The 115,343-nt window shown below is 42.4% G+C and carries 115 protein-coding genes and 1 other annotated feature (2 of these 116 cut by a window edge); of the genes, 108 read left to right on the top strand and 7 right to left on the bottom strand.

Annotation, left to right across the window (positions count from 1 at the left end; all coding sequences use genetic code 11):
- The 5 genes from ACFX4I_RS04300 to ACFX4I_RS04280 all read left to right on the top strand — a co-directional run.
- Window positions 1-1,000, top strand: the 3' portion of a protein-coding gene (locus ACFX4I_RS04300; RefSeq protein ID WP_230301192.1) for a CAP domain-containing protein. It extends 35 nt beyond the left edge of the window; 1,000 of the gene's 1,035 nt are visible here — the last part of the coding sequence; its start codon lies off the left edge, out of view; it ends in the stop codon at window positions 998-1,000.
- A 339-nt stretch (window positions 1,001-1,339) separates the two neighbouring features.
- Window positions 1,340-1,771: a YlbD family protein gene (locus ACFX4I_RS04295; protein ID WP_230301191.1), complete on the top strand. Its 432-nt coding sequence runs from the start codon at window positions 1,340-1,342 to the stop codon at window positions 1,769-1,771.
- A 12-nt stretch (window positions 1,772-1,783) separates the two neighbouring features.
- Window positions 1,784-2,026: a YlbE-like family protein gene (locus ACFX4I_RS04290; RefSeq protein ID WP_230301190.1), complete on the top strand. Its 243-nt coding sequence runs from the start codon at window positions 1,784-1,786 to the stop codon at window positions 2,024-2,026.
- A gap of 60 nt (window positions 2,027-2,086) precedes the next feature.
- Complete coding sequence (locus ACFX4I_RS04285; RefSeq protein ID WP_377419316.1) at window positions 2,087-2,521, top strand: hypothetical protein; 435 nt, start codon at window positions 2,087-2,089, stop codon at window positions 2,519-2,521.
- A 60-nt stretch (window positions 2,522-2,581) separates the two neighbouring features.
- The gene (locus tag ACFX4I_RS04280) at window positions 2,582-3,031 is read left to right on the top strand and encodes a YlbF/YmcA family competence regulator (RefSeq protein WP_230301204.1); all 450 of its coding nucleotides are present in this window, start codon (window positions 2,582-2,584) and stop codon (window positions 3,029-3,031) included.
- Window positions 3,032-3,171: 140 nt separating this feature from the next.
- On the opposite strand, the gene ACFX4I_RS04275 is transcribed toward ACFX4I_RS04280, so the two are convergent.
- Window positions 3,172-3,495 carry a hypothetical protein gene (locus ACFX4I_RS04275; protein WP_377419314.1) on the bottom strand — a complete coding sequence of 108 codons (324 nt, stop codon included), beginning with the start codon at window positions 3,493-3,495 and terminating at the stop codon, window positions 3,172-3,174.
- Window positions 3,496-3,632: 137 nt separating this feature from the next.
- On the opposite strand from ACFX4I_RS04275, the gene ACFX4I_RS04270 reads away from it, so the two are divergent.
- Window positions 3,633-3,908, top strand: coding sequence for a YlbG family protein (locus ACFX4I_RS04270; RefSeq protein ID WP_048684554.1), 276 nt, complete (start codon window positions 3,633-3,635; stop codon window positions 3,906-3,908).
- A 50-nt stretch (window positions 3,909-3,958) separates the two neighbouring features.
- Here the strand turns inward: ACFX4I_RS04270 and ACFX4I_RS04265 are convergent, their stop codons facing one another.
- Entirely contained in the window at window positions 3,959-4,348 is a 390-nt protein-coding gene (locus ACFX4I_RS04265) for a DUF7147 family protein (protein ID WP_377419312.1), read from the bottom strand.
- 471 nt (window positions 4,349-4,819) lie between these two features.
- Between ACFX4I_RS04265 and rsmD the strand changes: the two genes are divergently transcribed.
- Both rsmD and coaD read left to right on the top strand, forming a co-directional pair.
- Entirely contained in the window at window positions 4,820-5,395 is a 576-nt protein-coding gene (gene rsmD, locus ACFX4I_RS04260) for a 16S rRNA (guanine(966)-N(2))-methyltransferase RsmD (protein WP_034313946.1), read from the top strand.
- Window positions 5,396-5,887: a pantetheine-phosphate adenylyltransferase gene (coaD, locus tag ACFX4I_RS04255; RefSeq protein ID WP_098371098.1), complete on the top strand. Its 492-nt coding sequence runs from the start codon at window positions 5,396-5,398 to the stop codon at window positions 5,885-5,887.
- Between the two features lie 40 nt (window positions 5,888-5,927).
- Here the strand turns inward: coaD and ylbJ are convergent, their stop codons facing one another.
- Window positions 5,928-7,145 (bottom strand): sporulation integral membrane protein YlbJ, encoded by a 1,218-nt coding sequence (gene ylbJ / locus ACFX4I_RS04250; RefSeq protein ID WP_230301186.1) that lies wholly within the window; start codon window positions 7,143-7,145, stop codon window positions 5,928-5,930.
- A gap of 307 nt (window positions 7,146-7,452) precedes the next feature.
- On the opposite strand from ylbJ, the gene ACFX4I_RS04245 reads away from it, so the two are divergent.
- Both ACFX4I_RS04245 and ACFX4I_RS04240 read left to right on the top strand, forming a co-directional pair.
- Entirely contained in the window at window positions 7,453-8,250 is a 798-nt protein-coding gene (locus ACFX4I_RS04245) for a patatin-like phospholipase family protein (protein ID WP_137018809.1), read from the top strand.
- Entirely contained in the window at window positions 8,240-9,259 is a 1,020-nt protein-coding gene (locus ACFX4I_RS04240; protein WP_230301185.1) for a SepM family pheromone-processing serine protease, read from the top strand. The genes ACFX4I_RS04245 and ACFX4I_RS04240 overlap by 11 nt, the downstream gene beginning before the upstream one ends.
- 91 nt (window positions 9,260-9,350) lie before the next feature.
- Here ACFX4I_RS04240 and ACFX4I_RS04235 read toward each other — a convergent pair whose 3' ends face one another.
- Window positions 9,351-10,556, bottom strand: coding sequence for a nucleotidyltransferase (locus tag ACFX4I_RS04235; protein WP_377419310.1), 1,206 nt, complete (start codon window positions 10,554-10,556; stop codon window positions 9,351-9,353).
- A 218-nt stretch (window positions 10,557-10,774) separates the two neighbouring features.
- On the opposite strand from ACFX4I_RS04235, the gene ACFX4I_RS04230 reads away from it, so the two are divergent.
- From ACFX4I_RS04230 to ACFX4I_RS04215, 4 genes are all read left to right on the top strand, one after another.
- The gene (locus ACFX4I_RS04230) at window positions 10,775-11,296 is read left to right on the top strand and encodes a YceD family protein (RefSeq protein WP_230301183.1); all 522 of its coding nucleotides are present in this window, start codon (window positions 10,775-10,777) and stop codon (window positions 11,294-11,296) included.
- A gap of 65 nt (window positions 11,297-11,361) precedes the next feature.
- Window positions 11,362-11,535: a 50S ribosomal protein L32 gene (gene rpmF, locus ACFX4I_RS04225; RefSeq protein ID WP_034313929.1), complete on the top strand. Its 174-nt coding sequence runs from the start codon at window positions 11,362-11,364 to the stop codon at window positions 11,533-11,535.
- A 148-nt stretch (window positions 11,536-11,683) separates the two neighbouring features.
- Window positions 11,684-12,448 carry an enoyl-CoA hydratase/isomerase family protein gene (locus ACFX4I_RS04220; protein WP_377419308.1) on the top strand — a complete coding sequence of 255 codons (765 nt, stop codon included), beginning with the start codon at window positions 11,684-11,686 and terminating at the stop codon, window positions 12,446-12,448.
- A 78-nt stretch (window positions 12,449-12,526) separates the two neighbouring features.
- On the top strand, window positions 12,527-13,147 hold the full coding sequence (locus ACFX4I_RS04215) for an RsfA family transcriptional regulator (protein ID WP_377419306.1): 621 nt from the start codon (window positions 12,527-12,529) through the stop codon (window positions 13,145-13,147).
- A gap of 44 nt (window positions 13,148-13,191) precedes the next feature.
- Here the strand turns inward: ACFX4I_RS04215 and ACFX4I_RS04210 are convergent, their stop codons facing one another.
- On the bottom strand, window positions 13,192-13,680 hold the full coding sequence (locus ACFX4I_RS04210) for an N-acetyltransferase (protein ID WP_283917362.1): 489 nt from the start codon (window positions 13,678-13,680) through the stop codon (window positions 13,192-13,194).
- 463 nt (window positions 13,681-14,143) lie between these two features.
- On the opposite strand from ACFX4I_RS04210, the gene ACFX4I_RS04205 reads away from it, so the two are divergent.
- The 42 genes from ACFX4I_RS04205 to pyrE all read left to right on the top strand — a co-directional run bounded on the left by ACFX4I_RS04205 (window position 14,144) and on the right by pyrE (window position 59,670).
- The gene (locus ACFX4I_RS04205; RefSeq protein ID WP_377419304.1) at window positions 14,144-15,028 is read left to right on the top strand and encodes a 2-dehydropantoate 2-reductase; all 885 of its coding nucleotides are present in this window, start codon (window positions 14,144-14,146) and stop codon (window positions 15,026-15,028) included.
- Between the two features lie 4 nt (window positions 15,029-15,032).
- Window positions 15,033-15,425, top strand: a complete 393-nt coding sequence (locus ACFX4I_RS04200) for a DUF3397 domain-containing protein (protein WP_377419302.1) — start codon at window positions 15,033-15,035, stop codon at window positions 15,423-15,425.
- Window positions 15,426-15,533: 108 nt separating this feature from the next.
- Window positions 15,534-17,162 (top strand): bacillithiol biosynthesis cysteine-adding enzyme BshC, encoded by a 1,629-nt coding sequence (gene bshC / locus ACFX4I_RS04195; protein ID WP_377419300.1) that lies wholly within the window; start codon window positions 15,534-15,536, stop codon window positions 17,160-17,162.
- 342 nt (window positions 17,163-17,504) lie between these two features.
- Window positions 17,505-17,936: a division/cell wall cluster transcriptional repressor MraZ gene (gene mraZ, locus ACFX4I_RS04190; protein ID WP_034313914.1), complete on the top strand. Its 432-nt coding sequence runs from the start codon at window positions 17,505-17,507 to the stop codon at window positions 17,934-17,936.
- A 52-nt stretch (window positions 17,937-17,988) separates the two neighbouring features.
- On the top strand, window positions 17,989-18,921 hold the full coding sequence (gene rsmH / locus ACFX4I_RS04185) for a 16S rRNA (cytosine(1402)-N(4))-methyltransferase RsmH (protein ID WP_034313911.1): 933 nt from the start codon (window positions 17,989-17,991) through the stop codon (window positions 18,919-18,921).
- Between the two features lie 33 nt (window positions 18,922-18,954).
- Entirely contained in the window at window positions 18,955-19,311 is a 357-nt protein-coding gene (gene ftsL, locus ACFX4I_RS04180; RefSeq protein ID WP_230301176.1) for a cell division protein FtsL, read from the top strand.
- Window positions 19,312-19,313: 2 nt separating this feature from the next.
- Window positions 19,314-21,470 (top strand): penicillin-binding protein, encoded by a 2,157-nt coding sequence (locus ACFX4I_RS04175; RefSeq protein WP_377419298.1) that lies wholly within the window; start codon window positions 19,314-19,316, stop codon window positions 21,468-21,470.
- A 112-nt stretch (window positions 21,471-21,582) separates the two neighbouring features.
- Entirely contained in the window at window positions 21,583-23,505 is a 1,923-nt protein-coding gene (locus ACFX4I_RS04170; RefSeq protein WP_054396953.1) for a stage V sporulation protein D, read from the top strand.
- A 158-nt stretch (window positions 23,506-23,663) separates the two neighbouring features.
- Complete coding sequence (locus ACFX4I_RS04165) at window positions 23,664-25,136, top strand: UDP-N-acetylmuramoyl-L-alanyl-D-glutamate--2,6-diaminopimelate ligase (protein ID WP_230301174.1); 1,473 nt, start codon at window positions 23,664-23,666, stop codon at window positions 25,134-25,136.
- Window positions 25,137-25,224: 88 nt separating this feature from the next.
- Complete coding sequence (gene mraY / locus ACFX4I_RS04160; protein ID WP_034313901.1) at window positions 25,225-26,202, top strand: phospho-N-acetylmuramoyl-pentapeptide-transferase; 978 nt, start codon at window positions 25,225-25,227, stop codon at window positions 26,200-26,202.
- Entirely contained in the window at window positions 26,203-27,555 is a 1,353-nt protein-coding gene (gene murD, locus ACFX4I_RS04155; RefSeq protein ID WP_230301173.1) for a UDP-N-acetylmuramoyl-L-alanine--D-glutamate ligase, read from the top strand.
- A gap of 159 nt (window positions 27,556-27,714) precedes the next feature.
- A complete protein-coding gene (gene spoVE, locus ACFX4I_RS04150) occupies window positions 27,715-28,815 on the top strand; it encodes a stage V sporulation protein E (RefSeq protein ID WP_098371083.1) in 1,101 nt (366 codons plus the stop codon).
- 353 nt (window positions 28,816-29,168) lie between these two features.
- The gene (gene murB / locus ACFX4I_RS04145) at window positions 29,169-30,077 is read left to right on the top strand and encodes a UDP-N-acetylmuramate dehydrogenase (protein ID WP_377419296.1); all 909 of its coding nucleotides are present in this window, start codon (window positions 29,169-29,171) and stop codon (window positions 30,075-30,077) included.
- 131 nt (window positions 30,078-30,208) lie between these two features.
- Window positions 30,209-30,991: a cell division protein FtsQ/DivIB gene (locus ACFX4I_RS04140; RefSeq protein WP_230301171.1), complete on the top strand. Its 783-nt coding sequence runs from the start codon at window positions 30,209-30,211 to the stop codon at window positions 30,989-30,991.
- Entirely contained in the window at window positions 30,978-31,670 is a 693-nt protein-coding gene (locus ACFX4I_RS04135; RefSeq protein ID WP_377419294.1) for a DUF881 domain-containing protein, read from the top strand. Before ACFX4I_RS04140 ends, ACFX4I_RS04135 begins: the two co-directional genes overlap by 14 nt.
- A 42-nt stretch (window positions 31,671-31,712) precedes the next feature.
- Window positions 31,713-32,423, top strand: a complete 711-nt coding sequence (locus tag ACFX4I_RS04130; RefSeq protein WP_230301169.1) for a DUF881 domain-containing protein — start codon at window positions 31,713-31,715, stop codon at window positions 32,421-32,423.
- Window positions 32,423-32,788, top strand: coding sequence for a small basic family protein (locus tag ACFX4I_RS04125; RefSeq protein WP_098371078.1), 366 nt, complete (start codon window positions 32,423-32,425; stop codon window positions 32,786-32,788). The genes ACFX4I_RS04130 and ACFX4I_RS04125 overlap by 1 nt, the downstream gene beginning before the upstream one ends.
- Window positions 32,789-33,052: 264 nt before the next feature.
- On the top strand, window positions 33,053-34,351 hold the full coding sequence (gene ftsA / locus ACFX4I_RS04120; protein WP_230301168.1) for a cell division protein FtsA: 1,299 nt from the start codon (window positions 33,053-33,055) through the stop codon (window positions 34,349-34,351).
- A gap of 44 nt (window positions 34,352-34,395) precedes the next feature.
- Window positions 34,396-35,556 carry a cell division protein FtsZ gene (gene ftsZ, locus ACFX4I_RS04115; RefSeq protein ID WP_230301167.1) on the top strand — a complete coding sequence of 387 codons (1,161 nt, stop codon included), beginning with the start codon at window positions 34,396-34,398 and terminating at the stop codon, window positions 35,554-35,556.
- 505 nt (window positions 35,557-36,061) lie between these two features.
- Complete coding sequence (gene spoIIGA, locus ACFX4I_RS04110; protein ID WP_377419292.1) at window positions 36,062-36,988, top strand: sigma-E processing peptidase SpoIIGA; 927 nt, start codon at window positions 36,062-36,064, stop codon at window positions 36,986-36,988.
- 58 nt (window positions 36,989-37,046) lie between these two features.
- Window positions 37,047-37,766, top strand: coding sequence for an RNA polymerase sporulation sigma factor SigE (sigE, locus tag ACFX4I_RS04105; RefSeq protein WP_034313874.1), 720 nt, complete (start codon window positions 37,047-37,049; stop codon window positions 37,764-37,766).
- Window positions 37,767-37,916: 150 nt separating this feature from the next.
- Window positions 37,917-38,696 carry an RNA polymerase sporulation sigma factor SigG gene (gene sigG / locus ACFX4I_RS04100; protein ID WP_034313871.1) on the top strand — a complete coding sequence of 260 codons (780 nt, stop codon included), beginning with the start codon at window positions 37,917-37,919 and terminating at the stop codon, window positions 38,694-38,696.
- A 229-nt stretch (window positions 38,697-38,925) separates the two neighbouring features.
- Window positions 38,926-39,195, top strand: a complete 270-nt coding sequence (locus ACFX4I_RS04095; protein WP_076366653.1) for a YlmC/YmxH family sporulation protein — start codon at window positions 38,926-38,928, stop codon at window positions 39,193-39,195.
- Window positions 39,196-39,250: 55 nt separating this feature from the next.
- A complete protein-coding gene (pgeF, locus tag ACFX4I_RS04090; RefSeq protein ID WP_377419290.1) occupies window positions 39,251-40,078 on the top strand; it encodes a peptidoglycan editing factor PgeF in 828 nt (275 codons plus the stop codon).
- Between the two features lie 2 nt (window positions 40,079-40,080).
- Window positions 40,081-40,752 carry a YggS family pyridoxal phosphate-dependent enzyme gene (locus ACFX4I_RS04085; protein ID WP_230301164.1) on the top strand — a complete coding sequence of 224 codons (672 nt, stop codon included), beginning with the start codon at window positions 40,081-40,083 and terminating at the stop codon, window positions 40,750-40,752.
- A gap of 21 nt (window positions 40,753-40,773) precedes the next feature.
- Window positions 40,774-41,238 carry a cell division protein SepF gene (locus ACFX4I_RS04080; protein WP_230301163.1) on the top strand — a complete coding sequence of 155 codons (465 nt, stop codon included), beginning with the start codon at window positions 40,774-40,776 and terminating at the stop codon, window positions 41,236-41,238.
- Window positions 41,239-41,244: 6 nt separating this feature from the next.
- The gene (locus tag ACFX4I_RS04075) at window positions 41,245-41,511 is read left to right on the top strand and encodes a YggT family protein (RefSeq protein WP_034313862.1); all 267 of its coding nucleotides are present in this window, start codon (window positions 41,245-41,247) and stop codon (window positions 41,509-41,511) included.
- 132 nt (window positions 41,512-41,643) lie between these two features.
- Complete coding sequence (locus tag ACFX4I_RS04070; RefSeq protein WP_230301162.1) at window positions 41,644-42,417, top strand: YlmH family RNA-binding protein; 774 nt, start codon at window positions 41,644-41,646, stop codon at window positions 42,415-42,417.
- 85 nt (window positions 42,418-42,502) lie between these two features.
- Window positions 42,503-43,018 (top strand): DivIVA domain-containing protein, encoded by a 516-nt coding sequence (locus tag ACFX4I_RS04065; protein ID WP_034313857.1) that lies wholly within the window; start codon window positions 42,503-42,505, stop codon window positions 43,016-43,018.
- Window positions 43,019-43,081: 63 nt separating this feature from the next.
- Window positions 43,082-43,324, top strand: a binding site (T-box leader).
- A gap of 87 nt (window positions 43,325-43,411) precedes the next feature.
- The gene (gene ileS / locus ACFX4I_RS04060) at window positions 43,412-46,180 is read left to right on the top strand and encodes an isoleucine--tRNA ligase (RefSeq protein ID WP_230301203.1); all 2,769 of its coding nucleotides are present in this window, start codon (window positions 43,412-43,414) and stop codon (window positions 46,178-46,180) included.
- A gap of 206 nt (window positions 46,181-46,386) precedes the next feature.
- Window positions 46,387-46,857, top strand: coding sequence for a signal peptidase II (gene lspA, locus ACFX4I_RS04055; protein WP_063231919.1), 471 nt, complete (start codon window positions 46,387-46,389; stop codon window positions 46,855-46,857).
- Window positions 46,850-47,767 (top strand): RluA family pseudouridine synthase, encoded by a 918-nt coding sequence (locus tag ACFX4I_RS04050; RefSeq protein WP_076366639.1) that lies wholly within the window; start codon window positions 46,850-46,852, stop codon window positions 47,765-47,767. Before lspA ends, ACFX4I_RS04050 begins: the two co-directional genes overlap by 8 nt.
- 196 nt (window positions 47,768-47,963) lie before the next feature.
- Window positions 47,964-48,506: a bifunctional pyr operon transcriptional regulator/uracil phosphoribosyltransferase PyrR gene (gene pyrR / locus ACFX4I_RS04045; protein WP_230301202.1), complete on the top strand. Its 543-nt coding sequence runs from the start codon at window positions 47,964-47,966 to the stop codon at window positions 48,504-48,506.
- Between the two features lie 176 nt (window positions 48,507-48,682).
- A complete protein-coding gene (locus tag ACFX4I_RS04040) occupies window positions 48,683-49,972 on the top strand; it encodes a solute carrier family 23 protein (protein WP_377419287.1) in 1,290 nt (429 codons plus the stop codon).
- 194 nt (window positions 49,973-50,166) lie between these two features.
- Window positions 50,167-51,102, top strand: coding sequence for an aspartate carbamoyltransferase catalytic subunit (locus ACFX4I_RS04035; protein ID WP_230301160.1), 936 nt, complete (start codon window positions 50,167-50,169; stop codon window positions 51,100-51,102).
- Complete coding sequence (locus tag ACFX4I_RS04030; RefSeq protein WP_377419285.1) at window positions 51,065-52,351, top strand: dihydroorotase; 1,287 nt, start codon at window positions 51,065-51,067, stop codon at window positions 52,349-52,351. Before ACFX4I_RS04035 ends, ACFX4I_RS04030 begins: the two co-directional genes overlap by 38 nt.
- Window positions 52,348-53,454, top strand: a complete 1,107-nt coding sequence (locus tag ACFX4I_RS04025; protein WP_230301158.1) for a carbamoyl phosphate synthase small subunit — start codon at window positions 52,348-52,350, stop codon at window positions 53,452-53,454. The genes ACFX4I_RS04030 and ACFX4I_RS04025 overlap by 4 nt, the downstream gene beginning before the upstream one ends.
- On the top strand, window positions 53,433-56,639 hold the full coding sequence (carB, locus tag ACFX4I_RS04020) for a carbamoyl-phosphate synthase large subunit (RefSeq protein ID WP_377419283.1): 3,207 nt from the start codon (window positions 53,433-53,435) through the stop codon (window positions 56,637-56,639). Before ACFX4I_RS04025 ends, carB begins: the two co-directional genes overlap by 22 nt.
- Window positions 56,636-57,415 carry a dihydroorotate dehydrogenase electron transfer subunit gene (locus ACFX4I_RS04015; protein ID WP_054396938.1) on the top strand — a complete coding sequence of 260 codons (780 nt, stop codon included), beginning with the start codon at window positions 56,636-56,638 and terminating at the stop codon, window positions 57,413-57,415. The genes carB and ACFX4I_RS04015 overlap by 4 nt, the downstream gene beginning before the upstream one ends.
- Window positions 57,412-58,353 carry a dihydroorotate dehydrogenase gene (locus ACFX4I_RS04010; RefSeq protein ID WP_377419281.1) on the top strand — a complete coding sequence of 314 codons (942 nt, stop codon included), beginning with the start codon at window positions 57,412-57,414 and terminating at the stop codon, window positions 58,351-58,353. Before ACFX4I_RS04015 ends, ACFX4I_RS04010 begins: the two co-directional genes overlap by 4 nt.
- Window positions 58,325-59,041, top strand: a complete 717-nt coding sequence (pyrF, locus tag ACFX4I_RS04005; protein ID WP_377419279.1) for an orotidine-5'-phosphate decarboxylase — start codon at window positions 58,325-58,327, stop codon at window positions 59,039-59,041. The genes ACFX4I_RS04010 and pyrF overlap by 29 nt, the downstream gene beginning before the upstream one ends.
- Entirely contained in the window at window positions 59,035-59,670 is a 636-nt protein-coding gene (gene pyrE, locus ACFX4I_RS04000) for an orotate phosphoribosyltransferase (RefSeq protein WP_098371060.1), read from the top strand. Before pyrF ends, pyrE begins: the two co-directional genes overlap by 7 nt.
- 53 nt (window positions 59,671-59,723) lie before the next feature.
- On the opposite strand, the gene ACFX4I_RS03995 is transcribed toward pyrE, so the two are convergent.
- Complete coding sequence (locus ACFX4I_RS03995; protein ID WP_230301153.1) at window positions 59,724-61,445, bottom strand: Rqc2 family fibronectin-binding protein; 1,722 nt, start codon at window positions 61,443-61,445, stop codon at window positions 59,724-59,726.
- 398 nt (window positions 61,446-61,843) lie between these two features.
- Here ACFX4I_RS03995 and ACFX4I_RS03990 point away from each other — a divergent pair, with 398 nt between their 5' ends.
- The 17 genes from ACFX4I_RS03990 to spoVM all read left to right on the top strand — a co-directional run bounded on the left by ACFX4I_RS03990 (window position 61,844) and on the right by spoVM (window position 79,866).
- Complete coding sequence (locus tag ACFX4I_RS03990) at window positions 61,844-64,522, top strand: calcium-translocating P-type ATPase, SERCA-type (RefSeq protein ID WP_283933057.1); 2,679 nt, start codon at window positions 61,844-61,846, stop codon at window positions 64,520-64,522.
- Between the two features lie 155 nt (window positions 64,523-64,677).
- Window positions 64,678-65,553, top strand: a complete 876-nt coding sequence (locus ACFX4I_RS03985; RefSeq protein ID WP_377419277.1) for a YicC/YloC family endoribonuclease — start codon at window positions 64,678-64,680, stop codon at window positions 65,551-65,553.
- A gap of 53 nt (window positions 65,554-65,606) precedes the next feature.
- Window positions 65,607-65,870, top strand: coding sequence for an extracellular matrix/biofilm regulator RemA (gene remA, locus ACFX4I_RS03980; protein WP_034313813.1), 264 nt, complete (start codon window positions 65,607-65,609; stop codon window positions 65,868-65,870).
- A gap of 10 nt (window positions 65,871-65,880) precedes the next feature.
- A complete protein-coding gene (gene gmk, locus ACFX4I_RS03975; RefSeq protein ID WP_076366617.1) occupies window positions 65,881-66,495 on the top strand; it encodes a guanylate kinase in 615 nt (204 codons plus the stop codon).
- 3 nt (window positions 66,496-66,498) lie between these two features.
- Entirely contained in the window at window positions 66,499-66,705 is a 207-nt protein-coding gene (gene rpoZ, locus ACFX4I_RS03970) for a DNA-directed RNA polymerase subunit omega (RefSeq protein ID WP_098371057.1), read from the top strand.
- A 258-nt stretch (window positions 66,706-66,963) separates the two neighbouring features.
- On the top strand, window positions 66,964-68,172 hold the full coding sequence (gene coaBC / locus ACFX4I_RS03965) for a bifunctional phosphopantothenoylcysteine decarboxylase/phosphopantothenate--cysteine ligase CoaBC (RefSeq protein ID WP_377419275.1): 1,209 nt from the start codon (window positions 66,964-66,966) through the stop codon (window positions 68,170-68,172).
- A 6-nt stretch (window positions 68,173-68,178) separates the two neighbouring features.
- Entirely contained in the window at window positions 68,179-70,590 is a 2,412-nt protein-coding gene (priA, locus tag ACFX4I_RS03960; protein WP_377419273.1) for a primosomal protein N', read from the top strand.
- Window positions 70,591-70,685: 95 nt separating this feature from the next.
- Complete coding sequence (gene def / locus ACFX4I_RS03955; RefSeq protein WP_230301384.1) at window positions 70,686-71,171, top strand: peptide deformylase; 486 nt, start codon at window positions 70,686-70,688, stop codon at window positions 71,169-71,171.
- The gene (fmt, locus tag ACFX4I_RS03950) at window positions 71,168-72,127 is read left to right on the top strand and encodes a methionyl-tRNA formyltransferase (RefSeq protein ID WP_230301383.1); all 960 of its coding nucleotides are present in this window, start codon (window positions 71,168-71,170) and stop codon (window positions 72,125-72,127) included. The genes def and fmt overlap by 4 nt, the downstream gene beginning before the upstream one ends.
- Window positions 72,114-73,466: a 16S rRNA (cytosine(967)-C(5))-methyltransferase RsmB gene (gene rsmB, locus ACFX4I_RS03945; protein ID WP_377419271.1), complete on the top strand. Its 1,353-nt coding sequence runs from the start codon at window positions 72,114-72,116 to the stop codon at window positions 73,464-73,466. Before fmt ends, rsmB begins: the two co-directional genes overlap by 14 nt.
- A complete protein-coding gene (gene rlmN / locus ACFX4I_RS03940; RefSeq protein WP_377419269.1) occupies window positions 73,466-74,560 on the top strand; it encodes a dual-specificity RNA methyltransferase RlmN in 1,095 nt (364 codons plus the stop codon). The genes rsmB and rlmN overlap by 1 nt, the downstream gene beginning before the upstream one ends.
- 4 nt (window positions 74,561-74,564) lie before the next feature.
- Window positions 74,565-75,314 carry a Stp1/IreP family PP2C-type Ser/Thr phosphatase gene (locus tag ACFX4I_RS03935; RefSeq protein WP_377419267.1) on the top strand — a complete coding sequence of 250 codons (750 nt, stop codon included), beginning with the start codon at window positions 74,565-74,567 and terminating at the stop codon, window positions 75,312-75,314.
- Window positions 75,315-75,319: 5 nt separating this feature from the next.
- Window positions 75,320-77,353 carry a Stk1 family PASTA domain-containing Ser/Thr kinase gene (gene pknB, locus ACFX4I_RS03930; RefSeq protein WP_377419265.1) on the top strand — a complete coding sequence of 678 codons (2,034 nt, stop codon included), beginning with the start codon at window positions 75,320-75,322 and terminating at the stop codon, window positions 77,351-77,353.
- A 23-nt stretch (window positions 77,354-77,376) separates the two neighbouring features.
- Window positions 77,377-78,258: a ribosome small subunit-dependent GTPase A gene (gene rsgA, locus ACFX4I_RS03925; protein ID WP_141992197.1), complete on the top strand. Its 882-nt coding sequence runs from the start codon at window positions 77,377-77,379 to the stop codon at window positions 78,256-78,258.
- Between the two features lies 1 nt (window position 78,259).
- Complete coding sequence (gene rpe / locus ACFX4I_RS03920) at window positions 78,260-78,907, top strand: ribulose-phosphate 3-epimerase (RefSeq protein WP_098371047.1); 648 nt, start codon at window positions 78,260-78,262, stop codon at window positions 78,905-78,907.
- Between the two features lie 102 nt (window positions 78,908-79,009).
- Window positions 79,010-79,663: a thiamine diphosphokinase gene (locus ACFX4I_RS03915; protein WP_230301377.1), complete on the top strand. Its 654-nt coding sequence runs from the start codon at window positions 79,010-79,012 to the stop codon at window positions 79,661-79,663.
- A 122-nt stretch (window positions 79,664-79,785) separates the two neighbouring features.
- Complete coding sequence (gene spoVM, locus ACFX4I_RS03910) at window positions 79,786-79,866, top strand: stage V sporulation protein SpoVM (RefSeq protein ID WP_034313769.1); 81 nt, start codon at window positions 79,786-79,788, stop codon at window positions 79,864-79,866.
- Between the two features lie 186 nt (window positions 79,867-80,052).
- Here spoVM and rpmB read toward each other — a convergent pair whose 3' ends face one another.
- On the bottom strand, window positions 80,053-80,241 hold the full coding sequence (rpmB, locus tag ACFX4I_RS03905; protein ID WP_034313767.1) for a 50S ribosomal protein L28: 189 nt from the start codon (window positions 80,239-80,241) through the stop codon (window positions 80,053-80,055).
- Window positions 80,242-80,495: 254 nt separating this feature from the next.
- On the opposite strand from rpmB, the gene ACFX4I_RS03900 reads away from it, so the two are divergent.
- The 35 genes from ACFX4I_RS03900 to hslU form a co-directional block, all read left to right on the top strand.
- Entirely contained in the window at window positions 80,496-80,858 is a 363-nt protein-coding gene (locus ACFX4I_RS03900; protein WP_048684651.1) for an Asp23/Gls24 family envelope stress response protein, read from the top strand.
- 18 nt (window positions 80,859-80,876) lie between these two features.
- Complete coding sequence (locus ACFX4I_RS03895; RefSeq protein ID WP_377419262.1) at window positions 80,877-82,547, top strand: DAK2 domain-containing protein; 1,671 nt, start codon at window positions 80,877-80,879, stop codon at window positions 82,545-82,547.
- Between the two features lie 206 nt (window positions 82,548-82,753).
- A complete protein-coding gene (sdaAB, locus tag ACFX4I_RS03890; RefSeq protein WP_098371044.1) occupies window positions 82,754-83,416 on the top strand; it encodes an L-serine ammonia-lyase, iron-sulfur-dependent subunit beta in 663 nt (220 codons plus the stop codon).
- Window positions 83,417-83,454: 38 nt separating this feature from the next.
- Entirely contained in the window at window positions 83,455-84,339 is an 885-nt protein-coding gene (gene sdaAA / locus ACFX4I_RS03885; RefSeq protein WP_230301375.1) for an L-serine ammonia-lyase, iron-sulfur-dependent, subunit alpha, read from the top strand.
- The gene (gene recG / locus ACFX4I_RS03880) at window positions 84,336-86,387 is read left to right on the top strand and encodes an ATP-dependent DNA helicase RecG (RefSeq protein ID WP_377419260.1); all 2,052 of its coding nucleotides are present in this window, start codon (window positions 84,336-84,338) and stop codon (window positions 86,385-86,387) included. Before sdaAA ends, recG begins: the two co-directional genes overlap by 4 nt.
- Before the next feature lie 118 nt (window positions 86,388-86,505).
- On the top strand, window positions 86,506-87,063 hold the full coding sequence (gene fapR / locus ACFX4I_RS03875; RefSeq protein WP_230301373.1) for a transcription factor FapR: 558 nt from the start codon (window positions 86,506-86,508) through the stop codon (window positions 87,061-87,063).
- A gap of 24 nt (window positions 87,064-87,087) precedes the next feature.
- A complete protein-coding gene (plsX, locus tag ACFX4I_RS03870) occupies window positions 87,088-88,074 on the top strand; it encodes a phosphate acyltransferase PlsX (protein WP_230301372.1) in 987 nt (328 codons plus the stop codon).
- A gap of 27 nt (window positions 88,075-88,101) precedes the next feature.
- Complete coding sequence (gene fabD, locus ACFX4I_RS03865) at window positions 88,102-89,049, top strand: ACP S-malonyltransferase (RefSeq protein ID WP_230301371.1); 948 nt, start codon at window positions 88,102-88,104, stop codon at window positions 89,047-89,049.
- The gene (gene fabG / locus ACFX4I_RS03860) at window positions 89,046-89,789 is read left to right on the top strand and encodes a 3-oxoacyl-[acyl-carrier-protein] reductase (RefSeq protein ID WP_230301370.1); all 744 of its coding nucleotides are present in this window, start codon (window positions 89,046-89,048) and stop codon (window positions 89,787-89,789) included. Before fabD ends, fabG begins: the two co-directional genes overlap by 4 nt.
- A gap of 57 nt (window positions 89,790-89,846) precedes the next feature.
- The gene (locus ACFX4I_RS03855; RefSeq protein ID WP_034313729.1) at window positions 89,847-90,080 is read left to right on the top strand and encodes an acyl carrier protein; all 234 of its coding nucleotides are present in this window, start codon (window positions 89,847-89,849) and stop codon (window positions 90,078-90,080) included.
- A 264-nt stretch (window positions 90,081-90,344) separates the two neighbouring features.
- Window positions 90,345-91,085, top strand: coding sequence for a ribonuclease III (gene rnc, locus ACFX4I_RS03850; protein ID WP_214790772.1), 741 nt, complete (start codon window positions 90,345-90,347; stop codon window positions 91,083-91,085).
- A gap of 24 nt (window positions 91,086-91,109) precedes the next feature.
- Window positions 91,110-94,673, top strand: coding sequence for a chromosome segregation protein SMC (smc, locus tag ACFX4I_RS03845; RefSeq protein WP_377419258.1), 3,564 nt, complete (start codon window positions 91,110-91,112; stop codon window positions 94,671-94,673).
- A 27-nt stretch (window positions 94,674-94,700) separates the two neighbouring features.
- Complete coding sequence (ftsY, locus tag ACFX4I_RS03840; protein WP_230301368.1) at window positions 94,701-95,717, top strand: signal recognition particle-docking protein FtsY; 1,017 nt, start codon at window positions 94,701-94,703, stop codon at window positions 95,715-95,717.
- A gap of 219 nt (window positions 95,718-95,936) precedes the next feature.
- Complete coding sequence (locus tag ACFX4I_RS03835; protein WP_076366571.1) at window positions 95,937-96,269, top strand: putative DNA-binding protein; 333 nt, start codon at window positions 95,937-95,939, stop codon at window positions 96,267-96,269.
- Between the two features lie 11 nt (window positions 96,270-96,280).
- Window positions 96,281-97,621: a signal recognition particle protein gene (ffh, locus tag ACFX4I_RS03830; RefSeq protein ID WP_034313716.1), complete on the top strand. Its 1,341-nt coding sequence runs from the start codon at window positions 96,281-96,283 to the stop codon at window positions 97,619-97,621.
- Window positions 97,622-97,774: 153 nt separating this feature from the next.
- Complete coding sequence (rpsP, locus tag ACFX4I_RS03825) at window positions 97,775-98,047, top strand: 30S ribosomal protein S16 (protein ID WP_034313715.1); 273 nt, start codon at window positions 97,775-97,777, stop codon at window positions 98,045-98,047.
- A gap of 13 nt (window positions 98,048-98,060) precedes the next feature.
- Window positions 98,061-98,291, top strand: a complete 231-nt coding sequence (locus tag ACFX4I_RS03820; protein ID WP_048684915.1) for a KH domain-containing protein — start codon at window positions 98,061-98,063, stop codon at window positions 98,289-98,291.
- Window positions 98,292-98,512: 221 nt separating this feature from the next.
- Complete coding sequence (locus tag ACFX4I_RS03815) at window positions 98,513-98,899, top strand: YlqD family protein (RefSeq protein WP_034313711.1); 387 nt, start codon at window positions 98,513-98,515, stop codon at window positions 98,897-98,899.
- A gap of 10 nt (window positions 98,900-98,909) precedes the next feature.
- Entirely contained in the window at window positions 98,910-99,428 is a 519-nt protein-coding gene (rimM, locus tag ACFX4I_RS03810; RefSeq protein WP_377419256.1) for a ribosome maturation factor RimM, read from the top strand.
- Window positions 99,428-100,162: a tRNA (guanosine(37)-N1)-methyltransferase TrmD gene (gene trmD, locus ACFX4I_RS03805; protein ID WP_230301365.1), complete on the top strand. Its 735-nt coding sequence runs from the start codon at window positions 99,428-99,430 to the stop codon at window positions 100,160-100,162. The genes rimM and trmD overlap by 1 nt, the downstream gene beginning before the upstream one ends.
- Before the next feature lie 130 nt (window positions 100,163-100,292).
- Window positions 100,293-100,640 carry a 50S ribosomal protein L19 gene (rplS, locus tag ACFX4I_RS03800; protein WP_034313702.1) on the top strand — a complete coding sequence of 116 codons (348 nt, stop codon included), beginning with the start codon at window positions 100,293-100,295 and terminating at the stop codon, window positions 100,638-100,640.
- Between the two features lie 218 nt (window positions 100,641-100,858).
- A complete protein-coding gene (gene lepB, locus ACFX4I_RS03795) occupies window positions 100,859-101,419 on the top strand; it encodes a signal peptidase I (protein ID WP_230301364.1) in 561 nt (186 codons plus the stop codon).
- Between the two features lie 17 nt (window positions 101,420-101,436).
- Complete coding sequence (ylqF, locus tag ACFX4I_RS03790) at window positions 101,437-102,309, top strand: ribosome biogenesis GTPase YlqF (RefSeq protein WP_125161832.1); 873 nt, start codon at window positions 101,437-101,439, stop codon at window positions 102,307-102,309.
- Between the two features lie 200 nt (window positions 102,310-102,509).
- Window positions 102,510-103,283: a ribonuclease HII gene (locus ACFX4I_RS03785; protein WP_377419334.1), complete on the top strand. Its 774-nt coding sequence runs from the start codon at window positions 102,510-102,512 to the stop codon at window positions 103,281-103,283.
- 13 nt (window positions 103,284-103,296) lie between these two features.
- Window positions 103,297-103,530, top strand: a complete 234-nt coding sequence (locus ACFX4I_RS03780; RefSeq protein ID WP_377419253.1) for a hypothetical protein — start codon at window positions 103,297-103,299, stop codon at window positions 103,528-103,530.
- Window positions 103,524-105,206, top strand: a complete 1,683-nt coding sequence (locus ACFX4I_RS03775; RefSeq protein WP_377419251.1) for a hypothetical protein — start codon at window positions 103,524-103,526, stop codon at window positions 105,204-105,206. Before ACFX4I_RS03780 ends, ACFX4I_RS03775 begins: the two co-directional genes overlap by 7 nt.
- Window positions 105,203-105,466, top strand: a complete 264-nt coding sequence (locus ACFX4I_RS03770; RefSeq protein ID WP_377419249.1) for an EscU/YscU/HrcU family type III secretion system export apparatus switch protein — start codon at window positions 105,203-105,205, stop codon at window positions 105,464-105,466. The genes ACFX4I_RS03775 and ACFX4I_RS03770 overlap by 4 nt, the downstream gene beginning before the upstream one ends.
- Before the next feature lie 498 nt (window positions 105,467-105,964).
- Complete coding sequence (sucC, locus tag ACFX4I_RS03765; RefSeq protein ID WP_230301361.1) at window positions 105,965-107,125, top strand: ADP-forming succinate--CoA ligase subunit beta; 1,161 nt, start codon at window positions 105,965-105,967, stop codon at window positions 107,123-107,125.
- Window positions 107,126-107,143: 18 nt separating this feature from the next.
- Window positions 107,144-108,046 (top strand): succinate--CoA ligase subunit alpha, encoded by a 903-nt coding sequence (gene sucD / locus ACFX4I_RS03760; protein WP_192204013.1) that lies wholly within the window; start codon window positions 107,144-107,146, stop codon window positions 108,044-108,046.
- 118 nt (window positions 108,047-108,164) lie between these two features.
- Entirely contained in the window at window positions 108,165-109,031 is an 867-nt protein-coding gene (gene dprA, locus ACFX4I_RS03755; protein ID WP_377419247.1) for a DNA-processing protein DprA, read from the top strand.
- Between the two features lie 265 nt (window positions 109,032-109,296).
- Entirely contained in the window at window positions 109,297-111,372 is a 2,076-nt protein-coding gene (topA, locus tag ACFX4I_RS03750; protein WP_230301359.1) for a type I DNA topoisomerase, read from the top strand.
- Window positions 111,373-111,799: 427 nt separating this feature from the next.
- On the top strand, window positions 111,800-113,107 hold the full coding sequence (trmFO, locus tag ACFX4I_RS03745) for an FADH(2)-oxidizing methylenetetrahydrofolate--tRNA-(uracil(54)-C(5))-methyltransferase TrmFO (RefSeq protein WP_230301358.1): 1,308 nt from the start codon (window positions 111,800-111,802) through the stop codon (window positions 113,105-113,107).
- A gap of 59 nt (window positions 113,108-113,166) precedes the next feature.
- The gene (xerC, locus tag ACFX4I_RS03740; RefSeq protein WP_230301357.1) at window positions 113,167-114,069 is read left to right on the top strand and encodes a tyrosine recombinase XerC; all 903 of its coding nucleotides are present in this window, start codon (window positions 113,167-113,169) and stop codon (window positions 114,067-114,069) included.
- Between the two features lie 20 nt (window positions 114,070-114,089).
- Complete coding sequence (hslV, locus tag ACFX4I_RS03735) at window positions 114,090-114,617, top strand: HslVU peptidase proteolytic subunit (RefSeq protein WP_048684874.1); 528 nt, start codon at window positions 114,090-114,092, stop codon at window positions 114,615-114,617.
- A gap of 12 nt (window positions 114,618-114,629) precedes the next feature.
- Window positions 114,630-115,343: the 5' portion of an ATP-dependent protease ATPase subunit HslU gene (gene hslU, locus ACFX4I_RS03730; protein WP_230301356.1), read on the top strand. It continues 696 nt past the right edge of the window; the window shows 714 of its 1,410 coding nt (coding positions 1-714); the start codon lies at window positions 114,630-114,632; the stop codon falls past the right edge of the window.

The following is a 115,343-nucleotide window of genomic DNA, read 5'->3' as shown; positions in this document are numbered from 1 at the left end:
TCTTAATATCGGCGATGAAGAAGAAGGAAACCCTCTTATTGATGGTAACAAAGGTGTTAACCCCAATGGGCATATAAATGAAAAAAGCACTTCCCCTGAAAAGGAAGGGGTTACTGAAGTGACGGAAGGTCTGGCGGTAACGATCGGGAAAAATGCAAAAGAGATAGAAAAGGAATATGGTAAGCCAGATCGAATTGATATGTCCGCCTATGGATATGAATGGTGGGTTTATAAAAAGGACTATGATAATTATTTCCAATTAGCCATTGAAAATGAAAAAGTGGTATCTGCTTATGGAATCGGTGATGAGGTCAATGTCGCTCCTTTTAAAATTGGACAATCGATTGATGCCATCTATTCCAGCTTATATGTGGAACCCACTGTTGATATTGAAGTTGGCCACAGTTCCTATCGATTTGAATTGTCGGAGGAAGATATGAACATGAGGCCGTTGATTGATTTAGGGAATATTAATGTTCAGCTATATTTGGATAAATTCACCGGGACTGTTTCAAGCATCCGATTTTTGAATGATTCCGCCTTATTGAAACAACAGCCGTATGAGTTGACCTATCATGGAGAACTTGTGACAGTTAAGGACCTTTCTGATGAAGACTTGGCGAAAGTGGAAGAGGGCAATGCGCAGCAAATATTCGATATTACGAATATAATGCGCAGCAGGTTTGATTTGAAGCCTTTAGAATGGGATGCGCCAACTGCAGAGGTTGCTTACCTTCATAGCCGGGAAATGACGGACGCACCTGAAGGAACCCATGTTTCTGAAACAAAGGGGGATTTGGAAAAGCGTCTCGATGCAGGCCATGTAAAATACAGGGCAGCAGGTGAAAATATAGCGGCTAATTATGTTGACGCAGCTGCAGTCATGGAAGGTTGGCTAAATAGCAAAGGGCATCGGGATGCGATGCTGAACGAGGAATTTACAGGTCTGGGCGTCGGGGTATATAAAAAGTACTACACCCAGAATTTTATAAAGAGATAAAAAAACGGATCCGATTTGGGTCCGTTTTCTTGTTCTGGATTATATTTTGAAAATGAAAAAGGTCCCTGTCTTTGTAGTGCAAGTTCCCCATCATCACGGTTGACCTTTCCCTTGATGATGATCGTATGTCTATGTATTAATTTGCACGGAATCGATCACCAATGGAGGGGTTTACATAACGAACTTGGTTATCCGCAGTCACGCCAGCATACCCTTTTGGGACTTTAAGGATACTCATACCCAAATCATCCAATTGCATTTTAAAAGGAATGTTATGCACTTTTTATTTACCTTTAGCATATGGTGCAATAGGCGATGTCTAAGTGTGAGGTGAGAGTAATGGCAAAAAGAAAGCGGCCCTCCGTGGATGGATTTCGGGAGTTTGTAAAGGAACATCCTCATTTAGTGAATGAAGTGAGAAGCAAACAAGCAACATGGCAGGAACTTTTTGAAGAGTGGTATTTACTCGGAGAAGATCATCCACGCTGGCAGGCTGACGGCAGTGTGGGCGAGTCCAAAGTGAATACAGGATTCCCATCACCGCCGGTAGAAAAGGGAGACCAAAGCACTGAGTTGATCGGTTCGTTAATGAGTGCAGTTAAAAGTATGGATATGGGGCAGATTCAACAGTATATTACGAATGCCAATCAGGCCATCGGTGCAATCCAAGGAGTGCTATCTGCTTTCCAAGGGAATAAATCAGGTGATACCAGTCCTCCCCCAAAAGAAAAAGAGCAGAGAGCTAACCCTTTTTTATTCAACAAAGATTAAGGAGGGTTTTTCATGCGTCAGAATATATATGAATTCATTCAAACAAACGAAGATATGCGTAATTACTTGAGGATTCAGCCTGCATGGTACAAAAGGTTAATGCGTAATCCCCATGAAGCGGATGTGTTTGAAACCGAAGCGAAATATTATTTTGAGAAGTCGATTCCACATCGTGTCTCTAAATTTTCGGAAAGCGTTCAGGTTGCCTCAATGATGCTTCATATGTTTCAAGCGATGAATGCTTCAAGTGAATGAAGAAAATAAGAGTAAATTACTCCTTTTGGCGAACAATATAGGCAAAAGGGGGACGATGGAATGAGAAAGTTGATTTTGGCTCTCACAGTGTTGATGGCAGCGTCTGGTTGTGGAAAGAAAATACCGGAACCTGAAAATTCAGGAGTAGCCATGCAAGAAGTTTCTACACTTAAAGCTGCCACCACTGTATCGAGCATCCGAAACTCAGATAACTCAGATGAGGACTTTCGGGTAAAAACTTTTGTAAAAGGCAACTCTGTCTATGTCGAGTGCTACTTGAAAAACTATGGTTTTTCTGAATCAAATCCTGAACAATTGGCAACTGTGTCCGTATTTATTGATAATCAAAAGAAAGTCGATATGAAAACGGCAGCATTTATCTTAAAGGATGTCCCGAATGGCATGCATAAAATTAAGCTGGAAGTCTTGAATGGTTCAGGTGAAAAAACAGGGTTGCAAAAAGAGATTGAGGTACATATCACTTCCTCTATTTAATCAAACCATTAGCATCTAAAAGGGAGAAATGGTAAAATGGTTGTGGAGGTGAGCTTGTTAATGCTTGCTACTATGGAAATCATCGACATTTTACAACAGGCTGATGGATTAGCCGAAATGATCCTTCATTCTGAAATAGGGGAAGAATACCTTCTTAGTTTATATAAATTACAAAGCGACAAAGAGGCACAGCGGAAAATTTCCAAGTTTACTTCGCTAAAGGATCTATTTGAAGATGTTCAAAGGTTCGGTAAATATCATCCGGATTATAAACGCATCAATTTAGAAACCAGGCAAGCTAAACGAGACATGGATATGCATCCTGTCGTAGCAAGGTTTAAGCGGGCGGAGACAGAATTACAATCCGTTCTTGATGAAATAAGCGGAAGAATTGGCCGAGCCGTTTCTGAACAGGTCAAAACCCCAGCGGGGAATCCATTTTTTGTTTCATCAGGTGGATGTTCAACGGGAAGCTGCGGAACCGGCGGAAGTTGTGGATGCTCTGCTTAAAGTAATGGCAAGAATCGTGAACATTCAGGCCGGTATATAAGAACATGCAGCCATCGAAATTCGACATTGCTACGGAGTTCGGTGGCTGTATCATGTATGGAAGTCGAGACAGTGGGTCAACCGGATACGTTACAAAGAGATTAACTGCGAAATAAGATACAATCCGGACAAAGGTTGCCACAGCAAAACATCTTTTGCTGCGGCACATAAAAACGATGCCGGAATACATATAAATGTTCTTCCTGCCGTACGAAAATGGTTTCACAATGAAGCTGCTTGCCACGCATTGAAAGGCTTGCAGCTTTTTTTATTAAGAAAGAAAGCTTACTATTACCATTTTGTGGAGGAATATAATGGATATATATAAATGGTATACCTGTGAACTTTTTTATCGAAGCTTGGGTAATTTCATCATTATCTAATAGATGATCAATAAATTGACTCCAAATTTGGTTTAAATCCATCGTTGTTTGGCTCCCTTCACAGTGTATATATTCTTAATAGTGAGATAATTTTGTTTATAATCTTTTTTTCTTGGTTGAAAGTAAAGATTCTGCTATGCTACACTTAGTTAAAACCTTTATAAAAGGGAGTTATTGATATGCTTGGAGCGAGACAGGGAATCATCGTCTATTTACATACATTAAAACAAGCCAAAATGCTTAGGAAATTTGGAAATATCCATTATGTTTCAAAAAAGTTGAAATATGTAGTGCTTTATACGAATATGGATGAAGTGGAACCACTAGTGGAAAAGCTGAATAATTATTCGTTCGTTAAAAAAGTGGACCTTTCTTACAAGCCTTTTTTGAAGGTGGAGTTCGAAAACTCCAAACCGGATAAAGCGAAAGAATATGATTATAAAATGGGAATTTGAAAAAAGCTGACTCATGCGGAGTCAGCCTTTTTCAATTCAGGGCATCAACATCAACCCAATGGGGGCAAATATCTATTCATTCGCAGAATGCCGATTAAGTGTTGGTAGTACAACTCGATTTCTGCAAAGAGCACCGAAGGTTTCACGTCGATTTCAATAATTGGTCTATCCAGTTCCTCCGCCAAGTTCTCAAAAAGCTCATAGCGTTTGTTTTTGGTGGCATGAGGGTTCGGTATACCTTCACGGCAAATGTAAAGTGGCTGGAATTTCCCAGGATCCGTGGGCTGCATGACGATAACCAATGATGTTACCTTTTTATCATCAATAGTAGTATGCATGGCCAAAAGCCTTGCAACTCGATGTTGCTGATTGCGGCCTACTTCCAGCAACTCATATATATCGGAATATCCTTGTCCAATTTCAATAAAACGTTGAATCAATTAAACCTCTCCTAACTAACTTATTATTCATTACTTTATCATTATCCCTCATAAAAGAGAAGGACAACTTCATTGACGAACCATGACAAAGAAAATTAGATATCAGAGGTTTATCAAAAAAAAAAGCCCTGCAAAAATATGCAGGGTCCTTCTATGTCTAACTAAGGACCAGAAGGCAAAGGGAGAGGAGAAACCGGAGGAAGAACTTATGGGGAAACGTAAGCCTTCTCCGCGGTTGGCAACAACACCTAAAAAGGAATGTTGTTATTCACATTATTGCCAAAAACCACTTTATTATTCAATATGTAAAAGATTTATAAAAAGAATGGATATCTTCCTTTCGTGGTCCGAAATGATAAGTCGTTTTTCATCTTGGAAGTGAAGCCAAATCGGTTTAAATATTGGCTAGCTTTTTCTAATATGTTAGGATAGGAAAGTAACAGAAATTTGTCATAAAATGTGGTGAGGATAATGAGGGTCGTTTCCGGAATTTGCAAAGGAAGACCACTTAAGGCTGTACCGGGTACAGGAACCCGGCCGACTACTGATAAAGTCAAGGAATCCATTTTCAACATGATTGGTCCTTATTTCGAAGGAGGGCTGGTCCTCGACTTGTTTGCCGGGAGCGGTGGACTGGGAATTGAAGCGTTAAGCAGAGGCATGGATAAAGCCATATTTGTCGACCGGGATTTTAAAGCAAATCAAACGGTTAAGGCCAATTTGGAGCTATGCAAGTTTTCAGACCGTGCAGAAGTTTATAAAAATGATTCAGAGCGTGCACTGAAGGCTTTGGTGAAAAGGGAAATGACTTTTGAATTGATTTTTCTTGATCCACCTTATAAGAAACAAAAGCTTGTCGAGATTCTTGAAGAAATACATAAATACCGATTGCTGAATGATATGGGATACATTGTTTGTGAGCATGGCCATGATGTTACATTGCCAGAAAAAGTTGGTGACTTTACCGTTAAGAGAAAAGAAGTTTATGGCGTCATTGCCGTTACGATTTATCAATGGGGAAACGTACACGAACAGGGGGAACTATGAATGTCCAAAATAGCGATTTGTCCGGGGAGTTTTGATCCAATAACATTTGGTCATCTTGATATCATTCAAAGGGGAGCGAATGTTTTTGATGAGGTATATGTGGTCATCGTGAACAATTCAGCGAAAAATTCACTTTTTACTGTGGAGGAGAGACTAGAATTGATTACTGAAGCGACTGCCCATATGCCGAATGTTAAAGTGGATTTCTATCAGGGATTGACGGTCGACTATGCTGAAAGCGTTTCCGCGAATGCCATCATCAGGGGATTGAGGGCGACTTCCGACTTTGAATATGAAATGCAGGGAACCTCGATGAACCGATTCCTTAACAATAAAATAGAGTCATTCTTTATCATGACGAAAAATCAATATTCTTTCTTGAGTTCCAGTATCGTGAAAGAGGTTGCGAAGTATGGTGGGGATATCTCCGAACTAGTGCCAAGCGTCGTCGAGAAAGCCCTGGCCAAAAAATACGAGGAACTGAAAGGATAGAAAAAAGAGCATTGCAAACGCGCAATGCTCTTTTTTCGGTTTACGAAAGGCCTTTGAATAGCCTTTTGGTAAATATGATGATGTATAGGATCAAAAACACGAGTGTCAGAACGGGTCCGAAATCAAGCATGTTCTGATATAGCGAATTCGCGTGTTCACCTGAACCGCTGACTGGGAATGCATTTATCGGGCTGCCGCTGTACATATTGCCTTTATAGAATGGTTCCCAAAGTAAGACGGTAATAATGGATGCCAGAAGGCCATGTGCTATCCTTGCCAGAAAAAAGGGAGTGAAACGAATGTCTGTTGCGGCAATGATGCTGGCAACTTGCGCTTGAATGCTGAAACCGTTGAAAGCTAAGATGAAACTTGTCATCACAGTTTGCTGAAAGAGTGTCGCATCTTCGACCGTACTGGTTAATTTTGAACCAAGAGTCATTTCAAACATGCCTGATATGAAGGGAAAGCTTAAGGAATCGGGGAAATTGAAAATATGTAAAATTCCTCTGACCCCCGATGCCAGCAATCCGGTAATGTTCATATGAAATAAAAGCTTGTTCACCACCGAAAAGAGAATGATGAATCCCCCGATCATTAATAGGGTTTGAATGGATGAGAGTACCGCATCTCCAAGTAAACTGCCAAATGGTCTTGTTTCTTTTATTCTGGTTCGATGCATTTGGCTAAAGGCTTGTCTTATGGAGGGGAGCTTGGCCATTACATTAGTATGGGATTTTTCTTCTTTCCAACGGTAAAAACGCATGATGATGCCTACACAAAAATTTCCTAGGTAGTGGGAAAGTGCAAGGATGATCCCTAAATGAGGATTATGGAAAAACCCAACGGCAACGGCAACGAACAGAAACAATGGATTGGATGAATTAGTAAAACAAACGAGTCTTTCCGCTTCGATGCGTGTCAATTGTTCTTCCTGACGAAGCCTCACAGTGTATTTCGCTCCAGCTGGAAACCCTGATGCAAGTCCCATCGCCCAAACGAAACCGCCTACACCTGGTACACGGAATAAGGGACGCATGAATGGTTCGAGCATGACGCCAATGAACCTGACAACACCAAAACTGATTAATAACTCCGAGAGAATCAAGAAAGGTAGAAGCGAAGGGAAAACAATTGTCCACCAAATATTCAGTCCGCCTTTGGAAGCTTCAAAGGATTCTTGGGGGAAGATGATCAAGCCAACTGCCATCATCGTGACGGAGGTAGCTAACAGTACTGTTTTAGATTTTGATTTTAGCAAAATTCAGCCTCCTCTTGAAGGTTTCTAAATAAGGGCAGTTCGTTTCGTATATAATAAAATATGAACTTCCTTTTCTCGAAAAGTAAGCGCATGATGGAATTTGGATTGTACCGACATGTATAAATGAGGATGATCCGCACAATGGAATTTCAATGAAGACCTCACTTTATTGGCTACATAGGTTATATCCGCCATGCTTGTTTCACTGTCAATATAAATAATATGCTTCTATAAATCCGTTTAAGACCATAACTTTGAATGAGCGTTATTTCAATATTTTGAACTAGTTACAGCGGGAGGGATATCTTTGTCGAAACCAAAGGTCGGGCTTGCACTTGGGTCAGGAGGAGCTAGGGGGTTTGCACATATTGGCGTGATAAAGGTATTACAGCAAGAAGGCATTCCGATAGATATGATTGCCGGAAGCAGCATGGGGGCTATGGTTGCTGCCTTTTATGGAGCGGGGTCGGATATCGAGAGGCTGTATAAGTTGTCCCGTGCATTTAAGCGAAAGTATTATTTAGACTTCACCATACCTAAAATGGGCTTCATTTCGGGTAAACGGACAAAGGATTTAATCAGGGTATTTACATATGGCAAGAAATTTGAAGAACTTGATATTCCTGTGGCGGTGGTCGCCACTGATATAAAAACGGGGGAAAAAGTAATTTTTCAGGAAGGTCCCATCGCACCGGCTGTAAGGGCAAGCATCTCCATTCCCGGCATTTTCATTCCCGAAAAAATCGGAAACAGACTGCTTGTTGATGGAGGCGTTGTTGACAGGGTTCCTGTTTCAGTCGTGAAGGATATGGGAGCAGACATCATAATTGGCGTGGATGTAGCCCACGTGAAACAGGATATGGAGATAAACTCCATCTATGACGTCATCATGCAAAGCCTCGATATCCTGCAAATGGAGCTTGTTAAAAGCAGGGAGTTTGCTTCAGACGTCATGATACGCCCCAGAGTGGAGAAATACAGCTCGAAATCATTTACAAACGTACAGGAAATAATTAGTATTGGAGAAGAAGCTGCAAGAGGAAAGATAGATCAAATTAAGCAGAGTATTGTTACTTGGAAGGAGTCCTTTGAAGATGAGCCGTAAAATGTATGTACGCACTTTCCTGGTGGTGGCTATACTTCTCATAGCATCAGCCCTTTATTCCCTACCTTTTTATGTATCAAAACCAGGAATGGCTAAAGAATTGGAGCCAATCATTGAGGTATCCGGAGGAGATGAAGCAAAAGGAAGCTTTATGTTAACCACTGTAAGGATGGGCCGGGCGAATGTATATTCCTACATGCTGGCGAAGTGGAGCAAATATCAGGAACTTTATCCGGAAACCTCCATTCGAAGCGAAGATGAAACAGATGAAGAATATAATATCAGGCAGCTGCACTTAATGGATGGTTCTAAAAATAATGCCATTCAGATCGCATATGAAAAAGCAGGGAAAGAAGTCGAATACGAGTACCTGGGTGTATATGTTTTGGACGTGCTAAAAGGAATGCCGGCAGCTAAAGAGCTGAAAGCGGGCGATCAAATCATTCAGGTCGATGATGTTAAATTCAAGTCTGCACAGGAATTCATGAACTATATTAACGGAAAGAAGGCTGGAGACGAAGTTAAAATAGTGTATAAGCGGGAAGAGACGGAGAAAACGGCCGTTCTTTCTTTGCAGCCTTTTAAAAATGACCCAAATAGGGTAGGAATAGGCATTTCGCTGGATGATAATCGAAAAGTGACTACAAAACCGGCGATTTCCATAGATTCAGAACAAATAGGCGGTCCTTCGGCTGGTTTAATGTTTTCATTGGAAATTTATAATCAATTAACAAAGGGCGATCTTACAAAGGGATATGACATAGCGGGGACAGGGACGATGTCCGACGATGGGACAGTTGGTCCAATTGGCGGAATTCAACAGAAAATAGTTGCAGCCGATAAGTCAGGAGCCGAAATATTCTTTGCCCCGAATGAAAACGGAGCAGCAGGTTCGAATTATGAAGATGCACTTATTGCAGCAAAGGATATCGACACGGACATGAAGATCGTCCCGGTGGACAACTTTGATGATGCAATAGCTTATTTAACGAAGCTAAAAGAAAAATGAAAAAAAGCGCAGGCAGTCATCTACTGTTTGCGCTTTTTTTGATGATTGATTTTTACTCTTAAGGATGGATGTGCCAAGCTTAAACCACTCTTCATTTGAAAATGATGGGAGATTCATATTCCCGTTTCATCAATGCAGCTTGATATGGTTCCGACAAGCCCAATGCATACACCTGTGCCGCTCGCAAGTCCGTATCGATGTCCTGTTTCTGATAGGACGAAAGTTTAGAGATGAGCGGGAGGGGTAAGCCTTTTTTTACAGTGCGAAGATAATCTTGTCCCCGGCCATTCATGCCAAGAAGTCTGATATAGGCTGGTTGGTCATTGTGAATCACCTGTTCCTTTAATGTATGAGTCAATATATGGACACACATCCGTTGTAGTCGTGTCCATGTGTAGCGTTTTGTCTTCAGGGCTGCCATGAAGACAGAAAAGCTCGAAGATTGTTTGGCCATCTCCTTTATCCGGTGTTCAATGCCTTCCTCAATTTCGTATATCCCTGCCAATTCGGTTAAAGAGGACGAAAGGATTCGGTATTTCAACATGCGCCAATACATTTCCCAGTCATGCAAGGCATGGTAGTGCGCTAAATATTGCTCAAGGCCATTCATCGTCGGTTGAGGAATATAACTGGAAACAGCATTTAACTCCTGGTGTTCATGGATGGCTTTACGTATCCCCGTAGCACTGGCAATAGGGTCTTTGGACAACTTTGTTTCATGGTATCCGGCAGCGACCCTTTGAATCGTATAAGGGCGAATGGAGTAGCCGTTTGAAAGTGCAGCACTTACATATTCCTTTCCAAGAATATTATTTGGCTTCGTCAAATCCAATTCGGCATCACCATTGATGATCGATCGATAAGCCTGGGCAGCACTGGCCGGATAACTATTACCGGCATCCATAGCCGATTTAATTGCGGCATCGAATGCAGCGGAATTATCCGATAGAATTCTGTGGGCGGTGATGAATGGTTCAATTCTGCCATCCTCGCTTCCAAAGCAAAAGGAGTCACAGCCAAGGGATTCCAAAAGAGAAATAGATCCTTTTGCAAATATTTCCGCCTTCTGTGTCGCGAAAGCATAGGGCAGCTCAATGACAAGATCTATGCCGCCGTTCAAGGCCATTTCGGCACGTGTCCACTTGCTGACAATAGCGGGCTCGCCACGCTGTAAGAAGGGTCCGCTCATAACAGCGACCACAACATCTGCACCTGTTTTTTCTCTACTTACTCTTGCATGTAAAACATGTCCATTGTGAAAAGGGTTATATTCGACTACTAAACCGCAAGCTTTCATTCGTTCACCTCAGAGAAAAACTTTGTATTTTATCAACTTAGTGCTAAAATAGTATTTCAAGTAAAATTACTATAAGTAATCGCCCGGATTCTTTGTTTGAAATGATTCTTAAACTTAGATAATCAGTTAGGATGACTACATTATAGTGTAAAGAAAAAATATTGACAAACTTATAATTGAAAGCTATAATTATTTTTGTTGCCTTGAGGTGATTTCATTTGAAATGGACGATTAGTCAACTTCAAAAAATTCGGGACAAAGATTTACGGTTTGATGAACTGGTGGATGTCTTGGACATTAGAGAAAGAGACCCGCAAATTCGCGATGTTTCTCCGATCAGAGTAGCAGGAAGAGCTGATATCAGCTCGACCGAGATTACTTTTCACTTGCATCTTTCAGGTGAATTAACATTACCTTGCTCCCGTACACTGGTAGACGTTAAATATCCGATTGATATTGATACAAAGGAAACCTTTCTTTTAAAGGCAGATGACGCTGATTTCTACGGAGATGATGTCACTGTTGTGGAAGGTGAAGTTGTAGACCTAATACCGGTAATTAAAGAAAATTTATTGCTAGAAATTCCGATGCAGGTTTTTTGTGAGGATGTCGATTCGAACGAAGCTGCTCCTCAATCCGGAAAAGACTGGGCTGTTATTTCTGAAGAGGAAAATGAGCATAAGGTTGATCCGAGATTTGCAAAGCTTGCCGACTTTTTTGACAACAATAAAGAATCTTGATTGGAACGAAAAATCGTTAATCCGATTTTTCCAGCTTTTTTATATTTTTTAAGGAGGTGGGAATAATGGCTGTACCTTTTAGAAGAACGTCGAAAACTGTAAAAAGAAAACGTCGTACGCACTTCAAGCTTCAAGTACCTGGTATGGTAGAATGCCCAAGCTGTGGTGGAATGACTCTTTCACATCACGTTTGTAAAGAATGTGGAACATATAAAGGAAAAGAAGTTGTCGCAAAATAATTTCTTGACCTACTTGAGAGCTTTGCTTTCTTGATGCAACACGCTAATCAAAGCGCAGGGATTTTTCTCTGTGCTTTTTTTATAAATGCATTTGGCAGAATATTTTGAATCATCTGTGTTTGCCGATGATTTTGGAGAAGGTGTTTACATGGATCAGGTGATTGAAGTTGAAAAGGATAAACGCGGTTTCATGAAGCTCCTATTTAATAGACCGGAGAAAAGGAATGCCGTGAATTATCAATTGATGGACGAACTTGAGTCGATATTGTCAGAAGCTGCATACGATGATGAAGTTAAGTTGCTAGTCCTGACAGGGGCGGGCTCTGAGGCATTCTGTTCAGGTGGGGATCTAAGGGAATTTCAGGATTTGCACACAGAAGAAGAGGCATTTGCTATGTTATCGAAAATGGGTGAAATTCTGTATAAACTAGCAGCTTTCCCAAAACCAACAATAGCGCTCATCAATGGAAGTGCTTTCGGCGGTGGATGCGAAATAGCGACAGCTTGTGATTTCAGATTAGCAAAGAGCGAAGTCAAGCTAGGGTTTGTGCAAGGTACACTGGGAATAACGACAGGCTGGGGCGGAGCTTCACTTTTACTTGAAAAAATAGCAGAGCAAAAAGCGCTAAAGCTATTATTGGATGCAAAAATACATAAATCTGAGGAAGCAAAGGAATTTGGTTTCGTAGATGAGATAGTCGGAGAAGGTACGGATGGATGGGAAAGGTTCGCAGAAGATTTCCTTCGTCATGAGACAGGGGTATTGATGGCCTATAAACGATTGCTGGTCCATAAATGGCAGGGTAGCGGGCTTAAAGGAAGAATGGATGCGGAAATCCGGGAATGTTCTAAACTGTGGGCGAGTGATGAGCATCATGCTGCAGTCGATCGTTTTTTAAATAAGAAAAAATAAATATTACACGCTCTATATATCTTCTATCTTTCCTAGCATGTGCATATTATGAATTAAAACTTGCTGGGAGGTAGAGAGATGACGATTGCGAGACAAGATGCATGGACTCATGATGAGGATCTGTTGTTGGCTGAAGTGGTACTGAGGCATATACGAGAAGGCAGTACACAATTAAAGGCGTTTGAAGAAGTGGGGAAACAGTTATCAAGGACATCTGCCGCTTGTGGGTTCCGTTGGAATTCATTTGTAAGGAAGCAATATAAGTCTGGGATAGAGCTGGCGAAAAAACAAAGGAAAGAACAGGTAGTCAATAATCCTGAAATGGAAAGGGATTCGGTTGCAGTGGTGGAGAATGTCACGATTGATGAAAAAACGCCCGAGCATGAAGATAAAGAATCTATTACCCTTCAGGAAGTTATATTATATTTAACTAAAATGGATGAATTCTTTCAGCTTGATAATAAGGAAAAAGAAAGGATTTCTGAGCGGTCCCTATTTCTTGAACGGGAAAATGCCCGATTATTGGAAGAGAATGTATTGCTTAAAGAAAACCTGAAAGCTGTTGAGGAAGATTACCGTGCGTTAATGCAGATTATGGAGCGCGCAAGAAAACTAAGTGTACAAGAGGACGAAAAGACCAATCCTAAGGTGAGTTTCCAAATGGATAAGAATGGTAATCTGGAAAGGGTCAATAAATAAAAAATGCGGGTGGGAAAATCCGCCCGCATTTTCTTGATGCTTCATTATTCTTGTGTATCTATTTCTTTATTATCTTGTATGTCAAATGGGCTCCAAATCAGCGGGTTTTCTCCGAGGTCCCTGTCCAAATCATAGGAAACAGCAGAAAAACCCATCTTTTTCCAAAAGTCTTGTGAATGAACTCTTGGATTGGTTTTGATAGGCATGTTCAGGCTTTTGGCGAATTCGACCAAAGCTCTTCCATAACCTTTTTTCTGATAGTTAGGCAGGACTTCAAGTTTCCAAAGAACAAGGAAGTCCCTAGACTTGTCAAAATACTGGTCGAATTTAGCACTTCTTTTATACAGGCTCATGCGGGCTACAAGTTTGTCGCCATAAAAGATTCCGTAAAAAGGTGATTGGCTGTCATTTTCGATGATGTTACCCTCTAAATCATCTAGCATTGACAGTTCCTGTATCCCGTATTCTTTGAATTTTTTGAATTCCTCAAGCGTTTTAAAATTTACAAGTAATCGTTCCACCTTGTATTCCATAAAAAAGCTCCCCCTTAATTCTGATAAACCTCTTCCGATAGTACCCTTTGAAAGTCATCCCACTGATCTTTACGATGTGGAACTCCAGCTTAGGTCAAATCTAGTATGCCATCATCGACTTATCCTAGCTGTCTAAATGCTTATAGCCTTTTATCCCCGCCCTTTTCCCTGCAATTTCTCGCGGGTTGAGTTTGGAGTTATCTTTTGTTCCTAAAAGTATTCAAAATGGCTAAGCTTTTCGTATCTAATATACCATTAAATTAACGCTTAAAGAAGAAAATATATCTTCAATGGCGTATTAATAATTCTTTCCATTGGTATTTTATGACGAGCCTTGTTAATGGCAGTTCAATTTCATTCAACCAGATGTGCTGCGATTTCCAACGATGGGAAAATTGATGCAGGATAAAAAAGATAATGTGATAAAATAGTGAATATATTTCAATAAGTAAGGAAGGGAATTATGAGAATTGGAATCATTGGGGGAGGGGCCATAGGGCTGCTGTTTGCGTCTCATTTAAGTGAAAAACATAGTGTGACACTCTATACACATACTGCGGATCAGGCGTCCATCATCCAACGTGATGGAATCCGTCTTATTGCGGATGGTGAAAGCAGACTGCTGACAGGCATCATTTCCAAGGCCTTGGATGATGGGATATCGGATGTGGAGCTTCTAATATTGGCCGTCAAGCAATATCACCTGCAGCAAATGCTGCCTAGGATAAAAGTTATTCAGGTTCCATTGCTATTCTTGCAGAATGGCTATGGGCATATTTCTTATTTAAAGCAGCTTCAATCCCCGACCATATATGTGGGGGTAGTGGAGCATGGGGCATTGAAACATGACGGGAATACCGTGGAGCATACAGGGCACGGCATTACAAGGGTCGCTTCCTTTAAAGGGGAACTTGAGCAACTATCTTTAGTGAATGAAAGGATCGATCATTTTCCTTTTGCGAAGAGTGAGGATTTTCACTCGATGCTGATCGATAAGCTCGTCGTTAATGCAGTGATAAATCCGTTAACGGCGATACTTGATGTGGAAAATGGCGGTTTAATCACTAACCCCTTTTACTACCAATTATTTCAAGATCTTTTTGAAGAAATCTCCGGTATTTTGGAAGTTCAAAATAAGGATGAGTCATTTGAACATGTGAAATCCGTTTGTATGGCAACTGCAGAAAATCGATCGTCAATGCTAAAAGATATAGAAAATGGCCGTAAAACGGAAATTGATGCTATTTTGGGTCATATCCTCTCGGAGGCAAAGAGTAAAGGGAAAAGTGATTGCCTGACATCTTCTCTATATAAGATGGTCAAAGGAAAAGAGTCTCAGGGGGGATGAGAATGTGCCGTACGTAGTTTCAAGTCTTGCCGCGATATTTATTACCTTGCCTTTCCTAGGTTATTTACTTTTTTTTATAAGTGCCAAACAATTCACTGGAAACCATAGGCGCTCCGTTCAATTTGCAATGGACATGAGTACGCTGCTGTTCGTATTATCCGTCCATTATTTGATCATTACGATTTGGGATAAGCAAATTCTTTGGGTGATCATGCTAATCATGATCATCAACGCATTCGTGGTGGTCCTTGTCCATTACAAGGTAAAAGAAGAAATCATTTTCCATAAGGTATTAAAGGGTTTTTGGAGAGTGAACTTCGCCTTCTTTTTTGTAGCTTACCTTCTATTATTTTCCATTGGAATAATTACAAGTATTACGAAGATATTGACTACATAACATAGAACATGCATCAATTTTCTGCTGCTGGGCAACTTCTTTTGTTTTCTTAAACCGGAATGTTATACTCTAAAAAGAATTGTAGTTGCAGAGAAAGGGAGAACAGAAATGGAGATGAAAGATCTCGCGTTACCATCTTTAAACCGTTTTGCATCGGACTATTTACAGAACCGTCTTGAAACGGAGGATTATTTTCACTATGACTTGTCTAAGCCTGACATTTATTTCAATAGATATGATGAATTGATGAACCGCTCTTTTTTACGTGATGAATTGTCGGATTACATACAACAATACATGTCTCGTTTTTCAATCAGTGAGGCAGTTAAGGGGAATATTGAAAGGTTGCGCAGGGATGATTCCGTGGTGGTGATTGGAGGACAGCAGGCTGGGTTATTATCAGGGCCGCTGTATACCATTCATAAAGTGATTTCGATCATTAAGCTTGCGGAAGAACAGGAAAAAGAACTGGGGCAGCCAGTCATTCCAGTTTTTTGGATAGCTGGAGAAGATCATGATTTGGCTGAAGTCAATCATGTTTATGTTATGAAAAACGGTAAACCCGATAAAAAAACCTACCCTTCCTATCAGCCGTATAAAACAATGGTTTCTGATGTAGAGCTGGAAACGGATAAGGCTGAAAAGTGGCTTGAGGAAATCATTGAAACTTATGGAGAAACGGCCTTTACGAATAAACTCCTGATTGATATGAAGGAAACCATTAAGCAATCGAATACTTTCGTCGATTTCTTCGCCAGACTGATTCATGAATGGTTCAAAGAATATGGCCTTTTACTAGTCGATGCCGGAGATCCGGAATTAAGGCGAATTGAGAAGGCGTTCTTTGAATCGATGGTCAAGGAAAGTGGACGGATTGCTGAAGTGGTCGAGGAACAGCAATCATTCATGCATGCGAAAGGGTATGCAAAAATGATTGAAATGGATAATCGGGCAGCTAATTTATTTTATTATGATCCAGAAAAAAAAGATCGATGTTTACTCGAACGTGTAGAAGGCGGTTTCAGCGGAAAAAACGGTGAGGTATCATTCACCGGGGAGGAACTATTGCAGATAGCCAAAAATCATCCAGAACGATTAAGCAACAATGTCATTACACGCCCGCTCATGCAGGAAATGCTGTTCCCTGTATTGGCTTTCGTTTCTGGACCTGGGGAAATAGCTTATTGGGCAGAATTAAAAAAGGCATTTGAGTTGTTTTCCATGAAGATGCCGCCAATCATTCCTAGGTTAAACATCACGCTGATAGAGCGCAGTATCCATAGCGACGTTGAAGAAATGGAACTCAGTTTGGAAACTGTTCTGACTGAAGGAACCGCTAATGCTGTGAAAGATTACCTTGATTCGGTGAAAGATGAGACGATTGACATCCTGTTCGGGACACTGAAATCACAGCTTGAAGAGAACCATGAAAAGCTATTTGCCCACGCTGTCTCATTAGATAGGGGACTTGAGCCGATGTTGAACAAAAACATTGAATTCATTCAAAAGCAATTGAATTTCATGTATGGCAAAATCGGTGACCGTACAAAGGAACGGCATTCGTTCATATTGAAAAAATATGAACGGATCGCAAATTCACTGTACCCTCTTGGATCACCCCAGGAGAGGATTTGGAATGTGTTTTATTACTTGAATCAATACGGGCCAGAGTTCGTACGGGATATGATGAAACTGGAATACCGGTTCAATAATCAGCATAAATTGATTTTCATTTAGAAAAACCATCCGTTTTGGGGAAAAGTGGCGGACACATCATTTTGAATGGGGTTGCCACAAACCAATTTTGCCGGATGGATTAAAAAGTGTAAAAAGACAGGTGCTAAAGCCTGTCTTTTTTTCTGTTTCCTGGGCTCTTGTCAGGTAGTGCTTCGACAGTAATGGTGGGACTGCGTCTTAGTCTGAGTCCATTCGAGGGAATTGCACGTTTCTGTGAATAATTTGGCTAAATAAACTTAAGTAGAAAAGAAGGGAATTTTTACTTGGAAGGAGAAAGTAAAAACAAGTGGAGAAAGGTGGGGGAATGTGGTACATTGAGATTAGAATGTGGGGGTAGTGGGTATGTTCATGGGAGAGTACCATCATAACATCGATATAAAAGGCCGTTTGATAGTCCCAGTGAAATTCAGGGAGAATCTCGGGGAGCAATTTGTCCTTACCCGCGGACTCGATCAATGTTTATTTGGTTACCCTATGGAAGAGTGGAAGCTGCTTGAAGAAAAGCTGAAAGCCCTGCCCTTAACAAAAAAAGATGCCCGAGCCTTTACCCGTTTTTTCTTTTCTGCAGCTACAGAATGCGAAATTGATAAACAAGGGCGAATTAATATCCCCACGCCGCTTACTTCATATGGCCAATTGGAAAAAGAATGTGTAATTCTTGGTGTTACCAATCGTATTGAGATTTGGAGCAAATCCCTTTGGGAAAACTATTTTTCAGCTTCTGAGGATTCTTTCGCTGAGATAGCAGAAAATATGATTGGCTTTGATATTTAAGGCTGCCCCCAGAAATAGGGTCACTCAATAACCGATTGGAAGGATGTCTAACATGTTTCAACATACAACAGTGTTATTAAAAGAGACGGTTGATGGATTGAACATCAAACCTGATGGAATTTATGTGGATTGTACTTTAGGAGGAGCCGGTCACAGCGAATACTTACTTTCACAGCTCTCTGACAAGGGTAGGCTTTATGCTTTTGATCAGGACGAAACGGCGATTCGGAATGCTAAGGAAAAATTGGAGAGCTATGGCGAACGTATTGTTCTTGTTCCTAATAATTTTAAATACTTAAAAGAAGAGTTGAATGCCCGGGGAATCGAGAAAGTGGACGGGATCCTTTATGATTTAGGTGTGTCATCCCCACAATTGGATACACCAGAGCGTGGTTTCAGCTATAACCATGATGCACCTTTGGATATGAGGATGGACCAAAGTGCTGCCATTTCTGCCTATGATGTCGTGAATACTTGGTCATTCCATGATTTGCTGAGAATTTTCTTCCAATATGGCGAAGAAAAGTTTTCGAAACAAATTGCCAGGAAAATTGAAGCGGCACGTGAAATAAAACCGATTGAAACGACGTTCGAGCTTGTGGAGTTAATTAAGGATGGGATACCGGCCCCGGCAAGACGTAAAGGCGGACACCCTGCGAAACGAGTGTTCCAAGCAATAAGAATCGCTGTGAATGACGAACTTGGTGTCTTTGAAGATTCCTTGGAGCAAGCCATATCGCTTTTGGATAAAGAAGGAAGAATATCTGTCATTACATTCCATTCACTAGAGGATAGAATTTGTAAAACGGTATTTAAAAAAGCCAGTAGCATGCCGGACCTTCCGCCTGGACTTCCAGTTATCCCGGATGAATTCAAACCAACTATGAAAATAATTACGAGAAAACCGATTTTGCCTTCAGAAGAAGAATTGGAAGGGAATAATCGTTCCCGGTCGGCTAAGCTAAGAATCGCCGAAAAGCAATAATCACAGAAAAAAATCAGTAGAGGGGGAACATGAATGAGTTCCATAGCCAAAAAAATACAAGAACAGCAATATGAAGACCAACAGCAGCAACAGACGCATCAAACAGTGGTCATCCGTAAAGCGAAGATATCCATTGGTGAAGTTTTCTTACTATGTGCCCTTGCTATCATGGTTGCCTTTATGGGAGTGAAAATAGTCTCTAATCAAGCGGCCATCTATGAAACGAATAAAGAAATCCAGCTAGTGGAAACGTCCATTGAAGAACAGGGGAAAGTGAATGATGATTTGAAAGTGCAGGTTGCTGAACTTAGTACATACGAAAGAATTTGGAAAAAAGCTGCAGCGCTAGGGTTCAAGTTAAATGAGAATAATGTGAAGGGTGTGCAGTGATAATGCAGAAACAAAAAAATATGAAGCATGGGGCAGCCGGATTATTCTTCTTATTCGGCCTGCTCTTTTTTGTGTTAGTCTGCCGCTTTTTGTATATTCAGGTGACAGGTACAGCAGGCGGGGAGGTACTGGCTTCAAAAATCGACAAGAAATATGAAAAAAAACAGGTCATAGAAGCAAAAAGGGGAAGCATACTTGATACTAAAGGTGAAGTCATCGCCGAGGATACTTCCTCCTATATCTTAAGGGCTGTACTCAGTGAAAAGGAGCCGGAGCATGTCAAGGATCCGGAGATGACCGCGAATAAGCTTGCTAAATATATCGACATGGATGAACAGGACATCTATGAAAGACTTACGAAAAAAGGGGCATACCAGGTGGAGTTTGGCAGTGCCGGCAAGGATTTGACTCAGGTCGTCAAGCAGAAAATAGAAAAATTGGAACTGCCGGGAATTACATTCGGAAGAACCAATAAACGTTTTTATCCTAATGGAATTTTCGCTTCCCATCTGATTGGCTATGTAGAAAAGGATGAAGAAACGGGAGAAATGGCTGGTAAGTTTGGCATCGAAAGGTACCTCAATAAAGAATTGCAGGAAACGGATGGGAAGCTGACATATGACAGTGACTCATGGGGCTTCCTCTTACCTGATAAGGAGGAAAAGGTTGTTGCTCCGGATAATGGTAATGATGTCATGCTTACCATCGACAAGAAAATACAAACGTTCCTGGAAGATTCGATGAGCAAAGTGCAGGAAAAATACGATCCTGAACAAATCATAGCGATTGTCTCCAATCCGAAAACGGGGGAGATCGTGGCGATGGGGCAGAGGCCTACCTTCCATCCGGCAACGAAAGTCGGGCTTACGGATACTTGGCGTAACCTGGCCATTGAAGAAACCTTCGAACCGGGATCAACCATGAAAACATTCACCCTTGCCGCGGCTGTTGAGGAAGGGGTCTTTAATCCGAATGAAAGCTTTGTCGCTGGAACCTACAAAGCCGGATCGGGGAAAATCGGAGATCATAGCGGAATCGAAAGAGGAAAGAGCATGACCTTTCTTGAAGGGGTTCAACGCTCCTCCAATGTCGCTTTTGCTACTCTTGCCATGGATAAGATAGGAGCGGATACTTTCCGTGAGTATTTGACTAAGTTCGGATTTGATAAAAAAACGGGAATTGATCTGCCGAACGAGATAACTGGAAAAATTCAATACAAGTATAAGCTTGAAAAAGTTACTACTTCCTTTGGACAGGGTTCGACCGTTACACCGATTCAACAAATCCAAGCTGCATCCGCAATAGCCAATGACGGAAAAATGATGCGGCCGTACGTGATAAAAAGCATTTCCGATCAAGATACCGGAAAAATTTTGAAAACGACAAAGCCGAAAGTGACAGGGCAACCGATTTCGGCAGAAACTGCAAAACAAGTACGTGATTATTTGGAAACGGTAATTTCCGCGAAAAAAGGAACAGGGAAAAAATATGCCATTGATGGATATGAAGTAGCGGGGAAAACCGGTACTGCACAAATTCCTGGTCCGACAGGTAGATATTTAGAAGGGAAAAATAACTATGTATTCTCCTTTTTAGGCATGGCTCCAAAAGATGATCCGCAGTTGGTCATGTATGTGGCTGTCAAGCAGCCGAAGTTAGGTGTATCTTATGTTGGGGCTGATCCATTGTCAGAGATATTTAATCCTGTCATGCAAAATAGCCTGCAATATCTAAACATAAAGCCTTCGGAAGTTAAAAAACAAAAAGCAAATAAAATCGTTGACTATGCGAATCAAACCGAGAGTTCAGCTGTCAAAGAACTGAAGGAACTTGGCTATGATGTAAGTACGATCGGAAGTGGGCGTAAGGTGGTCGATCAATCCCCAAAAGCGGGGAGCATACTCTTGCAGGGTGAAAAGATAATCCTGAGGACGGAAGGCGAAATGAAAGTTCCTGACATGAAGGGATGGTCCCTGCGCGATGTTATGAAATTGGCTAAGGTTGCAAAACTGGATCTAAAAACTGAAGGTACTGGATATGTGAGTAAACAAAGTCTTGAGGCCGGGAAAAAAGTAAAGGAAGGAGAGACATTCAATATTGAATTATCCCAGCCTGAAGGGGCTGGGGAAGATATACCGACAAAAGAGAAAACAGAGTGAAGATAAAGAGGGGATCCAAATGGATCCCCTCTTTAATTCTTTCAAAGTTTGTAGTCTAGCATCGAGTAGACAAGCATATATTGAAGCATGTATGAAATGGAGGTGCCTGTTTTTGCGTGTTTCGAATGTTACTGTCCGAAAACGGCTGGCAATCGCATTGGCGATCGGTATCGTTGTTTTTTTTATCATTGATATCCGATTGGGAATTGTACAGTTTTATTTAGGGGATAAGTTGACGGGGCTGGCTAAAGATTCCTGGAGCAGGAATATTCCTTTTGAAGCCAAACGAGGAGAAATTCTGGATCGGAATGGTGTTGAGCTAGCAACGAATATATCTGCGCCAACAGTCTATGTCATCCCAAGACAGATTGAGAATCCTGGGGAGACGGCGGAACAGCTTGCTTCAATATTGGATATGACAAAGGAAAAGGCTTATCAATGGTTAACGAAACAGGCGATGAGCGTCAGAATTCCGGAAGGCAGAAAGATATCTCATGAAAAGGCGAAGGAAATTAAAGCATTAGGGATAAAGGGTGTTTATATCGCTGAAGATTCAAAGCGCCATTACCCATTTGGTGAATACCTTTCGCATGTTCTTGGCTTTACAGGCTCTGACAATCAAGGGTTGATGGGTATTGAATTGTCATATGATAAGGAACTAAGCGGGGAAAAAGGATTCGTTAAATTTTACTCCGATGCTAAAGGGAAAAGACTTGAAAATATGGCCGATGACTATAAGCCCCCTGTTGATGGTGATAACTTGAAGCTAACCATCGATAGCAAAATCCAGACAATTGTGGAAAGGGAGCTCGATAATGCGGAGGCGACATATGATCCCGATGGTATAATTGCCATTGCAATGGACCCGAATACAGGGGAAATATTGGCGATGTCAAGCAGGCCAACCTTCGACCCGGCCAATTTTCAAAATGTACCTTCAGAAGTGTATAATCGTAATTTACCAGTTTGGAGTATATATGAACCAGGTTCGACTTTTAAGATCATCACGCTTGCTGCGGCGCTTGAAGAAGGGAAGGTCGACTTACAAAAGGAACATTTTTATGATTCCGGACATGTGGAAGTGTCAGGGTCTACATTGCATTGCTGGAAAAGCGGAGGACATGGGGACCAAACTTTTCTTGAAGTCGTCGAGAACTCATGTAACCCCGGTTTTGTAGAATTAGGGAACCGGCTTGGTAAAGACAAGCTGTTTAAATATATAAATGATTTCGGGTTTGGGCAAAAGACGGGGATTGATTTAACCGGAGAAGGAAAAGGAATCATGTTCAACATGGATCAAGTGGGTCCGGTTGAGCAGGCAACGACAGCGTTTGGACAAGGTGTAGCCGTAACGCCCATTCAGCAGGTGACAGCGGTATCGGCGGCTGTGAATGGCGGAACTTTGTATACACCTTATATCGCAAAGGAACTTGTGAATCCAAAAAATGGGGAAGTACTGATGCGAAAGACTCCACAGGCGAAGAAAAAAGTGATTTCAGAAGCGACCTCGAAGAAAGTCCGTGAAGCACTTGAATCCGTTGTCGCCCAAGGTAGCGGTAAAGGAGCATTCGTGGAGTCGTACCGAGTCGGCGGGAAAACGGGTACAGCCCAAAAAGCTGAAAATGGCAGATACCTTGAAAATAATTATATTCTCTCATTCATTGGGGTCGCCCCAGCGGATGATCCGCAAATCGTCGTTTATATAGCTGTGGACAATCCTAAAGGAACGGTACAGTTCGGCGGGGTCGTTGCCGCACCGATCGTTGGGAATATCATGGAGGATTCACTTAGGGCCATGGGCGTCAAGCCAAGGAAAAACCAGATTGAGAAGGAAACGGTCTGGACGGATCCGGTCATGGTCGAGGTACCTGACGTTGTGGGTCTCAGCAAAAAAGAGTTGCAAACCCAGCTCATCGACCTTAAGCTGGATATTGCCGGCAATGGGGATAAAGTCATAAATCAAGCCCCGGATCCAGGTGTTAAAGTAAAACAAGGCTCCACAATAAGAATTTATCTTGGCGAAAATACAGAATAAGTATAATATAATATATGAATAGTTAAAGCGGCTGAAGAATCATCAGCCGCTTTGTTTACGGAGTCGGGATAACCCCGTATAATTGAAATTGGTTTCTCGACAAGCCAGGGCTAATCACATATAATGAATCCTCAAATTAAGTTGAGAGGGATGGAAAAATGAAGCTTCACAAATTACTATCTTATTTACACTCCTTATTTACGTATGAAGGAGAAAATCCTGAAATCACCTCCATTGAAAATGATAACCGTAAAGTCATAGACGGAAGTTTATTTGTTTGTATAAAAGGTTATACAGTCGATGGTCATGATTTTGCCCAACTTGCTGTAGAACATGGAGCTGCAGCAGTCATTGCCGAAAGGCCGCTTGACCTCGATGTTCCCGTGATCGTAGTCAGGGATTCGAGCAGGGCCATGGCGGTGCTTGCCGATGCATTCTATGGCCATCCGACTCAAAAGATGCGCTTGATCGGAATTACAGGTACGAATGGAAAGACGACGACCAGTCACTTATTGGAAAAGATTTTCGAGGATCGACAAGAAAAAACAGGCTTGATTGGCACGATGTATACTAAAATTGCCGATACGGTATATGAAACTAAGAATACGACGCCAGATAGCGTTACGCTGCAGAAGGCTTTTCATGAAATGGCCGAAGCATCCGTTACCACTGCCATTATGGAAGTTTCATCGCATGCACTTGAGCTCGGACGCGTCCATGGCTGTGATTATGATATTGCCGTCTTTACGAATCTCACACAGGATCATTTGGATTTTCATAAAACCATGGACAGATACAGGCAGGCAAAATCCTTATTTTTCTCACAGCTAGGCAATGCTTACATAGAAAATCGTCCTAAATATGCAGTGCTTAATGCTGATGATGAGGCAACAGCTGATTTCATTAAAGCGACTGCTGCTACAGTCGTAACATACGGCATAGACAAAGAAGCAGATATCAGGGCCAAGGATATACAAATTGATGCAAATGGCACATCGTTCACCTTGACAGCAGGTAAAGAAGAGCGTTACATTCAGCTGAAGCTAATTGGTAAATTCAGTGTTTATAATGTGCTCTCTGCAATCTCTGCTGCTTTGTGCGCCGGTAACGATCTAGATGAGACAATTAGATCCATCGAGGATATAAAAGGTGTTGCAGGCCGTTTTGAGCTCATTACAGCGAATCAGGACTTCCCTGTCATTGTTGACTATGCCCATACTCCGGACAGTTTAGAAAATGTTCTAAAGACTGTTGGTGAGTTTGCTAGAAAGAAAATTTTCGTGATAGTGGGCTGCGGCGGGGACCGAGACAAGACAAAGCGTCCCATCATGGCCGAAATTGCATGCAGCTTGGCGACTGACCCGATCTTCACTTCGGATAATCCGCGCAGTGAAGATGCTGCCCAGATCCTCCGGGATATGGAAGCTGGTGTAGCAGGCAAGGAATATACGGTTATTGAAGACCGCAGGCAGGCCATAGCTTACGCTGTTTCCAAGGCGGAAGAGGGCGACGTTATATTAATAGCCGGAAAAGGTCATGAAACCTATCAATTGGTCGGTGACGAAGTGCTTCACTTCGATGATCGTGAAGAAGCGGAAAAGGCGATTCAAAGTCGTTTGGGTTCAGTTTGAACCAAAGCTGAAATTGCATGCAACAAATAAGAAAAGACATCAAGCAGATTTTTATATTTGAATTGTGTTAGGAATGAGGGAGTAAGGAATGTTGGAACAAGTGATTTTTTATACGATTTTGGTGGCGTTTTTAGTAACCGTTCTTCTTTCGCCGATTTTCATCCCGTTTTTAAGAAGATTGAAATTCGGGCAAAGTATTAGGGAAGAAGGCCCGCAATCGCATCTGAAGAAAACGGGAACACCTACCATGGGCGGTTTGGTCATATTATTATCTGTCACCATTGCTACATTAGTCATGACTTTGAAATTTTCGGCACCTTCAACCGAAACGTATTTATTATTATTCGTTACTTTAGGTTTTGGTTTATTAGGTTTCCTGGATGATTTCATCAAAGTGGTCATGAAGCGAAACCTAGGACTGACTTCCAAGCAAAAACTGCTTGGACAAATTGTGATTTCTGTCATCTTTTACTTCGTCTTTAAGCAGACAGACCGTTTTAATCCTGAATTGACGATTCCAGGCACTGACTTTGCTTTTGATTTTGGCTGGTTTTATCTGTTTATCGTAATTTTCTGGCTCGTAGGTTTTTCGAATGCCGTCAATTTGACGGATGGGCTTGATGGACTTGTCTCAGGAACATCAGCCATTGCCTTTGGTGCTTTTGCCATTTTGGCCTGGAGTCAGTCACAATATGATGTCGCTATTTTTTCAGTGGCGGTTGTCGGTGCAGTACTCGGGTTTTTGGTATTCAATGCACATCCAGCAAAGGTTTTCATGGGGGATACGGGTTCCTTGGCCCTTGGGGGAGCGATCGCAACCATCGCCTTGTTAACGAAGCTTGAAATCCTCCTGGTAATCATCGGCGGAGTCTTCGTGATTGAGACGCTCTCGGTCATCCTGCAGGTAGGATCTTTTAAAACGACTGGTAAACGTATTTTTAAAATGAGTCCGCTTCACCACCATTATGAGCTTTCCGGCTGGTCGGAATGGCGCGTCGTCGTGACTTTCTGGACAGTGGGGCTGCTGTGTGCGGTACTCGGAATCTATTTAGAGGTGTGGATATAATTGAAAGAGACTGCAAAGTATTCAGAGAAAAAGATATTAGTATTGGGTTTGGCAAAAAGCGGAGTGATTGCAGCTTCGCTTCTACATAAATTAGGTGCTTTCGTGACGGTTAATGACATGAAGCCATTATCGGAAAATCCTGAGGCTCAAGGACTTCTTGAACAGGGAATCAAAGTCATCTGCGGCAGTCATCCGATCGAGCTTCTTGATGAAGGTTTCGAGCTGATCGTGAAAAACCCGGGAATTCCCTATCGGAACCCTATCGTAAAAGGGGCATTGGAAAAAGGGATCCCTGTTATCACGGAAGTTGAATTGGCCTATCAGATAAGTGAAGCACCTTTCATAGGGATCACTGGTACAAATGGGAAAACGACCACGACAACATTGATATACGAAATGTTGAAGACTGGTGAAAAATCCCCGCTGGTTGCCGGTAATATCGGGACAGTGGCTTCTGGTGTTGCTGAAAATGCAAAACCCGATGACTCGATCGTCATTGAATTATCATCGTTTCAGCTAATGGGAATAGACGAATTTCGTCCTGAAATCTCAATCGTGACAAATTTATATGATGCACATTTGGATTATCACAGTTCCAAACAGGAATATGTCGAAGCGAAAGCTGCCATTACGAAAAATCAAATAGCTTCAGATTTCATGATTTATAATGCAGATCAAGATCTTGTTTTGTCCATGGCGAAAAAGACCAAGGCTGAACTTGTTCCTTTTTCAGCTGAAGTGAAACATGAGAATGGAGCCTATGTGGAAGATGGTGCCGTCAGTTTCCGAGGAGAAAAAATCATTGAAGTTTCAGAGATAGCCCTTCCTGGGAAGCATAATTTGGAAAATGTGCTCGCGGCCATCTCAGCGGCCAAACTGAAGGGTGTAGCTAACGAAGCCATTCAGACTGTACTGAAAACATTTTATGGTGTAGAACACCGTCTGCAGTTTGTGGCAACGATCGATAACCGTAAATTTTATAATGATTCGAAAGCGACGAACATTCTTGCAGCATCCAAAGCGCTAACTTCCTTTACGGAACCTGTCATCTTATTGGCGGGCGGTTTGGATCGCGGAAATGAATTTGATGAGTTGAAACCGGCGATGAAAAATGTCAAAGCCGTGATAACTTTTGGTGAAACGGCAGAAAAAATTGAACGGGTAGCCAAAGAATTAGGAATAGCGAATATAAAACGTGTCGATAATGTAGAAAAGGCCGTGCCGGCTGCATTTGAATTATCAGATGAAGGCGACTGCATTCTTCTCTCCCCTGCTTGTGCAAGCTGGGATCAATATAAAACTTTTGAGCAAAGAGGAGACATGTTTATGGAGGCCGTGCATAAACTTAAGTAAGAGCTTTCGCAGAGAGAAGTGAATTTGCTTCTACGTTGACACCATGGAAAAAAGCGATAATGAGCCGTTATCGCTTTTTTTTTGACTAAAGTGCTGACAAGCAATCAGCATTGATGTTTATATTCGCAGGCTCGAAAAACTTCCTAGAGGTGGATGTCCGTGCCATTAAAAAAATCGAATCCTGATCTCATTCTCATTATCGTCACCTTAAGTCTTTTGACTGTTGGATTAATCATGGTTTACAGCGCGAGTGCCATTTGGGCAACATATAAATTTGATGATTCGTTTTATTTTGCTAAAAGGCAGTTGCTGTTTGCCTGCGTTGGTGTCATAGCCATGTTTTTCATCATGAATGTGGATTACTGGACGTGGCGGACATGGGCCAAGATCCTTATCATCATTTGTTTCATTATGTTACTGGCTGTGCTTGTACCAGGTATAGGGATGGCGAGAAATGGTTCGAGGAGCTGGATTGGTGTAGGTGCCTTTTCGGTGCAACCCTCTGAGTTCATGAAGCTGGCGATGATCGCTTTTTTAGCCAAGTTTTTATCAGAACGGCAAAAGCTGATCACCTCCTTTAAAAAAGGGATGCTTCCATCCTTGGGTTTAGTGTTTTTGGCATTTGGATTGATCATGTTACAGCCGGACCTTGGAACGGGAACGGTGATGGTAGGAACGTGCATCGTTATGATTTTTATATCCGGGGCAAAAATCAGTCATTTTGTCGGCTTGGGGCTAATCGGGGTAGCGGGTTTTATCGGTCTGATTTTGTCAGCGCCCTACCGGATAAAAAGGATCACGTCTTTTCTGGATCCTTGGGAAGACCCTTTGGGCAGTGGATTTCAAATGATTCAATCGTTTTATGCAATCGGACCCGGGGGATTGTTCGGATTGGGACTCGGGCAAAGCCGCCAAAAGTTTTTCTATTTACCAGAACCGCAGACTGATTTCATCTTTGCCATACTTTCCGAGGAACTTGGCTTCATCGGGGGTTCTCTTGTCATTTTATTATTTGCGCTTATGCTTTGGCGGGGCATTCGGATCGCACTTGGTGCCCCTGATTTATATGGGAGCCTTGTAGCGGTGGGAATCATTGCAATGGTCGCCATTCAAGTGATGATCAATATAGGTGTGGTAACAGGTTTGATGCCAGTTACGGGTATCACCTTGCCCCTCTTAAGTTATGGCGGTTCATCACTGACACTCATGTTGATGGCGATTGGGGTGCTCCTGAATATTAGCCGTTATTCAAGGTTCTGAAAATAAGTAAATATATGGATTGGCAAAAGGGAAGTTCTGTTAAACGCAGAGCTTCCTTTTTTTACGGTGAAAACCCTTGCAGGAAAACGATTTTGGATGGTGCCTTGCCGAAATTTAGAAATAAATGAAATGCCGCTTAAATATTACCATGTATGAATGTTGAGGAATCCACAATAAATATTGGCAATACGTCTTTGTTTAGACTATAGTATAAGAGGGTTAGGCCGTACTGGGGCTTGCTTCTGTTCATTTTTCTGCTAAAAAGGCGTTATTAATCTTGTAATATAAGTGACCTCATGGAAGAGGAATTGAAAATTATAACCTGGAATTTTTGGAACACAAGGAGGTTTATCATGGATAATATGATAAAGCAATTAACTGAAATGAAAATCGGCAAAGTTCTTGAACAGGAACCGCTTGCAAATCATACAACTATGAAAATTGGGGGGCCGGCTGATTTATTCATCGTGCCGTCATCCATTGAAAATATAGAAAAAACAATGAAGGTCATCAAAGAAAATGGGATTCCATGGACGGTGATCGGCAGGGGCTCTAACCTGCTTGTCAGTGATGGCGGAATTGAAGGTGCCGTGCTTAAATTGGGTAAAGGACTTGATCATCTCGAGATAAATGGGCCGGAGATAAAAGCAGGAGCTGGGGTATCACTTGTCAGCCTGTCCGTACAAATCAGTAAAAAAGGATATGCAGGATTGGAATTTGCCAGTGGGATTCCTGGTTCCGTCGGCGGAGCAGTCTATATGAACGCTGGTGCACACGGTTCCGATATGAGTGAAATTCTCAAGAAGGCACATGTTCTTTTTGAAGATGGAACCCTAGCTTGGCTTTCGAAAGAAGAAATGGAGTTTTCTTATCGAACTTCTCTGCTTCAGAAGAAAAGACCTGGTATCGTACTGGAAGCAATTTTTCAATTGACAGAGGGTGATAAAACCGAAATCGTTGAAAGAATGCAGAATAACAAGAATTATCGTAAAGATACCCAGCCGTATAATCTTCCATGTGCCGGGAGCATATTTAGGAATCCACTTCCACACCATGCTGGTAAATTGGTCGAGAATGCAGGCCTGAAGGGACATTCTATTGGCGGAGCTCAGATTTCACCGATGCACGGGAACTTTATCGTTAACACAGGTAATGGAAGTGCAGCGGATGTTCAAGCTTTGATACAGCATGTGAAGGATACTGTGTATGATAAATTTGAAGTTGAAATGGAAACAGAAGTGGAAATTATCGGCAGAAAATAATAGGATTCAATATATCCAAATATTGTGGTATAATGTGTTACCTTTTAAAGTTTGTTAATAACCAAATATAGAGTTTGTCTTGATTTCGCACTGTCAAGAACCATCCATTTTTTCAGGAAGAGGTGAAGGGGATGGAAAAGGGGAAAATCGTTTCCATTGAGGACCGCATCCCGAAATTAAAACAATTAAGAAAAAGCAAAGCAAACAGGCGGCTTGTTCTTTTGCTTTCCCTTTTCTTCATTCTGGTTGCTTGTGTGCTATATTTCTTATCTCCGTTAAGCTATGTGAAATCCGTGCAGGTAGAGGGGAATCGTTATATTACTTCCAAACAGATCATTAAATTGAGTAAGGTGAAGAAGGATCGAAGCATCTGGAAGGTTGATACAGGGGAAGCTGCAGCCAATATCAAAAAAAATCAAGAAATAAAAAGCGTTAAGGTGACACCGATATTTCCTAATTCCATTAAAATTACAGTTTCGGAACATAACAGGATGGCATATCTGTCGAATAATGGGAAGTTTGCCCCCATTTTGGAAAACGGGTCCGTTTTAGAGGAGTTGGCAACAGGCGAAATTCCAGTATTTGCCCCTGTTTTAATTGGTTTCAAAGAGGGTAAAGCATTAAAGTTGCTTTTAGAAGAGCTGGACAAGCTTCCTGTCGAGATTCAGAATGCCATTTCAGAAATTCATTACGCTCCAACCAAAACTGATGTCTACCATATCGTCATGTATATGAACGATGGGTTTGAAGTAAATGCGACAAGCCGGACTTTATACGAGAAAATGATTCACTATCCATCAATTGTCAGCCAGTTGGATCCAAATGTAAAGGGAGTCATCGATCTGGAAGTGGGTTCTTATTTTAAGGCATATGAAGACGCTGATCAAAAGGAAGACACTAATGAGGAAAATTAATGGCAAGCGGGTGGTTTTTCCCCTGGTTTGCGTGGTGCTCGGATTCATGATAGCCTTCTCTTACAATCTGACCAAAGAAAGTGAAAGTGCAGGGAAGGACAAAGCCTGGGACCAGGAATATGAGCTCAGGCAGAAGCTGATCGAACAGGAGAAGCAGAACCGTAAACTTCAGAAGGAACTCCTTCAGAAGCAAGAAAATGTATCCCAAATAGAAAAAGACCTAGCGCAGGAAAAGCAGCTTTTTTTCAATTTGGCAAAGGATACGGAAAAATACCGTATGTTTCTCGGGAAAGTGAAAGTGAAAGGCTCAGGCCTGCAGGTGACGCTTGAAGATGGTACGGATATGGATTCAGATGCCAATGTTAATAATTACCTCGTACATGAACAGCATGTCTTCAAGGTCGTCAATGAACTATACATATCAGGTGCAGAGGCTGTTGCGATTAACGGTCAGAGGTTAAATCATGATTCATACATAATCTGTAATGGGCCTGTGATTACAATCGATGGCCATCAGCATCCTGCTCCCTTCGTCATATCTGCGATTGGGGACCCGGATGTCCTGGGTGCTTCACTGGACTTACCCGGTGGCATCAAGGAACAGCTGGTTAATGAGAATATTATCTTTACAGTGGAAAAACAAAAGAATATCATTTTTGATCCAATTATTGGAGGGTGATCAGACCGCCGGATTCGATGAAAGATTGGTGAGAAACTGGAAATGAAAAAAAAGCTTTCTTTTAGTATGGTTACGTTGATTGCTGGCTTCATGCTCGCTATTCAATTCAATTTGGTGAATCAGCCTGTCGTTTCCGATACAAGGGATATGTGGGAGCTGAAAAATGATTTATTGAAAGAACAGCAGACCCAGGCGGATTTAATAGAGGGTATAGGAAAGCTTGAGGGAAAAATAGCATCCTATGAAACAAAGAAAAATGAGAGTAAAGAAGAAGTATTGCGTGACACCCTGACCGAATTAAAGACAGATGCAGGTTTGACCGAAATTAAAGGTAATGGGGTCATCGTATCTATACAGCCTATCAAAGCAGATATCCTTCTTGGTGAGAAGGTCGAGTATATTTCACCAGTTTTGATCATTCGGCTCATTAATGAAATGTATAGGTATGGCGCTGACGAAATTTCCATTTCAGGACAAAGGTATATATCAACATCGGTTATTCGTGATATTAATGGGCAGCCGAAAATGGACGGGTATCCTCTTGTTCATTACCCAGTCGAAATACAGGCAATAACCGTTAATCCAAAGAAACTGAAGCAACGCATTGAAGGTTCCGAACTTATGGATGATTTCTTTATAGATAATTTTGAAGTGCAGATCAATGTGCCTTCCGGTGAGTTGACATTGCCGGCCTACCAAAATGCTATTAATGTGGAACATATGGAACCCATTATGGATGGGGGTGAATCGTAATGTGGCTTCCAGTTTTTGGACTGTTAATTGGAATCACCCTTGGTTTTTTGGTGGATTTTGATATTCCCCATGAATATTCAAATTATCTTTCCATTGCCGTGCTTGCTGCTTTTGATACCTTATTTGGGGGCATACGGGCTCATTTACAAAATCTTTATGATGAAGTTGTATTTGTAACAGGATTCTTCTTTAATATTGTTTTAGCCGCAGGTTTGGCTTTTCTAGGTGTACATCTTGGTGTAGACTTATATTTAGCCGCAATCTTTGTATTCGGTGTTAGGCTCTTTCAAAATATCGCCCTGATTAGAAGGATCCTAATTGAAAAATGGTCCATTTCCCGGAAAAAGCAGAAAAAAAATCTATAATTTTAAAGGGAATTAAGTTATAAATGACGAATAGTTTATGGCAGTATCTAGTTTATTAAGTATATCAGTCTCGTTGAGAAGCGAACAATAAGCATTATAAAGTGGGAAATCTACGAGTTTTGTTCGGGAAATACAAAATGAACCGCTTATCTATGAAATTCGCGAGTTGTTGTAATCAGTTCTGTTATTCTATAATGTATAAGTCTTCGATATAAAAATGTTATTCTACTAATACATGTATAAAACTGAAGGAGGTGCCATGGAATGAACAGCAACGAAATATACGTAAGTCTTGACATCGGTACATCCAGTGTAAAAGTTATCATTGGGGAAATGGTCAATGACACATTAAATATAATCGGCGTAGGAAACGTTAAATCAGAAGGGCTCAAAAAGGGTTCGATCGTCGGTATAGATGAAACCGTCCAATCCATTCAAAAGGCTATAGAGCAAGCAGAACGGATGATAGGGATGGAGATAAAAAAGGTAATCGTCGGCATAAGCGGAAATCACGTGACGCTTCAGCCGTGTCATGGGGTAGTAGCGGTATCCAGTGACAATAAAGAGATTACCGAGCATGACGTTTTCCGTGTTAGGGAAGCAGCGGAATTAATAACGATACCATCCGACAGGGAAATCATCGACGTGGTGCCGATTCACTACAAAGTTGATGAACTTGATGAAATCAGTGATCCAAGGGGCATGATAGGTGTCCGTTTGGAAATGAGAGGGATTTTAATCACAGGTCTTCGGACAATTTTACATAACACACTGCGCTGTGTGGAAAGGGCAGGGTTAGAAATAACCGATATCGCCCTTCAGCCGTTAGCCGCAGGTTCCCTTGTTTTATCCAAGGATGAAAAAGAACTTGGTGTGGCACTTGTCGATATTGGCGGTGGTTCCACGACTCTGGCAATTTTCGAACAAGGCTATTTACAATATACGTCTGTGATACCTATAGGCGGGGAAACACTTACGAAGGACCTTTCCATCGTTCTAAGGACAACGATGGAGGAAGCTGAGAAAATAAAAGTAAAGCATGGACATGCCTTTTATGATGACGCGTCTGAAGATGAAGTATTCCAAATACCGATCATCGGCAGCGATCAGCAGCAGACCTGCAACCAGTTAATGCTTTCGGATATCATTGAAGCGCGGGTGACCGAAATATTCGAGTTGATTCAAGATGATTTGAAGAGACTTGGCTTCCAGGATATACCGGGTGGTTTCGTGTTGACCGGGGGTGTCGTCAAGATGCCGGGAGTCCTGGAGCTAGCTCAATATGTGTTCCAAAACCGGGTAAGGACAGCTGAACCGAATTACATCGGTGTCAGGGAACCCCAATACACGACAGCTGTTGGTTTGATTAAACACGCATGCAAGAAAGAGAGAATGCAAAAAAACACCGCTAATAAAACTCCTGTAGCAGCTGGACAAGCTCAAGAAGATAACGACCAGCGCAGCCAGAAGGTTTCTCAGAAAAACAAAGAGACCGCGGCTAAAAAACAAGGTGAAAAAGGTGAATCTAAATTCAAAAAAATCCTGGGTTACTTTTTTGAATAACAATCATTAAGAATCGGGAATTTCGTCAAAATAGGAGGATTGTCATGTTGGAGTTTGATTCTAATCTAGAACAATTAGCAACGATAAAAGTAATAGGTGTTGGCGGCGGCGGAAACAATGCGGTAAACAGAATGATCGAGCATGGTGTACAGGGTGTTGAGTTTATTTCTGTAAATACTGACGCACAGGCTCTTAATCTATCAAAAGCAGAAATCAAAATGCAAATCGGTGGGAAGCTTACACGAGGTTTGGGAGCAGGTGCCAATCCCGAGGTAGGAAAAAAAGCTGCCGAAGAAAGCAAAGAGCAGATTGAAGAAGCGCTTAAAGGTGCCGATATGGTTTTCGTAACGGCTGGAATGGGCGGCGGTACGGGAACAGGGGCTGCTCCTGTCATAGCGGGCATTGCTAAAGATCTAGGGGCTCTTACAGTGGGTGTAGTTACACGTCCATTTACTTTCGAAGGCCGAAAACGTGCAACACAGGCACAAGGCGGCATTTCATCCATGAAGGAATCGGTTGATACACTGATCGTCATTCCGAACGACCGCCTTCTTGAAATCGTCGATAAAAGCACGCCGATGCTTGAAGCATTCCGTGAAGCCGATAATGTACTTCGCCAAGGTGTACAAGGGATTTCAGATTTAATTGCTGTTCCAGGTCTTATTAACTTGGACTTTGCCGATGTGAAGACAATCATGTCCAACAAAGGTTCCGCACTTATGGGAATCGGGATTTCCTCAGGGGAAAACCGTGCGGCGGAAGCGGCGAAAAAAGCCATTTCCAGTCCGTTGCTTGAAACATCGATTGATGGTGCCCAGGGCGTACTGATGAATATTACAGGTGGTACGAACCTAAGTCTTTTTGAAGTCCAGGAAGCGGCCGATATCGTGGCTACTGCATCCGATCAAGACGTCAACATGATTTTTGGTTCGGTTATCAATGAAAACCTTAAAGATGAAATCGTCGTTACGGTAATTGCAACAGGCTTTAACGAGGTTGAAGCTTCAATACGGCCTACTGGACGTCCAACACTCGGACAACAGCAGCAATCAAGACCTCAGACACAACAAACGCCACAATCAAACGTGAAGCGTGAAGTGAAGAGAGAAGAAGTCAATGAACAGCCTCCTGCACGTAATACCAATCAAGGTGATGAGGCCTTGGATATTCCAACCTTCCTCCGTAACCGTAATAGACGCCGTTAATACCGACGTCATATGCCGTTCCCATTTTGGGGACGGTTTTTTGTCGTTAATAAATGAATTCTTAAAAGCAATTGTGTCAATTGACCTTATAACAATGGGGCGTTTCTCGAGCTTTATCACTCGGACCGAGTGATAAATGAAATCTGCATTATTGGATCCATGATCTTGTCTGAATGTCCTGTGAGCTAGAAGACGGAATTGTGCTGGATGGAGTGCCTTGGCAGAAGGGAGTCCCCATCATTTGTTCACTTTCATTCATTAATGTAAAAAGATGAGAGAGCAATAAATTATTAAACTTTTATAACATAAATCGACAGAAGTAAAAGGGAGCAGGATAGTCTCTAAGACAGTATTGAAAATATCAATGGCTGTTTTTCTACAAAAAGGGTAAAAATGACTGAAAAACTCTTAAGTTTTCAGTACAAAAAGTGACACACTTTCTAAGGGCAGGTACGCTATACTTTTTGCTAGTGGAAGGTTTGTTAATAAAAGGAGGGGAGGGCGTTTGACTTTATATTTAGATGTGATCTGGTTGTTGAATTGGTTATTTGACTGCCTCCTTTTATATTGGACCGCAATCATTCTTAAACGAAGGGTAGCTCTTTGGCGGGTATGCATCGGCGGGTTGATTGGTTCCTTCATTATCGTATTGGCATTCACTCCTTTTTATGCAATTGCCGACCGAGTGTACATGAAGATTTTAGTATCCCTTGTCATGGTGCTGGCAACCTTTGGGTTTAATAGGTTGAAGCTTTTCATGAAATCTGTGGCGACTTTATATTTCGTGACGTTTTTATCGGGAGGAATCCTTCTGGGACTTCACTACTTATTTGAATTCCAAATCGTGTCCAAGGACCCTGGTCAATATGCAGGAATCAACCGTTTTGGCGACCCTGTCAGCTGGATATTCGTAATGATCGGGTTCCCGCTCGCATGGCAATTTTCCAAGCGAACACTTGAAGGGATGGAGATGACCAAGCTTACACATGAACAAATGGTTTCGGTCTCAGTTAAAATTTCTGACTTTGAAGGGGAATTTCATGGATTGGTGGATAGCGGCAATCAACTATATGATCCGATTACACGTTCCCCAGTAATGATCATCTCTCTTTCAGGAGGGGAAGCAGGAATTCCGGACGATATGCTAGAGCTCTTTAAAAACCCTGATAACCTGATTAGTCAGGAAATGCAGCCCGAATATTCATGGACAGGAAGAATGCGTGTCATCCCTTATAAAGTCGTGGGTCATGAACATCAGCTGTTAACCGCAATCAAACCGGATCACATTAAAATCGTTCAAGGAGAAAAAGAATTTCATGTCAAGCAGGGTCTCGTTTCGTTTACCTTTCAGCAACTCTCTCCCGACAATAGCTATCAATCTATCGTTCACCCGAAAATGTTAACCGGGATACCGGTGCAAAATGCCTCCTGAACCATCAATTCACTCTTTAATTTGACCCATAATCCGTTTATTAGAAGGGAGAATTATTTTGAAGAAATTCATTCTTCGGCTCACTTATTTTTGGTACAAACTATTGTTCAAGCTTGGATTGAAAACGGACGAAATATTTTATATAGGAGGGAGTGAGGCACTGCCGCCGCCCCTTTCGAAGGAAGAAGAGGCAATCCTGATCAATAAGTTACCCAATGGCGATGAAGCTGCACGCTCGATCTTGATTGAACGTAATTTAAGGCTGGTGGTTTATATTGCCAGGAAATTCGAAAATACTGGCATCAATATTGAGGATTTAATCAGCATTGGTACCATAGGTTTGATCAAAGCTGTGAATACATTCAATCCTGAGAAGAAAATAAAACTGGCTACATATGCTTCGAGATGCATCGAGAATGAAATATTAATGTATTTACGCAGAAATAACAAAATCCGTTCTGAAGTTTCTTTTGATGAACCCCTGAATATTGATTGGGATGGAAATGAACTTCTGTTATCCGATGTACTTGGAACGGACGATGACATTATCACGAAAGACCTTGAGGCAAACGTTGACCGTAAGCTGCTGACAAAAGCACTTACACAGTTATCCGAACGTGAAAAACAGATTATGGAACTCCGTTTTGGTCTTGCAGGCGGAGAAGAAAAAACCCAAAAGGACGTTGCCGACATGCTGGGGATTTCCCAATCTTACATTTCACGTTTGGAAAAAAGGATTATTAAGAGGCTTCGTAAAGAATTTAATAAAATGGTGTAAAAAAATAAAGTGCTTAAATGTCAATCAAATCAATACTTTGGTAGCTATATTGAAAAAAGATGGGGATTTTCTGTTCTAGCCATGTGCATATTTTTTCCTCCCGCGGAAATACTGTTTTTTGTACAGCGCTCCTGTGAGGAGGGAATAATTTTGTCTCGTAATAAGGTTGAAATCTGCGGTGTGGATACATCAAAATTACCGGTTTTAAAGAATGAAGAAATGAGAAAACTCTTTAAAGAACTGCAAGATGGCGATATTTCAGCAAGAGAGAAACTGGTAAACGGGAATCTTCGACTCGTTCTAAGCGTCATTCAACGCTTCAACAATCGGGGAGAGTATGTAGATGATCTATTTCAGGTAGGCTGTATAGGGTTGATGAAGTCGATAGATAACTTTGACCTAGGTCAAAATGTTAAGTTTTCAACGTATGCTGTTCCGATGATTATTGGAGAAATCAGAAGATATCTTCGTGACAATAATCCGATTCGGGTATCCCGTTCTTTAAGAGACATCGCTTACAAAGCTTTGCAGGTAAAAGAAAAACTCATAAGCCAGACCCTTCGTGAGCCGACAGCTGAAGAAATCGCCAAGGTGTTGGAAGTACCTCATGAAGAAATTGTTTTTGCACTAGATGCTATACAAGATCCAGTTTCACTTTTTGAACCGATTTATAATGATGGCGGGGATCCGATTTATGTACTCGACCAACTGAGTGATGAAAAAAATAAAGATAGTACCTGGATTGATGAAATAGCTATAAATGAAGGCATGAGACGGTTGAATGACCGGGAAAAAATGATCCTTCGCAAACGGTTTTTCCAAGGGAAGACGCAAATGGAGGTAGCCGAGGAAATCGGCATTTCACAAGCACAGGTCTCCCGATTGGAAAAAGCGGCAATCAAACAAATGAATAAAAATATCCAACAGTAGAAGCTGAGCATGAGAAAAAGTTAGCTGAAGCGGGTAGGGCAAAAATGTCAATACCCGCTTAACGGCTACTTATCCATAGCGGCTTTTTTATTTTGTTGAAAATCCCTTTCGGAAGGGATCGTGATCGAATGGACGTTTATTTATCGTATTCTTCATCCTTGAGCGCATCATGTCATATACATAGGAATAGGACCTTCATCTATGATGAAATTTTGAGGAGCTGAGCGATGTGACCAGGATTTCCGAATTTCAAATTAAGGATATCGTCAATATAGCGGATGGTAAGAAATTAGGTAATATGTCAGATCTTGAAATCAATACGGCCACGGGGAAAATAGAGGCCATCATCGTTTCAAATGGAACCAGATTAATGGGTTTTTTTGGCAGGGAGCAGGATATTGTGATTCCATGGCGTAAAATAAAAAAAATCGGTGCAGATGTCATACTTGTTGAGCATCAGACTGTTTTTCAAGCAGAAGTGAAAGATGAACGGTTTTAAAGGTGCGTGGCGCAAATATATGATACACTAGACTAAAAATAAAGAGGTTTATAGCATGAAAGATCCATTTGTTTTAATAAAAGATCAATATATGCTCATTGACAGCTGGAGACAAAAAAATCTCCAGCTCGTAGCGGGCTTCACCACAAAAAATGGGGGAGTCAGTACAGGTGATTTTCAAACGTTGAATACCGGTTTTCATGTCGGGGATAAACTTGAAGATGTCCAGGGAAACCGCAGGATTATAGCTGATAAGCTGATGTTTCCGCTTAATGAGTGGATAGGCGCCGAGCAGACACATGAAACGAAAATCCATAAAGTTACCAGCCGCGATGCCGGGAGAGGTGCTACGGATTATGATTCAGCTTTTAAAGCGACTGATGGATTCTATACGAAGGACCCAGATGTTCTATTGACCCTTTGCTATGCAGACTGCGTGCCCTTATACTTTCTTGCTCCGGCACATGGTATGATTGGGGTGGCACATGCCGGCTGGAAGGGTACGGTTAATGGAATTGCACGAAAAATGGTTGAGGCATGGCTGAGTGAGGGTATAAAAGCAAGTGAGATATTTGCTGTTATTGGACCGTCGATTTGTTCGAAATGCTATGTAGTTGATGATTATGTGATGGATTTAGCGCATAATTTGCTGGTAGATATTGACGAAAAGCCCTATAATTTAATCAGTGAAGGACAATATCAGTTAGACCTTAAGCAACTTAATGCATTGATTCTTCAAAAATCAGGAATTCCAAAAAGTCAGATCGAAGTTACATCATACTGTACAAGCTGTGATCATGAATTGTTTTTTTCACATCGTCGTGATAACGGGAAGACAGGCAGATTGATGAGTTTTATCGGTTGGAAGGAGGATTTAGAGTAACAGTGAAAGTAGTCGACAATTTAAAAAACATCGAAGAAAAGATAAATAGAGCATGTGAAAATAGTGGAAGGGACCGTGAAGCGATAAAGTTGATTGCAGTGACGAAATATGTTTCGGTCGAGAGAGCGAATGAAGCATTGGAAGCGGGAATACTTGATTTGGGTGAAAACCGTGACGAAGGGCTTTTGACTAAATATGAAGTGCTGAAGGACAAGCCCAACTGGCATTATATCGGTTCCATGCAAACACGCAAAGTAAAGAATGTCATCGATAAAATTTCGTATATCCATTCATTGGATCGCATTTCTTTGGCAGAAGAAATTCAAAAACGTGCAAATGAGCCGATAAACTGTTTAGTGCAGGTGAATGTTTCTGGTGAGGAATCAAAACATGGCCTGAGTCCTGAGGAGACGATGGATTTCATCAAAGGGTTATCTAAGTTTGATAAGGTGAATGTTGCAGGATTGATGACGATGGCTCCATTGACCGATGATGAACAGGTTTTGCGGGAATGCTTCCGAAAACTGAAAGGCATCCAGGTTGAAATACAAAATTTAGAGTTGGAGCATGCCCCCTGTAATGAATTGTCCATGGGGATGTCCAATGATTTCATGATTGCCATTGAGGAAGGCGCTACAATGATCAGGATTGGTACAGCACTTGTAGGCGAATAATTTTAAGGAGGTACCCTATAGATGTCGTTCGTATCAAAATTTAAATCTTATTTCGCGCTGGATGATGAGTATGAGTACAAGGATGAAGTGATGGAAGAAGAGGAGGCTGAACCAAAAGTCGTGAAGTCAGGTAAACAGCATCAGTCCGCTTCTGCAGGGAATCATGCCAATCAGAATATCGTAAGTTTGCAAAGCGTACAGAAATCTTCTAAAGTAGTATTATTGGAGCCTCGTGCTTATGCAGAAGCCCAGGAGGTAGCTGACCATTTAAAAAACAGGCGAGCTGTAGTCGTGAACCTTCAACGAATCCAGCATGACCAAGGAAAGCGAATCATTGATTTTCTAAGTGGGACTGTTTATGCAATCAGCGGGGATATCCAAAAAATCGGAACAGATATATTCTTATGTACCCCGGACAACGTCGATGTTTCCGGTAATATTACCGGCTTCGCCGCCGAAGAGGAGTACGAAGAAGCGAGGTGGTAATGGTTAATGGGTTTAGTGCTTCAGGGTTTATATTATTTAATTGAAATTTATTCAATGGCATTAATCGTTTACATATTGATGTCATGGTTCCCCAATGCAAGGGAGACATCGATTGGTCAATTTCTGGAAAAGATTTGCGAACCGTATTTAGAACCGTTCAGAAAGTTCATCCCGCCACTTGGCATGATCGATCTTTCACCTCTTGTGGCTTTGCTGGTACTTAATTTTGCCAGCGGTTATGGAATCTATTACTTACAGACTTTAATAGGATGATCAACAACTAACCTGACATGATCTTACTACACAGTCGGAAGATTCTCCGCTGTGTAGTAGCAACGCAGAGCCGTTTAATCAATTCCTTATGATCGTCCATTAATTTGATAACTAAGGAGCATTTATTCAATCATGAGTATTTATCAGCATTTCAGGCCGGAGGAAAAAGATTTTATTGACCAGGCTATGAATTGGATCGATCAGGTTAAAAATTCCTACGCTCCGAAACTATCTGATTTTCTTGATCCGCGTCAGCAGGAAATCCTTACTTCCTTATTGGGCAATGATCCGGATGCGAAACTGCAATTCAATGGCGGTGGCGATTTCGCAGAGCGAAAACGTGTGCTCATTTACCCTGATTATTACTCTCCTGAACCATCGGATTTCAATATCTCCTTATACGATATCTCCTATCCAAAAAAGTTTGTTACGCTTGAACATAGGCAAATACTTGGAACCTTGATGTCACTAGGGGTAAAACGTGAAAAATTTGGTGATATACTAGTGACGGAGGAGCATACTCAATTTATAGCTGCAGAGGAGATGGATTCATATCTCACAGGTAATCTGGAGAAAATAGGTAATGCTTCTGTTTCCATAAGACAGCTTCCGATCGAAGATATCGTCCAAGTTAAAGAAAAATGGGAAGAGCAAGTAACCACCGTCAGTTCTCTTAGGCTTGACAGTGTGCTATCGTCCGTCCTGAACATGTCCCGTCAAAAAACGCAGGCCTTGATAACGTCAGGAAAAGTAAAGGTGAATTTCAAGCAAACGGAAAACGTCTCGGAAGAATGCCGTGAAGGTGATACACTTTCCATCAGAGGTTTTGGCAGATGTAAAATAGCTTCAATCGATGGGAAAACCAAGAAGGATAAGTGGAGAATCTCGTTAGGCAGACAAAAATAATTCAATAAAAAGCAGGATTTATAAATTTATTGTCGAATATAGAGTTTTAACATACTAGAGTAGAAACCGTTCTGGAGGTGCCGTAATGCCCTTAACCCCGATAGATATACATAACAAGGAATTTAACAAAGTATTTCGTGGGTATGATGAAGATGAAGTAAATGAATTCCTCGACCAGGTCATTAAAGATTATGAACTGATTTTGAGGGAGAAGAAAGAACTTGAAGATAAACTGAACGAGACTTTTGATCGTTTGGGACATTTTACGACAATTGAGGGCACACTTAACAAGTCGATTATTGTCGCTCAGGAAGCAGCCGAAGAATTAAGGCGCAATGCCCAAAAAGAAGCGAAACTGATCATAAAGGAAGCAGAGAAAAATGCGGACAGGATCGTCAATGAGTCACTCGTGAAAGCAAGGAAAATTGCGATGGATATTGAGGATTTGAAAAAGCAATCCAAAGTATTCCGGACGCGTTTCAAAATGCTTGTCGGTGCACAGCTCGATTTGCTGGACAATGACGATTGGGATCATCTTCTGGATTATGAAGTGGATGCGACTGAAATAGAATTAAATGAGAGAGTGGAAGAGGAAATTTAAACGATTCCTTGACTTTGAACACTTTTTTCGCATATAATTTTTTAACAATACTATTCATTATGAAATTAGACGATGACAGGGAAAGTAAATTCTTCACACACTTATTTTTAGCGAGCCGGGGATGGTGAAAGCCCGGAATAAGCGAAGATATTGAAGATCACCCTTGAGTTCTGAGTTGAACCTGCTTTTGCAGTAAGTAAATGAAGCGTTTCATTCACGTTACGAATGCTCGAGAGGTTGGATTCACTTTGTGAATCTTTCTAACCAGGGTGGTACCGCGGGAAGCTAAGCTTTCTCGTCCCTTTTTTAGGGATGAGAGGGCTTTTTATTTTGGCTGGATATCAAGTCATCGGTTCGAATGAATTTATGTAAAGACGGATGGAGGATTTTATGATGGAATACAAAGATACCTTATTGATGCCTAAAACTGAATTTCCAATGCGGGGGAATTTGCCGAAACGTGAACCGGAAATCCAAGAAAAATGGAATGAAATGAACATCTATAAAAAAGTGCAAGAACAAACGGAAGGACGTCCTTTATTCATTTTGCATGATGGACCTCCGTATGCCAACGGCGATATCCATATGGGCCATGCAATGAATAAGGTTTTAAAGGATTTCATTGTCCGATTTAAATCAATGAGCGGTTTTCAAGCACCGTATGTACCTGGCTGGGATACGCATGGGCTTCCGATCGAAACGGCATTGACAAAAAAAGGCGTGAAACGGAAAGAAATGAGCGTTGCCGAATTCAGAAAGCTTTGTGAAGAGTATGCTTATGGTCAGATTAATAATCAACGTGAGCAGTTTAAGAGAATAGGGGTCCGTGGTGATTGGGATAATCCATATATCACATTAAAGCCTGAATATGAAGCCCAGCAAATCAAGGTATTTGGTGAAATGGCGAAAAAAGGCTATATTTATAAAGGGAAAAAACCTGTTTACTGGTCCCCGTCAAGTGAATCAGCTCTTGCCGAAGCAGAAATTGAATATCAAGACAAACGTTCTGCGTCCATCTATGTGGCTTTTGAAGTCACAGATGGCAAAGGTGTAATCGAAGAGGGCGTCAAAATCATCATCTGGACGACAACTCCATGGACGATTCCGGCTAATCTTGGTATTTCATTGCATCCGCAATTAAATTACGTAGTAGTGGCTGTCGAAAATGAAAAGTTCTTAATTGCTGAGGCAATGCTTGAGTCGGTTACGGAAACATTAGGCTGGGAAAACCCGTCTATCCTGAAAACAGTAAAAGGAAGCGAGTTGGACCGTGCTGTTGCCAAACATCCTCTTTATGACCGCGAATCTTTAGTGATGTTAGGTGATCACGTAACGACTGAAGCTGGAACGGGTTGTGTTCATACTGCGCCTGGCCATGGTGAAGATGACTTTATCATTGGGCAAAAATACGGCTTGGACGTACTTTGTCCTGTAGATGAAAAAGGAGTCATGACGGAAGAGGCAGGGGAATTTGCCGGATTATTTTATGATCAAGCGAATAAACCTATTACCGAAAAATTAACTGAAGCAGGCGCGTTATTGAACTTGACGTTCATTACGCACTCTTACCCACATGACTGGAGGACGAAGAAGCCAACGATCTTCCGTGCAACAGCACAATGGTTCGCGTCAATCAAAGACTTCCGCAGTGAACTTCTGGAAGCGATTGAAGAAACCAAATGGGTACCGGCTTGGGGCGAAACGCGCCTATTCAATATGGTCCGTGACCGCGGGGATTGGTGCATTTCCCGCCAACGCGCTTGGGGAGTGCCAATTCCAGTGTTATATGCAGAAAATGGCGAGCCGATCATTACGGATGAAACAATCAACCATATTTCAAATCTATTCCGTGAACACGGTTCAAACATCTGGTTTGAGCGTGAAGCGAAAGATCTTCTGCCTGATGGCTATACACATGAAGGCAGCCCGAATGGTATCTTCACGAAAGAAACGGATATCATGGACGTATGGTTCGATTCCGGTTCTTCTCATCAAGCGGTACTTGAAGAAAGAGACGACTTGCAACGGCCTGCTGACCTTTATTTAGAAGGGTCTGATCAATATCGCGGCTGGTTTAACTCATCGCTTTCAACAAGTGTTGCAGTTACAGGCAAAGCACCATATAAAGGTGTACTTAGCCACGGTTTCGCATTGGATGGCGAAGGCCGTAAAATGAGTAAGTCGATTGGGAACGTTGTACTGCCATCAAAGGTCATGAACCAACTTGGTGCAGATATCTTACGCCTTTGGGTAGCTTCGGTGGATTACCAATCGGATGTCAGGGTTTCCGATCCTATTTTAAAACAAGTTTCGGAAGTTTACCGTAAAATCCGTAATACATTCCGCTTCCTGTTAGGGAACTTGGATGGATTCAATCCAAAAACCGATAAAGTGGCAGTCCAAGAATTGCCTGAAGTCGATCGATACATGCTCGTTAAGTTGAATAAACTGATCAAACAGTCGAAGCTAAGTTATGAAAATTATGAGTTTGCTACAATTTATAATATGGTCAATAATTTCTGTACACAGGATTTAAGTTCGTTCTACCTTGATTATGCAAAAGACATTCTTTATTGTGAAGCTCCAGATGGTAAAGAGCGTTTGGCCATTCAAACGGTCCTTTACGAATCATTGGTCAGCTTAACCAAATTGGTGTCACCGATCCTCTCTCATACAGCTGATGAAGTATGGGCGTTCATTCCGGGTGTAACGGAAGAAAGTGTACAGTTGACATTGATGCCTGAAGAAATTTCCGTTGATGATGCTGAAGTCATTGAAGAAAAATGGACGGCGTTCATGGATGTCCGTGATAATGTTCTGAAAGCATTAGAAGAAGCCCGTAACCAGAAGGTTATCGGAAAATCACTGAACGCTAAAGTGATGGTATATGTTAATGAAGAAACGAAGAATCTGCTTGATGGCATCAAGGAAAGCTTTGAACAGCTGTTCATCGTATCCGAATTCGAAATCGCTGGCGATGTGGCAAGTGCCCCAGCAGAGGCGGTTAAACTTGAGGATATAGCGATCCTTGTTACAAAAGCAGAGGGTGAAACGTGTGAACGTTGCTGGAATGTTTCTAAGGAAGTAGGTCAAGTGGAAGAACATCCAACACTTTGCCCGCGTTGTGCTACAGTCGTGAAAGAGCATTACGTAAATCAATAATTCCCACATAAAAAGCCGGTCCCTTTCTAAAGGGCCGGCTTTTTGCGGGAATGAAAGCTAAAACCCCCATCGGGAATTTTACCTTTATCCAATCTTCCGATATTCTTCAGGTACAGTTAGCAGACTTCTGCTTTTCGGATTAGTCATTATTTCTAGTTTATGCTACAATTCAAAAGTGAAGATTTGATTAGTTTGGGGGAAAAAATGTGTTTTATTATTTGATTGCCCTTTTGGTCATAGCTCTCGATCAGCTGACAAAATGGATGATTGTGAAAAAAATGGAGTACGGAGAAAGCATTGAAATTATTGAAAACCTTCTATATATCACCTCGCATCGTAATCGTGGGGCAGCATGGGGAATTCTACAAGGTCAAATGTGGTTTTTCTACATCATCACCATCGCTGTCATTATTGGACTTGTCTATTATATTCAGAAAATGGCGAAGGAAAGCATTTTGCTTGGAGTTGCACTTGCTCTCATGCTAGGCGGTGCGATTGGTAATTTCATCGATCGTGTTGCTCGTCAGGAAGTAGTGGATTTCGTTCATACCTATATTTTCAGCTACAGTTTCCCGGTATTTAATGTTGCTGATGCTGCGCTTTCAATTGGTGTCGGACTGCTCGTGATTCATATGTTTTTAGAAGAAAAAAACGCTAAGGAGAAAGATAATGGATAAAAGGTTATACAGCATCGATGAAACACTAAAAGGAGTTAGGATTGATAAGGCTCTTTCCACTTTGAATGAGGAATGGTCACGTACTCAGGTCCAGCAATGGATTAAGGATGATCATGTTTTGGTAAATGGCACGGCGATAAAGACGAATTACAAAGCTATTCCTGGCGATACAATCGAAGTGACGATTCCTGATCTTGAGGAATTGGATGCGGTAGCAGAGGAAATGGATTTGGATATCTATTATGAAGATAAAGATGTACTCGTTGTTAATAAACCAAGCGGCATGGTCGTCCATCCGGCACCGGGACATGTATCTGGCACGCTTGTAAATGGATTGATGGCTCACTGCAAGGATCTTTCTGGAATTAACGGAGTCATGCGGCCTGGAATCGTCCATCGAATCGACAAAGATACATCCGGTTTATTGATGGTTGCCAAAAATGATATGGCACATGAGAAACTGGTACAGCAGCTTGTTGACAAAACGGTTACCCGTAAGTATCAAGCTGTAGTCCATGGTGTGATCCCTCATGACTTCGGAACGATCGATGCACCGATCGGCCGCGATAAAAAAGATCGCCAAAGCATGACTGTAACAGATTCGAATTCCAAAAATGCTGTCACGCATTTCCGTGTCATCGAACGCTTCAAAGCTTTCACTTTGGTGGAATGCCAGCTTGAAACAGGAAGAACACATCAAATCCGTGTTCACATGAAATACATTGGCTTCCCGCTGGCGGGAGATCCGAAATATGGTCCGAAAAAGACACTGAAATTAGATGGACAAGCATTGCACGCGGGTCTTCTAGGTTTCATTCATCCACGTACAAATGAGTATATGGAATTCGAAGCTCCGATTCCGGAAGAGTTTGAAAATCTAATTAATCAATTGCGTAGAAGTAAGGATTGACAAATTCGTTTTTCTGATATATTATAATAACAACTTAATAAGAACCTTTAACACAGTTCAGAGAGACTGAGAAGGAAACGGATACGCAAAGTGGGATAACCATGCCCATTGCGATAAAATCCTCATGCCTTCTTGGCATGAGGATTTTTTGTTGGAATTGACCTATCAGAAAAAAGGAATCGGGGTGGCCGACGTGTTGAATGAGAAAGCCATAGTACTTGATGAGCAGGCCATTAGCAGAGCCTTGACAAGAATTGCCCATGAAATTATTGAGAAAAATAAGGGCATTGAGGATTGCGTCTTAATCGGGATACGTACTCGCGGGATTTTCCTCGCTGACCGACTTGCAAAGCGCATCAATCAAATAGAAGGCAAGGAAATAGAACTTGGTGAACTGGATATTACACTTTATCGCGATGACCTTTCGAAAAAGACCAATAATGGGGAACCCATCGTAAAAGGCTCAGACATTCCGGTCAATATCACTGACAAGAAAGTGATTTTAGTGGATGATGTTCTTTTCACAGGCAGAACCGTTAGAGCGGCAATGGATGCTTTGGTGGATTTGGGAAGACCTTCGCAGATCCAGCTCGCGGTATTAGTAGATAGGGGACATAGGGAATTGCCGATTCGCGCGGATTTTGTCGGGAAAAACGTTCCGACTTCCCAATCTGAAAAAATTACAGTTACTTTAACAGAAGTAGATGAAGTAGATCAAGTTACTATATTAGAAAACTAAACAACATGAAAATTTTATATTACCCTTTTAAAGACAGTCCAGAGAGGCTGGCAAAGGGGAGTCAATCGGGAGAGCTGTGCCTACGCATAGGCATTCGCCTTCTGAGAAACCCTCTTTGTATACAGCAAAGAGGGTTTTTGCAGTTTTGATGGAATTTTCATGAGGGGGATACGGAATTGGAAGAAACTAAAAGGGACATCGTACTGGATGTCGAGGACGTGCCAAAGGCTGGCCAGTGGATTACGTTAAGCATCCAGCATTTGTTCGCCATGTTCGGTGCAACGGTGCTGGTGCCATTCTTGGTAGGATTAAGCCCGGCGGTAGCCCTGGTTTCAAGCGGATTGGGCACACTTTCATACTTATTGATAACCAAAGGTAAGATACCAGCTTATCTCGGTTCATCTTTCGCTTTCATTACGCCAATCATCGCGGCTAAGGCTCTAGGAGGTCCGGAAGCGGCCATGATCGGCTGTTTTGCAGCAGGGTTCATATATGGGATAGTAGCTTTGATTATCCAAAAAGTCGGATTGCGCTGGTTGATGAATATACTTCCTCCGGTTGTGGTGGGTCCGGTGATTATCGTAATCGGATTAAGCCTTGCCGGAACGGCCGTGGACATGGCAATGTATGATCCACAAGATAAATACAGCGTCACTTATATAGTGATAGCGCTGATCACTTTAGCGGTAACCATCATCTGCAACGTGTTCTTTAAGGGATTCATTAACTTGATCCCCATTTTAATGGGAATCATAGTTGGCTACGGCTGTTCGGCTGCTGCAGGAATAATAGATTATGAACCGATCAAGTCAGCACAATGGTGGGAAATGCCTGAATTCATGTTTCCATATGTAACCTATACACCGTCCTTCTCATGGGAAGTCATTGCCATCATGGTACCGGTCGCCATCGTAACTTTATCAGAACATATCGGACACCAGATGGTACTGAGCAAAGTAGTCGGCAGAAATTTTTTGGAAAATCCCGGTTTGCATCGCTCGATTTTAGGAGATGGAGCAGGAATCATGATTGGTTCCTTAATCGGTGGGCCGCCGCTGACTTCATATGGCGAGAATATTGGGGTCCTGACTATGACAAAGGCGTACAGTGTGTATATCATCGGTGGGGCAGCATTGACTGCAATCATCTTTGGCTTTAACGGTAAGATTTCAGCAGTCATCAGCTCGATACCTACAGCTGTGATGGGCGGTATTTCCATCTTGCTCTTCGGTATCATCGCATCAAGTGGATTGAGGATGCTGATTGATAATAAGGTCGATTTTGACAAGAAAAGGAACCTGATGATAGCTTCAGTCATCCTGGTGTTAGGAATCGGAGGAGCGTTCGTACAACTATCGGAAACGGTATCGCTTTCCGGAATGGCACTTTCAGCCATCGTCGGAATCCTTCTTAACTTGATTCTTCCGGACCGTGAAAAAATATCCGGAGATATATTTGAAAAATAAGATACTGCATCTAAACATTAAATCACCTTTTAAAAGAAGTCCAGAGAGGCTTAAAAGGGTGTTGCTGTAAAGAATGAGAACGGGATAAAGTGTAAACCATTCCGTGTCCTCACACTCTTTATGACCTACACCCTGTCCTTAATGGCGGGGTATTTTTTATGCCCCGCATCACAAATGTGAAAGGAGCAGGATCAATGAAAAAATTATTGACCATGAATGAATTGACTTTAACTGATATTGAAAGAATTTTACATGAGGCAGAGTGTTTTGCCAACGGATCTAGCTGGAATCCAAAGCAGCAGACCACAGTTGCCAATCTCTTCTTTGAACCAAGTACACGTACAAAATCAAGCTTTGAAATGGCAGAAAGAAAATTGGGACTTGAGGTCATTCCTTTTGATGCGGGTACATCATCCGTGTTAAAAGGTGAAACCTTATATGACACTGTTAAAACTTTAGAAGCAATAGGTGTAAATGCCTTGATCATCCGGCATGAACAGGATAATTATTTTGACGAATTGAATGAGAAGATCGGGATCCCAATAATCAATGCAGGAGATGGCTGCGGAAATCATCCAACCCAATCATTACTGGACTTATTGACGATAAAACAAGAGTTTAAAAATTTCAAAGGCCTGAAGATTGCCATAATCGGTGATGTGATGCATAGTCGGGTTGCGAAATCGAATGCAGAAGCATTAACTCGATTAGGAGCGAATGTCGTATTTTCGGGTCCGCCTGAATGGTTTGACAGAACAAACAGTTTAGGAAGGTATGAAGACATCGACCATGCAGTAGCTACCTCGGATGTGGTCATGCTGCTCAGAATACAGCATGAAAGGCATATTGAAAAATACGATCAGGCAAATGGTGATTATCTGGAAAGTTTCGGCCTGACCAAACAACGTGAAAAAAATATGAAACCGGGTGCAATCATCATGCATCCTGCACCAATAAACCGCGGTGTTGAAATAGACAGTGATTTAGTCGAATGCAGCCGCTCAAGAATTTTTAAACAAATGGAGAATGGCGTGTTCATTAGAATGGCCGTATTAAAAAATGTGCTTGAACAATCCGAAGGGGGAAACATTCATGAAAACAGTAATCAAAAATGGAGTTTTGCTAGATAATAAAAACTCATTCAAAAAAGCAGACATTGAAATGGAAGGCAAGGTCATCACAAAAATCGGCGAGAACTTAGCAACGGAAAATTGTAAAGTAGTTGACGCTGAAGGGTTACTTATTACATCAGGATTTGTTGACCTGCATGTCCATTTACGCGAACCGGGCGGTGAACATAAAGAAACAATCGCAAGTGGAACGCTTGCAGCGGCAAGAGGCGGTTTCACTACGGTAGCGGCGATGCCTAATACAAGGCCAGTTCCCGATACAGTGGAAAACCTTGAAGCGCTAAACAGGAAAATTGAAGAAACGGCTCATGTCAGGGTACTCCCATATGCATCCATTACGATTAGGGAAGCAGGCAAGGAGTTGACCGACTTTTCTTCATTAAAACAAACGGGTGCTTTCGCCTTTACGGACGATGGCGTGGGAATTCAAGAAGCAGGGATGATGCTGGAAGCGATGAAACGGGCAGCCGCTCAAGATATGGCCATAGTTGCTCATTGTGAAGACAATAGCTTAATCAATAAAGGCTCCGTCCATGAAGGAAGATTCTCAAAAGAACAGGGAATCAATGGAATTCCGTCCGTATGTGAAGCTGTACATATTGCCCGGGATATCCTCCTTGCTGAAGCGGCGGAGTGCCATTATCACGTTTGCCATATATCCACGAAGGAATCGGTAAGGACGGTAAGGGATGCCAAACGCGCTGGTATCCGCGTCACAGCCGAAGTTACACCGCATCACTTATTATTGTGTGAAGATGATATACCGGGACTTGATACGAATTATAAAATGAACCCGCCATTAAGGGGCCGTGAAGATCGGGATGCGTTGATAGAAGGACTGCTTGACGGAACCATCGATTTTATAGCAACGGACCATGCCCCGCATGCGGCAGAGGAAAAAGCGCAGGGAATGCAGCTGGCTCCTTTCGGAATAGTAGGATTGGAAACGGCCTTCCCGCTGCTTTACACCGAATTGGTTAAAAAGGGCGTCATTACATTAAAACAATTGATCGATTTCATGACAATCAAACCATCTGAAAGTTTCTCCCTTCCTTATGGAGAGCTAAAGGAAGGTGCAATCGCGGATATCGTGCTCATCGATTTGGAAACAGAAAAAGAAATTAATGCTGAAGAGTTTGCTTCAAAAGGAAAAAATACACCTTTTAATGAAAAGAAATGTTATGGCTGGCCAGTCATGACGATTGCGGAAGGAAAAATAGCTTGGGAAAAAGGACGTGTTCAAGGATGAAAAGACAGCTAATTTTAGAAGACGGGACAGTATTCCTTGGGGAAGCATTCGGAGGGGACGTAGAAAAAATAGGTGAAGTCGTTTTTAACACAGGAATGACGGGGTACCAGGAGATTCTATCCGATCCATCCTATTGCGGTCAAATCGTTACACTTACGTATCCATTAATCGGGAACTACGGGATAAACCGGGATGACTTTGAATCCATCAATCCAGCGATATCAGGATTCGTCGTTAAGGAAACAGCAGAACTTCCTTCCAACTGGCGAAACCAATTATCACTTGATGAATATCTGAAAATGAAGAACATACCTGGAATAAGCGGAATCGATACGAGAAAGCTGACAAGGATCATCAGGAAATCAGGTGCACTTAAAGGGGCGCTCTGCAATATCAATAAAGATGCAAAAGAAGTGGTTTCCCAGTTGAAAGCAACGGTGATTCCTTCTAATCAAGTGAAACAGGTTTCGACAAAAGCACCTTATTCCAGTCCGGGCAGAGGCCCGCGGGTAGTTCTTGTAGACTATGGCATGAAGCATGGGATTTTACGTGAGTTGACGAAGCGCGGCTGTGATGTCGTGGTTGTGCCTTATAACGTCACGGCCGAAGAAGTGTTGCAATATCATCCGGATGGCGTGATGCTTTCAAACGGTCCTGGAGATCCGAAAAGTGTTCATGAGACGCTTGAAATGATCCGTACAATCCAAACGCAAGTGCCATTATTCGGAATCTGTTTAGGACATCAATTATTTGCACTTGCAAACGGGGCGGATACGGAAAAATTAAAATTCGGCCATCGAGGTTCTAATCATCCGGTTAGGGACCTTCGTACCGGAAAGGTATCCATCACATCTCAAAATCATGGATATACAGTAGAAGAGCTTTCCATTGAAAATACAGATCTTATTGTGACACATACAGCATTGAATGATGATACGATTGAAGGTCTGCGCCATAAAAAGTATCCGGCTTTCACCGTACAATATCACCCGGAAGCATCACCAGGGCCGGAAGATGCCAACTACTTATTCAATGAATTCTTACAAATGATTGAAGCTGCAACCAACAAGGGGGAAAAAACATGCCAAAACGCACTGATATAAAAAGCATCCTAGTAATTGGTTCCGGTCCGATCATCATCGGACAGGCCGCCGAGTTCGATTATGCAGGAACCCAAGCGTGTATAGCCTTAAAAGAAGAAGGTTATCGAGTGATCCTGATTAACTCTAACCCTGCTACAATCATGACAGACACTGAAATGGCTGACGCGGTTTATATCGAACCGATCACATTGGAATTTGTCAGCAAAATCATTCGTAAAGAGCGCCCGGATGCACTGTTACCTACATTGGGCGGACAGACAGGCTTGAACATGGCAGTTGAGCTTGCCGAATCAGGAATCCTGGAAGAATGCAATGTCCAGATTCTTGGGACCAAACTTTCGGCTATCCAACAGGCGGAAGACCGTGACCTTTTCCGTACGCTAATGAACGATCTTGGGGAGCCAGTGCCTGACAGCGACATTATTCATAACTTGGAAGAAGCTTATACATTCGTTGAACGAGTCGGCTATCCGGTCATTGTTCGTCCAGCCTTCACGCTTGGCGGAACAGGCGGTGGGATTTGTGATAACGAAGAGCAGCTTATCGAAATCGTTGAGGGTGGCCTGAAAAGCAGCCCGGTTCACCAATGTCTGCTTGAGAAGAGCATTGCCGGTTTCAAAGAAGTTGAATATGAAGTGATGCGTGATTCCAACGATAATGCAATAGTCGTTTGTAATATGGAAAACTTCGATCCTGTCGGTGTCCATACAGGCGATTCAATCGTTGCGGCACCAAGCCAAACATTAAGTGACAGAGAGTATCAAATGCTTCGTAATACGTCTTTGAAGATTATCCGCGCCTTGAAAATTGAAGGTGGATGTAATGTTCAGCTTGCGCTAGATCCAAACAGCTATCAATATTATGTCATTGAAGTGAACCCAAGGGTCAGCCGTTCTTCGGCACTTGCTTCAAAAGCGACTGGTTATCCAATTGCGAAGCTAGCAGCAAAGATAGCCGTTGGTTTGACGCTCGATGAAATGATGAACCCTGTCACTGGCAAAACCTATGCCAGCTTTGAACCGGCACTGGACTATGTCGTTACGAAAATTCCGCGCTGGCCTTTCGATAAGTTCGAAAGCGCCAACCGTAGGCTCGGTACCCAAATGAAAGCGACCGGAGAAGTCATGGCAATCGGCCGTACATTCGAGGAATCAATCTTAAAAGCTGTCCGTTCCCTTGAAGCGGGTATATTCCATCTTAATTTGAATGACGAGTTTGAGGATGGAAAGATAGAGAAACGGATCAGAAAAGCCGGAGATGAACGGTTATTCTATATCGGTGAAGCGTTAAGAAGGGGAAAAACGATCGAAACCATCCACGAATGGAGCCAGATCGATTTATTCTTCTTGCATAAGTTGAAAAAGATAATCGACTTTGAAAAGCAGCTTAAAGAACATTCTTTTGATTGTGAAGTATTGCAAAAGGCTAAAGAACTAGGGTTTTCTGACAAAACGATCGCAGAAATATGGGGAGTTCCCGAAATTGATGTCTATGAATACCGGAAGCAGCAAGGAATCATCCCTGTTTACAAAATGGTTGATACATGTGCTGCCGAATTCGAATCGGAAACTCCGTATTTTTATGGGACATACGAAGATGAGAATGAATCCATCGTCACTGACAAGAAAAGTGTCATTGTTCTGGGATCAGGCCCAATTCGGATCGGGCAAGGAGTAGAGTTTGATTATGCGACCGTACACTCGGTATGGGCCATTAAGGAAGCGGGATATGAAGCGATCATCATCAACAACAATCCCGAAACAGTTTCGACGGATTTCAGTATCTCCGACAAACTTTATTTCGAACCATTGACTATTGAAGATGTCATGCATGTCATCGATTTGGAAAAACCGGAAGGGGTCATCGTCCAGTTTGGCGGACAGACAGCAATCAACCTTGCAGATGGTCTTGTTGAAAGAGGAGTGAAAATCCTTGGTACTTCACTTGAAGACCTGGATAGGGCGGAAAATCGCAATAAATTCGAAAAAGCACTTAAGGATTTAGGCATCCCTCAGCCAAAGGGCAAAACTGCAACATCGGTTGATGAAGCGATCGTCATCGCTGAAGATATCGGGTATCCGGTTTTAGTAAGGCCATCGTATGTCCTCGGAGGAAGAGCGATGGAAATCGTCTATAAACAAGAAGAATTGCTGCATTACATGAAAAATGCCGTGAAAATAAATCCGGATCATCCTGTCCTGATAGACCGCTACTTAACGGGTAAGGAAATCGAAGTTGATGGTATTTCCGATGGTGAAACGGTCGTTATCCCTGGGATCATGGAGCATATCGAACGCGCCGGCGTCCATTCAGGTGACTCGATTGCAGTTTATCCGCCACAAAACTTAACGGAAAAACAAAAAGAAGTAATCATCGATTATACGACCCGATTGGCAAAAGGCTTGAATATAATTGGTCTCTTGAACATTCAATATGTCATCAGCAATGAAGAAGTGTATGTGATTGAAGTAAATCCACGTTCAAGCCGAACCGTTCCATTCTTAAGTAAAATTACGAATGTGCCGATGGCTAACTTAGCCACGAAGGTCATCTTGGGCCACACACTTGAAAGCCAAGGTTACAAATCGGGGTTAGTGCCAGAACAAACTGGGGTCTATGTGAAAGTGCCGGTCTTCTCATTTGCAAAATTAAGAGGTGTGGACATCTCACTCGGACCTGAAATGAAATCGACTGGTGAAGTAATGGGGAAAGATAGCACCCTTGAAAAAGCTTTATATAAAGGGCTGGTCGCTTCCGGTTTCAAGATCAAGGGGCATGGTTCGGTGTTATTGACGATATCGGATAAAGATAAGCAAGAAGCGCTGCTTTTAGCAAGGCGTTTCCATAATATCGGCTTCAAGCTGATAGCCACCAGCGGAACTGCTGCCCTATTGGAGCAATCAGGAATCCCGACTGCGATTGTCGGAAAAATTGGCGAAGAAGGTACAAACCTGCTGGATGTCATCCGGAACGGGGAAGCACAATTTGTCATAAATACTTTGACAAAAGGTAAGCAGCCGGCACGGGATGGTTTCAGAATCCGACGTGAATCGGTTGAAAATGGAGTGACATGCCTAACATCACTTGATACGGCAGAAGCCATTTTAAGAGTGATAGAATCCATGACCTTCTCGGCAGAAGCAATGGGAAAAACGGAAAAAAGTCGTGAGGTGAGCTATATATGATCAAGAAGGAAAGAATGAAGGTGTTAAATCATAAGGAACTGGCCCCATCCATCTTTGAACTTACCCTGCAAGGTGAATTGGTTTCAGAGATGAATCAACCAGGCCAGTTTGTCCAAGTCAAAACAACAGAAGGCACTGAGCCATTGTTAAGACGCCCGATTTCGATTTCTTCTTACAACAGCAGTGAAAAACAGTTCACGATGATATACCGGGCTGAAGGTAAAGGAACGACACTGTTATCGCAGCGTAAAGAAGCGGAAGCGGTCGATATCCTTGGACCCCTTGGCAACGGTTTTCCCGTTCATGAGGCTAAACAGGGTGAAACGGCATTATTGGTTGGCGGCGGGATTGGTGTCCCGCCCCTGTATCAATTATCACAAATGTTGGTTGCGAAAGGTGTTACGGTAATCCATGTATTGGGCTTCCAGACCAAGTCAGCCATCTTTTACGAAAAAGAATTCAGTGAATTAGGTGATACCTATATTGCCACGGTGGATGGTTCATACGGGACAAAAGGATTTGTTACGACTGTAATAGATAATCTGGAGCAAGAGTTTGCAACGATCTTTTCATGCGGGCCTACACCAATGTTAAGAGCCTTGGAATCGGGCTATCGTGAGAAAAAGCTTTTCCTGTCCCTTGAGGAAAGGATGGGATGCGGCATCGGTGCATGCTTTGCTTGCGTGTGTCATACAGGGGATGATCCAACTGGTTTCAGTTATAAAAAGGTTTGCAGCGATGGACCGGTATTCCGGGCAGGAGAGGTGGTATTATGAGCAGGCTTTCAGTTGAATTACCAGGATTACACTTAAAAAACCCGGTCATGCCAGCATCTGGATGCTTTGGATTCGGACGTGAATACAGTCAATTTTTCGACTTGGATATTCTTGGGGCGATCATGATCAAAGCGACCACTCCTGAGCCGAGGTTCGGTAACCCGACTCCGCGTGTTGCGGAAACCTCTTCGGGAATGCTCAACGCCATCGGTCTGCAGAATCCAGGTTTAAAAAAGGTCATCAGTGAAGAACTGGCCTGGTTAGGTAGGTATGATGTTCCAATCATTGCCAACGTTGCTGGTTCGCAAATAGATGACTATGTAAAGGTTGCCAGTGAAATAAGCAAGGTGGGGAATGTAAAAGCACTTGAATTGAATATCTCTTGTCCAAATGTAAAAGAAGGAGGCATAGCTTTCGGTACGGTACCGGAAGTTGCCAAAGAGGTAACCAAGGCGGTAAAGGAAGTATCTTCCGTCCCTGTATATGTGAAGCTTTCACCTAACGTCAGTAATATTGTGGAAATGGCCAAAGCAGTTGAAGATGGCGGAGCCGACGGTTTGACAATGATAAATACATTAGTCGGCATGCGATTGGATTTAAAAACGGGAAAACCAATCCTTTCTAACAGAACGGGTGGATTATCTGGTCCTGCAATAAAACCTGTAGCGCTCCGGATGATTTATGAGGTTAGCCAGCAAGTTTCTATTCCAATCATCGGAATGGGCGGCATCGCTACGGCGGAAGACGTCATTGAATTTTTCTATGCGGGTGCCAGTGCTGTTGCAGTGGGAACCGCGAACTTCGTGGATCCCTTTGTATGCCCGACCATCATCGAAGAATTACCGAAATTGTTGGATGAGCTCGGATTTGACCATATTTCAGAATGTACCGGAAGGAGCTGGAAGCAAAATGAAACAGTCACTAATAATCGCTCTTGATTTCCCTGACCTCCTTCAAACGGAGACATTCCTAAAACAGTTCCATTCGGAAAAACTGGCTGTAAAAGTGGGGATGGAATTATTTTATCAGAATGGTCCATCAATCGTTTCTTTCGTAAAGGAGCAAGGCCACGATGTGTTTTTGGACTTGAAGCTTCATGATATTCCAAATACCGTTAAAATGGCCATGACCGGATTGGCAGCTTTAGGCGCTGACATGGTCAATGTACATGCGGCAGGTGGACAAAAGATGATGGAAGCAGCCATGGAAGGTCTGGATAAGGGTACGTCCGCTGGTAAAAAACGTCCATTATGCATTGGAGTTACCCAACTGACGAGCACGTCACAAGAACAAATGAATGCTGAGCAAAACATTGCCGGATCTCTGGAAGATTCGGTGCTCCATTATGCAAAACTTACTAAACAGGCAGGATTGGATGGCGTCGTCTGTTCCACCCATGAAGTAAAGAATATACATGAACGCATCGGTCATGAATTCTTAACCGTCACACCAGGAATCCGAAGTGCAGGTGGACAGACGCATGATCAAAAGAGAATTGCCACGCCTGAACAAGCTAGGGATTTTGGAGCGGATGCCATCGTTGTAGGAAGAGCCATAACGGGGGCGGCAGATCCATTAAGGGCGTATTTGGATATGAAAGCAGCTTGGGAGGGAATATCATGTTAAATAATAAGATAGCTGAACATCTATTGGAAATAAAAGCAGTGTACTTACAGCCGAATGACCCCTTTACTTGGGCATCTGGAATTCAATCACCCATTTATTGTGACAACCGCTTAACCCTTTCATACCCAGAGGTTCGCAATGAAATAGCGGAAGGATTGAAAGGATTGATTGAACAGAATTTCCCTGAGGCTGAACTGATTGCAGGCACAGCAACTGCCGGCATTCCGCATGCAGCTTGGGTGAGTGAAAAATTAAATGCACCGATGTGCTATGTTCGATCCAAAGCCAAGGAGCACGGAAAGGGCAATCAAATAGAAGGCCGTGCTGTTCCAGGACAAAAAGTGGTGGTTGTGGAAGACTTGATTTCAACCGGCGGAAGTGTGATTACTGCTGTTAACGCGCTGAAAGAAGCTGGCTGTGATGTTCTAGGAGTCGTTTCGATCTTTACTTACGAATTGGAAAAAGGAAAAGAAAAATTTGATGCTGAGGGCATTATTAACCATTCATTGAGTGACTACTCGACTTTGATAAAAGTCGCTAATGAAAAAGGGTACATCACAGCAGAAGAATTGGAAAAGCTAAAAAAATGGCGTGAGAATCCGGCTGATACGGCTTGGATTTCTGCATGAAAATAGAGGTGGCCCAATCACAAAGGATTGGGTCACCTCTATTTTTTTACCTTTCAATCCTTTACCGCTTCCTTTAAGCGTATGACAGTATCGGCATCAGGTGTAATATATACGGTCTGCTGCTGGTCGTAGATCACGAACCCGGGTTTGGAACCATTCGGTTTCTTAACATGGCGAACTTGTGTGAAGTCAACGGGCACTGAGCTCGATTGCTGTGCTTTACTGAAGAAAGCTGCTAATACGGCTGCCTCTTTTATCGTTTTTTCACTTGGCGATTCATTTCGAATCACAACATGTGAGCCAGGTATATCTTTGGTATGAAGCCATATTTCATCACGGCGTGCAAACTTATTCGTTAGATAATCATTTTGTTTATTATTCTTCCCGACAAAAATGAGATCTCCATCTGTAGCATAATATGTTTCAAGCTGCGGTTTTGCATTTGCAGGCTTTTTCATGCCTTTTTTCTTTTTTTGCCTAATGTATCCTTCTTCCTGAAGTTCTTCGCGAATCTCCTCTATATCTCTGGGTGAAGCTGATTGGAGCTGCTGATGCAAGGCTTCAAAGTAGGCCAATTCCAATTTTGTCTTTTCGATTTGTTCTTGGACGACTCCGACTGCATTTTTGGACTTTTGGTATCTGGAGAAGTACTTTTGTGCATTATCTGATGGATTTTTTAATGGGTCAAGCGGGATGGTGACCATACTTTGTTCTTCATCATAATAATTGACGACTTCTATTTCTTTCATGCCTTTTTTCATTTGATATAGATTAGCTGTAAGCAGCTCACCGAACAACTGATACTGTTCTCCGCGTTCCGTATCTTTTAATGTACGTTCGAGCTTCCCGATTTTTTTTGAGTTCTTTTCTATTTCATTAGTAATGAAACGTTCTACATCTTGGCTCTTTTGCTTAACCCGATCTCTTTCTGCCTTTCCGAAGTAATAGCGGTCGAGCATCTCGCTCAATGAAGGAAACGTACGTTGATTCCCAGTCAGATGCTCTAGTGAAAGCATATAAAAAACTTCTTTATTTCCATCTTGTTTGATCATCGCAGTATAGTTTTGCTCCGAGATTTCTTGGATAATCTTTAAAAAAGCTGATGGAAGGGTCGTGCTGTTGGCAAGTCCAGCCCGGTAAACGGCTTCCTTTGCAACTAATGGTGAAACTCCAGAAAAATGGGCAACAAGCTGTCGATCCAGCTTTCCTGCATTGAAGTCAATATTCTTCCTTATATCGTCCTCGGTAGCCTCGAAGGGATTCTTCTTTTCTTGTGCGGGCGGGGCCAAATATTCCTGGCCGGGCAATATCGCACGATAACTGTTAACGGCATGTGAAACATGCTTAATGCTGTCCAAAATCATATTTCGTTCTTTATCGACTAAAACAATGTTGCTGTGACGCCCCATGATTTCGATGATTAACTGCTTTTGAGAGACATCACCAAGCTCATTGCGACCCTTCACTTCAAAAATGATCATCCTATCAAGTTCATATTGATAAATATTTTCTATCGTATAGCCTTCGAGGTGCTTCCTAAGAAGCATACAGAACATGGGTGCCTCTTTGGGATTTTCATAACTCTCTTCGGTCATTTGCACCCTCGAATAACTTGGGTGGGCTGATAATAGGAGCTTATGGTTCTTACCTCCAGCACGAACAACCAGTATTACTTCATTTTTATAAGGCTGATGTACCTTATTGATTCGTCCACCTTTTAATAAAGAAGCGATTTCTTCCGTCATCGCTTTCGTGAATAATCCATCAAATGACATTCTATTTTTACTTCCTTTACATAAGATTTTCTAAGAACTCATTTTGGCTGCCCATTTTAGCTAATCACAATTTTTTAGCGAACTGGGTGAAAAGCTGGGGTTGTTAGTTCAGGTAAATTGAATGGCTGCTTTTTTTGGTTCCAGAAATTAATTGCAAATTTGGTCCATTCATCATGATTAGCGGTCGTTCATTCATTAAATTATCCGGATCGTTCTTCTTTCCGCAATTCTGTTTAATTATAGCATTATTTTGGACGAGTCTGAATAATCATGGAAGAAGAGCAGGTTGTTTTATGTATCGGTAAGCAGGCAGGTGTTGGATGAGTAAAGCAAAAAGCGCCTGTTGAGATGTATACAGGAGCCTATTTCATTCTATTCAAAGGGATGTGTGATACTTGATGGAGTTCAAGGAAATGAATAATCAAGAAATGGAGAAAGCGCTTCAAACAAACGTTACACACGGTTTGGACGATGATGAAGTAAAGGACAGGCTGCGAAAGCATGGCTTTAACGAATTGAAGGAAGGAGAAAAACAGTCTGCCATTCTTTTATTTTTCGCCCAATTCAAAGATTTCATGGTCATAGTATTACTTGCCGCGACCTTAGTCTCCGGGATATTGGGTGAATATATCGATGCGATTGCCATCATGGCGATTGTTTTTTTGAATGGATTACTTGGGTTTTTTCAAGAACGGAAGGCAGAGAAATCCCTGGATGCCCTAAAGGAAATGGCTGCGCCGCAAGTTAACGTACTTCGGGATGGCCAGTGGCTGAAAGTCCCATCGAGAGAAGTCGTAGTTGGGGATATCCTGAAGTTTTCAAGTGGTGACCGAATTGGTGCCGATTTACGGATCATCGACCATTCAAGCCTTGAAATAGAAGAGTCTGCACTTACCGGTGAGTCACTCCCGGCCGTTAAATGTTCTGATCCATTGATGAATGAGGTTGAAGGTATCGGTGATCAGGAAAATATGGCGTTTATGGGAACGATGGTAACAAGAGGAAATGGGGTAGGAATCGTAATCGCTACAGGAATGAATACGGCGATGGGCAAGATTGCGGATCTCTTGCAGACTGCAGAAACAAAAGAAACACCGCTTCAACGGAGGTTGGAGCAGCTAGGCAAAATTTTGATCGTCACGGCTTTAATATTAACTGTAATCGTGGTCCTGACTGGTGTCATTCAAGGGCATGACCTCTATACGATGTTTTTGGCCGGGGTATCTTTGGCTGTTGCGGCGATTCCTGAAGGCTTGCCAGCCATTGTGACCGTAGCATTGTCTTTGGGCGTTCAGCGTATGATCAAACAAAAAGCGATTGTCCGCAAGCTTCCTGCCGTAGAAACGCTTGGCTGCGCAACGGTGATTTGCTCAGATAAGACAGGTACACTGACACAAAACAAAATGACGGTGACGAAGGTCTGGAGTGGAGGGAAAACTTGGGATGTCGGCGGTACTGGTTATAATCCGGTCGGAGAGTTTTCTTTAGAGGGAGTTTCAGTTGCCCCGAAAAACCATAATGCCTTGCTTCAAATAATTACATTCGGCATGCTCTGTAATAAAGCCGAGTTAAAGGAGAATGGTAAACGATATATTTTAGACGGTGATCCGACAGAAGGGGCGATGTTGGTCGCGGCAATGAAAGCGGGCTTGACGAGGGAACACTTGTCTAAGAGGTTTACGATAGTCAAGGAGTTTCCATTTGACTCGGGCCGCAAAATGATGAGTGTCATAGTGAAGGATGATAAAGATAATCATTTCGTCATCGTAAAAGGGGCCCCTGATGTATTGATCGCCCAGTCCGACACGATTCTTTGGGGAGGAAAGTCGGAAATATTGAATCAGAAGAGTAAGGAAAGGGTACAACAGGACATGAATGAGCTTGCCTCTCAGGCACTTCGAATGATTGCTGTTGGTTATAAACCCCTTTCAAAAGGAACGATTTTGCTGCATGAAACCGAAGCTGAGCGCAATTTGACCTTCATGGGACTGCAGGGCATGATCGATCCCCCACGTCAGGAAGTGAAGCAGGCAGTTAAGGAATGCAGGGATGCCGGGATTAAAACTGTCATGATTACTGGCGACCATGTAATAACAGCAAAGGCAATAGCTAAAGAACTTGGTATTTTAAAAGGAAAAGACCGTGTACTAGAAGGACGGCAATTGGCCGACATGGAAGTCGGGGAACTTGAGGAAGTTGTTGAAAGTGTTTCGGTGTTTGCCCGCGTTTCCCCGGAACATAAGTTGAAAATCGTAAAAGCCTTGCAAAATAAAGGACATGTCGTTGCAATGACAGGGGATGGTGTCAATGATGCCCCTGCGATAAAATCAGCGGATATTGGTATATCCATGGGTATCACGGGTACTGATGTTGCTAAGGAAGCTTCTTCCTTGATATTGGTTGACGACAATTTTGCCACTATTAAATCGGCCATCAAAGAAGGCAGGAATATTTACGAAAACATCAGGAAGTTCATCCGTTATCTGCTTGCTTCCAATGTTGGGGAGATTTTGGTCATGTTTTTTGCAATGCTATGTGCCTTGCCGTTACCTTTGATACCAATCCAGATCTTATTCGTGAACCTTGTTACCGACGGACTGCCTGCAATGGCATTGGGACTGGATTCCGCAGAAGAAGATGTAATGAAAAGAAATCCAAGAAATGCTAATGAAGGTGTTTTTGGAAGAGGGCTTGGCTGGAAGATCATCTCTCGTGGTTTTCTGATCGGGATTTCTACATTGATCGCATTTTATGTGGTATACCGTGCAAATCCGGATAATCTTGCTTATGCACAAACGATTGCGTTCGCTACCTTGGTACTAGCTCAGCTAATACATGTATTCGATTGCCGAAGCGAACGTTCAATCTTCTCGAGAAATCCATTCGGTAACCTTTATCTAGTGGGGGCGGTATTGTCCTCCCTATTATTGATGGTAGCAGTCATGTATGTGCAGCCTTTACAAACAATCTTTCATACAGTACCGATTTCGGGAAGGGATTGGCTATTAGTTATAGGGATGGCATCCATTCCAACTTTTTTACTGGCTGGAACCTTTTTAGCAAGAAAAGCACAATGATATATGATATAATCTTTAAGGTGGTAGAGTCATGCTCTATTGCCTTTTTATTTTTGTAGTATTTTATTTGTGAGCTAAAGTTTTCGTGCTGTAGCTAATATATAATGAAAGTTAAAGGCCAAATTACTACATTATGTTTGATAGGATGTGGAACCATGGTTACCAGTATGACGGGCTATGGAAGAGAAGAAGCGGAAAACGAACAGGTCAAGGTTTTTGTCGAAATTAAGACCGTGAACCATCGTTTTTGTGAATATACGATTTGGATGCCGCGCCAGCTTTTGGTTTTGGAAGAAAAGGTGAAGAAGAAGGCGAATCAATACATAAGAAGGGGACGGGTGGAAATCTTCATCACAGTGGAAGGTGAGAGCCTGGTTTCCAAAAAGGTGAAGATCGATTGGAATCTTGCGGATCAGTATGTGGAATTGATGAATGAAGTCAAGGGAAAATACAATCTGGAAAGTTCCATAACATTACAGGATATGCTGCAACTTGAATCGATTTTCATGACGGAAGAAGTACCTGCGGTTCCTGCCGATTTGGAATCCCTGTTATTGAAGGCTGTCACCGGGGCATTGGAAAATCTGGAAAAAATGCGGAATCTGGAAGGTCAGGAACTGGCCTTGGACATGAAACGCCAGCTTAAAAAGTTCGGTGAGATTGTAGCAGGGGTCAAAATGCATGCACCTTCAGTCGTCGAGAAATATAAAGCACGGTTGGAAATCAAACTGGCCGAGATGACTGAAGCATTGATTGAAGATAGCCGCATTGTTACAGAAGCGGCCATTTTTGCTGATAAATGTGATATAAATGAAGAACTGACCAGACTCGATAGCCATGTACAGCAATTTTCAAGGACGCTTACCCATAGTGAACCAATTGGAAGAAAACTTGACTTCCTTGTCCAGGAAATGAACAGGGAAGTCAATACGATTGGATCAAAGGCAAATGATTCGGCCATTACCAAAGAAGTGGTGGAAATGAAAAGTCTTCTTGAAAAATTAAAGGAACAGGTTCAAAATATCGAGTAGTCGGTTTATGATGAACCTAACAAGGTGACAATAGATATGAATGGGGGACAAAAATGTCAATAAAGCTCATTAATATTGGTTTTGGGAATATCGTTTCCGCAAACCGGATTGTATCCATCGTGAGCCCGGAATCGGCTCCGATCAAAAGGATCATCCAAGACGCCCGGGACCGCGGATCCTTAATAGATGCTACATATGGTAGAAGAACTAGGGCCGTTATAATTACAGACAGCGACCATGTTATCTTATCTGCCGTTCAACCGGAAACGGTTGCCGCACGGCTTCAAGATAGAGATGACAGCGTAGAAGAGGGGTAACTGAAACAATATGAGAGAAAAAGGTTTATTAATCGTTTTGTCCGGTCCATCCGGTGTTGGTAAAGGAACTGTAAGGAAGGCGATTTTTTCTCAGCCAGGAACGGCATTCGAATATTCAATTTCGATGACGACACGGCTGCCTCGCCATGGTGAAGTGGATGGAGTGGACTATTTCTTCAAAAAACGCGAGGAATTCGAAGCACTTATCAAAGAAGGAAAATTGCTGGAATATGCTGAGTTCGTCGGTAATTATTATGGAACACCCGTGGATTATGTCCGTGAAACAATCGATTCCGGAAAAGATGTATTTCTGGAAATTGAAGTTCAAGGAGCTAAACAGGTCCGGGAGAAATTCCCTGAAGGACTTTTCATTTTCCTTGCCCCTCCGAGTTTGACCGAACTCGAAAGCCGCATCGTTACTCGCGGGACCGAGACGGAGGAAGCGATAAAAGGACGGATGAAAGTGGCGAAGGAAGAAATAGAACTTATGGATCTGTATGATTATGTTGTTGAAAATGATCATGTGGATGCCGCATGTGCTAGAATTAATGCAATTGTAATTGCCGAGCATTGCCGTCGGGAAAGAGTTGCTGTTTTATATAAAAAAATGTTGGAGGCGGAATAAATTATGTTATATCCATCAATTGATTCTCTATTACTTAAAATCGATTCTAAATACTCACTTGTATCAGTGGCAGCTAAACGCGCCAGGGAAATGCAAATAAAAGATAATTGCCTCGTAACTAAACCGGTCTCCCATAAATCAGTAGGTCGTGCCCTTGAAGAAATTCATTCCGGTAAATTGACTTACGATAATTCTTACGAGGAAAACTAAGAGAACACATAGCTTGACCTATCGGGCCTGACACCCTAAAGCAAACAGGAGCGTTACATTTGGAAAGTGCTTCCATCCTGCGGCCAAGGTGTCAGGCCTGTTTGTTTTGATTTTTTTAAGAGTAACCAAAGTCATTGATTAATCAGGAAAGATGGAGTGCCTGGGGGAATCCAAATGTTATTGCGCATTTCAAATGAATTTTCTTCGCTTTTCCGTCATAATTAGAAAAAATAGAATGTATAGTTAGGGGAAATTTGCATGCTTATCGATAAAAAAGTACTTCTTTGTGTCACCGGCGGGATTGCTGTATATAAGGCTGCTGCCCTGACAAGTAAATTAACTCAGGAAGGTGCGCGTGTTAAAGTGATCATGAGTGAATCGGCACGTAAGTTCGTGACGCCGCTCACCTTTCAAGCACTTTCGAGAAATGATGTGTATACAGATACTTTTGAAGAGAAGGATTCATCAGTCATTGCCCACATCGATTTGGCTGATTGGGCTGATATCATCCTATTGGCTCCAGCTACAGCCAATGTCATCGGCAAGGTAGCCAATGGAATCGCGGATGATATGATCACGACCACACTTCTGGCAACGGAAGCGCCTGTTTGGGTTGCGCCGGCGATGAACGTGCACATGTACGCCCACCCAGCGGTTCAGAAAAATATGGGGACACTTCGGTCGTTTGGATATCAATTCATTGAACCGGGTGAAGGGTATTTGGCCTGCGGTTATGTAGGGAAAGGGCGATTGGAGGAACCGGAAACAATCGTAGAACATCTTAATCGATATTTCGGTGAAAGCAAATCACACCAACAGCCTCTTAAAGGAAAGAAATATTTGATAACGGCAGGACCGACTCGTGAAGCAATCGATCCCGTCCGTTACGTGACAAATCATTCCAGCGGAAAAATGGGCTATGCCCTTGCCGAAGAGGCAATTGAAATGGGCGCTGAGGTGACATTGATTACTGGCCCCGTTAACTTGACGCCACCTTCCAAGGCCAAAGTAATTCCAGTGGAATCAGCAGCGGATATGTATGATGCGGTATTCGAACAGTTCGATTCCAGTGACGTCGTAATCATGACGGCTGCAGTGGCGGACTATAAACCGAAGATTTATCATGCTCAAAAGATGAAAAAACAGCCAGGGGAAAATGTGATTGAATTTGAACGGACAAAGGATATCCTCATGGAACTCGGTGAAAATAAAACTCATCAGATATTGGTAGGCTTTGCGGCTGAAACGAACAACGTCGAAGAATACGCAAGAGGGAAATTAGTCAAAAAGAACGCAGATATGATCGTTGCCAATAATGTTACCGTCGCAGGGGCAGGATTTGGTACGGATACGAACATCGTGACCATTTACGATAAAGATGGAAGTGCGACCGAACTTCCAAAAATGAGTAAAGCGGATATAGCTAAAAGCATCCTGGCAGAAGTATCCCGCATGCAAAAGGAATGATGTCTTATGGATATAGCATCCGTCATCGTGGATGTACCTGCTAAACAAACGGATCGAGAATTCGACTATCGCATACCTGAAAAGTGGAACCAAGTCATCAAGCCCGGAATGCGGGTCATCGTCCCATTCGGTCCAAGAATGGTGCAGGGATTCGTCACAGGCTTAAAAGCTAAAAGCGACTTTGCGAAATTACGCAATATAAAGGAACCAATGGATCTGGAGCCCATCCTTAATGATGAATTGCTTCAGCTGGGTGACTGGTTGACCAAAGAGGCGATGTGTTTTAAAATTTCAGCGCTGCAGGCCATGCTTCCGGCAGCGATGAAAGCAAAGTATGAAAAAGTTATTAAAGTCGTTGAAGATAAAAAGGATCAGCTGCCTCGCTTCATTCAAAATCTTTTCGGGAAAAATGATTCAATATCTTGGAAAGACGTGATTGAAGGGGAGAATGCCTCCCTCTTCCAAAAGGAAATGCAAAATGGCAATCTTGAGCTCGTATATAATGTGAAAAACCGACTAAATAAGAAGACGGTCCGTGTCATTAAATCTTTGCTTTCCCCTAAGGAACTGAAAGAAATGGCATCAGCCATGTCCAGCCATGCAAAAAAACAACAGGAACTCCTTCAATACTTTATTGAACATCAAGAACCCATTCCGTTAAAGGAATTGCTTGAATTGATAAACACATCAAGCGGTACCGTCAAATCCCTAGTGTCAAAAGGGGCTTTGGCGGAAATGGATCAAGAAATATACCGTGATCCGTATGAAAACCGTGTGTTCGAAAAATCCACACCCTTTACACTAACAGCTGAACAAACAGCTGCCTTGAAGCCCATCAACGAGAAAATACATCATGATGAACATGAAGTCTTTCTTTTATATGGTGTAACAGGCAGCGGGAAGACGGAAGTGTATCTACAGGCAATTGCCTCTGTCATTGAAAAAGGGAAGGAAGCCATCATGCTTGTTCCTGAAATCTCCTTAACGCCACAGACGGTGAAGCGGTTTAAGGAACGATTTGGTGAGCAGGTAGCTGTCATGCATAGCGGTTTATCCGTAGGTGAAAAATATGATGAATGGCGGAAAATTCACCGTAAGGAAGTTAAAGTGGTGGTGGGCGCGCGTTCAGCCGTGTTTGCTCCTTTTGAAAACCTGGGGCTGGTCATCATTGATGAAGAACATGAATCCAGTTATAAGCAAGAAGAAACGCCAAGGTACCACGCCAGGGATGTTGCCATTGAAAGAGCAAAATCATATAGATGTCCGGTAATTCTTGGCAGCGCCACACCTACACTTGAATCTTTTGCACGTGCCAAGAAAAACGTCTATAAATTATTGACGCTTAGCCAGAGGATGAATAAAAATGCATTGCCAGCAGTGGATATTGTAGATATGAGGGAAGAACTAAGAACGGGAAATCGTTCCATGTTTTCGGAGCTGCTCTTTACAAAGCTGAAAGACCGGCTTGAGAAGGGGGAGCAAACAGTCCTGATGCTAAATAAAAGGGGACATTCTTCCTTTGTGATGTGCCGAAGCTGCGGATTGGTCATCAACTGCCCTAATTGTGACATTTCACTTACTTATCATCGCTTTAATGATATAATGAAATGCCATTATTGTGGGTTTGAAGAGGGAATGCCTTCCGTTTGCCCTGAATGTGAAAGTGAGCATATAAGGTTCTTCGGTACAGGCACTCAAAAGGTTGAAGAAGAGCTTGCAAAAATCCTCCCTGAAGCACGGGTCATACGAATGGATGTTGACACGACAAGCAAGAAAGGTTCACATGAGCGGTTGCTGAATGCTTTTGGTGAAGGGAAGGCCGATATATTGTTAGGCACCCAAATGATAGCCAAGGGCCTTGATTTTCCTAATATCACTCTTGTTGGAGTCCTATCAGCTGATACGATGCTACATCTGCCTGATTTCCGTTCTTCTGAAAAGACATTCCAGCTGCTGACACAGGTAAGCGGAAGGGCGGGACGTCATCAGCTTCCGGGAGAAGTGGTCATCCAAACGTATACGCCTGAGCACTACAGCATCGAGCTTTCTGCCTTACAGGATTTTGATGCTTTTTATGAACGGGAGATGCATCTAAGGAGGCAAAGTCATTACCCTCCCTATTATTATGTTGTCCTTATAACCGTTTCACATGAAGATTTAATGAAGACGGTCAGTGTTACTGAAAAAATCACCAATTATTTAGGCTCTCGATTGAATCGGGATTCTATCGTACTAGGTCCGGTTGCTTCGCCCATTAGTCGAATCAACAATAGATATCGCTATCAATGTCTGATAAAATACAAACGAGAGCCGGACCTTAATCAGCATCTACGCACACTTTTGGAACATTACCAAAAAGAAACCGCTCAAAATCATCTGCAGATTTCAATAGATTTAAATCCACAGATCATGATGTAATTATTTGAGAGATGGGATGATTACCGCGAGCTGTTACAGCTTGCGTTTTTATATAATGAAGTGTTGTTTTCATATCTAGGAGGGTACCTTTAATTTTGGCTATTTTACCGATTGTCTTGTTTCCTGAAAAAATTTTACAACAAAAATGCGATAAAGTAACAAGTTTTGATAAAAAGTTGGCAAAGCTGTTAAATAATATGTATGAAACGATGGTGGAGGCGGATGGCGTTGGACTTGCAGCACCTCAGGTTGGCGTGAAAAAGCAAGTGGCCGTCGTTGAAATAGAGGAAGGTTCCGGTGCTATCGAACTGATTAATCCGGAAGTGCTGGAAGTGGAAGGCGAACAGACAGGTGTTGAAGGATGCTTGAGCTTCCCGAGTTTATATGGCGAAGTATCGCGTCCATACCGTGTCAAAGTCCGGGCACAAAACCGAAAAGGATCTTTTTTCGAGATAGAAGCGGAGGACTTCCTCGCGAGGGCCCTTCAGCACGAAATTGATCATCTGCAAGGAGTTTTATTTACAAGTAAGGTTTCCCGGTATATTTCGGAAGAAGAGTTAGAAAGGTTTGGAGAAGAATGACAAAAATTATATTTATGGGTACGCCGGACTTTTCAGTGCCGGTATTGAGAAGAATCATTGATGAAGGGTATGATGTGATCGCTGTGGTCACACAGCCCGATCGTCCAGTAGGCCGCAAAAAGGTGCTGACGCCGCCGCCCGTTAAGGTCGAAGCCGAAAAGCTGGGGATTCCCGTTTATCAGCCCGAAAAAATCCGTGAAAAAGAAGAACTTGAAAAAATCATTGCATTGAATCCTGACTTAGTGGTGACGGCGGCTTTCGGTCAAATCCTTCCGAATGAATTGCTGGATGCCCCTAAGTACGGCTGTATCAATGTACATGCCTCCCTGCTTCCTGAACTGCGTGGAGGGGCGCCAATTCATTATTCCATTTTACAAGGGAAAGAAAAGACGGGAATAACCATCATGTATATGGCGGAAAAATTGGATGCCGGTGATATATTGACTCAGGCGGAAGTTATTATAGAGGAAGAAGACAATGTAGGTACACTGCATGATAAATTAAGCAAGATAGGGTCGGATTTACTTGCAGAGACGCTTCCGAAACTTATAAATCAGGAGTTACAGGCGATCAAGCAGGATGAGGCAAAAGCGTCTTTTGCGCCTAACATAAAACGGTCTGAGGAAAAAATCGACTGGTCGAAATCAGGGGAAGACATCTATAACCATGTACGTGGCCTGAATCCTTGGCCTGTTGCTTATACAACCTTAGACGGGGCCATTTTGAAAATTTGGCAGGTAAAGAAACTTGAAGATGGCAATCAGGCAGTGCCGGGCACGGTCATTGATGTACAAAGTGATGGTTTCATCGTTTCGACAGGCAATGAGACGGCAATACTAGTTACAGAACTGCAGCCTTCAGGGAAGAAAAAAATGCCGGCGAAAGATTATTTGCGCGGAGCCGGATCGTTCATTAAAGCAGGCATGAAGTTAGGAGAACAGAATGAAGCAAACTAAAAAGGGAGTACGTGAAATCGCTCTCGATATCTTGGAATCTGTAGAGAAAAACCAATCCTACAGTAACCTATTATTGAACAATTTGATTAAAAAGCACCAGTTATCCGCCGTGGACAGCGGACTGCTTACAGAAATAAGCTACGGTACCATACAGCGGAAGATGACTTTGGATTATTATTTGAACCCATATATTAAACAACCGAAAAAAACGCAAAGCTGGGTCATCAATTTACTTAGACTTTCCGTTTACCAAATGGTCTATTTAGATAAAGTGCCTGATCATGCAATCATTTTCGAGGCCGTAGAAATTTCCAAAAAGCGCGGGCATAAAGGTACATCTTCGATGGTAAATGGTGTACTTCGTAATATTCAAAGAAATAGTGTTCCTTCTTTAGGTGATATTAAAGATGATCTGGAACGGCTTTCCATAGAAGTAAGTCATCCAATTTGGTTGGTCAAGCGTTGGGTAGAGCAATTTGGTTATGAAAAAACCAAGGAAATGTGTGAAATCAACTTAACTGCCCCTTTACAGACGGGACGGGTTAATTTAAAGAAGATTTCACGCCGTGAATTGATCAGCATATTAACGGAAGAAGGATATGATGTTGAAGCAAGTGAAGTCGTTCCCGAAGCAATCGTCAGCTATAAAGGGAATCTTGCTCATTCAGAAAGCTACAAATTAGGGTATTTATCGATTCAGGACGAGAGTTCAATGCTTGTAGCCCATGCATTAGGTGCGAATGAAAATGATGCTGTACTCGATTGCTGTGCTGCACCTGGAGGGAAAACGACACATATCGCAGAAGGTTTGACCACTGGACAAGTATATGCGCTCGACCTTCATGAGCATAAGGTCAAGCTCATTAAAGAGCAGGCTGAGCGCCTAAAACTCAGAAACAATATTAAGACAATGGCCCTTGATAGCAGAAAAGTGCAAGAACACTTTAATAAGGAAGGGTTTGACAGGGTGCTGATCGATGCACCGTGTTCCGGGTTGGGAGTCATGCGCCGGAAGCCTGATGTAAAGTACACTAAAACAAAAGATGATATAATGAAACTCTCAAATATACAAAAACAACTATTGGAATCGGCTGCCCCGCTTGTCAAGCAAGGCGGACGGTTAGTATATAGTACCTGTACGGTGGATAAAGAAGAAAATGACAAAGTCGCTGCAGCATTTTTGGAAAGCCATCCGGATTTTGAAAGCGATGCAACCTTGTCCACAAGAATGCCTGAAAGCGTTCAGCCATTTATCGAGGGTCATACGCTGCAAGTTTTTCCGCAATATTTTAGCAGTGACGGATTCTTTATTGCGAGTTTTAGAAAGAAGGTGCTGTAATGGCAGAAATCACTAAATCATCTAGAGTAAGAAAAGACACGACACCAGAAAAACCATCGATCTACTCATTAGAGCTTCACCAAATTAAAGAATGGCTTATTCAAAATGGAGAGAAGGCATTCCGGGCCGATCAAGTATATGACTGGCTTTATAAAAAGCGTGTCTCCAGTTTTGAAGATATGTCCAACCTTTCGAAATCATTACGGGATAAGCTGGAATCACAATTCACCTTCACAACTTTGAAAACTTTGATTCAGCAAACGTCCAATGACGGAACGATTAAGTTTTTATTTGAACTCCATGATGGATATTCGATTGAAACGGTGCTGATGCGCCATGAATATGGAAACTCCATTTGCGTGACAACGCAGGTAGGATGTAGAATTGGCTGTACATTCTGTGCGTCGACATTAGGCGGTTTAAAGCGGAATCTTGAATCAGGGGAAATTGTTGCCCAGGTCGTTAAAGTTCAGCAAGCACTTGACGAATCGGAAGAACGTGTTAGTTCTGTCGTAATCATGGGAATCGGTGAACCGTTTGATAACTACGATAATATGATGTCATTCTTAAAGAATATTAACCATGAAAAGGGCTTGAACATCGGGGCGCGTCATATTACCGTTTCCACAAGTGGAATCATTCCTAAAATCTATAAGTTTGCCGAAGAAAGCATGCAAATAAACTTTGCTGTTTCCCTTCATGCACCTAATACGGAATTGAGAAGTAAATTGATGCCGATCAATAAGGCCTACAAACTTCCAGACTTGATTGAATCCATCAAATACTATACAGAAAAAACAGGTCGCCGTGTAAGTTTTGAATATGGTCTATTCGGTGGCGAGAATGATACAGTGGAGCACGCTGAAGAATTAGCAGCTTTAATAAAAGGGATAAAATGCCATGTTAACTTAATACCGGTTAACTATGTACCTGAACGCAACTATGTACGTACACCTCGGGACCAAATTTTTGAGTTTGAAAAAACATTGAAGAAGCGCGGCATTAATGTAACGATCCGAAGGGAACAAGGCAGTGATATTGACGCAGCCTGCGGCCAGCTTCGGGCCAAGGAGCGCAAAGAAGAGACGAGGTGACCCTATGAGGGCAATATTTAAGACAGACCGTGGAAAAGTCCGCCAGCATAATGAAGATAATGGCGGAATCTTTAAGAACTCGGAAGGCGTTCGCCTTGCCATCGTTGCAGATGGCATGGGCGGCCACCGTGCCGGGGATGTAGCCAGTGCAATGACGATAGACCTTCTGAAAAAGGGCTGGGAAGCATCCACAGGAATCGAAACGGCAAATAATGCCGAGGATTGGCTGAATCAGCAAATCGTCTTGGTCAATCAGTTGCTTTTTGAACATGCAGAAGCGAATACGGAATGTAAGGGCATGGGGACCACCATTGTTGCAGCCATTTGCACCGACAAGTTTGCTACCATTGCCAACATCGGGGACAGCCGATGTTATTTGTATAATGAGAGCGGTTTTAAGCAGGTCACGGAAGATCATTCACTTGTTAACGAATTGGTCCGTTCCGGGCAGATTTCGAAGGAAGATGCTGAAAACCACCCACGGAAAAATGTCTTATTACGAGCCCTGGGGACAGAAATGCAAGTGGAAATGGACATTATGACTGTTATCTTCGAAGAAAATGATTTACTATTGCTTTGTTCGGATGGATTGACGAATAAAGTGAGTGAACAGGAACTGGAAGAAACCGTAACCAATGGACAGTCACTTGAAGAAAAGGCGAATTCATTAATAGATAAGGCCAATCACTACGGTGGGGAAGATAATATCACCCTTGTGCTTGTTCAATTTACTGAAGAAAGTGAAAGCAGGTGAATTGAATGTTGATTGGTAGAAGAATCAACGGCCGTTATAAACTGATCGAGATGGTCGGCGGCGGCGGTATGGCGAATGTTTACCTTGCAAGGGATATGATCTTAGATAGGGATGTTGCATTGAAAATCCTTCGCATGGATTTTAATAACGACGAAGAGTTCATCAAGCGCTTCAATCGGGAAGCCCAATCGGCAACCAGTTTGGCCCATCCCAATATCGTAAGTATTTATGATGTTGGTGAAGAAGATTCAATCTATTATATTGTAATGGAATACGTGGACGGTTTTACACTAAAGCAATACATACAAAAATATTATCCGATTCCAGTTGATGAAGCCTTGGATATCATGAAGCAAATCACGGCAGCGATTTCCCATGCCCATCATAATGGGATCATCCATCGTGACATCAAGCCACAGAACATTTTGATTGATAAAGAAGGAACCGTCAAGATTACGGACTTCGGCATTGCATTGGCCCTAAGTGCAACAAACATAACCCAGACCAACGCAGTCTTGGGCTCGGTTCATTATTTATCTCCGGAACAGGCCAGAGGCGGTATGGCCAATAAGAAATCGGACATTTATTCACTTGGTATCGTCATGTTTGAATTGTTGACGGGGAGGTTGCCTTTTTCGGGTGAATCAGCCGTTTCGATAGCGCTTAAACATTTACAATCGGAAACTCCTTCGCCAAAACGCTGGAACTCTGAAATACCTCAGAGTGTAGAAAATATTATCCTGAAAGCGACAGCCAAAGATTCATATTACCGCTATGATAGCGTGGACTCAATGGAAGATGACATGCGGACTTCGCTTAATCCTGAGCGTTCAAATGAACTGCCTTTTGCCATTCCTGAAGATCATGATGCAACAAAAGCCATCCCCGTCATAACGGATGATCAGATTTCAAGCGTCGATGAGACAATCATAAGGGGTCCGGAAAAAAATACATTGGTCTATGCGGACGATGAAGAAAGTGAATCAGAAGCAGAGAGTAAATCGAAAAAGAAACCGAAAAAACAAAAGAAACAGAAAAAACAAAAAATCAAGTCGGACCATAAAGGTAAAAAACGAAAGAACATGCCTGCGATCTTGGTGACCACCTTTTTAGTTCTCGCCCTGCTTGCTGTTTTATCTGTCACTGTTTTACCTCCCCTCCTTGTTTCGAAGGAAGTGACGATCCCGGACCTTAAAGGGGAAGAATTGGATGATGCCATTACTGAATTGCTTGAATTGGATTTGGAAATTGGAGAAACGATCGAGATTGAAGATGAAGAGGTTGAAGCTGGTCTTGTGATCAAAACCAATCCTAAGGAAGGTAAGACGGTCAAGGAAGGTGCAGCAATCGATATTTATCAAAGCGTTGGTAAAGAGACGATTTCATTGTCCAGTTATGAAGGTCGAGACTATTCTGATGTTAAATCCCTGCTTGAAAAAATGGGATTCAAAAACATAAGCGTGACCGAAAAATATGATGACAGTGCTGCCGGCACGATCATAGAACAATCGCCCTCGGGTGCCACTGAGGTCGTACCATCCGAAACGGACCTTGAGCTAACGGTCAGTAAAGGGACAGATCTGCTGAGCTTGAAGAACTTAACGGGGTTCAATGAAGCTGGCCTTAATGATTATTCCAATGAGAGTGGAATAAAGATCGATGTCGAAGAAGAAATCTATGATGATTCCGTAGCTGAGGGGCTTGTCATTTCGCAGTCACCCGAACCTGCAACGAAGGTGGAAAAGGGCAGTACTGTGAAAGTGGTCATTTCAAAAGGGAAAGAAGAGATTCCTCCCAAGAGTGTAACGGAGGAAATCAAAATCGAGTATGATCCGGTTGAGCCAGGCAAAACGCAAAAAATACAAATTTTCATCGAGGATATCAACAATAGCATGACGGAGCCTCAAGAAACATTCTTTATCTTGGAAGATGCCAAAAGAACGATCGAATTAATGGTTTCCCCGGATAAAAAAGCAGGATATAAAGTCATGCGGGACAATCAGGTCATCATTGACGAATCCGTCTCATATCCAGAATAAATTTAATAATTAGGAGTGTGGTTATGCCCGAAGGAAAAATTATCAAAGCACTAAGTGGATTTTATTATGTCCTTGATGGTGAAGAGGTCTATCAATGCCGCGGACGGGGCGTGTTCAGGAAGAATAAGGTAACGCCTCTTGTGGGTGATTATGTGGTTTTTGAAGCGGAAAATAAAACGGACGGGACAGTGACCGAAATAAAACCGCGAAAGAATGAATTGATTCGTCCGCAAATATCGAATGTAGACCAGGCAATCCTTGTCTTTTCAGCAGTAGAGCCTGATTTCAGTCCGGCATTGCTTGATCGATTCCTCGTACTGATCGAAGATAACGAAATCGAACCCATTATCGTCGTGACGAAACTTGACTTGGTTACAGCTGAAAACCAAAAGAAATTGTCTCAGTATATCAAGGACTATCAGAAACTTGGCTATACTGTACTGGAAACATCTTCAGTTACTGCTGGAGGAATTGAAGGACTAGTGCCGTATTTAGAAGGAAAAACCAGTGTATTTGCCGGTCAGTCCGGCGTTGGGAAATCGTCTTTGCTTAATGCAATCAATCCTGACTTGGCTTTAAAGACGGATGATATTTCATCACACCTGGGACGTGGGAAGCATACCACCCGCCACGTTGAATTGATTCATATTGGCTCTGGACTTGTCGCAGATACTCCAGGGTTCAGTTCACTTGAATTCATGGAAATGGAAGCTGAACGGTTATCCTATTGCTTCCCGGAAATGCATAAGTATGGGGAAGACTGTAAATTCCGGGCCTGCCTGCACGATAAAGAACCGAAGTGTGCAGTGAAGGAAGCGGTTGATGCCGGGGAAATTCCACGTTATCGATATGAGCATTATATGCAATTCTTAGAAGAAATCAGAGATAGAAAGCCGAGGTATTAAAATGGTTAAAATCGCACCATCCATTTTATCAGCTGACTTTGCAAAATTGGGAGAAGAAATTCTTGATGTGGAAAGGGGCGGAGCCGATTTAATCCATGTGGATGTCATGGATGGGCATTTCGTGCCGAATATAACGATAGGCTCATTAATTGTTGATGCTATCCGCCCGGTGACAAAACTTCCGCTTGATGTTCATTTAATGATCGAACAACCTGATCGTTATATCGAGGCCTTTGCGAAAGCGGGAGCCGATTATATAACTGTACATGTAGAGGCATGCACTCATTTGCATCGGACAATACAATTGATTAAATCTTTTGGTGTAAAGGCAGGCGTGGTGCTTAACCCAGCCACTCCGGCTTCTTTGATCCAACCTATAATCGAAGATATTGACATGGTATTGTTGATGACGGTCAATCCGGGTTTTGGCGGGCAAAAGTTCATTAAATCCGTTCTGCCCAAAATTGCCGAAGTGAAGGCGATGGCAGAAATGTATAATCAAAATCTCGAAATAGAGATTGATGGTGGAGTAAATGAAGAAACGGCTAAACTATGTATTGAACAAGGGGCGACAGTCCTGGTGGCCGGCTCGGCAATATATAATCAAGAAGATCGACACGCAGCGATTCAAAAGATTCGGGGAAAGTGATATAAGCCGACACTATCATATCCGTATGATGGTGGTCGGCTTTTTTTATCAATTAAACAAAGGCACCTTGGATATGATTAGATATAGAAAAGGATGATTTCAATGATTATTAGTATAATGGCTGGAGGTCCGGAATGTTTTTGGCCGGATCTGACATGGTATGAGGAGAAGACTGATCTTTGGGTCGGGGTTGACAGGGGAGTATGGTCCTTGCTTGAAAAAGGTATCGAACCTAGGTACGGTTTTGGGGATTTTGATTCAGTTTCGGAAGGGGAATACAAGAAGATTGAGCAAAGGCTGGAACAAATCAATCTATATTCTTCGGAAAAGGATGAAACGGATTTAGAGATCGCATTTAAATGGGCAATAAGGCAAAAGCCAAGTGAAATTCATATCCTGGGCGCTACAGGGGGAAGAATGGACCATTTTCTTGGAAATATCCAGCTGCTCCAAAAAGAAAGTGTCCTCCCTTATCATGGCGAAATAGAAATATACATAGTCGATCGGCAAAATATATTCACAGTAAAGACAGCGGGTTCATATGAGGTCACTGCTTTGAAAGATAAGAAATACTTGTCATTGCTCCCTGTAACGGCGGAAGTCACCGGCATTACACTTTCGGGTTTCAAATACCCACTGAATGATGCAAGCGTGGAAATAGGTTCGACGCTTTGCATCAGCAATGAACTAATTTCCGAATCTGGGAATGTTTCATTTGAGAAAGGCATATTAATGGTGATAAGAAGCAGTGATTAAAATTCATGCTTAGAGCAGATTCGGATATAATTACGATCATCCTATATCCGCTTAAAAGCTTATGTTGTAATAGAAAAATTCCACTTCATCTTTAATTGTGGGATGCAAAGAGGAGGGGCATGATGAAATTTTATACGATTAAATTGCCAAAAGTTCTGGGCAGTTTGGTAAGGGCTATGCTCGGAGCGTTTAAAAAAGGCTGATACTTATCTCCATGACACCTCTCAAATTTAGGGAGGTGTTATTTTTCGGTAAAAAGAGGCGGCCAACCATTAATGGGTGAAAGCGTTCTTCCTTGATGCAGGCCAGCCTTGATCAACGAATTGAAACCATCCCCATTAATACCGGCCAATACAAGTAAAAAGGCATCCTAAGAGGATGCCGTAACATTATACGCGTTCTACTTTGCCCGATTTAAGAGCTCTTGCAGAAACGTATACACGTTTAGGTTTACCGTCAACTAAAATACGTACTTTTTGAAGGTTAGCGCCCCATGTACGCTTGCTAGCGTTCATTGCGTGAGAGCGGCTGTTACCAGAACGAGTTCTTCTTCCAGTGATTACACATTTACGTGCCATGTTAAATTCCCTCCTAACTACAACAAGCTTAAGTTTTTCGCAGTCGTCTTAAGTCTTTGTAAAATACTTTAATAATTTATCATACCTACCGTTAGAATGCAATACTTCAGTTAATTACTTTCAAGAAAAAAACCTTGACATACATACTTCGAAATTGGAATTATATATAGGACCGTAAGACATTTACTTTTAAAACCATAGACATTATAGTAAAATGTCTTTAGTTGATTTGATTTTTTGGGAGGGAAAAGAAAATGTCTATCGAATTACAAACGAAGTATGGACAAATTGACATCTCTAATGATGTTATCGCTACTGTAGCAGGCGGAGCAGCCGTGGATTGCTACGGAATTATAGGAATGGCTTCCAAAAAACAATTTAAAGACGGCATTGCCGAAATTTTAAGAAAAGAAAACTTTACTAAGGGTGTAATAGTCCGTCAAGAAGAGGAAGAAGTTCATATCGATATGTATATTATCGTAAGTTATGGAACGAAAATCTCGGAAGTTGCACATAATGTGCAATCAAAGGTAAAGTATACTCTGGACAAAACTGTAGGATTAGCTGTTGATTCCGTCAACATTTTTGTACAGGGAGTTCGTGTGACGAACCCTTAAGTATAGGAGGAAAGTTTTGTGTCAATTACAAGTTTAAACGGAAAGCGCTTTGCAGAAATGATCATTCAAGGCGCCAACCATTTAGCGGCTAATGCCCAAATGGTTGATGCGTTGAATGTTTTCCCTGTTCCGGATGGAGATACAGGAACGAATATGAATTTATCGATGACTTCGGGAGCGAAGGAAGTGCAAAATAACGTCCAGGAACACATCGGGAAAGTGGGTACGTCCCTTTCAAGAGGACTGCTAATGGGCGCACGCGGCAATTCAGGAGTAATCCTTTCGCAACTGTTCCGCGGTTTTGCTAAAGCGATTGAACATAAATCGGAAATCAATAGTGAAGAATTTGCCCAAGCTTTTGAAGCAGGGGTTCAGACAGCTTATAAAGCTGTAATGAAACCTGTTGAAGGAACCATTTTAACGGTTGCAAAAGATGCAGCCAAGCAAGCGGTTTCATCAGCAGCCAGGCACCAAGACCTTATTCAAGTAATGGAAGAAATCGTTACGGAGGCCAATGCCTCATTAAAACGCACACCTGATCTTCTTCCAGTCTTAAAAGAAGTGGGAGTCGTTGATAGCGGTGGGCAAGGGTTGGTGTTCGTTTATGAAGGTTTCCTTGCTGAGCTGAAAGGGGAAGCCCTTCCAGTCCGATCTTCAAATGGTCCAAGCATGGACGACATGATCAGTGCCGAACATCACATGAATATACAAGGGCATATGAATACGGAAGATATCGTGTATGGCTACTGCACGGAATTCATGGTCCGATTGGAAAGTGAAAAACTTGCCAATAAACCATTTGATGAAGAAAAATTCAGAAATGATTTAAGTGAATACGGAGATTCTTTATTAGTCATCTCAGATGAAGAAGTCGTCAAAGTACATATTCACTCTGAAAAGCCTGGCACGTGCCTGAATTATGGACAGCAATATGGCAGTTTAATAAAAATGAAAATCGATAATATGCGTGAACAGCATACTGCGATTGTCGGTGAGACGAATACACCGCTTCAAACTAAACCGTCCACCAAAGAGAAGTACGCAGTAGTGTCAGTGGCGATGGGTGCTGGCATCAGCGAATTATTCAAAAGCATCGGCGCTAAGTCCATCATCGAAGGCGGACAAACGATGAATCCTAGCACGGAAGATATCGTAAAAGCTGTCGAAGAGGCATATGCAGATCATGTCATCATCTTGCCTAATAATAAAAATATCATCATGGCGGCCAATCAGGCTGCAGATGTGCTTGGGGATCATGTGACTGTCATTCCAACGAAAACAGTACCACAGGGAATGGCTGCATTGTTGGCATTCAACCCTTCACTTGATGCTGAAGAGAATAAAAAGGCGATGAACGAAGCCCTTTCGCATGTGAAAACGGGCCAGATTACTTATGCTGTCCGGGATACAAACATTGATGGTCTAGCAATCGAGACCGGGGACTTCATGGGAATTGCTGAAGGCACCATCAAAGTGAAGGATAAAGACATGACTCAGGCGGCAAAAGAACTTCTCTCCGATATGATTGACGAAGATTCGGAAATCCTTACCATTTTATATGGGGAAGATGCCACTGCTGAAGATGTCGAAAGTCTTGTTGCGTTTTGTAATGAGAATTTCGAAGACGTTGAAGTTGAAGTCCATAATGGGAAACAACCTTTATATTCTTTTATTTTTTCAATTGAATAAGTAGAGGATCATGAAGGTAAGGGAGACTTATTCGTCATAATTTTTGGACGATCCTGAAAAAAATAAAAGGCAATAAACTGCATATGTCATTAGGCTATGCAGTTTTATTTTTTTGAAAAGAAGGATTACGGACAGCGTGTTTGTAATTACAATATATCAGGCTTTACTATTTAACTACTCCCAGTGTAAAGAAGGAGGAGCAAATCATGAAATTTAGAAGTGTATTCGATATAATTGGTCCTGTTATGATCGGCCCCTCTAGTTCCCATACAGCAGGAGCTGCAAGAATCGGTAGGGTTGCCAGGAATTTATTCGACCGGGAACCAAAATGGGCCCATATTTCTTTTTACGGATCGTTTGCCAAAACCTATAAAGGCCATGGAACGGATGTAGCCATTGTAGGAGGCTTACTTGATTTTGATACATTTGATGAGAGAATCAAAGAATCGCTGGAACTAGCCCGCAAAAAGAAAATGAAAATTACTTTTCGGGAAGAAGAAGCAGTACCGGAACATCCCAATACTGCAAAAATAACAGTTGGTGATGATGATGGTGAACTGGAACTTGTCGGAATATCGATTGGCGGGGGAAAGATCGAAATCGTCGAACTGAATGGGTTTAAATTGAGGCTCTCCGGGCACAACCCTGCCATACTCGTCGTTCATGATGATCGATTTGGTGCCATTGCCAATGTTTCAAACATATTAGCCAAGCATCAAATCAATATTGGCCAGATGGAAGTCTCCCGAAAAGAGAAAGGGAAGATGGCCTTGATGACGATTGAAGTGGACCATAACCTGGAGGATCACGTTATCGCTGAAATTACAGCACTCCCCAACATCACTCAAGTAGCAAGGATTGTGGATTGATTAGGGCAATCGTTTCCACTTAGGAAGGAGAATGAATCATGTTTCGAAATGTAGCGGAATTAGTAGAATTAGCTGAATCAAAGCAGAAAAGAATTTCAACGCTGATGATAGAGCAGGAAATGGAAGTAACGGGAAAAAGCCGTGAAGAAATCATCCGCCAGATGGGAGTCAATCTGGATGTAATGGAACAGGCAGTTGAAAAAGGACTTCAAGGGGTACGTTCCGTTTCCGGCCTGACGGGAGGGGATGCAGTTCTTCTTCAGAATTACATTAAATCCGGAAATTCCTTATCCGGTGAACTGCTGTTGGATGCGGTAAGCAAAGCCGTGGCAACAAACGAAGTGAACGCAGCCATGGGGACGATCTGTGCAACACCGACTGCCGGATCTGCTGGTGTTGTGCCTGGAACACTTTTTGCTTTGCAAAATAAATTAAAACCGAATCGGGAACAAAAAATTGAGTTCCTATTTACAGCAGGAGCTTTTGGTTTTGTTGTAGCGAATAATGCTTCGATCTCTGGAGCCGCAGGGGGCTGTCAGGCGGAGGTCGGTTCTGCATCGGGCATGGCAGCGGCAGCCATCGTTGAAATGGCAGGAGGGACACCGGCACAAAGTGCAGAAGCGATGGCGATCACATTAAAGAACATGCTTGGTCTTGTATGTGACCCTGTTGCTGGGCTTGTGGAAGTGCCTTGTGTGAAGCGGAATGCCATGGGTGCAGCCAATGCAATGGTTGCCGCAGATATGGCGTTAGCGGGGATCACAAGCCGCATACCGTGTGATGAAGTGATTGATGCGATGTATAAAATCGGGCAAACGATGCCAGCGGCTCTTAGGGAAACTGCACAAGGAGGTTTAGCGGCTACACCGACTGGGCGGGAGTTGGAAGCGAAAATCTTTGGCTTACCGCTGAATAAGAAGTGAAACCAACTTTACAGGAACCCATAACAGCAGTAAAAGGAATTGGGGCCGAAACGGCGGCAGCGTTGGGGGAAATGGGGATCCATACCGTCGTGGATCTCCTTGAGCATCTCCCATATCGCTATGAAGATTACCGATTGAGGGATTTGGAAACGGTCGAGCATGATGAGCGTGTTACCGTGGAAGGTAAGGTTCATACGGTGCCCACTTTAGGGTACTTCGGAAAGAAAAAATCCAGGCTTACGATTAAAGTATTGACTGGGAGATATTTAATAAATGTCATTTTTTTTAACCAGCCATACCTGAAGCAAAAGCTTGCGATAGGTGAAACCGTAACGGTTACAGGAAAGTGGGATCGTCATCGCCAAACCATTACAGGGTCGGAATGCCACGTTGGTGATCAAAGTCGGGAGAAAGAGTTCGAACCGGTGTACTCAGTGAAAGGCAGCATTACTGTCAAGGGTCTCCGCCGCTTTATCTCCAATGCATTTTCTGAATATGGGGCAATGATAGAAGAGAATCTGCCCCCGCAATTACTGGCGGCATACAAACTGATGCCTCGTAACGATGCTCTTCGTACCATGCATTTCCCTCTATCGGCCAATGAGGTAAAAAAGGCTCGACGCCGTTTTGTGTATGAAGAATTTTTATTGTTTCAACTTAAAATGCAAGCACTTCGTAAAGTGCAGAGGGAGCAGTCTAAAGGGATAGGACAGGAGTTTGACATGGAGCAGCTGGAAGCCTTCATTGGAACTCTCCCTTTTCCTTTGACGAACGCTCAAAATAGGGTCGTCGAGGAAATAATGAATGACATGAAATCTCCTTACCGGATGAATCGTCTACTTCAAGGGGATGTCGGGTCTGGAAAAACGGTGGTTGCCGCCATATGCCTGAAGGCGACGATTACAGCAGGTTATCAAGGTGCACTTATGGTCCCGACGGAAATCTTGGCTGAGCAGCATGCTCAATCCCTGAAGGCAATGTTGGAACCGAGTGGAGTGAAGGTCGCATTGTTGACAAGTTCGGTAAAAGGCAAAAAACGCAAGGAACTATTGCAAATGCTGGAATCCGGGGAGCTAGACCTTTTGATAGGAACTCATGCATTGATACAGGATGAAGTGAATTTTCAAAACCTAGGTCTTGTCATAACGGATGAACAACATCGTTTCGGAGTGGAACAGCGCCGCATCCTTCGTGAAAAAGGTACGAATCCAGATGTCCTTTTCATGACGGCTACACCGATTCCGCGAACGCTTGCAATTACAGTGTTTGGGGAAATGGACGTCTCCACGATCGATGAAATGCCTGCCGGGCGAAAAGCGATAGAAACCTATTGGGCGAAACACCAAATGCTTGATCGGATCTTAACCTTTGTCGAAAAGGAACTAAAGAAAGGGAGACAGGCTTACGTCATCTGTCCATTGATTGAGGAGTCGGAGAAACTCGATTCATTACAGAATGTTCTCGATGTTCATGCAATGCTGACACAATACTTTGCGAACAGGTACAAAGTGGGTCTTATGCATGGAAGGCTGCCCGCGGATGAAAAAGACGAAGTGATGCAGCAGTTTAGTGCCAATGAAGCACAAATCCTTGTTTCCACGACGGTTGTCGAAGTTGGGGTGAATGTTCCAAATGCAACGGTAATGGTCATTTATGATGCGGAGCGGTTTGGGCTTTCACAGTTGCATCAGTTACGCGGAAGGGTTGGACGGGGGAGTGATCAGTCCTTTTGCATACTGCTTGCTGATCCGAAAACGGAAGTCGGCAAAGAACGGATGAAAATCATGACTGAGACAAACGATGGTTTTGCCCTTTCCGAAAAAGATTTGGAACTTCGTGGCCCCGGGGACTTCTTCGGTAAAAAACAAAGCGGCCTTCCCGAGTTCAAGGTAGCCGACATGGTCCATGATTACAGGACCCTGGAAGTGGCAAGGACGGATGCAGCAAAGTTGATTGCCTCCCAAAGCTTTTGGCATTCCCCGGAGTATGCTCCGCTTCGGAACTATTTAGAGGGGACGGGCGTATTCACGGGAGAAAAGCTGGACTGAACTGAATGATAAACCAATAGCAGATTGTGAGATTTTACGCAATATCTTGCAATCTGTTTTTAAAATATATATACTACTATTAGTACCTAGTCATAATACTACGGATGGTGACCTTCAAATGCGAAGAAATAAGAAGGAACGCCAGCAATTATTAATCGAAACGATTAAACAGAATCCTTTTGTAACGGATGAGGAGCTGGCTGAAAGATATTCGGTGAGCGTCCAGACCATTAGGCTTGACCGTCTTGAATTATCGATACCGGAACTGCGTGAGCGTATTAAAAGCGTGGCCGAGAAAAAATTCAGTGACGAAATCAGGGCATTGCCTTTGGATGAAATCATCGGGGAAGTAATTGACCTTAATTTAGATGATAACGCAATTTCGATTTTGGATATAAATAAAGAGCATGTCTTTAAGCGGAATGGAATTGCAAGGGGACATCACCTTTTTGCCCAAGCGAATTCATTGGCTGTAGCAGTCATAAATGATGAACTGGCATTAACTGCAAAAGCATCCATTTTATTTACTCGTTCTGTAAAGGAAAATGAAAGAGTGGTAGCTAAAGCGAGGGTTAAAAGCGTGGACCACACCAACGATCGTTCCGTGGTGGAAGTCAGAAGCTACGTGGGTAATGAACTGGTTTTTAAAGGCGAGTTCGAAATGTATCGCTCTTAACTTTCTAGTAAAGGATGAAAGAAAATGAAGATTACGATAGATGCCATGGGTGGCGATAATGCTCCCGAGGCACAGGTTTTGGGAGCGATGAAAGCTGTCGAGAATTTTTCCGATGTGGAAATCACCTTGATAGGCAATCAAGCTGAAATTAACCAATACTTAGCAAAACATGACCGTATTAGGGTTATACATACTGATGAAAAAATATTGAGTACCGATGAACCGGTTCGTGCGGTCCGGCGCAAGAAAAGCGCCTCGATGGTATTGGCTGCACAGCAAGTGGCTGACGGAGAAGCCGATGCATGCATTTCCTCAGGCAATACGGGGGCACTAATGGCTGCGGGCTTGTTTGTGGTCGGAAGGATAGAAGGAATTGAACGTCCGGCATTGGCTCCCACCCTTCCGACAATCGATGGTAAAGGTTTTGTGCTACTGGATGTAGGTGCGAACTCCGATGCGAAACCGGAGCATCTCCTTCAATTCGCCATAATGGGGTCTGTTTATGCCCAAAAAGTGCGGGGAATCGAAAAGCCCCGTGTCGGATTACTTAATATTGGCACAGAAGAAAAAAAAGGGAATGAACTGACAAAGCATGCCTTTACATTACTGCAGCAATCATCGGAGATATCCTTTATAGGTAACGTAGAGGCAAGGGACCTCCTGAACGGGCCGGCAGATGTTGTCGTAACGGACGGCTTCACGGGAAATATGGTATTAAAGACGCTTGAAGGTACTGCTATGGGCGTATTCAAAATGGTGAAAACGGCTTTGATGAGCAATCTCAAGAGTAAGTTGGCCGCAGCAATGGTAAAGCCTGAACTAAAAGGCATAAAAAATAAAATGGATTACTCGGAGTATGGCGGTGCCGGTCTATTCGGTCTGAAGGCCCCTGTCATTAAGGCTCATGGTTCTTCAGATTCGAATGCGGTCTATAATGCAATACGCCAGACTCGCGATATGGTTGGAAATGACGTCATATCGACAATTGCTGAGACGATAGAAAAACAATAATAAATCATAGAGGCAGGGGAGTAACAGATGGGTAAAATTGCTTTTGTCTTTCCAGGACAAGGTTCACAATCAATAGGAATGGGGCATGGCTTATTTCAGGAAAACGAGCGTGCTCAGCAAATCTTTCGAACAGCTGATGAAAAACTTGATTTTCCACTTTCCGAATTGATCTTTAATGGCACACAACAAGAATTAACGGTGACTTATAATGCACAGCCTGCTTTATTGACCACGAGTTATGCTTTTGTCAAGGAGTTGGAAGAAGCGGGGATCAAACCCGATTATACAGCCGGGCACAGTTTAGGTGAATATACGGCATTAGTGGCATCTGGAGCAATTTCTTTTGAGGATGCCGTATATACAGTGCGTAAGCGTGGTGAATTCATGGAAGCTGCGGTACCTAATGGTCAAGGCTCAATGGCTGCGATTTTGGGAATGGACCGGGAAGCTCTATCTGAAGTCACTTCTGAAATTACGGCCACAGGGGAATCCGTTCAATTGGCCAATATTAATTGTCCAGGGCAAATCGTCATTTCAGGCACCTCGGAAGGCGTTAAACTTGCGAGTGCAAAAGCCAAGGAAAATGGCGCTAAACGGGCTCTTCCTCTTGAAGTTAGTGGACCGTTCCATTCGGAATTGATGAAACCGGCAGCAGAAAAGTTACAGGGTGTCCTCGATGAAGTAAGCTTCAATCAGGCAGAAATTCCTGTTATTTCAAACGTAACGGCTAAGCCCATTACAGCACCTGCCGAAATAAAAGAAAAATTAATCGAACAACTGTATTCACCGGTCCTCTGGGAGGACAGTGTGAAAAATCTACTTGAATTGGGCGTGGATACGTTCATCGAGGTGGGCCCTGGGAAAGTATTGGGCGGATTGATAAAGAAAATTGATCGTTCCGTTCAAATTCACTCGGTATCCGATATAGATACTCTAACTAAAACAATTGAAACATTGAAGGGGGTACAAGCATGATCCTCGAAGGAAAAAAAGCACTTGTAACGGGAGCTTCACGAGGTATAGGCAGGGAAGTTGCATTAGAACTTGCCCGTCAGGGAGCAGATGTTGCCATCAACTATTCTGGCAGTGAAGCTAAAGCGAATGAAGTGGTTGACGAAATCAAGGCATTGGGCCGTAAAGCATTCGCCATACAATGCGATGTTGCAAATAGTGAATCGGTGACAAGCATGATCAAAGAGGTCGTCGAACAGTTTGGCAGAGTGGATATCCTGGTCAATAATGCTGGCATCACACGTGATAACCTATTGATGCGTATGAAAGAAGAAGAATGGGATTCAGTGATCAATACGAATCTTAAAGGCGTGTTCCTATGCACCAAAGCGGTTACAAGGCAAATGATGAAACAGCGTAGCGGCAGGATCATCAATATGGCATCGATTGTCGGCGTCAGCGGAAATGCAGGGCAGGCTAATTATGTAGCGGCTAAAGCTGGTGTGATCGGCCTGACTAAAACCACGGCAAAGGAACTTGCTTCAAGAGGCATTACGGTCAATGCGATTGCCCCAGGTTTCATCTCAACGGATATGACTGGTGAATTACCTGAAGACGTCCGAAAAGCCATGCTGGACCAAATTCCGCTTGCACGGTTCGGTGACCCTAAAGATATTGCTGCAGTGGCGTCTTTCCTCGCTTCTGAGGCCAGCAAATATATGACTGGACAAACTCTTCATGTAGATGGCGGCATGGTCATGTAAGTTTTCTTTGATTTTTTTCGAAATTAATTTATAATGTTTTGAGGGGAGGTGAACACATTGGCAGATGTATTAGAAAGAGTAACTAAAATCGTTGTAGATCGTTTGAACGTAGAAGAATCAGAGGTAAAACTTGAAGCTTCTTTCAAAGAAGATCTTGGTGCCGATTCCCTTGATGTAGTTGAACTAGTCATGGAATTCGAAGACGAGTTTGATATGGAAATTTCGGACGATGACGCTGAAAAAATCGCCACAGTAGGTGATGCTGTGAATTACATACAAAGTACTATGTAATGAATTGTCATTTGACTAAAAGCTCCGTTTTTTAACGGGGCTTTCTCTTATTGCTTAAAGAAGTTTGATGAAGAGGCAGATAAGGAAATGAGCATGTACACGGTAAGTTCCGCCTGCATGGCAGTGGTCTTTTGCCATTAGTTTTCTTTAAGGGGATAATAATGTATGATGGTACATAGGAAAGCTTGACAGGAATTCCTGCCAGGTTTCTTTTTATATATTGGAAAAATATGCTTTTTGAACCGTTGTGGAGGGTTTTGTGTGATGCGTAGGAACGGAAATAATCGTAAACCATCAATCAAGGATAATAAATTTAAACAGTTGCAAGAAAATCTGGGTTTTCATTTTAAAGATGAAAATCTATTAAAACAAGCTTTTACGCATTCATCTTATGTGAATGAGCATCGCCGTAAGCCTTATGAAGATAATGAAAGGCTTGAATTCTTAGGGGACGCTGTACTTGAATTGACCATCTCTAAATACTTATATCAAAAATATCCGATGATGAGCGAAGGTGAACTTACCAAACTAAGGGCAGCCATTGTGTGCGAGCCTTCACTTGTTGCTTTTGCAAATAGCCTTTCTTACGGGGAATATGTATTACTCGGAAAAGGGGAAGAGATGACAGGTGGAAGAGAACGCCCTGCCATGCTTGCGGATGTATTCGAAGCCTACATTGGTGCTTTGTACCTTGATCAAGGATTAGAGCCGGTTGTGCAGTTTTTGACGAATGTCGTGTTTCCGAAGATAGACGAGGGTGCTTTTTCTCATGTGATGGATTATAAGAGCCAGCTTCAGGAGCTGATCCAGCGGGATGCCATCGGTGTCCTGCAATATAAGATTTTGCAGGAAAAAGGACCGGCTCATAATCGGGAGTTTGTTTCGACCGTCTCCCTTAATGGGGAAGAGCTGGGCTCTGGAATAGGAAAGTCCAAAAAAGAAGCGGAGCAGCATGCTGCCGAGCATGCATTGATCGTTTTAAAAGATAAAAAATCAACAAGATAGTTTAACAGTAGAGGGGGAAAGGTCATGTTCCTCAAACGTTTGGACGTTGTAGGATTTAAATCTTTCGCAGAGAAAATTTCGATTGATTTTGTACCTGGTGTCACGGCAGTGGTTGGACCAAACGGAAGCGGTAAAAGTAATGTGACCGATGCAGTCCGATGGGTACTTGGAGAACAGTCTGCGAAATCACTGCGTGGAGCAAAAATGGAAGATATCATCTTTTCGGGAAGTGACACGAGGAAAGCGTTGAATTTTGCGGAAGTTTCATTGACCCTTGATAACGAGACCAATTCCCTGCCCATCGACTTTCATGAAGTCAGTGTGACAAGGCGTGTATATCGATCGGGAGAAAGTGAATTTTTCATTAATAATCAAGGTTGCCGTCTGAAAGACATCATAGACCTTTTCATGGATTCTGGTCTTGGGCGAGAAGCATTTTCCATCATCAGCCAAGGGAAAGTGGAAGAAATCCTAAGCAGTAAGGCTGAAGAAAGACGAGTGATCTTTGAAGAGGCAGCCGGTGTCCTGAAGTATAAAACTAGAAAACGAAAAGCGGAATCGAAGCTGACGGAAACACAGGATAACTTAAACCGTGTCCATGATATCCTCCATGAATTGGAGGGGCAGGTGGAGCCGTTAAAAATTCAGTCTTCCCTCGCCAAGGAATTTTTGGAAAAGAAAGAAGAGCTTGAGCAAATAGAAGTGGCTTTAACCGTTTTTGAAATAGAAGAGCTTTACGGAAAATGGGAAAAACTGTCACAAGAACTTGAAAAACATAATGAAATGGAACAGCAAATGGCTGGACAGCTTCATGACAAGGAAGCGCATCTCAAAAAACTAAGGGATAGTCTTGCGACGCTTGAGACATCGATCAATGGACTTCAGGAAATTCTCCTGAATGCCAGCGAGGAACTTGAAAAGCTTGAAGGCCGTAAAGAGGTTTTGAAAGAACGGAAAAAAAATGCTGCCCAAAACAAGTCACAGCTAGAAAAAGCGATTGTGGAGGGTGAGGCTGCCGTCGAGCGTTTGTCTTTGCAAAAGGAAAGAGAAACGGAAATCCTGAATGCACTGAACTTGGAAGTGAAAGGGATTTCTGAAACCTTACATGAAAAACAAAAAAGCCTAGGCCTTTTCAATAGTGATATTGAAGCGATGATCGAAGCGAAAAAGAGTGACTATATCGAGTGGTTGAACAAGCAAGCATCGGCTAAAAACGAAAAACAATACCTGCTCCAGCAATTAACGCAGCAGGAACATAAAAATGCTAAACTTGATATGGAAAATGAAAAGTTCTTAACCGAAAGAATGGATATCACTGCTAGAAAAATGGAATATTCACAGCTGATGGAAAATATGACCAAGCAGCTTGAAGAGCATGTCACTTATTTCCGAAATCAGCAGAATAAATTGAATGCTGCAAAAGATACGTATCAAAAACAAGAAACCACCCTTTATAAGGCCTATCAATTCCTTCAACAGGCAAAATCTCGTAAGGAACTTCTTGAAGAAATGGAAGATGATTATGCTGGCTTTTTCCAAGGTGTAAAAGAGGTTTTGAAAGCGAAAGAAACCCTTCGAGGCATTGAAGGGGCAGTTGCGGAATTGATAAAAGTTCCAAAGGAATATGAAACGGCCATCGAAACGGCTCTGGGCGGAGCGATGCAGCATGTTGTCGTGGAACGCGAAGAGCATGCACGGGAAGCCATTTCCTTCTTGAAGAAAAATAGGTATGGGCGTGCGACGTTCTTGCCTTTATCAGTCATAAAGGCAAGAGAGATATCAGCTAACCAACTATCGATGCTGAAGAGTCATTCAGCTTTTGTGGGGACGGGCTCCTCATTGATCCAATATGATGATAGGCATGCAGCGATTGCTGAAAACCTATTAGGAACCGTGATGATCACCACTGATTTAAAAGGTGCAAATGACCTGGCGAAAATGATGCAGCACCGTTTCCGCTTCGTAACACTTGAAGGGGATATCGTCAATCCAGGTGGTTCAATGACTGGTGGAGCCTTAAAGCAAAAAACGACCTCCCTGCTTTCAAGGAAAACGGAATTGGAAGAGCTCCATCAAAAACTTGCTGCCATGGAGGCTAAAACGAATCAGCTAGAAAAGCAAGTCAAACAGCTCAAAGTGGATGTGGGTGTTCAAGAGCAAACGCTTGAACAAACCAGAAAAACAGGAGAGAGACTTCGATTACAAGAACAAACCCTTAAGGGCGAACTCCGTGAAGTGGAGCTTCAGGAAAGAAATGTGAATGAACGGCTGCATCTTTATGATTTGGATAAAAATTCATATTTGGAAGAACAACAGCAAAAAACAGCAAGACTTGAAGAGTTGGAGGAACTTTTGGAATCGTGTAAAACTGAGATTGAAGGGCTGGATCGGTTGATTTCCGAAATGACCGAACAAAAGCAATCTCAACAATCCTCAAAAGAGAGTCTTGCTGAAGAAACGAATGAACTAAGGGTAATGCTTGCCTCCAAGCGCGGCCAGCTGCAAAACCAAAAAGAGAAGATGGAACGCATTGAATCGGATCTTTCAAAGGAAACAAGCAGGCTTGCCGAAAACAAAGATGATTTAGGGCTCCTGACCAATGAAATGACAGACAGTTCAAGCGGGGAAGAGTCCCTGGAAGATATGGCTCAGCAGAAATTGCTCGATAAAAATGGAGCAATTGAAGGAATAACCATAAAAAAACAGGAAAAAAACGAGCTTTTAACGCAAGTTGAAACGCTTGAACTGTCCTTGAAAGAAGAAAATCGACTTTATAGAGGCATTGTTGAAGTGATAAAAGATGAAGAAGTGAAATTAACTCGTCTGGATGTCGAACTGGAAAATCGCCTCGACCACTTGAGAGAAGAATATACCCTTTCCTTTGAAGGTGCTAAAGAACAGTATCCATTGATGCTGCCTGCAGAAGAGGCTCAAAAAAGGGTGAAGCTAATCAAGCTTGCAATCGAGGAACTGGGGACGGTGAATCTAGGTGCAATTGATGAATACGCACGTGTAGCTGAACGCTATGAATTCCTTCTTAGTCAAAAGGAAGACCTTCAACAGGCGAAAGATACATTACTCCAAGTCATCGATGAAATGGATGATGAAATGAAGCGACGCTTTGCTGATACCTTCTATTCGATCCGTGAAGAATTTGAACAAGTCTTCAAAGCTTTATTCGGCGGAGGCAGAGCGGAGCTGAAGCTGACAAATCCGGATGATTTACTAAATACAGGAGTAGATATCATTGCACAGCCTCCTGGGAAAAAACTGCAAAATTTGAGCCTCTTATCCGGGGGAGAACGAGCATTGACAGCCATAGCCCTTTTATTCTCCATTCTAAAAGTGCGTCCGGTGCCTTTCTGTATCCTTGATGAAGTCGAGGCAGCGCTTGATGAGGCGAATGTCGTCCGGTTCAGTCAATTTTTAAGGAAGTTCAGCAGGGAAACACAGTTCATCGTGATCACTCACCGCAAAGGCACGATGGAAGAGGCAGATGTCCTATATGGCATTACGATGCAGGAGTCTGGTGTCTCCAAACTTGTTTCCGTCCGGATGGAAGAATCAGAAAACTTTATTGAAGTTTAAAATTCATGAATTAGAGGAAGTGGGACAATGAGTTTTTTCAAAAAGCTAAAAGAGAAATTTACGACCCAGGAAGAAAAAGAAAAATCAGTTGAAGAAGAAGTATCCATAGGGGAAAAATTTAAACAAGGTTTGACGAAGACGAGGAATTCCTTTACGGGAAGGGTTAATGAGCTTGTTGCCCGTTATCGGAAAGTGGATGAGGACTTTTTTGAAGAACTTGAAGAAATCCTGATACAGGCTGATGTAGGCTTTGATACTGTGATGGAACTGATTGATCAATTAAAAATGGAAGTCAAGCTTCGCAATATCTCTGATACGAGGGAAGTGCAGTCCGTTATTTCCGAAAAGCTTGTTGAAATCTATCAAGGTGATGATGAAGCGACTTCAAGTCTGAATATACAAGAAGAAGGTTTGACGGTCATTTTGTTTGTAGGGGTTAATGGGGTAGGTAAAACGACGACCATTGGTAAACTTGCCCATAAATTCAAAACGGAAGGTAAATCTGTCGTATTGGCTGCCGGGGATACCTTCCGTGCCGGTGCGATCGAACAACTTGAGGTTTGGGGAGAGCGTGTCGGTGTCAGTGTAATCAAACAGGGTGAAGGCTCTGACCCTGCAGCGGTAATGTTCGACGCCATTCAGGCCGCCAAGGCACGAAAAGCGGATATACTGATCTGCGACACTGCCGGTCGCTTACAGAATAAAGTGAATTTAATGAAAGAATTGGAAAAGGTGAAACGTGTAATTGAACGTGAAGTACCAGGTGCACCACACGAGGTGTTGCTTGCCCTTGATGCTACTACTGGACAAAATGCCCTTATTCAGGCCAAGACATTCAAGGAAGCGACCAATGTTTCCGGTATTGTTTTAACAAAACTTGATGGCACCGCAAAAGGTGGGATTGTTTTGGCAATTCGCAATGAATTGGCCATTCCAGTTAAATTTGTCGGGCTAGGTGAAAAAATGGACGACCTACAGGAATTCGATGCTGAGAAATATGTTTATGGCCTTTTTGCTGATATCATCGATAAAGAAGAGGTTTAGAAAAATTGTAAGCCGGAAGAGATAATTCTCTTCCGTTTTTTTGTTCACAGTGGTTATTTGGAGGAACAATTGCAGTAAGGCCTAAAAAAGAGGCGGAAAAAAGAAAAAATATTGCTTTGCAAACAAGTGGTAAGGAGTTTAACTTGACATCAAATAAACAAGGCTTTACAATATAAACTTGTAAAGGGTTTTCACTTAACAGCAGGGAGGCTTGCTAAGATGCTTGAAAAGACAACGCGGATTAATTATTTGTATGACTTTTACCAATCGTTGTTAACAGAGAAGCAGCAGAGCTACATGTCCCTCTACTATCTGGATGATTACTCTCTTGGCGAGATTGCCGAAGAATACGAAGTCAGTAGGCAGGCAGTCTATGATAATATAAAAAGAACGGAAGCGATGCTTGAGGAATATGAAGCAAAGCTTTTGTTATTTCAAAAATTTCAAGAGCGTAACCAGTGGATTGCGAATATGAAGGGACTCATAGAAAAGGATTCCTTTTCAAAAGAGGAGCTGCTTGACGCAATCACAACGCTTGAGAAGTTGGATTAGGAGGCGGCAATATGGCATTTGAAGGATTGGCCGACCGACTGCAGAGCACGATGCAAAAAATCCGCGGAAAAGGGAAGGTCAACGAAGCGGACGTAAAAGAAATGATGCGAGAAGTTCGTTTGGCCCTGCTTGAAGCGGATGTTAACTTTAAAGTCGTGAAGGATTTTGTAAAACGTGTCAGTGAACGTTCGGTAGGTCAGGAAGTGCTGAAAAGCTTAACCCCCGGTCAACAGGTAATTAAAGTAGTTAAGGAAGAATTGACGGAGCTGATGGGCGGCGAACAAAGCAAGATTGCCGTTGCCTCGAAACCACCGACTGTCATTATGATGGTAGGGCTTCAGGGTGCTGGTAAAACGACGACCACCGGAAAGCTTGCCAATCTTCTTAGAAAAAAATACAACCGCAAGCCATTGCTCGTTGCGGCTGATATTTACCGTCCGGCGGCGATTAAGCAGCTTGAAACACTTGGCAAACAATTAAGCATGCCTGTTTTCTCCCTTGGGGACCAGGTCAGCCCTGTTGAAATTGCCAAACAGGCAATTGAAAAAGCAAAGGAAGAACATCATGATTATGTGTTGATTGATACCGCAGGCCGCCTTCATGTTGATGAAAACTTGATGGGCGAACTGAAGGATATCAAAGAGTTGACAAAACCTGATGAAATCTTCCTGGTTGTCGATGCTATGACAGGTCAGGATGCGGTCAATGTAGCCCAAAGCTTCAATGAACAGCTAGGCCTGACTGGAGTCGTCTTAACGAAACTTGATGGGGATACACGTGGTGGTGCGGCACTTTCAATTCGTTCAGTCACCGACACGCCGATTAAATTCGTCGGTATGGGGGAAAAATTGGATGCACTTGAAGCGTTCCATCCAGAACGGATGGCGTCAAGGATTCTCGGCATGGGTGATGTATTGACCCTTATCGAAAAAGCACAGGCCAATGTAGATGAAGAAAAAGCGAAAGAATTAGAGAAAAAGATGCGTACAGCCACTTTTACCTTTGATGATTTCCTTGATCAGCTTGGTCAGGTGCGGAATATGGGACCGCTTGATGATATTCTGAAAATGATTCCCGGTGCGAATAAAATGAAAGGGATGGACAACCTTCAGATCGATGAGAAACAGATCGGTCATGTGGAAGCTATCATCCGTTCAATGACTACGCATGAAAAGGAACATCCGGAAACCATGAATGCATCCCGAAAGAAACGGATTGCCAAGGGAAGCGGCAGATCGATTCAAGAAGTGAACCGTCTACTGAAGCAATTCGAAGAAATGAAAAAGATGATGAAACAGGTTACGAACATGCAAAAAGGAAAGAAAAAGGGATTCAAATTCCCGTTCATGTAAGGTTTATTTTTGGTCGAAACTGAAGCGAAATACGGGTTGAAGCCATGTATTTCAACACTTTTTTTACCTGTTAAGAAAAAAACCTTTACAAACATGCAAGACATTTGATATTATACTATCTTGTGTGAAACTATTCGGAGGTGCTTATTTAAAATGGCAGTAAAAATTCGCTTAAAACGTATGGGAGCTAAAAAATCTCCTTTCTATCGTATTGTAGTTGCAGATTCTCGTTCACCACGTGACGGACGTTACATTGAAGTGGTAGGAACTTATAACCCGGTGACTCAACCAGCTAAAGTTGAAATCAACGAAGAGCTTGCTCTTAAATGGTTACAAGATGGAGCTAAACCATCTGATACAGTTCGTAACTTATTCTCTACACAAGGCATCATGGAAAAATTCCATGTTGCAAAAAACAGCAAGTAATCGACGGTAGTTGATGAAAGCACTGATTGAAACGATTGTTTCAGCACTTGTGGATTATCCGGAAGAGGTCATCGTGACCTCCAAGGAAGAATCCGACCGGATTGTTTATATCCTCTCGGTTCATAAAGAGGACATGGGCAAGGTGATCGGTAAACAGGGGCGTGTTGCTAAGGCGATTCGGACTGTGGTATATGCAGCAGGATCTTCACAGCAGAAGAAAATCTATTTGGAGATTTCCGAATAAGGAGGGTTAATACCCCTCCTTTTTTTGTACTTCAAGAAAGTGAAATCCCGACTTGGGTCCTATTTGAATAGACCAGGACTTTAAACTTTACGCCTTTTTAAGACGCATCTTTTACCGATTTACGTTATACTTAAGAGAATGACCCCCATTTCAAAAAGATTACCCCATCATACATATTTTTTGAAGGAAATAAGAAATCATAGATAATAGGAGGTGCTGGAATGAAGATTCTCCAAAATGTAATCGTTAACCAAGTATTAACGGAATCCAGCAAGAATCAGCTCCTCGAGAAATACAAGTCAAAACGCCTTCAGCTTCAAAAAGAGAGTGAACAGCTTCGCTTTGAACTGAAAAAACTTGAAAAAACTAGAACTCTCCAACCTGCTAGTCTCCGTGCTCATTTTGAAAAAGAAATAAACCAGAGGCAAGAAAAAATTAAACTGCTTGAATTTCAAATGGAGCAGTTGGAGATCCTTCCCGCAGGTAGTGAATTGAAGGAACGGGAAGTTCAAAGTATCATTGATGTGGAAATTGGGGCAGATTGGGACGAAATTATGGCAACGAAGACCATTGTCATTAAAGATGGAATCGTCTCGGAAATTCGTTAGAGGTGAAAGAATGGAAAAATGGTTTAATGTAGGTAAAATTGTCAACACACATGGTCTTTTAGGAGAAGTCCGTGTTATTTCTTCAACAGACTTTCCAGAAAAACGATTCAAAGTGGGAAATACTCTGTATTTGTTTATGGACACGGAGAAAAAACCTTTGCCGCTTATCATCAGGTCGCATCGTAACCATAAAAACTTTAACCTGTTGACGTTCGAGAACTATTATAACGTCGGACAGGTCGAGGCTTTTAAAAACGGGGTCCTGAAAGTCAAGGAAGCACAGCTTGGTAAATTGGACGAAGGTGAGTTCTACTTCCATGAAATCATCGGCTGTTCGGTATTTACGGATGAAGGCATCGAAGTTGGGGAAATCATTGAGGTTCTTACGCCTGGTGCCAATGATGTTTGGGTCATTAAGAAAGCTGGCAGTAAGGACATCCTGATCCCATATATTGAACAAATTGTAAAAGAAGTGGATATTTCCGCTAAAAAGGTCATCATTACACCGATGGAAGGACTTTTGGACTGATGAAAATCGATGTGCTTTCGCTTTTTCCAGAAATGTTCGAAGGGGTATTTGGTTCGTCAATCTTAAAAAAGGCTGCGGAAAAGCAGGCTGTCAGCTATAAGGTGACCAACTTTCGAGATTATGCAGATAATAAACATTCGACGGTAGACGATTATCCGTATGGCGGCGGTGCCGGAATGGTATTGAAGGCACAACCGATCTTTGATGCTGTGGAAGCTCTAAAAGGGCAAGGTGAGCTAACCCCAAGGGTAGTCCTGCTTTGTCCCCAGGGAGAGCGTTACACGCAGAAAAAAGCCGAAGAGTTTGCTGAAGAAGAACATCTCATTTTCATTTGCGGGCATTATGAAGGGTATGATGAGCGCATCCGGGAGCATGTCGTCACTGATGAAATATCGATTGGTGACTTTGTGCTTACAGGTGGGGAATTGGGTGCAATGGTCATTATTGACAGTGTTGTGCGCTTGCTGCCTGGCGTTCTGGGAAATGTTGAATCCCCGATTCTTGATTCCTATTCTTCTGGTTTGTTAGAGCATCCCCATTATACTAGACCTGCAGATTTCCGGGGGATGAAAGTTCCCGATCCGCTAATATCGGGGAATCATAAAAAAATCGATGAATGGCGGATGAAGGAATCTCTGCGCAGAACTTGGATTCGACGTCCGGATTTGCTCGATAGTTATGAACTATCGGAAGTTGAAAAAAAATTATTATCCGAGATTAAAAAAGAAGACTGATGTCTATTGCATCGACGTTTATAGTATGATAGGATATAACTTGTGACTTGGGCAAAATGCTCAGTCTTATAACGATGTTCCGCTGCAAACAATAAGTATTTGCAAGAGCGTCCAGGAGGAGTTGAAATCGATGCAAAATCTTATTAACGAAATCACAAAAGAACAACTTCGCTCAGATCTTCCATCATTCAGACCTGGTGACACAGTACGTGTACACGTAAAGGTTATTGAAGGAACTCGCGAACGTATCCAGTTGTTTGAAGGCGTTGTAATCAAACGTCGTGGCGGCGGAGTTAGTGAAACTTTCACAGTACGTAAGATCTCTTACGGCGTTGGAGTAGAACGTGCTTTCCCTGTTCACACACCAAAAATTGCGAAACTAGAAGTTATCCGTCACGGTAAAGTACGTCGTGCGAAACTTTATTACCTACGCGAACTTCGTGGTAAAAAAGCACGTATTAAAGAAATTCGTCGTTAATCCTTCGAATATCTTCATGCGGGTTTACCATGATCCACATAAGGTGAATAACCAAACAGTATCATGCAAAAAAAGGGAGCTTGTTTATCAGGCTCCCTTTTTGCACTTTAAGAAACGATGAATACACATACGGTGAAAACTATATAGAATCCTGCTCGCTATAGCGTCCTCAACATGTTAAAATAATTGTTGATATGCTTCAAAAAGGGTGGGTAAGAATGGCGAAAAAGAAAAATGAATTGTGGGAATGGATGAAGGCGGTCATAATCGCGGTTATAGCGGCGACGCTGATTCGTTATTTCCTCCTGGCTCCTATTGTTGTGGACGGTAATTCCATGATGCCGACATTAAAGGATACGGACCGCATGATCGTTAATAAAATCTCCTATTCGATTGGCGAACCGAAAAGGTTCGACATTATCGTTTTCGAAGCTCCAGAAGGCAAAGATTACATAAAGCGGGTCATCGGATTGCCAGGGGAAAAAGTGGAATATAGAGATGATACTCTTTACGTGAATGGAAAAGCCTATGATGAGCCATACTTGGATGAATATAAAGAACAATTGATTGATGGCGGGGATTTGACGGAACCTTTTACATTAAGTGATGTCATAGAACAAGGAACGGTACCTGAAGACACCCTGTTTGTCCTAGGGGATAATCGCCGTTTTAGTAAGGATAGCCGCCATATTGGCGTAGGTGTCGTTCCTTACAATAAAGTGTTAGGAAAAACTAAATTAGTTTATTGGCCGATTGAAGACTTTCGATTGGCGGAATAGTAGGAAGGTGGATTCCATTGACAATACAGTGGTTCCCTGGCCATATGGCCAAAGCAAGACGGGAAGTAACAGAGAAATTAAAACTGATCGACATCATCTTTGAACTTGTGGATGCCCGGATCCCGGCATCTTCACGAAATCCGATGATCGATGAAATCATACAGCATAAACCGAGGGTTATCCTTTTGAATAAAGCTGATATGGCCGATCCGGTAAAAACGAATATGTGGCTTGAATATTATAAATCGCAGGGAAAAACGGCGATTGCCATTAACTCGCAGGCAGGAAACGGTTTAAACCAGATTACAGCTGCATCTAAAAAACTTTTAAAAGAGAAGTATGACAGGATGGAATCAAGAGGAATAAAGCCAAGAGCCATCCGCGCCATGATAGTCGGCATTCCGAATGTAGGGAAATCAACTTTAATCAATCGACTTGCCAAAAAGAACATTGCCAAAACAGGGAATACACCTGGTGTCACGAAGGCGCAGCAATGGATAAAAGTTGGTAAGGAATTGGAACTGTTGGACACGCCGGGGATTCTCTGGCCGAAATTCGAGGATCAAGAAGTTGGTTTGAAGCTTGCATTGACGGGAGCGATCAAGGATACGATCTTAAACTTGCACGAGGTCTCGTTATACGGTCTGCGCTTTTTGGAAAAGGAATATCCGGATAGATTGAAATCCCGTTATAACCTGGATGCAATTCCTCAGGAAACGCTTGAGCTGTTCGATGCGGTCGGAAAGTTCAGGGGCTGTTTAGCATCTGGGGGCTTCATTGATTATGACAAAACCGCAGAGTTGGTCGTACGTGAAATCCGTTCAGAAAAGATGGGGCCTCTTACGTTTGAGGTCCCTAAGGATTATGAAGAGGATAATATCCCCGAATAACATTAAGTAGAGATTGCAAGACACTGACCTGATTTTTGAAGAAAGTCAGTGAACAGGGTTGATACGGAGCTGGAGTTGGATGTCGAAAAGGTTATTTACTTTTGATATCTCTTTTCCGCTCCGTATTTTTGTTTGAACTGTAGAAAAGGAGCAAGACTGCCGATAATTAATATGATGGGTGATAAATGATGAAAACTGCAATGAGCATTAAGGAAATCTCGTCAAAGTTAAAGACAATAAGAGAGCCAGAAGATTTATTTTTACAAGAATGCCGGGAAGACAGCCGAAAGGGAGTAACCGACTTAGTAAGCAAATGGCAAAGAGCTTATGAAAAAGAACAACAGCTAAGGGATGCTTTCACGGAAATGACAGAGTTTGAACGGCAATTGCGAAAACAGGGATTTTCCATTCTGGCTGGTATCGATGAAGTGGGAAGAGGACCGCTCGCAGGACCTGTTGTGACGAGTGCAGTCATCTTGCCTGAATCTTTTTATTTGCCAGGACTTAATGATTCTAAAAAAATTCCAGAGTCAAAAAGGGAACGGTTTTATGAGATGATTTTTAAGGAAGCACTTTCCATAGGTGTGGGTGTTGTACATAGCGAAGTTATTGATGAAATCAATATATATCAAGCTACGAAAAAGGCAATGGTGGCCGCAGTGAACGATTTGTCAGAACTTCCTGATCATTTGTTGATCGATGCAATGCAACTGGATGTGCCGATTCCGCAGCTTTCACTCATAAAGGGGGACGCAAGAAGCATTAGCATCTCTGCGGCCTCCATAATAGCGAAAGTGACCCGTGATAGGATGATGAAGGAATATGGTGAAAAATATCCGGAATATGGTTTCGAAAAGCACATGGGTTACGGGACGAGCCAACATTTAGAAGTACTCGGCACGCACGGGCTTACACCTTGGCATAGAAGAAGTTTTGCACCAGTTAAGGAAATCGCTGCACGAACGAAGGGCTAAGGGGGGATGAGTGGTGCAATCCATAACAAGCGGCAAACCCGTTTCTTCACCCATTGAAGTAAAAGGATCTGTGAGTTTGAAAAACGGGCAAATCCTTATCGGGAAGGTGAATAAGGTTTTTCCTGACCAAACGGCCGAGGTACAGATTGGCCATCAAAAAATTATTGCCAATCTCGAAATCCCACTACGGACAGGAGAAAGGTACTGGTTTCAAGTGAAGCACCCAATAGAGGGGGGGGCGTGTTAAAAGCTTTAGATTCCCCCGATTTGAACGTTTCCGGCTTAAAGGGAACGGCTGCACAATTGATCGCTCATCTCGGCATGACGCCTGAACCTGCCGCAACGAAGCTTGCCGAATACCTCCTGACAAATCGGCTTCCGATAACCAAGGAAACCTTTCAGTCCGCTTTGCAATGGTTAAAAGCTGCAGAAGCTGTTCTGCCTGTAATAAAATCGATGTTCATTCAGCAACTGCCATTTGTAAAAGATGTATTTGATGCATTATTTACACAGTCCAAAGGTGAACCTTTCCACAAACTACTCAGTGACTTCAAGCAGCAGCTGCAAGATATCGGGGCAGTAACGAGGACGGCCGTCAAGCTTATGGAGGTATTGGACTCTTTACATGTTGTTAAACAGAACCAGCTTCAACAAAATGGTTTGCAAAACCTAGTGGCCACTTGGCTGGATCCCGATTCAACGCCAGAAATGAAATCCGGTGCATTTTCCCTGCTTCAAAAGACGGGTTTAATTCCAAAGGGAATTACAGAATCTGTCTTTCTGAAAAACTTGATGGATGGAGCTGTGGCAAGGTCCGGTATGGCCAAGAATTCAGTGATTGATAAATTACACCAAGGATTGCAGTTACTTTCCGGGGCAAAAAACAGTGCATTTGCAAAAGTTGAAGAGATCGAAACGACCATTAATCGCATATTAAACGGTCATGATCATGAGGGGGCAAACCTGCCAGCTGATATCCACTCGATACAGAGAAAAAACATTTCTGCAGAAAAACTTTCCCCTCTTGCCTTTCAATTACTCCAGAGTGCTTTTACCGAAGCAACAGCTAAAATGGAAAAAGACGGAAAAATAGAAGTGAATGACCTTATAGGCTACTTGAATATGGATACAGAGCAAATAGAGGAGTCGAAGGGTAAGGCGGCTGAATTACTGTTTCAGTCGCTTAATAAGCTTCCTGAGGCCCAATACGTTAGGATTAATGAGAAGCTTGTCATTTCACATGTACTGGAAACTGAGTTTCAAACAATCGATTTCACCAATGGGCCTTCTGTTGCACACCAACTAAAAGAAATGACCAAGGTCCTTGGTCTTCAGCTGGAACATGCACTCATTAATCTTTCTGGAGAAGATATGAAGGAGTTTCCGAATGATTTAGAGACACTTAAACCGCTGCTGCTTAAATTGCTGAATGAGCAAATTCCGGCATCTATCAAGGAGATGGCAGAACAAATCCTAAATCGGATTACTGCGCAACAGATCCTTTCACAGGAAAATGGGCCGATTCAGAATTTGCTCCTGACTCTTCCGATCAATTTGGGATCGATTCAAACGGACCTAACTTTACAATGGAGCGGAAGGAAAACAAAAGATGGTAAAATAGACCCGGATTACTGCAGAGTCCTATTTTATTTAGAATTGGAACGTCTTAAAGAAACGGTCGTCGACATGCAGGTTCAAAATCGAATCATAAAAGTGACGGTCATCAATGGGCATGGTGCGGTCCTTGAAGAGGCAGCCGGTCAATATTTTGACATGCTAAGAGAGAATCTCGGAAAAATGGATTACAGATTATCAGGGGTTTCATTTGTAAAACCCGAGAATGAAAAAGAGCGGGACCTAAGGGTGAAACCGATTCCTTTTTCAGAAGCCGGTCCATATAGCGGAGTGGATATTCGAATATGATAAATGATCAACGAAAAGAAGCCATTGCCTTAAAGTATGATCAAGGAACAAACAAAGCGCCCGTCATATTGGCGAAGGGGAAAGGTAAAACGGCTGAAAATATTCTGGAAGAGGCCATGAAACTGGATATACCGGTCCAGAGGGACGAATCGCTTGCTGCACTGTTAGGTCAATTGGATATAAATCAAACGATTCCGGAAGAATTATATGGAGCAGTTGCAGAGGTATTTGCATTCATTTATAAAGTTGACAAGGATTGAATCGGTAGGATCCTAGTTATCCATGTGATTTCAGCAAATGGAGTTCTGTTGGTTTATGTAGAATATTAGGGAAATTACTAGCTTATTTTCATTATATTAAAAAAATACTAAACTATTTACAAAAGGACAAGGCAATGGCTTTGTCCTTTTGCTTTTATTTAGGATCAGACAAAGGATAACCGTAATTTCTCATAAAAGGATCTCTGAGTCAATATGATGAAAAGGCTTTCATATTAGCGTTTTCACTAGATTTATTACTGTAATGATTCTTTTATGCAATAGAATTTCAGAGCAAAAATAAATGATTTTAATAAGAAAAAAACCAAAGGAAAAGAAGGTTTTTTCCATTTAACATAGGGGTATGGAAGTATATTATAATAATATTTCAAAAATTCCGTGAAAGAAAATTATGCACGAAGGAGAATTTTGTTGTAATATGGTAGAGAAAACACGCATTAAATTTCAAAGTTGTTTTTTAGTAGATAAGGAGGATGGGAAATGAATATCCATGAGTATCAGGGGAAAGAGATATTGCGACAATACGGGGTATCCGTTCCAAATGGCCGGGTTGCCTTTACTGTTGATGAAGCAGTGGAAGCAGCGAAGGAGTTAGGTACGGAAGTTGTTGTCGTAAAAGCTCAAATTCATGCGGGCGGCCGCGGGAAAGCCGGCGGAGTCAAGGTAGCGAAGAATCTTGATGAAGCACGTACATATGCAGAAGAGATTCTTGGCAAGACGTTGGTGACCCATCAAACAGGACCTGCAGGCAAGGAAGTTAAGCGTTTACTTATTGAAGAGGGCTGCGACATTACGAAAGAGTATTATATCGGGCTGGTCCTTGACCGTGCTACGAACAGTGTCGTGTTGATGGCTTCTGAAGAAGGCGGAACGGAAATTGAGGAAGTGGCCGAAAAGACGCCAGAGAAAATTTTCAAAGAAGTAATCGATCCGGTTGTCGGCCTGACTGGCTTCCAAGCACGGAGGATTGCATTCAATATCAATATTCCGGTTTCACTTATAAATAAAGCTTCCAAGCTGATGGTTAACTTATATACTGCTTTCGTTGAAAAAGATTGCTCAATCGCAGAAATCAACCCATTAGTGGTTACGGGCGACGGCAATGTAATGGCACTTGATGCTAAATTGAATTTTGATGATAATGCGATTTACCGCCAAAAAGACATCGCGGAATTCCGTGATTTGGATGAAGAGGATGCAAAAGAGATTGAAGCATCAAAACACGGCCTTAGTTACATATCGCTTGACGGAAATATCGGATGCATGGTTAATGGTGCCGGGCTTGCTATGGCGACGATGGACATCATTAAACATTATATGGGAGATCCGGCTAACTTCCTAGACGTTGGTGGCGGCGCCACTGAGGAAAAAGTGAAAGAGGCTTTCAAAATCATCCTTTCCGATAAAAATGTTAAAGGCATCTTCGTTAATATCTTCGGAGGAATCATGAAATGTGACATCATTGCAACAGGCGTCGTGGCTGCTGCTAAAGAGCTTGGCCTGGATGTCCCTCTTGTTGTTCGTCTTGAAGGAACGAATGTGGACCTTGGCAAAAAGATTCTAAAAGAATCAGGTTTAAATATTACGGCTGCTGAATCAATGGCTGATGGAGCACAAAAAATAGTATCACTTGTAGGATAATAGGCAGGGGGGAACATAATGAGCGTTTATATTAATAAAGATACGAAAGTGATCGTTCAGGGAATCACTGGTGCAACAGCATTATTTCATACAAAACAAATGTTGGAATACGGCACGAAAATCGTTGGAGGAGTCACTCCGGGTAAAGGTGGAACAGAAGCGGAAGGGGTACCTGTATTCAATACAGTTTCCGAAGCTGTCACTGAAACCGGAGCGAATGCTTCCGTTATCTATGTACCGGCGCCATTTGCTGCCGATGCAATTCTGGAAGCCGTAGACGCAGAACTTGATCTTGTCATTTGTATCACGGAACATATTCCTGTCCTGGATATGGTCAAGGTTAAGCGGTACATGGAAGGCAAAAAAACTCGCTTGATCGGACCGAACTGCCCAGGTGTCATTACTCCTGAAGAGTGTAAGATTGGTATCATGCCAGGGTATATCCACAAAAAAGGCCATGTAGGTGTAGTTTCACGTTCTGGAACTTTAACGTACGAAGCCGTTCACCAATTATCGCAAGCAGGCATCGGGCAATCTTCGGCTGTCGGTATCGGTGGGGATCCAGTTAATGGAACGGATTTCATTGACGTATTGAAGGCATTCAATGAAGATCCGGAAACACATGCTGTGATCATGATCGGGGAAATCGGCGGAACGGCAGAAGAAGAAGCAGCAATCTGGGTGAAGGAAAATATGACTAAGCCAGTTGTTGGTTTCATTGGTGGCCGTACGGCTCCTGCCGGTAAACGCATGGGACATGCTGGTGCCATTATCTCAGGAGGAAAAGGAACTGCTGACGAGAAAATCCGCGTTATGAACGAATGTGGAATTAAAGTTGCTGAAACTCCATCCGTAATGGGTGAAACATTGATTTCCGTCTTGAAAGAAAAAGAGATTTACGAACCTTGTAAAACACATTAATTTAAGTTGGGCCGACCTTTTTTTGGGTCGGTCTTATTTTCCTCCAATTTCCTCGGGAGACACCGAGTACATCACTATCAACCTCCCTTTAAAAATATCCGGTTAGGGGCGTTTCACATTGAATAAAAAAGAAAAGTTAATCCACCTCCATCATTGCCGCGGGGCAGGATGGAAATCAATCCAAACAATCATGTCCAAAGACCCGTCATTATCTTCCCTGTTCACGACGGATTACGTTGAATGGGCAAAAATGCTCCCTATCCCTTCAAATAAGCTTAACCTCTTTCTCAAAGATTTACATTCACTCAATACCATCGATAAACTTAAAAATTACGAAGATAGCCAAATCCATTGTTTGACGATCTTCGATGATGGATATCCTTTTTTGCTGAAGCAAATATTCGATCCTCCGTGGGTTCTTTATTATAAAGGTGATAAGAAGCTTTTAACAAGGAAGAATACGCTAGGTGTTGTTGGAACACGTAAGCCAACCTCGTATGGTCTGGAGGCCTTAAAATCGATTCTATTACCGCTTGTAAAGAAAAAGTTCGTGATCATAAGCGGAGTGGCGGCTGGAATCGATGCAGAGTCACATAAGATCACATTAAGGGAAGGCGGAGATACGATTGGGGTTTTGGGAGGGGGGCTTATGCAAATATATCCGAAATCCAATGTTACCCTTGCTGAAGAAATCACCAATAAAGGCCTGCTTATATCTGAGACTCCACCGGAAATGAAGGCGGAACCTTGGATGTTTCCGCTTAGGAATCGGATCATCAGTGGATTATCACAGGGAGTATTTGTGGTCGAGGCAAAAGAAAGAAGCGGTTCTCTTATTACGGCACAAGCTGCTTTGGAACACGGCAGGGAGGTATTTGCGCTTCCTGGCAATGTTACGAGCCAGAAATCAATGGGGACCAATCAATTGATTTCCGATGGTGCCAAACTTGTTTTGAGTTCCAGGCAGATCGAAGAAGAGTTTTGAACAATATAATATAGAAGATAGACGGAGAGTCAAGCATAAAAATAGAAAAAAAGGTGCTTTTTTAGAAGGATGGGTTGAATTATTAGACAAAAAGGTTGAAAATATTGTAAAACTGTTATAAGTTTTGCAAATGGCACCTCTTGTCAAAATACCTATTAATAAATGAATCAGCATGCTTTGAAAAGTAAAGAGGTGTTGACAAATGATTTTTGAATGATTAATAATAGTGAAGATTTATATTACCTCTTTGAGGAGGATTTATTGGATGTCAGAATACTTAGTGATTGTGGAATCGCCCGCAAAGGCGAAAACGATAGAACGTTACTTGGGAAAAAAATATAAAGTAAAGGCTTCCATGGGGCATGTTCGAGATTTGCCTAAAAGTCAAATGGGTGTGGATGTTGAACATGAATATGAACCTAAATATATAACTATCCGCGGCAAAGGCCCGGTTTTAAAAGAATTGAAAACCGCTGCGAAAAAAGCGAAAAAAATCTATCTCGCGGCTGACCCCGACAGGGAAGGGGAAGCCATTGCTTGGCATTTGGCTCACAGTCTTGATGTTGACGTTAACTCGGATTGCCGCGTAGTATTCAACGAGATCACGAAAGAGGCTATCAAAGAATCATTTAAATCGCCGAGGCCAATAAATATGAAATTGGTTGATGCCCAGCAGGCAAGAAGGGTCTTGGATCGTTTAGTCGGATATAATATAAGCCCGCTTTTGTGGAAAAAGGTGAAAAAAGGCTTAAGCGCGGGACGGGTCCAATCGGTTGCTGTACGGATGATCATTGACCGGGAGAAGGAAATCAAAGATTTTATCCCGGAAGAGTATTGGACAATCAAGGCTGATTTTGTAAAAGGAAAAGAACAGTTTGAAGGTTCCTTCTTCAGCCTTGGCGGCGAGAAGAAGGAATTAAATACCGAAGAGGATGTCAAAAAAGTCCTCGCTTCTTTAAATGGCGGCGAATTTACGATAGGAGCTGTGGCCAAAAAGGAAAGAAGGCGCAATCCAGCTGCCCCTTTTACAACTTCTTCCCTGCAACAGGAAGCGGCACGTAAATTGAATTTCCGTGCAAAGAAAACCATGATGCTTGCTCAGCAGCTTTATGAAGGTATCGAGCTTGGCAAGGAAGGTACAGTCGGGTTAATCACTTATATGAGAACCGATTCAACCCGGATTTCCGATGTTGCAAAAGAGGAAGTCCATACCTTTATTCAAAATAATTATGGTAAAGATTATGTTCAGGTTGAACAGCGCAAGGAGAAAAAACAAACTAATGCCCAGGACGCCCATGAAGCAGTCAGGCCAACAAGCACATTACGTGAACCGGGTGTAGTCAAGGAGTTCTTATCCAGAGATCAATTCCGTCTTTATAAATTGATATGGGAACGATTCGTTTCTAGTCAAATGTCTTCGGCGGTCATGGATACGATGAGCATCGACCTGCATAACGGGGATGTTATCTTCAGGGCAAATGGTTCAAAAATTAAATTTCCAGGTTTCATGAAAGTATATGTTGAAGGGTCCGATGACTCGGTGGAAGAAAAGGAAAATGCACTTCCGGATGTGAAAAAAGGAGATCAGTTCTTTTCAAAAGATATCGAGCCGAAGCAGCATTTCACACAGCCTCCGCCCCGATATACTGAAGCCCGTCTTGTCAAAACCCTAGAGGAACTGGGAATAGGCCGTCCTTCTACATATGCCCCTACCTTGGATACGATTCAAAAACGGGGCTATGTTACCTTGGATAATAAACGGTTCATCCCGACAGAGCTTGGTGAGATCGTTCTTGAATTGATACGCGAATTCTTCCCTGATATTCTTGATGCAGAGTTCACTGCGAAGATGGAACAGGAATTCGACAGCGTCGAGGAAGGCAGTATCGAATGGATAAAGGTCATTGATGAATTTTATAAAGAATTTGCAGTTCATCTGGCAAAAGCCGAAGTCGAGATGGAGAAAATTGAAATTAAAGATGAACCTGCTGGTGAAGATTGCGTGGAATGCGGACATGGGATGGTCTTTAAGATGGGGCGTTATGGAAAGTTCATGGCATGCAGTAATTTCCCGGATTGCCGGAACACAAAGCCAATCGTTAAAGAAATAGGTGTCAAGTGCCCAAAATGTAAAGAAGGAAACATCATTGAAAGGAAAAGTAAAAAACGCCGCATATTTTACGGATGTGATACCTACCCTGGATGTGACTTCATATCATGGGATAAACCGCTGCCGCGGAGTTGTCCGAAATGTGAAGGTACACTTGTTGAGAAAAAACTCAAAAAAGGCGTCCAGGTCCAGTGCATGGATTGTGATTTCAAAGAAACGCCCCAAGCATAGAAAAGACCGTGAAATCGTTTACTTTCCCTGTGAACTATCGAAAAACCCTAAATATAAATTGACTCGGCATCTGCCGGGTTTCTTTATGTTCAGGAAAGTATGATATCATGATAATATGTGGATTCGCTTCCAAGAAGAAAATGGATAAAGCTTGAAACTTTTTTATTTAGGCCATGTGATGTAAAATTCAGTGGACAAGTACATTCTTTTAAAGATATAATTCCTATTTGCGTCCGTTACCCTTTTTAGAAAAGATGGATTGCAGGAAGAATGCCGGCTTTGTGGCATATGCTTTAAAATTATCGTTAGCAGGAATGAGTATTTCGGGTATAAATACATAGATATCGTTAAAAATGAAACTTTTATGAAAGTAGTTTTAATGATAAATGATCCTGTCTTATCATATCTATACATGGAGGTTCGAAAAATGAAAGAAACAAAAGTAAGTGTAATCGGTGCTGGGCTTGCTGGAAGTGAAGCGGCGTGGCAGTTAGCTAAAAGAGGAATTAAAGTCGATCTATATGAAATGCGCCCTGTAAAACAAACGCCAGCCCATCATACCGATAAATTCGCTGAACTTGTTTGTTCCAATTCGCTTCGGGCAAATACTTTAACAAATGCAGTTGGTGTATTAAAAGAAGAAATGCGTATACTGGATTCGGTCATCATGTCCGCAGCAGATGCTTGTGCTGTACCGGCTGGCGGTGCTTTAGCTGTTGATCGTCATGAATTTGCCGGTCTTGTTACGGAAAGGGTCAAAAATCATCCCAATGTGACGGTCATTAATGAAGAAGTGACGGAAATTCCGGAAGGTCCTACCGTCATTGCAACCGGTCCGCTTACAAGTCAGTCACTATCTGACAGCTTAAAGCAAATCATGGATGAAGAATACTTATACTTCTATGATGCTGCCGCGCCAATTCTTGAAAAAGACAGCATCAACATGGATAAAGTATATTTGAAATCCCGTTATGATAAAGGGGAAGCAGCTTATTTGAACTGTCCGATGACGGAAGAAGAGTTTGACCGCTTTTATGAAGCATTGATCGCTGCTGAAACAGTACCACTTAAAGAATTCGAAAAGGAAATCTTTTTTGAAGGCTGCATGCCCATTGAAGTGATGGCATCACGTGGGAAGAAAACGATGTTATTTGGTCCATTGAAGCCAGTTGGCTTAGAAGATCCAAAAACGGGAAAACGTCCTTTTGCTGTAGTTCAATTGCGTCAAGATGATGCGGCAGGAACACTTTACAATATTGTTGGTTTTCAGACACATTTGAAATGGGGGCCGCAAAAAGAAGTATTGCAGCTTATACCTGGATTGGAAAATGCGGAAATTGTGCGTTATGGAGTTATGCATCGAAACACATTCATAAACTCACCTAATGTATTGAAGCCTACGTATCAATTCAAGAATCGGGATGATTTATTCTTTGCCGGTCAGATGACTGGTGTCGAAGGGTATGTAGAATCTGCTGCGTCAGGACTTGTTGCAGGTATCAATGCTGCAAGGATCGTTCAAGGATTGGAGCCTATCATATTCCCTGCGGAGACGACGATGGGCAGCATGGCAAGGTACATAACGTCGACAAATGGTAAGAGCTTCCAACCGATGAATGCCAACTTTGGATTGCTTCCAGACCTAGAAGTGAGAATCAAATCCAAAAAAGAGCGGAACGAAACGCATGCTAAACGCGCTTTGGACACAATTCAGAACTTTGCGAAAAATTTGTGAAATATTTGCCTGCTGTTTTAAAGTATGATACTATTTATTAGCCTTTGCGAGGTGTTTCCATGATTAATCAAAAAAAGGCATTATCATCCTTCATCGAATATTTACAGATTGAAAAAAACAGTTCACAATACACCATTGAAAATTACAAACGTGATATTCACGAATTTTTTCTGTTCCTTAATGAACAGGGCATTGAGGATATCACGTCCGTTGAATATTTTGATGTCCGGTTATATTTAACGAATTTATATGAGAAAAACCTTTCGAAGCGCACTGTAGCAAGAAAGACTTCTTGCTTGCGGAGCCTTTATAGATTTTTACTACGTGAAGGTGATGTGAAAGATAACCCTTTTTCTTTGGCTTCTTTACCTAAAAAGGATCAAAGACTGCCACGTTTTCTTTATGAGAAGGAAATGAATCAGTTGTTTTCTGCTTTAAAGAAGGATTCACCGATAGGAATAAGGAACAATGCCTTACTTGAATTATTGTATGCTACAGGAATTCGTGTAAGTGAATGTTGTGAGATTAAACTGCAGGATATCGATCTTTCCTTAGGGACGGTACTGATCCATGGAAAAGGAAAAAAGGATCGCTACGTTCCGGTTGGTAGTTATGCACAGGAAGCGATAGATTTATACATACGTACAGCCAGGATGGAATTGACTTCGTCTGACGCCAAGGCGCATGTTTATTTATTTGTTAATTTTCGTGGAGACCCTCTGACACCTAGGGGAGTTCGCTATATATTGAATGAATTGATTAAAAAGTCAGCCGCAGATGGAAGTCTTCATCCCCATATGCTAAGGCATTCGTTTGCTACACACCTATTGAATAATGGGGCGGACATTCGCACGGTTCAAGAGTTGCTTGGTCATTCTAAAATTTCATCAACGCAAGTGTATACGCATGTTACAAAAGACCAATTGAAAAAAGTCTACAATGCATCACATCCGCGGCCTTAAATGTTGAAAGGGGACACTTTATGACAACGATATTTGCAGTGCATCATAAAGGTGAATGTGCCATGTCCGGTGATGGGCAGGTTACTTTAGGAAATTCAGTAGTGATGAAGCATACGGCGAGGAAAGTAAGAAAAATCTTTAATGGTAATGTCCTTGCAGGTTTTGCAGGTTCCGTTGCAGATGCATTCACTTTATTTGAGATGTTCGAAGCTAAACTTGAAGAGTATAATGGCAATCTTCAGCGCGCTGCCGTCGAAATGGCAAAGCAATGGAGAAGTGACAATGTATTGAGAAAGCTGGAAGCCATGCTAGTCGTGATGGATAAGAACCATTTGCTGCTCGTTTCTGGCACCGGGGAAGTAATTGAACCGGATGACGGGATTCTCGCCATAGGATCGGGTGGGAATTATGCACTGGCTGCCGGAAGGGCATTAATGCGGTTTTCCAGTGACCATTTATCGGCAAAGGAAATCGCCCAATCATCTTTACAAATTGCAGCGGAAATTTGTGTATTTACGAATACGAATATAATCGTGGAAGAGTTGTAAGGAGGAGCGCAAATGTCAAAAAAAGCTAATTTAACACCGAGGCAAATCGTTGAAAAACTGGATCAATATATCGTAGGGCAGCGTGAGGCAAAACGGGCAGTGGCAGTGGCTCTTCGGAATCGCTACCGACGTTCCCTTCTCTCGGATCAACTTCGTGATGAAGTCGTTCCGAAGAATATATTAATGATTGGACCGACAGGCGTTGGGAAAACAGAAATAGCTCGGAGAATGGCTAAATTGGTAGGTGCTCCTTTTGTAAAAGTTGAAGCAACGAAATTTACGGAAGTCGGGTATGTCGGCCGGGATGTTGAGTCGATGGTTCGTGATTTGGTGGAGACTTCCGTCCGCCTCGTGAAGGAAGAAAAGATGGCCAGCGTAAAGGAGCGGGCAGAAGAAAATGCAAATCGCCGCTTAATAGAACTTTTAGTGCCATCAACAAAAAAACAGAGTAATTTCAAGAATCCTCTTGAAGTTTTTTTTGGAGGCAATAACAATCAAGACGAACAGGATACGGAAGAAAATTCCGAAGATTTAAGTTTGCAGGAAAAAAGAAAAATCGTCGCTGAAAAGCTGGCTAATGGTGAGTTAGAAAGTGAAATGATAACGGTCGAAGTGGAAGAACAGGCTGCTTCGATGTTTGATATGCTCCAAGGTTCGGGAATGGAACAAATGGGGATGAACATGCAGGACGCTTTAGGAAGCTTGATGCCGAAAAAAAGCAAGAAG

It is taken from the genome of Peribacillus sp. YIM B13472 (assembly GCF_042788005.1).
Classification (GTDB): Bacteria; Bacillota; Bacilli; order Bacillales; family DSM-1321; genus Peribacillus; species Peribacillus simplex_E.
Note: the sequence above shows the minus strand (reverse complement) of the source record. Positions and strands in the feature narration are given on the sequence as shown.

Excerpts from the sequence above, each read along its gene's own strand:
- ACFX4I_RS04295 (WP_230301191.1), top strand. The coding sequence starts at position 1,340 with ATGGCAAAAAGAAAGCGGCCCTCCGTGGATGGATTTCGGGAGTTTGTA.
- ACFX4I_RS04290 (WP_230301190.1), top strand. The coding sequence starts at position 1,784 with ATGCGTCAGAATATATATGAATTCATTCAAACAAACGAAGATATGCGT.
- ACFX4I_RS04285 (WP_377419316.1), top strand. The coding sequence starts at position 2,087 with ATGAGAAAGTTGATTTTGGCTCTCACAGTGTTGATGGCAGCGTCTGGT.
- ACFX4I_RS04280 (WP_230301204.1), top strand. The coding sequence starts at position 2,582 with ATGCTTGCTACTATGGAAATCATCGACATTTTACAACAGGCTGATGGA.
- ACFX4I_RS04275 (WP_377419314.1), bottom strand. The coding sequence starts at position 3,495 with ATGGATTTAAACCAAATTTGGAGTCAATTTATTGATCATCTATTAGAT.
- ACFX4I_RS04270 (WP_048684554.1), top strand. The coding sequence starts at position 3,633 with ATGCTTGGAGCGAGACAGGGAATCATCGTCTATTTACATACATTAAAA.
- rsmD (WP_034313946.1), top strand. The coding sequence starts at position 4,820 with ATGAGGGTCGTTTCCGGAATTTGCAAAGGAAGACCACTTAAGGCTGTA.
- coaD (WP_098371098.1), top strand. The coding sequence starts at position 5,396 with ATGTCCAAAATAGCGATTTGTCCGGGGAGTTTTGATCCAATAACATTT.
- ACFX4I_RS04240 (WP_230301185.1), top strand. The coding sequence starts at position 8,240 with ATGAGCCGTAAAATGTATGTACGCACTTTCCTGGTGGTGGCTATACTT.
- ACFX4I_RS04235 (WP_377419310.1), bottom strand. The coding sequence starts at position 10,556 with ATGAAAGCTTGCGGTTTAGTAGTCGAATATAACCCTTTTCACAATGGA.
- rpmF (WP_034313929.1), top strand. The coding sequence starts at position 11,362 with ATGGCTGTACCTTTTAGAAGAACGTCGAAAACTGTAAAAAGAAAACGT.
- ACFX4I_RS04220 (WP_377419308.1), top strand. The coding sequence starts at position 11,684 with ATGGATCAGGTGATTGAAGTTGAAAAGGATAAACGCGGTTTCATGAAG.
- ACFX4I_RS04215 (WP_377419306.1), top strand. The coding sequence starts at position 12,527 with ATGACGATTGCGAGACAAGATGCATGGACTCATGATGAGGATCTGTTG.
- ACFX4I_RS04210 (WP_283917362.1), bottom strand. The coding sequence starts at position 13,680 with ATGGAATACAAGGTGGAACGATTACTTGTAAATTTTAAAACGCTTGAG.
- ACFX4I_RS04205 (WP_377419304.1), top strand. The coding sequence starts at position 14,144 with ATGAGAATTGGAATCATTGGGGGAGGGGCCATAGGGCTGCTGTTTGCG.
- bshC (WP_377419300.1), top strand. The coding sequence starts at position 15,534 with ATGGAGATGAAAGATCTCGCGTTACCATCTTTAAACCGTTTTGCATCG.
- mraZ (WP_034313914.1), top strand. The coding sequence starts at position 17,505 with ATGTTCATGGGAGAGTACCATCATAACATCGATATAAAAGGCCGTTTG.
- rsmH (WP_034313911.1), top strand. The coding sequence starts at position 17,989 with ATGTTTCAACATACAACAGTGTTATTAAAAGAGACGGTTGATGGATTG.
- ftsL (WP_230301176.1), top strand. The coding sequence starts at position 18,955 with ATGAGTTCCATAGCCAAAAAAATACAAGAACAGCAATATGAAGACCAA.
- ACFX4I_RS04175 (WP_377419298.1), top strand. The coding sequence starts at position 19,314 with ATGCAGAAACAAAAAAATATGAAGCATGGGGCAGCCGGATTATTCTTC.
- ACFX4I_RS04165 (WP_230301174.1), top strand. The coding sequence starts at position 23,664 with ATGAAGCTTCACAAATTACTATCTTATTTACACTCCTTATTTACGTAT.
- mraY (WP_034313901.1), top strand. The coding sequence starts at position 25,225 with ATGTTGGAACAAGTGATTTTTTATACGATTTTGGTGGCGTTTTTAGTA.
- murB (WP_377419296.1), top strand. The coding sequence starts at position 29,169 with ATGGATAATATGATAAAGCAATTAACTGAAATGAAAATCGGCAAAGTT.
- ACFX4I_RS04140 (WP_230301171.1), top strand. The coding sequence starts at position 30,209 with ATGGAAAAGGGGAAAATCGTTTCCATTGAGGACCGCATCCCGAAATTA.
- ACFX4I_RS04135 (WP_377419294.1), top strand. The coding sequence starts at position 30,978 with ATGAGGAAAATTAATGGCAAGCGGGTGGTTTTTCCCCTGGTTTGCGTG.
- ACFX4I_RS04130 (WP_230301169.1), top strand. The coding sequence starts at position 31,713 with ATGAAAAAAAAGCTTTCTTTTAGTATGGTTACGTTGATTGCTGGCTTC.
- ACFX4I_RS04125 (WP_098371078.1), top strand. The coding sequence starts at position 32,423 with ATGTGGCTTCCAGTTTTTGGACTGTTAATTGGAATCACCCTTGGTTTT.
- ftsA (WP_230301168.1), top strand. The coding sequence starts at position 33,053 with ATGAACAGCAACGAAATATACGTAAGTCTTGACATCGGTACATCCAGT.
- ftsZ (WP_230301167.1), top strand. The coding sequence starts at position 34,396 with ATGTTGGAGTTTGATTCTAATCTAGAACAATTAGCAACGATAAAAGTA.
- pgeF (WP_377419290.1), top strand. The coding sequence starts at position 39,251 with ATGAAAGATCCATTTGTTTTAATAAAAGATCAATATATGCTCATTGAC.
- ACFX4I_RS04080 (WP_230301163.1), top strand. The coding sequence starts at position 40,774 with ATGTCGTTCGTATCAAAATTTAAATCTTATTTCGCGCTGGATGATGAG.
- ACFX4I_RS04075 (WP_034313862.1), top strand. The coding sequence starts at position 41,245 with ATGGGTTTAGTGCTTCAGGGTTTATATTATTTAATTGAAATTTATTCA.
- ACFX4I_RS04070 (WP_230301162.1), top strand. The coding sequence starts at position 41,644 with ATGAGTATTTATCAGCATTTCAGGCCGGAGGAAAAAGATTTTATTGAC.
- ACFX4I_RS04065 (WP_034313857.1), top strand. The coding sequence starts at position 42,503 with ATGCCCTTAACCCCGATAGATATACATAACAAGGAATTTAACAAAGTA.
- ileS (WP_230301203.1), top strand. The coding sequence starts at position 43,412 with ATGGAATACAAAGATACCTTATTGATGCCTAAAACTGAATTTCCAATG.
- ACFX4I_RS04050 (WP_076366639.1), top strand. The coding sequence starts at position 46,850 with ATGGATAAAAGGTTATACAGCATCGATGAAACACTAAAAGGAGTTAGG.
- ACFX4I_RS04035 (WP_230301160.1), top strand. The coding sequence starts at position 50,167 with ATGAAAAAATTATTGACCATGAATGAATTGACTTTAACTGATATTGAA.
- ACFX4I_RS04030 (WP_377419285.1), top strand. The coding sequence starts at position 51,065 with ATGAAAACAGTAATCAAAAATGGAGTTTTGCTAGATAATAAAAACTCA.
- ACFX4I_RS04025 (WP_230301158.1), top strand. The coding sequence starts at position 52,348 with ATGAAAAGACAGCTAATTTTAGAAGACGGGACAGTATTCCTTGGGGAA.
- carB (WP_377419283.1), top strand. The coding sequence starts at position 53,433 with ATGCCAAAACGCACTGATATAAAAAGCATCCTAGTAATTGGTTCCGGT.
- ACFX4I_RS04015 (WP_054396938.1), top strand. The coding sequence starts at position 56,636 with ATGATCAAGAAGGAAAGAATGAAGGTGTTAAATCATAAGGAACTGGCC.
- ACFX4I_RS04010 (WP_377419281.1), top strand. The coding sequence starts at position 57,412 with ATGAGCAGGCTTTCAGTTGAATTACCAGGATTACACTTAAAAAACCCG.
- pyrF (WP_377419279.1), top strand. The coding sequence starts at position 58,325 with ATGAAACAGTCACTAATAATCGCTCTTGATTTCCCTGACCTCCTTCAA.
- pyrE (WP_098371060.1), top strand. The coding sequence starts at position 59,035 with ATGTTAAATAATAAGATAGCTGAACATCTATTGGAAATAAAAGCAGTG.
- ACFX4I_RS03995 (WP_230301153.1), bottom strand. The coding sequence starts at position 61,445 with ATGTCATTTGATGGATTATTCACGAAAGCGATGACGGAAGAAATCGCT.
- ACFX4I_RS03990 (WP_283933057.1), top strand. The coding sequence starts at position 61,844 with ATGGAGTTCAAGGAAATGAATAATCAAGAAATGGAGAAAGCGCTTCAA.
- ACFX4I_RS03985 (WP_377419277.1), top strand. The coding sequence starts at position 64,678 with ATGGTTACCAGTATGACGGGCTATGGAAGAGAAGAAGCGGAAAACGAA.
- remA (WP_034313813.1), top strand. The coding sequence starts at position 65,607 with ATGTCAATAAAGCTCATTAATATTGGTTTTGGGAATATCGTTTCCGCA.
- gmk (WP_076366617.1), top strand. The coding sequence starts at position 65,881 with ATGAGAGAAAAAGGTTTATTAATCGTTTTGTCCGGTCCATCCGGTGTT.
- rpoZ (WP_098371057.1), top strand. The coding sequence starts at position 66,499 with ATGTTATATCCATCAATTGATTCTCTATTACTTAAAATCGATTCTAAA.
- coaBC (WP_377419275.1), top strand. The coding sequence starts at position 66,964 with ATGCTTATCGATAAAAAAGTACTTCTTTGTGTCACCGGCGGGATTGCT.
- priA (WP_377419273.1), top strand. The coding sequence starts at position 68,179 with ATGGATATAGCATCCGTCATCGTGGATGTACCTGCTAAACAAACGGAT.
- fmt (WP_230301383.1), top strand. The coding sequence starts at position 71,168 with ATGACAAAAATTATATTTATGGGTACGCCGGACTTTTCAGTGCCGGTA.
- rsmB (WP_377419271.1), top strand. The coding sequence starts at position 72,114 with ATGAAGCAAACTAAAAAGGGAGTACGTGAAATCGCTCTCGATATCTTG.
- rlmN (WP_377419269.1), top strand. The coding sequence starts at position 73,466 with ATGGCAGAAATCACTAAATCATCTAGAGTAAGAAAAGACACGACACCA.
- ACFX4I_RS03935 (WP_377419267.1), top strand. The coding sequence starts at position 74,565 with ATGAGGGCAATATTTAAGACAGACCGTGGAAAAGTCCGCCAGCATAAT.
- pknB (WP_377419265.1), top strand. The coding sequence starts at position 75,320 with ATGTTGATTGGTAGAAGAATCAACGGCCGTTATAAACTGATCGAGATG.
- rsgA (WP_141992197.1), top strand. The coding sequence starts at position 77,377 with ATGCCCGAAGGAAAAATTATCAAAGCACTAAGTGGATTTTATTATGTC.
- rpe (WP_098371047.1), top strand. The coding sequence starts at position 78,260 with ATGGTTAAAATCGCACCATCCATTTTATCAGCTGACTTTGCAAAATTG.
- ACFX4I_RS03915 (WP_230301377.1), top strand. The coding sequence starts at position 79,010 with ATGATTATTAGTATAATGGCTGGAGGTCCGGAATGTTTTTGGCCGGAT.
- spoVM (WP_034313769.1), top strand. The coding sequence starts at position 79,786 with ATGAAATTTTATACGATTAAATTGCCAAAAGTTCTGGGCAGTTTGGTA.
- rpmB (WP_034313767.1), bottom strand. The coding sequence starts at position 80,241 with ATGGCACGTAAATGTGTAATCACTGGAAGAAGAACTCGTTCTGGTAAC.
- ACFX4I_RS03900 (WP_048684651.1), top strand. The coding sequence starts at position 80,496 with ATGTCTATCGAATTACAAACGAAGTATGGACAAATTGACATCTCTAAT.
- sdaAB (WP_098371044.1), top strand. The coding sequence starts at position 82,754 with ATGAAATTTAGAAGTGTATTCGATATAATTGGTCCTGTTATGATCGGC.
- sdaAA (WP_230301375.1), top strand. The coding sequence starts at position 83,455 with ATGTTTCGAAATGTAGCGGAATTAGTAGAATTAGCTGAATCAAAGCAG.
- fapR (WP_230301373.1), top strand. The coding sequence starts at position 86,506 with ATGCGAAGAAATAAGAAGGAACGCCAGCAATTATTAATCGAAACGATT.
- plsX (WP_230301372.1), top strand. The coding sequence starts at position 87,088 with ATGAAGATTACGATAGATGCCATGGGTGGCGATAATGCTCCCGAGGCA.
- fabD (WP_230301371.1), top strand. The coding sequence starts at position 88,102 with ATGGGTAAAATTGCTTTTGTCTTTCCAGGACAAGGTTCACAATCAATA.
- fabG (WP_230301370.1), top strand. The coding sequence starts at position 89,046 with ATGATCCTCGAAGGAAAAAAAGCACTTGTAACGGGAGCTTCACGAGGT.
- rnc (WP_214790772.1), top strand. The coding sequence starts at position 90,345 with ATGCGTAGGAACGGAAATAATCGTAAACCATCAATCAAGGATAATAAA.
- smc (WP_377419258.1), top strand. The coding sequence starts at position 91,110 with ATGTTCCTCAAACGTTTGGACGTTGTAGGATTTAAATCTTTCGCAGAG.
- ftsY (WP_230301368.1), top strand. The coding sequence starts at position 94,701 with ATGAGTTTTTTCAAAAAGCTAAAAGAGAAATTTACGACCCAGGAAGAA.
- ACFX4I_RS03835 (WP_076366571.1), top strand. The coding sequence starts at position 95,937 with ATGCTTGAAAAGACAACGCGGATTAATTATTTGTATGACTTTTACCAA.
- ffh (WP_034313716.1), top strand. The coding sequence starts at position 96,281 with ATGGCATTTGAAGGATTGGCCGACCGACTGCAGAGCACGATGCAAAAA.
- rpsP (WP_034313715.1), top strand. The coding sequence starts at position 97,775 with ATGGCAGTAAAAATTCGCTTAAAACGTATGGGAGCTAAAAAATCTCCT.
- ACFX4I_RS03820 (WP_048684915.1), top strand. The coding sequence starts at position 98,061 with ATGAAAGCACTGATTGAAACGATTGTTTCAGCACTTGTGGATTATCCG.
- ACFX4I_RS03815 (WP_034313711.1), top strand. The coding sequence starts at position 98,513 with ATGAAGATTCTCCAAAATGTAATCGTTAACCAAGTATTAACGGAATCC.
- rimM (WP_377419256.1), top strand. The coding sequence starts at position 98,910 with ATGGAAAAATGGTTTAATGTAGGTAAAATTGTCAACACACATGGTCTT.
- trmD (WP_230301365.1), top strand. The coding sequence starts at position 99,428 with ATGAAAATCGATGTGCTTTCGCTTTTTCCAGAAATGTTCGAAGGGGTA.
- rplS (WP_034313702.1), top strand. The coding sequence starts at position 100,293 with ATGCAAAATCTTATTAACGAAATCACAAAAGAACAACTTCGCTCAGAT.
- lepB (WP_230301364.1), top strand. The coding sequence starts at position 100,859 with ATGGCGAAAAAGAAAAATGAATTGTGGGAATGGATGAAGGCGGTCATA.
- ACFX4I_RS03785 (WP_377419334.1), top strand. The coding sequence starts at position 102,510 with ATGAGCATTAAGGAAATCTCGTCAAAGTTAAAGACAATAAGAGAGCCA.
- ACFX4I_RS03770 (WP_377419249.1), top strand. The coding sequence starts at position 105,203 with ATGATAAATGATCAACGAAAAGAAGCCATTGCCTTAAAGTATGATCAA.
- sucC (WP_230301361.1), top strand. The coding sequence starts at position 105,965 with ATGAATATCCATGAGTATCAGGGGAAAGAGATATTGCGACAATACGGG.
- sucD (WP_192204013.1), top strand. The coding sequence starts at position 107,144 with ATGAGCGTTTATATTAATAAAGATACGAAAGTGATCGTTCAGGGAATC.
- topA (WP_230301359.1), top strand. The coding sequence starts at position 109,297 with ATGTCAGAATACTTAGTGATTGTGGAATCGCCCGCAAAGGCGAAAACG.
- trmFO (WP_230301358.1), top strand. The coding sequence starts at position 111,800 with ATGAAAGAAACAAAAGTAAGTGTAATCGGTGCTGGGCTTGCTGGAAGT.
- xerC (WP_230301357.1), top strand. The coding sequence starts at position 113,167 with ATGATTAATCAAAAAAAGGCATTATCATCCTTCATCGAATATTTACAG.
- hslV (WP_048684874.1), top strand. The coding sequence starts at position 114,090 with ATGACAACGATATTTGCAGTGCATCATAAAGGTGAATGTGCCATGTCC.